Raw genomic sequence first — 109,631 nt, forward strand, 5'->3', positions numbered from 1 at the left:
CGGATCCGCTCGCTCGAACTCACGGTCGAGGCGTGCAGCCAGACAATCGCTGCCTGACTGGCGCTCTTCAAGCGGATCCGGGGTGTCGCCGGGGTACCGGAACGACCGACCCCTTCACGGGAGCACCCCCGCAATAGGCGCAAATCTGTTACAGTCGGTTCCGCGCATGAACGGAGGTCTGCGCAGTCGCGGGTTTACCCGAAAGTACCCATAAGCCCGGACGATGCTGCTTGCGCCACCCATGCAAAAGCGAGTATCGGCGGAACGATAAGAACAAACCGGCATAATAATATTACCCGGAGCAGGATCATGGCGCGTAAGCCCGAGCAGACAACTGCGGAACAATCCCCCCTTGATACCAAGCTGCTCAAGGCGCTGAAAAAGCACCTGAAAGCGGCGATCCTGCCGGGCGATACGCCGCTTGACCGCGACTTGCTCGACGATACCGCAGGTTTCGTTCTCGAAACCGCACTGATGCGCGAGCCCGATCGCTCCTCGCTACGGCTCGAATCGGCGACCGGCGAGAAGCGCCGTCTGCGGATCGCGATCATCAACGACGACATGCCCTTTCTGGTCGACTCGATCGCGGCGACGATCGCCTCGCAGGGACTGAGCATCGACCGGCTCGTCCACCCGGTCCTTCGGGTCGAACGCGATGCCGACGGACAACTTGTTGAATTGAGCCCGAACAAGGGCGATGTCGGGGAACCCGAGTCGCTGATCTACATCGAGACTCCGCGTGTCGATGCCCGCCAGCGGCGCGAGCTCGAGCGCGCGCTCAAGGTAACGCTCGGCGATGTCCGGTCGGCCGTGACCGACTGGGAAAAGATGCAGGCCGCGATGGCCGAAGATGCCCGTAATGTGCAGGACGACGAGGCGCGGGCCCTGCTTGAATGGCTCAACTCGGGCATGCTGACACAGCTCGGGCATGTGAAGCGCAATCGCGACGGCAGCCAATCGGAGCTGCGCGGGATCTGCCGCAAGAGCACCCGCGAGGTTCTTGCCGAGAACTCGTTCGAGCGCGCGTTCGAATGGTTCGACGAAGGCGATCGCGTGAGCGAACACCGCGATGTGCTGATCATCAAGGCCAACCGGCTTGCGCATGTCCACCGGCGCGTCCCGCTCGACCTGTTCATGGTCGGCATGCGCGATCCCGACAGCGGCAAGGTCGTGACGCTTTCGATCCATGCGGGCATCTGGACCAGCGCAGCGCTTGCAGCCCCTCCAACCGAAGTGCCGCTGTTGCGGGCCGACCTTGCAGCGATCGCGGAGAAGCTGGGCTTCGATCCTGGCGGCCATGCAGGCAAGGCGTTATCGCATGCTTTCACTGCGCTGCCGAACGATCTGCTGCTCGAATTCAAGCAGGCTTCGATCGCCCGCCTGGCAACGACGATGATGAGTCTCGTCGACCGGCCGCGTCCGCGTCTGGCGCTGATAACCTCGCGCCTCGGCCGCCACATCTACGCTTTCGTCTGGCTCCCGCGCGACACGGTTTCGACTCAGGTGCGTCTTCAGACGCAGGATCTGCTGACCCGCGAAGAGGGCGTGGCGGTGCTCGACTGGAGCCTAGAGGTCGAAGGCGGCACGCTCGCCATGCTGAAGTTCGTGCTCGACATTCGCGACGCGAAAACGGTCCCCGACGAAGCCTCGCTCGAGGAGTGGTTCCAGGACATGCTGCGCGGATGGGGCGAGGCGGTGGAAACCCATCTCGGCGAGACCCTCGAGCCCTCGCGCGCCGCGGCGCTCGCGGCGCGCTATGCCGACGCAATGCCGATGGGATATCGCGGGCGCTACGATGCCGCCGAGGCCGCGCGCGACATTATCGAGCTGCGCGGGCTGACCGGCGATGTCGACCATCGGCGCGGGGTACGGCTTTACAGTCTGGCAAAAGACCCCGAGTTCCGGTTGCGGCTCAAGATCTACCAGAAGCAGGGCGCTCTGCCGCTGTCCGATGCGGTTCCGGCGCTCGAGAACTTCGGGTTCCGGGTGATCAAGGAAATCCCCGTAGCGCTCAAGGAAGGCGCGCTCGGCACGATCCACGAATTCACTCTCGACCTCTTGGAGGGTCAGAACGCGGGCGCCCTGTTCGAACGCGCCGACGCGATCGAGGCGGCGATTGCCGAAGTGCTCAATGGCGGCGCGGAAGACGATCCCTTCAACCGGATGGTGATCGGCACCGGTCTCGCCGCGCAAGAGGCCAACTGGCTGCGCGCGATCTATCGTTACCTGCGCCAGACCGGCATGGGCTTCACGATCTACACCGTGGTCGACGCGCTGGGCCGCGCGCCCTCCGTTACCCGGGCAATGATCGATCTTTTCGTGGCGCGTCACGACCCCGCATTCGACGGCAATCGCGAAGAGGCGATTGCGACCGCCATCGCCGCATTCAATCGCGGACTGGCAAAGGTTTCGGCGATCAACGACGACAGGCTGCTGCGACTCTACCGCGCGGTGGTGGATGCGGTGCTGCGCACCAACGCCTTTGCCCCGGCAGCGCATGAAGCGCTCGCGTTCAAGATCGAATCCGCGCTGGTGCCGAACCTGCCCAAACCCGTTCCGTGGCGCGAGATTTTCGTCTACTCGCGCCGGGTAGAGGGCATCCACCTGCGCTCCGGCCCGATCGCGCGCGGTGGCCTGCGCTGGTCCGACCGCCGCGACGACTTCCGCACCGAAATCCTCGGGCTGATGAAGGCGCAAAAGGTCAAGAACGCCGTGATCGTACCGGGCGGGGCAAAGGGCGGCTTCTATCCCAAACAGCTGCCGTCGCCCGCGATTGATCGCGAGGGCTGGGCCGCCGAAGGGCAGGCAAGCTACGAGGTCTTTATCCGCACGTTGCTGTCGATCACCGACAACATCGTCGACGGTGCAGTCGTCCACCCGGACAAGGTGGAAATCCATGACGGCGAAGACCCCTATTTCGTAGTTGCCGCGGACAAGGGAACCGCGCGTTTCTCCGATGTCGCCAACGCCATCGCCGAATCGAAAGACTTCTGGCTCGACGATGCCTTCGCCAGCGGCGGCTCGAACGGCTACGACCACAAGGCGATGGGCATAACCGCCCGCGGCGCATGGGTCAGTGTCCAGCGGCACTTCCTCGAAATGGGAATCGACGTCCAGACCGACAGCATCCGCGTCGCCGGCTGCGGCGATATGTCAGGCGACGTGTTCGGCAACGGCATGCTGCTGTCGAAAGCGATCAAACTGGTTGCTGCCTTCGATCACCGTCACATTTTCATCGACCCCGATCCCGATCCGGCGACGAGCTGGAAAGAACGCAAACGCATGTTCGACCTGCCGCGGTCGAGCTGGGAGGATTACAATTCCGAGCTGATCTCCAAAGGCGGCGGGGTCTATTCGCGCGATCTCAAACGCATCAAGCTTTCGAAGAAAGCGCGCACCATGCTCGGGATCGAAGACAAGGAAATCGAGCCAGACGCGCTCATCTCCGCGATCCTCAAGGCGGAAGTCGACCTGCTGTGGTTCGGCGGAATCGGAACCTACATCAAGGCACCGCAAGAGAACCATCTCGCGGTCGGCGATCCCGGCAACGATGCGCTGCGGGTCGATGCCGACGAGGTACGCGCCAAGGCGATCGGGGAAGGTGCAAACCTCGGCATCACGCAGGCGGGACGCATCGCGTTTTCGCATGCTGGCGGTCGGATCAACACCGATTTCATCGACAATTCGGCCGGCGTCGATTGCTCGGACAACGAGGTCAACATCAAGATCGCGCTCGCGGCGGCGACACGCGAAGGCAAGCTGACCGAAAAGAAGCGCAACACCCTGCTGGCACGGATGACCGACGAGGTTGCCGAGATCGTGCTCGAGGACAACCGCCTGCAGGCGCTGGCGCTGTCGATCGCGGAAGCGGGCGGTCCGGATGCCACCGCGTCCTATGTAAGGCTGATCGAACAGCTCGAAGACATGGGCGATCTCGACCGGCGCACCGAGGGTCTGGCCGATGGCGAAACGCTCAGCCGCCGCGCCGCCGATGGCCAGGGCCTGACCCGTCCCGAACTCGCGGTGCTGCTGTCCTCGGCCAAGCTGGTGCTCCAGGATGCGATCGAGGCCAGCGGGCTGCCAGACGATCCGATGCTCGAAGATTCGCTGATCGCGCTGTTCCCCGAACCGATGCAGAAGGATTTCGCCAAGCAGATCCGCGAACACCGGCTCCGGCGTGAATTGATCGCGACCGATCTCTCCAACCGCATGGTCAACCGGCTCGGCATGGTCCACGCATTCGAACTGGCAGAGGAAGAGGGTGTCGGCCTGTCCGATGTCGCCGCCGCATTCGTCGTAGTCGAACGGCTTTTCGACTTGCAGGCGCTGTGGGATGACCTCGACACCGCGAAGATGGGCGAAACCGCCCGCCTCGTCCTGTTCGATCGGCTCGCGGCCGCCGTCGGCAATCTGATGTCCGACGTGCTGCGCACCGCCGCAGGCCAGGTTCAGGCGAGCGAGCTGGTCGAAACGCTGAAGAGCGGCGTGTCGGTGCTCACCGACGGGCACGAAGAACTCCTCTCGGACGAAGGGCGCGAACGGTCGGAGCAGCTGCGGGCCGCTTTCGTGGAAAGCGGCGCGCCCGAGCCATTGGCGGCACGGGTCGCGAACATGTTCGATTTCGACGGCTCTGTCGGCCTGGCGCAGCTTGCACTCAAGACCGAGATCGACCCGAAGGCCGTGACCCGCGCCTTCACCGATATCGGCGCACGGATCGGGCTCGACTGGGCCCAGGGCACGGCTGCGCACATGTCGCCGTCGGACATATGGGAGCGGTTGCTCGTCGATGGGCTGGCGCGCGATTTCCAGCACATGCGGCTCGAATTCCTGCGTCGGCTCATGCGGCGCAAGGGCGGCAAGGAAGATCCGCAGGGCGCCATCGCCGAGTGGGCCGAGAAGAACGAAAGCGCCGTTGCGCAATTCCGCTCGATGGTCGCACGGGCGCAGGCGCGGCCTCCGGTCGCTCCCGCGGTTCTCGCCCAGATCGCCAGCCAGGCGCGCAACCTGCTCGAGCGCTGACCTTTCTGGCGGGTTGACGAACCCGCAATTTGCAGCGAGCAACCGCGCCATGGAGAGAGATGCAAGCACGCCCGATCACGCAGACATCGTGATTGTCGGCACCGGTCATGGCGGCGCACAGGCAGCGATCGCCTTGCGCCAGCAGGGACACGAAGGCTCGATCCTTATGATCGGGCGCGACGATGCGCCGCCTTACGAGCGCCCCCCGCTCTCGAAGGAATACCTCGCCGGAGACAAGGGCTTCGAGCGGATCATGATCCGGCCCGAGAAATTCTGGGCCGACAAGAATGTCGACCTGAAGCTCGGCAGCGGCGTTTCCGCGATCGACTGGATCGCGCACACGGTGACGCTCTCCGACGGGAGCAAGATCGGATACCGCAAGCTGATCTGGTCGGGCGGCGGCGATCCCCGGCGGCTGGGTTGTCCCGGTGCGAGCCTGAAAGGCGTATTCTACGTCCGCGACAAGCGCGATGCCGACGCGATGATGGCCGCGCTCGACGCAGGTGCCAGGCGCGCGGTGGTGATCGGCGGCGGATATATCGGGCTCGAAGCGGCGGCGGTGCTGCGCAAGCTCGGTTGCGAAGTGACCCTGGTCGAGATGCTCGACCGGGTGCTTGCGCGGGTTGCGGGCGAAGACCTGTCGCGCTTCTACGAGGAGGAGCATCGCCGGCAGGGCGTGGACGTGCGGCTTTCGACCGGAGTCGAGGAGATCCTCGGCGAAGACGGCAAGGTGACGGGCGTCAAGCTCGACAGCGGAGAGACCGTCGATTGCGACATGGTGGTGGTCGGGATCGGTATCGTGCCTGCTGTAGCCCCGCTGATCGCAGCAGGTGCTGCGGGATCGAACGGGGTCGATGTCGATTTCTGCTGCCGCACCACCCTCGACGATATCTACGCGATCGGGGACTGCGCTGCGCATGCCAACCCGTATGCCAACAACGCCGTTATCCGGCTGGAATCGGTCCAGAACGCGCACGACATGGCGAACACCGTGGCAAAGGCGATCATGGGCGACAAGCAGCCCTATCATGCGCTGCCGTGGTTCTGGTCCAACCAGTACGACCTCAAACTTCAGACAGCCGGGCTCAGCCTGGACTATGACGAGACGGTGCTGCGCGGCGACCCTGCCACCCGCAAGTTTACCGTGGTGTATCTCAAGGAAGGCAAGCCGATAGCGTTCGACTGCGTCGGCACGATGAAAGACTACGTCCAGGGCCGGAAAATGCTCGAGGCGGGGGTCGAGGCGGTGGACCGCGATCTGCTCGCCGATCCCGAGGTTCCGCTCAAAGAACTGCTGTAAGCCGCTCGACCGCCCAGCACGCCGCATCGGCGACCACCGGGTCGGGGTCTTCGGTCAGCGTGCGACACTGCGCGAGCAATTCGCCATTACCACTGTTCCCAGCCGCATAGAGACAATTGCGCACGAACCGGTCGCGCCCGATCCGCTTGATCGGCGAGCCCGAGAAAAACGCGCGGAACCCCGCATCGTCGAGCGCCAGCAACTCGGCGAGGCGCGGCGCCACCAGTTCGGCGCGCGGAAGGAATTCGCGCATCGTGTGCGATTGCTCGGCAAACTTGTTCCACGGGCACACCGCGAGGCAATCGTCACAGCCATAGATGCGGTTGCCGAGCGCTTCGCGAAATTCCTCCGCGACCGGCCCCTTGTGCTCGATCGTGAGGTAGGAAATGCAGCGCCGTGCGTCGATCTGGTAGGCGTTCGGGAAAGCGTCGGTGGGACAGGAATCGAGGCAAGCGCGGCACGAGCCGCACTGGTCGCGGTGCGGCTCGCCGAAGTCCAATTCCAGCGTCGTGTAGATCGCGCCGAGGAACAGCCAGCTGCCGTGCTCGCGGCTGACGAGATTGGTGTGCTTGCCCTGCCACCCGATCCCCGCCGCCTCGCCCAGCGGCTTTTCCATGACCGGCGCGGTATCGACAAAGACCTTCACCTCTGCCCCGGGTTCCTCGGCGACAAGCCAGCGCGCCAGCGCCTTCAGCCGTTTCTTGACGACGTCGTGATAGTCCTTGCCCTGCGCATAGACCGAAATGCGCGCGTGCTCGGACGATCCTTCGAGAGCCAGCGGATCGTGCGCAGGCGCGTAGCTCATGCCCAGCGCAATCACGCTGCGTGCCTCGGGCCAGAGCCCTTGCGGCGAGCGGCGGTGGTGGAGACGGGTCTCCATCCATTCCATCGTGCCGTGATGCCCTTCGCCGAGCCATTGTTCGAGCCGCTCGGCGCGCACCGGGTCTTCGCCTGCGCTCGCCACTCCGAACGCCACGAAACCGAGCGCCTTCGCCTGTTCACGAAGACGCTGGGTGAGGTTAAGCGTTGCTTCGGCGTTAACCACGCTTGGGGTTGCTCCCGTTCAGTTTCGCGCGTTAACCCCCGCGCTCATGCACATGCAGGTAGGCGAACACATGGCGGCGAGCAATGTCCCCGCGCCCTCTTCCGAACATCGTCCGCTCGCGATCGAGGCGCGCGGGCTGGTCAAGAGCTTCGACGGCACGCAGGCGGTCAAGGGCATCGATATCGAAGTGCCCGAGGGCGCGATTTACGGCGTGCTGGGGCCGAACGGCGCGGGCAAGACCACAACCTTGCGCATGCTGCTCGGCATCATCGATCCCGATGAAGGCATACGCCGCGTGTTCGGTCATGATCGCCCGCACGAAATCGGGCGCCTGATCGGATATCTCCCTGAGGAGCGCGGTCTCTACCCTGCAATGAAATCGATCGAGGCGATTGCCTTCATGGGCGCGCTGCGCGGTCTTCCGCTCGCCGAAGGGCGCAAGCGCGGGATGGAGCTGCTCGAACGCCACGATCTCGCCCACGCCGCCGATCGCACGATCCGGCAGCTTTCCAAGGGCATGGCCCAGACAGTCCAGTTGCTCGGCACGCTGGTGCACCGCCCGCGCCTCGTTGTGCTCGACGAGCCGTTTTCGGGCCTCGACGCGATCAACCAGGGCAAGCTCGAACGGATGATCCGCGCGCTCGCCGAAGATGGGGTCACAGTGATCTTCTCGACCCACGTGATCCACCATGCCGAGCGGCTGTGCGAAGGGGTCGCGATCATCGCCGGGGGCAAGGTGCCATACGCCGGCAGCGTCGAAGCGGCGCGCGATCGTATCCCGGCGCAGGTCCGGCTCGAAACCCGCGCCCGCGAAGGCGCATGGATGGCTGCACTGCCCGAAGACACAAGGCACGAAGGCGATTTCTTCTACTTCCCGCTTCCCGAAAGCGGGGTTGAACCATTGCTCAAGCAATTGATCGACGGCGAGGCCGGCATCCTTTCGCTCTCGATCGAACGCGCCGGGCTGCACGATGCCTTTGTCGCCATCGCCGGTGAGGCGGCCGCTCGTCAACTCGAAGCGGATCAGGCAGGAGAGGACGCATGAGCGACGCTGCAGCCAATCCGCGCCTGTCCCGGCTCGAAGCCGCTTGGGTCATCGCCCGGCGCGATTTCGTCGCGGTGCTGTTCAGCCGCGCTTTCCTGTTCTTCCTGATCGGTCCGCTGTTCCCGATCTTCGTCGGCGGACTGGCGGGCGCGATCGGAGGGCAGGTGCAGCGGGACGCGGTGACGACCGATATCGGCATGGCGATGAGCGCCGAAGACAACGCGGCGATGATCGCCTCGTCAAACCGGCTCGGACCGCAGCTGGGGCGCGCCATACCGGTATTGAAGGTCGTGCCCGAAGCGGTTGGCAATCCCGATTTCGACGCGCGCGAATATATGGAGGCCCGCCGCGGAAACTACGCCGCCATCCTGACAGGGACGATCGCCGACCCCGAACTGATCGGTACCGAAGCGCAGATCCAGCGTTGGGAGGGGCCGGTCAAGCTGATCGCCGCCGATGCGATGACTGCAGAGCGCGTCGCCTTTCCCGATGTCGAAGAAACACTCGTCACGAGCAGCGCAGCGTCCGAGCGTTCGACCCGGATCCAGACCGCGACCAGCGCGCAGCTGCTGCTGTTCCTGCTGACGATGTTGCTCGCGGGTATGGTGCTGTCCAACCTCGTCGAGGAGAAGGCCAACAAGATCATCGAAATCCTCGCCGCCGCGATCCCGATGGATGCGGTGTTCATGGGCAAGCTGTTCGCTATGCTCGGCGTGTCGTTCGTCGGGATAAGCGTCTGGGGCGTGTTCGCCTACGGCTTCTGGATGGTCGGTAGCGACGCGATCATAGCGGCGACCGGCACCGACCTCGCGAACTTGCCCGCGCCCGCCGTGGGCTGGCCGCTCTTTATCGTACTGGGCGTGGTCTATTTCTCGATGGCCTACCTGCTGCTCGGCGCGCTGTTCCTGACCATCGGCGCGATGGCGAACACCGTGCGCGAGGTGCAGACGCTGTCCATGCCGGTCACGATGATGCAGCTGATGGTGTTCTTCCTCGCAGCAGCCAATGTCACCCGCACCGGCTCGGCGGCGGAGGTGTTCGCGGTCGTGTTCCCGCTGTCATCGCCCTTCGCGATGTTGGCGCGCGCCGCTCTCGAGGACACGCTATGGACTCACGCCGCCGCGATCGCGTGGCAGGCGCTCGCCGTCGCCGTGCTGGTCAAGGGCGGCTCGATCCTGTTCCGCAAGCGCGTGATGAAATCGGGCAATGCCGGTCACGCCAGGAAGCGCGGGGGCTGGTTCGGATCGCGCAAGGCCTCGCAGCCCGTAGCGGAACCGGCAGAATAGGTCGCAATTCGCAACCCACTATTGACACTGCTGTCAGTTAGGGCAGGATGCGACTCACCGGAACGGGAAAACCGCCCGGATGGGAGAGAGACATGGCGACCGTAGCACCCGAACGTCCGAAAGTGCGGACTTCCCCGACCGCTTACCAGGCGCTCAAGGCGCATTTCGAGCAGCATCCGGAAGAACGCCCGCAGCATCCGCACAAGTGGGACGTCAGCCGATCGGACATCTATTTCGAGGACACCTGGCAGCCGATCTTCAAGGAGATGCAGGATGCAGGGCCGCTCCACTACATTCCCGAAAGCCCGTACGGCCCGTATTGGGCGGTGGTCGGCCACAAGGCGATCCAGCATATCGAAGCGCTGCCCGACACCTTTTCGTCGAGCTGGGAATATGGCGGGATCACGATCCTCGAACGCCTGACCGAGGAAGAAGCGGCAGCCGCCGGCGTCCCCACCCGTGAACTGCCGATGTTCATTGCCATGGACCGCCCGCAGCACACCGGTCAGCGGCGCACCGTAGCCCCCAAATTCACTCCTTCCGCGATAGCGGAGATGGAAGGCGAAATCCGTCAGCGCACGGGTGAACTCCTCGATACGCTACCGCGCGGCGAAGTGTTCGACTGGGTCGACAAGGTTTCGATCGAGCTTACCACCGGTATGCTTGCAATCCTGTTCGGCTTTCCGTGGGAAGACCGCCGCCTGCTTACCTTCTGGTCCGACTGGTCGGGCGATACCGAGCTTGCAACGGTGCGCGATCTCGACAGCGTACGCTGGGAAATCCTCCAGGAAATGGCGTCCTACTTCCAGTCGCTGTGGGTCGAGCGCACGCAGGACAAGGAGCCGGGCAACGACCTGATCTCGATGATGATCCATTCCGAGGCGATGAACCAGATGCGGCCCGAGGAATTCATGGGCAATCTCGTGCTGCTGATCGTCGGCGGCAACGATACGACCCGCAATTCGATGAGCGGGTTCGTCCATGCGCTCGACAAGTTTCCCGACCAGCGCAAGCTGTTCGAAGAGAACCCCGACGTCATTCCGAATGCAGTACAGGAAATGCTGCGCATGCAGACGCCGCTGGCGCATATGCGCCGGACCTGCACCGAGGATACCGAAGTGTTCGGGCAGACCATCAAGAAGGGCGACAAGGTCGTGCTGTGGTATCTGGCAGCTAACCACGAAGAGGAAATCTTCCCCGACCCTCACAAGCTCGATCTCACGCGAGAGAATGCCCGCCGTCACATCGCCTTCGGCTACGGCATCCACCGCTGCGTCGGCGCGCGTCTTGCCGAGCTGCAACTGCGCGTGCTGCTCGAAGAGATGCACAAGCGCCGGATGCGGGTGCATGTCGCGGGCGATGTCGAGCGCGTGCGCGCCAATTTCGTGCACGGCTTCCGCAAGCTCGAGGTCGAAATCACCGAGTTCTGACGCCGGGCATTATCTCGCGCGGCTGAAACTTTTTGGCGAATTCCTGCGTAATTAGAGGTGTAAGACTTCTAATTTCGATGGGACACTTGCGATGAAACCCGCCCCTAACCGCCGCCGATTCCTTGCCGGAGCCGCCGCTGCCATAGCCGTGCCGATCCTTGCCTCGTGCGGCGGAGCACCGGCGCATGCCCGCAAGGACTTTCCGGTGCGCAAGACCGAGGCGCAATGGCGCCGGCAGCTGACACGCGAGGAATATCGGATCCTGCGGGAAGCAGGCACCGAACGCGCCTTCTCCCATCCGCTCCACAAGGAAAAGCGGGCGGGTGTCTACAAATGCGCCGGGTGCGGGAACGCGATCTATTCCTCGAAGCACAAATACGACAGCGGCACCGGCTGGCCCGCCTTCTACAAGCCGATCGATGCAGGCGCGGTCGAAACCTCGGTCGATTACAAGCTCGGCTATCCGCGCACCGAAGTCCATTGCGCCGATTGCGGCGGGCATCTGGGGCATATCTTCGGCGACGGGCCGAAACCGACTGGCAAGCGTCACTGCATCAATGGCGTGGCGATGGATTTCGTGCCGGCCTGACCCGCCAGAGCCTGAGCGCAGATCCGCTTTGAAGCGCGATCGGCTCGAGCCAGTTGGGCGGGTTGGCGCTCATCAAATCCGCTGCAAAACCGGCCGGTGCGGCGCGGGCGTAGTTCCGCATCTCGATGAGCATTGGACAGGCGATGACATACCCTGTGCCGCGCTTGCGCAAGGTTTCGCGAGCTTCTCCGGGGGAACCGAGCGCGGTTTCGATCAGCACCTTGGTCGAAGGTCCGCCAAGGCCGTCGCCAGCGGCGATGATGCTGTGATCGGTGGTGAGCAAGAGTTCCGGCGCGATATCGAGCGGAGCATAGAATTCGCCCCTTCCGAGCACGCTTATCTGTGATACGATCTCGTTTACATCGCAGGAAGGATCCTGAGCCGAAACAGGCGGGGTCGATGCCCCTGTCAACGCCGCCTGTGCCGGAATCGCGTTGGCGAGCAGTATCGCTGGCAATGCCGGGAGAAGCGCACAGGCAAGAGCGGCAGTTGCCGCCACACGCGGGCCGGGCCGTTTCATCGTGCGGATCGAACGCAGCCACTCGCGCACCTGCCAGGCAAGCGGCGGAGCGGCGAGAACGCAGGCAATCGCTCCGGCACGCGCCACCAGCAGCGCGACCAGCAACGCGGCGCACAAGATCAGGCCATAATCGAACCAGAACCCGCGGAGCCAATCGCGCGAACGGCTCGCCAGGTTGAACGTAGCGACGATGCCGATCACCGGAGTGACGGCATATTGCAGCGCACCCATCACGGTCTGACGCCAGATCGGCATGCCTTCCATCGCGGTGTTGTTCCCAAAATCGGCAATCACCGGAGCGAAACCGGAAGATCCGCCGGTCGCACACTGCGGAGCCATGTAAAGCACCAGCCCGAGCGCGCCTCCAGCAGCCAATGCGAATCCACCGAACAGCAGCCCGCGCGGCAGCGGCTCGAGCCGTGCGAACACCGTCAGCACCAACGCCCCCCAACCGAACATCGCAAGATGCACCGGGCTCACCGCGTCGCAATAGCTGACAAGATCGCCGATCCCGCGCGTCGCGAGGAACAGCAGCACTCCGGCAATCGCGAAGGACTGGATCGCGTTGACCAGCCATGCCCGCTGGTTGCGGTCGCGCAGCCAGCGCCAGGCGAGCACCGCAAAGATCGCCGCCGACAGCGGGAGTCCTTCGATCGAGATCGCCAACCAGACAGCGAGGGAAACGCCGACGACCTTGCCGCCTGCCTTTGACGAGCGCGCCATCAACCCGTTCACCGCAGCCAGCGCGCAGACAATCTGCCAGCCGTGATGGTCGATCCGCATCGGCGAAAGCTGGGAGAGAACCGGCATCGAAAGCGCGAGGATGAGGCATGCAAGCGTCGCTTCCTCGTCGCCCATCAAGCGCCACGCGATGCGAGCCGCCAAAAGCATGGCGCAGCCGAGCGTGAGGAGCGGAACGATGACCAGAGCCACCGTCTCGGCAATCGCAGCGCCGACAAATGGCGTCAGCGCCATGATGACGAGCGCGAGCGGAATATCGACGATACGCGACCAGTGCATCGCGACCCCGCCATTGGCCGCATCGATGCGGTATTGGGTAGTATCGAACCAGCTCTGGCCGCCGATCAGGTCGCGGACCTGCACCAGCCGCAGCATGTCGTCGGGTTCGGGGAAGCGACCGCCCGCAATGGCACTCCAATGGATCGCCAGCATCAGCGCACCGACGACCGCCCAGACGACGCCTACGCGGGCGAGGAATTCGACCGGAAGAGCGCTACGGCGGCGTTCGACCAGCATGGCGTCATGCCTCCCCGGTCACCGTTTGGTCCAAGCGAGACCCGATCCCGGCGCCGATGATGGCGTCGGTGTCGACTCCTCCCGGTTTTTCGCCGCCGATCAGATTCATTCAGCCTCCCGTGACCCTTCGCCAACCCACGAACGGGTCGCGCTCAACCCCGAGAGTGAAGGATATTGGTTAGCGAGCGGTAAACGGACGGCCTTAAGCGGACCGGCATGTCAGTCCGGGCAGGGTCAACTTTCGAGCAAAGCCGGAGCCTGGAGCTGTGCGGCCAGCCGCGCAAAATCGCCCAGCGTGAAAGTGTCATCGAACACGACACCGTAGTGGTTATCACGCCGCCAGCGGACCTTGGCCCAGACGTCCTCCAGCCCGTGGCCACCTGAAATCCGCAGAGCCTGGTCGATCGCGAACCTTGCATCGCATTGGATCCGTGCACCCTGCTGCGAGAGATTTTCGACGGTCGCCGCGCTGCTCAGGGTACGACTGGTGATCTCGATCGGCAGCTGAATCCCCAGCCGAAGCCCGCGCTTTGGATAATCGCTTGCCTCGTTGATTATGCTGGACACGTCGGCCGGCGCGGCGAATTCAAACCCGGCCTCGTGGTCGCGCGCCCATACCCTGCGGATCTGATAGGCCGCTCCACCCGGCATTTGCAGCTCTAAACGCTCACCCTCAGGCAACCGATGAAACAGCCTCATGCTCACCCCGGTTTCGGAGATATCGCGAATGACGCACACGAACTCGCCCTGATCCGCCACGATCCGCGCGGCGCGGATCAGAAGCGTGAACCGAGGTGCGGAGCGCAACTCCCGCACATCGCTCGCATCGTCGGTTTCCGAGTCTGCCCGTTCGGGGCTTGCTGCAAAATCCATAGACGGTCGCCCTTCCCCGGCGCATATTGCTGACCCTGCGCCAAGAGCTTGAATTGATGTGTGGTCCCTGGACCCAGGGCTAGGGTCGCGCGGGTAAATATTGCGATAACCGCGCCCTCCGCATTCGCGCCGTAGCGCTGCGGGCAGCGAGTTGGTGCGGGTGGCGGGACTCGAACCCGCACGAGCCAAAGCTCAGGGGATTTTAAGTCCCCGGCGTCTACCATTCCGCCACACCCGCTCACCGGTCTTCGCGCGATAGCCAGCGTCAATGACCCGCGCAAGCAGGCGCACTTGCATAGCAGCGATATCCTCGCCATCTCCGCAGCAACGGGGCAAAATCGCCGTTCGTTAAGGGGCAGGCTATGGCAAGCGAAGTGGTTGAGACGATCCAGCCGGCGGTGATGCTCCTGGGGCTTGGTATCGGCGCCGCCACCTTGTCACGAGCGATCAAGCTCAATCCCATCGTCGGCTATCTCGGCCTCGGCCTGGGCCTTGCCTCGCTTGGTGTCGCGGACGATTTCAGCGGACCGGTCGTTGCGACGCTGGCCGAAGCGGGAGTCATGTTCCTGCTTTTTAATCTCGGCCTTCATTTCTCCCTCGGGCGGATCCGAGCGGAGTCGGCCAACATCTTCGGTTTCGGCAGCCTTCAGATGCTCGTCGCGGGCGGCGCGTTTGCAGCGCTGTTCTGGGCGATCGGACTGCCGACCGAATTCGCGATCATCGGCGGCTTTGCGATGGGACTTTCATCCACGGCGGTGGTAATCGGCCTGATCCGCGAACGCGACCAGGAGGATTGCCCGGTCGGGCGCGCGGCGCAATCGATCCTGATCTTCCAGGACATCGCGGCCATCATGCTCCTGGTCGCCGCCGGAGCGCTTGCATCGGGTGGTGCGCTCGCTCCTGAGCTCGGGATTGCCGGCCTGAAGGCGTTCGCGGCGTTTATCGTCGCCGTGCTGTTCGGCCGCTATCTCACCGGGCCGCTGTTCCGACTGATCGCGCGGGTCGGGAGCAGCGAGGTCTACACCGCCACCGCGCTGTTCATTGCGCTCGCAGCCGGGTGGGCCACCGGCATGGCGGGGCTTTCGCTTACACTGGGGGCTTTCCTTGGCGGGATGGCAGTCGCGGATTCGCGCTATCGCATTCTTGTCCAAACCGAGATCGACGCATTTCGAGGGCTGTTTCTGAGCTTTTTCTTCATCTCGGTCGGGCTCGCGATCAATCCGGTGATCCTCGCTCAGAACTGGCTGCTCGTCATTGCCGGCGCCATCGCGCTGATTGTGCTGAAGTGCCTGTTCAACGTCATTGCCGGTCTCGCCAATCGCTGGTCGGTCCCGGGATCTATACAGCTCGGTTTCCTGCTTGGGCAGGGAAGCGAATTTGCGCTGGTAATCTTCGCCCTGCCGACCGTGGCGGCGCTTGTCGATCCGATCGAGCCACGCTTCCTGCCGATCCTCGTCACCGCGATCGCAATCAGTATGGCGGTGACGCCGCTGATCTCGAATATCGGTCGCAAGCTGGCGGGCAAGCTGCGACGCGGCCCCGCCGACCAGAAGCTCGACGGCGACGACGCACCGGTGCTGATCATCGGGCTCGGTCCTGTCGGCCGGTCGGTTGCCGATGCGCTGAGCTATAACGAAATCGATTACCTTGCCGTCGAGCCGAATCCCGAGCGCTTCGAGACCGCGTTGGCCGATGGCTATCACGTGCACCAGGCCAATCCCGCCGACCCGCGCAGTTGGGATGCGATGGGCATGGCGAGCCGCGACGTCGTGGTGGTGGCCTCGGTTACTCTCGAGATTTCGCGCCAACTGAGCCCGCTGGTTCGCGAGCGCCTGCCCGACGTTGCACGGGTGATTGCGCTGCCCGGGCCCGAAGGCGTTCAGGAATTCCTCGAACTGGGCTCACTGCCGGTCGACATCACCACGCCCGGCGGCACCGAAAGGGTCATCGACCTTGCCTTTGAAGCCCTCGGGCGCGAGCGCCGTCTACCGGTCGCCGATCGAAGCGAAGAAGAGCGGGCGCTCGAATACGCCTGAGTTCGCGGTCAGCGTTCGTTGAGGCGCTGGCGGATTTCCTTGCCCGCCTTGAAATACGGCACCCGCTTGGCCGGCACCGCAACCGCTTCGCCGGTGCGGGGGTTGCGCCCGGTGCGTGCTTCGCGCTCACGCGTCGAAAAGGCCCCGAACCCGCGCAGCTCGACCCGGCCGCCTTCGGCCAGCCGTTGCGCGATTTCATCGAAGAAGATGTCGACCACCTGCTCGATTTCCTCGGCACGCAGTTCCGGATTGTCCTTGTGAAGTTCCTGCAGCAATTCTGATCTGATCATTGTGACCTCCCACTGATCACGACCGGCTGCAATTTTATGCTTTGGCCGGCCTCGTCCCCAACTCAGCCTTGACCCGAAAGGCTCTCGTTTCCGGAAAGTGCCAGAGCGGCGCGTGCGGGGCAAGGCACCGGAAAAAATAAAGTCGGAAACTGTTTCAATCGGGGGCAGCCACGCGGGCGGCCGTCCGCGAGCGGCTCAGGTGCATTCGGCAAGTTCGGTGAGATCGAGGCCCAGGCGATCCATCCGCGCCCTGATCTCGGGCCATTCCTCGCGCAGGAATTGTTCCTTCTCGCGCTTGCGCAGCGCTTCGGCGGCGCCTTCGACCACGTACATGCCGACGCCGCGCTGCACCTCGACGAGACCGTCATTCTGGAACTGCTGGTAGGCTTTCGCCACGGTAAGCGGGTTTGCCCCCTGCTCCGCCGCCAGCGCACGCACCGACGGCAGCATCTCTCCCTCGGCATACTCACCCTGGATGATTGCGGCCGCGATCTGGTCGCGCAGCTTGAGATAGACGGGTCTGTTTTGGGTCATGGGTTCCTCGCTCAGTGCATCAGTGCCATAATACAGCGATGCGCGTCAAGGTTCCCGGCTTTTCGACGAACGGCACGGCGGTGGCCGGTATCATGTGAAACTAAGGCTTCACACTCGCGGACAAGCCGTTAGTGTGCGCGACGATCAAGGGCCCCCGGGAAAGGCCCGGACAAAATATCGGGGATCTGCTTCATGAAAGACGTCGCGCTTTGGAACGAGGGGGACTGGATCGCAGCGATCGCCTCCGTGGTTCTGGTTCTATTCCTGGTCGCGGGTGCATTCGCTGTCACTCGCAAGACGGAAGAGGTCGGGGGGCACCCAAAGGGCCTCTACATCCTGTTTTTCGCCGAAATGTGGGAGCGGTTCTCCTACTACGGCATGCGCGCACTGCTGATCTTCTATCTCACCCAGCACTGGCTCTTTAACGACAGTGCTTCGAACATTGTATACGGCGCCTATGTCAGCCTCGTCTACATCACGCCCGTTCTTGGCGGGTGGCTGGCAGACCGCTATCTCGGTCAGCGCAAGGCGGTTTTGTTCGGTGCATTGCTGCTCACCTTCGGCCACTTCCTCATGGCATTCGAAGGAACCGGGGGGCAGAATGATCCTACGATCAACATCTTCTGGCTTGCCCTGAGCTTCATCATTGTCGGTTCCGGCTTCCTCAAGGCGAATATCTCGGTGATCGTGGGGCAGCTCTATCCGCGCACCGATGTGCGACGCGACGGTGCCTACACAATTTTTTACATGGGAATTAACGTCGGCGCCGCGATCGGCACGATCATTGCCGGCTACCTCGGAATCACTCTCGGTTGGGCCTACGGCTTCGGTGCGGCGGGCCTCGGCATGCTGCTTGGCCTGATCGTGTTCGTGCTCGGCAAGCCGTTGCTGCTCGGCCGGGGCGAGCCGCCCAAGCCGCTGGCGAAGAACACTGAAATGGTCATGTACGGCATCGGCCTGGTCGGCGTCGCAATCATGTGGCTGCTGATACAGTACCAGTCGGTAGTCGGAGGATTGATGCTCCTCTCCGGTGTTGCCCTGCTCGCCTATGTCCTGTTCGAAGCATTCAAACTCGACAAGGAGCCGCGCGAGCGCATGTTCGCGATCCTGTTCCTGATCGCGTTGCAGCCGCTGTTCTGGGGTCTGTTCGAACAGGCGGGCGGATCGCTCAACCTGTTCACCGATCGCTACATCGACCTTGGTGGCGTACCCGCACCGATTTTCCAGTCGATCAATCCTATCTACATCATCCTGCTTGCGCCGCTTTTCGCTGCGCTGTGGACTTGGCTCGGGCGCAAGGGTCTCGAACCCTCGACTCCAGCCAAGTTCGGCCTCGGCCTGGTGCAGCTCGGCTTCGGCTTTCTCGTGCTAGTCTGGGGAGCGGAAGCTGTCGGCGTAGATGCCAAGATTCCGGTGATCTTCCTGTTCGGCATCTACCTCTTCCACACCACCGGTGAGCTATGTCTTTCGCCGGTTGGCCTCTCGGCAATGAACCGCCTTGCCCCGCGACACCTTGCCAGCCTGATCATGGGCGCATGGTTCTTCGCCACGGCGGGCGGCAATTATGTCGCCGGGATGATCGGTGCCGCCACTGGCGGGGAGGATGGCGAGATGACCCGTCAAGGCACGCTCGACATTTACTGGCAGATCGGACTGATCGCGATCGCCGTGGGTGTGGTGGTCATTCTAATCGCTCGCGTCGTAAAGCGCTGGATGCATCTCGATACGCTCCAGGACGACACCGTCGATGATGATCTATTGGGCGGCAGCGAAGTCGGCGAACCGCAGGCCGCCGGGGTCCATCCGGCCACCCGCCCCGCCGAATAAGGCAGGAACCAACCAATGTCTGGATCGTCGGGTCCACGAAACCAGCAGGGGGAACCACTGTGAGAACGAAAGCCTGGATTGCGGCTGCCAGCGCGATTGCGCTCGGCGCCTGCGCGACAACCGGCTCCGCCAACGCGGCGAGCGACGACAGCGATGCGGACGAGGCTCCGCGTTTCGCCGCCAAGACCGAGGCCGAGGGGCCCTTCCCTTCGACCTACCGGCCCTATCCGGGCGTTCCCACGGCACTGGTCGGCGCAACCGTGTTCGATGGAGCCGGCAACCGGATCGATGGCGGCACCGTTCTGTTCCGCGATGGCAAGGTCGTCGCGGTCGGCAGCGACCTCTCGACCGATGGCTACACCGTCATCGACGGCACCGGGAAGTTCGTGACGCCAGGCATCATCGACATCCACTCGCACCTTGGCGATTATCCGACCCCGGGGGTCGACGCGCATAGCGACGGCAACGAGGCGACCGCTCCGACCACGCCCGATGTCTGGGCCGAACACTCGGTCTGGCCGCAGGACCCGGGCTTCACCCGCGCCATGGCGAATGGCGGGATCACCGCGCTGCAAATCCTTCCCGGATCGGCGAACCTGATGGGCGGCCGCTCGGTCACGCTCAAGAACGTGCCGAGCCGGACGGTGCAAGGCATGAAGTTCCCCGGCGCACCCTACGGCTTCAAGATGGCCTGCGGCGAAAACCCCAAGCGGGTGTATGGCAATCGCGGACGCAAGCCCTCGACCCGCATGGGCAACTTCGCGGTCAACCGCCAGACCTGGTACGAAGCGATCGAATACGCCAACGAGGACGATCCGAAGCGGGATCTCGGCAAGGAGACGCTAAAGGGTGTGCTCGAAGGCGAGATCCTCGTCCACAACCACTGCTACCGCGCCGACGAGATGGCGCTGGTGATGGATATGGCGAAGGAGATTGGCTACAAGGTCACCGCCTTCCACCACGCGGTCGAAAGCTACAAGATCGGCGACCTTCTGCGTGAAAACGACGTGTGCAGCGCGATCTGGGCCGACTGGTACGGCTTCAAGATGGAAAGCTATGACGGGATCATGGAAAACGCCGCGCTGCTGCAGAACGCCGGCGCCTGCGTGGTGATCCATTCCGACAGCGCCAACGACATCCAGCGTTTGAACCAGGAAGCCGCGAAGGCGCAGGCCGCCGGTGCGCGAATGGGGATCGACATTTCCGATGCCACCGTGATCGGCTGGATCACGCTCAACGCCGCCAAGGCGATGGGGATCGACGACATGACCGGCAGCCTCGAGGAAGGCAAGATGGCCGATGTCGTGCTTTGGAACGGTGACCCGCTGAGCGTCTATTCGCGGCCCGAGAAGGTCTGGATCGACGGTGCGCTGCTGTTCGATGCGATGGATCGCAAGCGCCGTCCGGTGAGTGATTTCGAGCTCGGCCAGCCCGGTGAAGGAGACGTGAAATGAGGCAGCTTCTCGCACTAGCCGCCAGCGCGATTGCGCTTTGCGCTGCCCCTGCTGTGGCACAGAATGTCGCGATGACCGGCGTCACCGTGGCGACTGGCGATGGTTCGGAGCCGATCGAAGACGGTGCCGTGGTCGTCCGCGACGGCAAGGTGGTCTACGCGGGTCCGGCATCGGGCATGCCCGAAACCGCCATGCCGCTGGTCGAGGCCGCGCCCGGCACTTGGGTCACCCCCGGCCTGTTCGCGACCGTTACCACTCTCGGCATCGTCGATGTCAGTGCGGTGAGCGACTCCAACGACACCCGCGCGGGCGGATCGCCGTTCAGCGCGGCGCTCGATGTCGCTCCGGTGGTCAATCCGAATTCGCAGAACATCCTCGTCCATCGCGCTGCGGGCATCACCCGCGCAGCGACGACAACCCTGCCCTCGGGTTCGATCTTCGCCGGACAGGGCGCGATCATCGATCTCGACGCCGATGGCGATCCGATCACGCGCCCGAAGGCTTTCCAGATGGTCGATCTTGGCGAGGGCGGGGCTCGCCGCGCGGGCGGCAGCCGGGCTGCGGCCTATGTGCTGTTCCGCAACGCGCTTTACGAAGCGCAGGGCCTTCGCGGCAGCACCGGCACGCCGCAGATCACCGAGATCGCGAAGGACGATGAAGTCTTCCTGAGCCGGTTCGATGCCGAAGCGCTGATCCCGGTGCTCAACGGCACGCAGAAACTCTATGTCTCGGTCGAACGCGCCGCCGATATCCGCAGCGCGCTGGCGCTCAAGGGCGAGTTCCCCAAGCTCGACATGGTGCTGGTCGGTGCCAGCGAGGGCTGGCTGGTCGCCGAGGAGATCGCTGCAGCCGGGGTTCCGGTTCTCGCCGATCCGCTCGATGCGCTGCCTTATGGTTTCGACGAGCTCGCTTCGACCCAGAGCAATATCGGGCGGATGAAGGCGGCAGGCGTGAAGGTTGCGCTCAACACCGCCGGGATGGAAAACCCGCGCCGGCTCGCGCAGCAGGCGGGCAACCTCGTGGGCCTGGCGAAGATTCCCGGGGCGACCGGGCTGAGCTGGGGCGAAGCGTTCGCGGCGATCACCTCGATTCCGGCCGACATCAGCGGCCTTGGCGGGCAACTCGGCGTGCTCAGGCCCGGTGCGATAGGCGATGTGGTCATCTGGGACGGCGATCCGCTCGAGGTCACTTCGGTCCCGACCAAGGTCTACATCGGCGGGGTCGAACAGCCGCTCGGCAACCACCAAAGCCGCCTGCGCGAGCGCTATCGCGATCTGGACGAAAGCGACCTTCCGAAAGCCTACGACTGGTAATACCATAGCGCTTCGGTGTAGATTCTCTGCGGGTCCACAGGGAGGGTGCATTGAACGAAGCGCTATTGAATCTCGTCGCGGCCAACACGGCCTTTGTCGGCTCGCATTTCGTGATGTCGCACCCGTTGCGCGCGTCGATGGTGAAAGCGTTCGGCGAGATGGGTTTCCAGGTGGTCTATTCGCTGGTGAGCCTGGCGACGCTGGCGTGGATCTATTTCGCCTTCAAGGCTGCCCCTCCCGCCGACCTTCCAGGTAGCGGCGAGATCGGCTGGGCTATCGCCACATTGCTCACCCTGCCCGCGATGGTGCTGTTGGCAGGTTCGGTGGTTGGAAACCCCGCGATGCCCACGCCGCAGGCCGCCGAACAGGCGCGCGAGGAGCCCAAAGGCGTTTTCAAAGTGACCCGCCACCCGATGATGTGGGGATTCGCGCTCTGGGCACTGTCGCACATCGTGATCCACTACAGCCTGCGGACCACCATCACCGCCCTCGCGATTGGCATTCTCGCACTCGTCGGCGCAAAGCTGCAGGACCGCAAGAAAGAGGTCCTAATGGGCGAGGCCTGGGCGCAGTGGGAGAGCAAAACGAGCTACTGGCCGCGTTTCGGAGCGCTGTTCGGCGCAGGGGCGCTCCCATGGGCCGCCGGACTCATCTTCTTCGTATTCTTCAGCTGGCTGCACATGCCGATCGGCGATGTCCCGGCCGGCATCTGGCGCTGGTTCTAATCCGCTCCGACTAGATCGAGTATCCAGTCGCGCCGTGCCTCCTGCGAGCGCGGCTCGAATGTGAGCCCGTGGCCCGATCCCGCGAAGCTCTGGAAAGTGGCGTCGGGGGCGATCCGCGACAATCGTTTGCCATGCTCATGCGGTATCAGTGCATCGGCATCGCCGTGCTGGATCAGCACTGGGATTTGGAGTTCTGCGATCTTCTCGGCATTGCGGTACTGATCGTTCACGAGCGAATGCGCCGGCATCCACCACAGATTGTTCCCGGCAACCGCGGGCAGCGAAGTGAAGGGAGCGATAAGCACGAGCGCCGCCGGCCGGTGCCGCACCGCCATCTCGGTCGCGACGCCCGAGCCGATCGAATTGCCGACGAACACCACCTGTTCCAGCGGCAATCCCTCGCCGACCAGCCAGTCCATTGCCGCCTCGCCATCGCGATAAAATCCCTCTTCCGAAGGTTGACCGGGATTTCCGCCGTAACCGCGATACTCGACGAGCAGCACCCCGAAGCCGGCATTTACAAATCCGATATTGGAGGTGCTCGCCATCTCGAGCGTGCCGCCATTGCCGTGGAAATAGACCGTGGTCGGCATGCCCGGTTCGGCTTCGCGGTAGAAGGCCCGCAGGGTCAGGCCGTCGGAAGTTCGCAGCGAGACTTCTTCGTATCCCGGCGTAAGCGACGGCACATCCTGCGGCGCCGGATAGATGAAGTGCGACTGGAACGACCACAGGATCACGAGCAGCGTGAGATAGGTCGTCGCGACCATCACGAGAGCGCGGAACAGCCAGGTCACGGCCGCGTCCTAGTCAGTTGCCCTTGAATTCCGGTGAACGCTTTTCGATCAGCGCCGCGACGCCTTCGGCGTGATCGTCGGTGTGGTGCATCATCGCCTGCGTGTTGGCCGCCAGTTCGAGCGCGGTGTCGTAATTGACCTGTTGGCCTTGTCGCAGCAGCATCTTGGTCTGGCGCAGCGAATGCGGGGGCATTGCCGCGATCCTCGCTGCGAGCGCCTGCGCTTCGGCCAGCAGATCGTCATGCGGAACGACCCGGCTGACGAGGCCCCATTTTCGCGCGGTTGCGGCATCGATCACGTCGCCGGTGTAGAACAATTCCGCAGCGCGGCTCATCCCGATGACGCGCGGCAGGATCCACGTGCCGCCATCGCCCGGAATGATCCCGAGCTTGAGGAAGGTGACGCCGAATTTGGCTTTGTCCGAGGCGATGCGGATATCGGCAAGGCAGGCGACGTCGCAGCCAAGCCCGATCGCCGGTCCGTTGACCGCAGCGATCACCGGCACGCGCAAGCCGTGCAGCGCGCGCAGCATGCGGTGGATGTTATCGCGGTAGCCGTCGGAAATGGCCGGAGGCGTGCCGCCGAATGTCCCGGCCCTGTCGCGCATCGCCTTGATATCACCGCCGGCAGAGAACGCCCGCCCCGCTCCGGTGAGGATCACGCAGCGGGTTTCGAGATCGCGATTGATCGCATCGCAGGCGGTGGCGAATTCCTCCCCGTCGCCCGGCGCGCCGAGCGGGTTCATGGTGTCCGCTCGGTCGATGGTGAGCGTGGTGATCGGGCCGTCGCGCTCTACCTTGAGGAGGCCCATGGCTTTTACGCCCGCGCCTCTTCCACGTTCGCGCTGTTGTGCTTCAGTGCCTTGAGCACCGTATCGACGATATGCGGCGCGGTGAGGCCTGCTTCCTCATACTGCTTGTCGGGCGAATCCTGGTCCTGGAAAATATCGGGCAGGCGCATCGTGCGTACTTTCAACCCGTTATCGGTCAGCCCTTCGTCCGAGGCATAGGTCAGCACATGCGCCCCGAGGCCGCCGACAGCGCCCTCTTCGATGGTCAGCACCACTTCGTGCGTGCGCATCAGCTTCGCGATCAGGTCGCGGTCGAGCGGCTTGGCGAAGCGCATATCGGCGACGGTCGTCGAGAGCCCCTTGGCTTCGAGCGTGTCGGCCGCCTTTTTCGCCTCTTCGAGCCGCGCACCGAGCGAGAGGATGGCGACTTTGGAGCCCTCGCGTACGATCCGGCCCTTGCCGATTTCGAGCTTCTGCGGCGTTTCCGGAAGCGGCACTCCGACACCCGATCCGCGCGGATAGCGGAAGGCGATCGGCCCCTCGTCATGCTCGACGGCGGTGTAGGTCATGTGGACCAGCTCCGCCTCGTCGGCGGCGGCCATCACCACCATGTTGGGCAGCGTGGCAAGATAGGTGATGTCGAACGCGCCCGCATGGGTGCAGCCGTCCGCGCCAACCAGTCCGGCGCGATCAATCGCGAAGCGCACCGGCAGGTTCTGGATTGCTACGTCGTGAACCACCTGGTCGTAGGCGCGCTGGAGGAAGGTCGAATAGATTGCAGCGAAAGGCCGCATCCCCTGCGCCGCGAGACCGGCGGCGAAAGTCACGCCGTGCTGCTCGGCGATGCCGACATCGAAGCTGCGCTCCGGATGACGCTGGGCGAAGCGGTCGACGCCCGTGCCCGAGGGCATGGCCGCTGTGATCGCGCAGATGCGCTTGTCGGTATCGGCGAGATCGGCGAGCGTATCGCCGAACACGTTCTGGTAGGCCGGCGGGCCGCCCGAACCCTTTTGCTTCTCGCCGGTGACGACATTGAATTTCGGCACGCCGTGATACTTGTCGGCGCTTTCTTCGGCGGGCTGATAGCCCTTGCCCTTGGTGGTGACGACGTGGATCAGCACCGGCCCTTCCGACGTGTCGCGCACGTTCTCCAGAACCGGGATCAGGTGATCGAGATTGTGCCCGTCGATCGGTCCGACGTAATAGAAGCCGAGCTCCTCGAACAGCGTCCCGCCGGTGACCATGCCGCGGGTGTATTCCTCTGCGCGGCCGACCATTTCGTGCATCCGGCGGCTCATCTTCTTCACCGCCTTGGAAGCCAGCGAGCGCAGGCCGAGATATTCGCTCGAGGAGACCATGCGCGCGAGATAGGCCGACAGGCCGCCCACCGGCGGTGCGATCGACATATCGTTGTCGTTGAGGATCACGACGAGCCGGTTGCCGGCCTGCGCCGCGTTGTTCATCGCCTCATAGGCCATGCCCGCGCTCATCGCGCCATCGCCGATCACCGCGATGCCGCGCCCGGGCTTGTCATTCAGCTTGTTGGCCATCGCAAAGCCCAGCGCGGCCGATATCGAAGTCGAGCTGTGTGCCGCGCCGAACGGATCGTATTCGCTCTCCGCGCGCTTGGTGAAGCCACTGAGGCCGCCACCCTGGCGCAGGGTGCGGATCCGGTCACGCCGTCCGGTGATGATCTTGTGCGGGTAACATTGGTGACCGACGTCCCACACCAGCTTATCGTCGGGTGTGTTGAACACATAGTGGATCGCGACCGTCAGCTCGACGACGCCGAGACCCGATCCAAGGTGCCCGCCCGAAGTACTGACCGCGTCGATCATCTCGGCGCGCAATTCATCGGACAATTGGCGAAGCTGTTCCGGCTTGAGTTTACGAAGCTCGTCCGGGTTCGGAACCGTGTCAAGCAGCGGCGTGTGGGGCTTAGAAGTCATACAGAATCGCCTTACACCGTCCAAAGCCAACTGTCGATGAACGGGTTATCGCTCAAAAAGAACGCCTCGTCCACAGAGTGTCAATTCTGGGCGAAATCAGTTGCGTCAATTGCACCTTACACTAGGTGCTGGGCGGCATTGTTCATGCGCATGCACGACAAAGCCCTCGAATCTCCAACACCGGACGTTCGGGTTTGAACCCGCGTTCGCTGGCGAGCGCACGTACGGTCCGGCTCACCTGCTCGTCATCGATATGGGTGGCCTCACCGCATTCGTCGCAAACCAGGAAGATGCAATCGTGCTCGCACCCCGGATGGGTGTTGGCGAGATAGGCATTCGAGCTTTCGACGCGCAGTGCAAGATTGTTGGCCACGAACAGGTCGAGGATCCGGTACACACTGTTGGGAGCCACACGTTTGCCGCGAGCCGCCGAAAGATTGTCGGCGATGTCATATGCCGACACCGGTCGATCATGACGTGCAAGCTCGGCGAACACCGTTTCGCGCATTCCGGTCCATTGCTCGCCCGAGCCGGTGAGCGCTGCGCGAGCGGCCTCGATCAACGTTTTGCCCGAGTGTTCGTGATGCGCGTGATCGCGCGCGAGATTGTCATTCTCTGCCATGTGGCCCGATATAGGCGCTGCGGGCTCTCCCGCCAAGCGTGCGCCGTCAGCTGTCGTCGCGCAGGAACTGCGCGCGATAATCGTTCGGGAACATCGCCTTCAGCGCCTTCACCTTGGGTGCATCCCAGCGCACGATGTATCCGTGGCGCGGGTTCTTCGCCATGAAATCCTGATGGTATTTTTCGGCCGGATAGAATGTCCGATGCCTCTCGATCCGCGTTGCGATCGGGCGGCTCCAGACGCCGGACGCTTCCATCTGCTTGAGATAGGCTTCCGCGACCGCTTCCTGCTCGGCGGTGAGCGGCACAAGCGCCGAACGATAGTGCGTTCCGACATCGGGACCCTGACGGTTCTTGAGCGTCGGATCGGCGACGACGGAGAAGAATATCCGCAGCAGCTCGTCATAACGCACGACATAGGGATCGTAGGTGATCTTGACCGCTTCCGCGTGGTTGGTGCCGCCAGCGACGATCGTGTTGTACTTCGCCGTTGCCGCATTTCCGCCGTGGAATCCCGCAACTGCCGATTTCACACCCTTCACATGGCTGAACACACCTTCGACGCCCCAGAAGCACCCTCCCGCGAAGATCGCGGTCTTCAGGCCGGCGCCTTCGTTCGCGACCCGCTTGGCTGCGGGCGCATTGACCGGTTCTCCGAGCGCGAGTGCAGGCCCGGCGCAGGCGGAAAGCCCGAGCGAGGCTGCGACGAGGGCGAGTGTCAGGGTTTTTTTCATTGATCCAGTGTCCAGAAATCCGGCGAGGGTGCAGGCGCTGCAAGTTGTTCGGCCGCCTGTGCAGGAGGGGCAATCTCGTCGCTCCACTCTTCGAACCTTGCAACACCGAGGAGGGCGGTGCCGATGGCAAAGCCGATAGCGATATTGCGGTAAAGATCGGGGGCGAAAAGGGTCATGGGGTTTCTCGGCGTTCGTTCATCTAACTTTCGAGTTCGCTTAATGAGCGGTCACTTGCGCTCCAATGAATGCAGCGCCCGTGAGACATTTCGTTACGAAGCTCGATTTAGTTACGTGAGCCGAGCGGAAAAGATGAGAGCCGACTAGAACCTCTTCGCCGCCCTACAGCGGAGCTTTCGCCACAGGCCGCGAACTGGGCCCCACGCGCGCCCGCAGGCGCTCCGTAGCGAAGCGAAGAAAGCAGCGCCGAGGACGCTCGCGCGGACGGACGAGCGCAAGGGATCCTAGTCCTCAAGCAGCGAAGCGGTAGGACGAAAATTAATGCCGGAAATGCCGCATCGCGGTGAACACCATCGCCAGACCGGCCTCGTCCGCAGCGGCGATCACTTCCTCGTCGCGGATCGAACCGCCGGGCTGGATCACCGCGGTTGCCCCCGCTTCCGCAGCGGAGATCAGTCCGTCGGCGAAGGGGAAGAACGCGTCCGAGGCGACCGCGCTGCCCACAGTACGCGGCTCGGCCCATTCGTATGTTTCGGCGGCTTCCTTCGCCTTGATCGCCGCGATGCGCGCGGAATCGCGACGGTTCATCTGGCCCGCGCCTATCCCGGCGGTCGCGCCGTCCTTGGCGTAGACGATGGCGTTCGACTTGACGTGCCGCGCGACGGTCCAGGCGAACAGGCAGTCCTTCAGCTCCTGCTCGGTGGGAGCGCGCTTGGTCACGACTTTGAGATCGTCGAGGCTCACCGCACCGTTATCGCGACCCTGGATCAGCATCCCACCGGCGATGGTCTTCATCGCAAAGCCCGGTCGCCGCGGATCGGGCAGCATGCCGCATTCGAGCAGGCGCAGGTTCTTCTTTTTGGCGAACACCTCGCGTGCCTCCGCGCTCACCTTGGGCGCGATCACGACCTCGGTGAAGATCGACGCAATGGCTTCAGCCGTCGCGCCGTCCAGCTCGGTATTGACCGCGACGATCCCGCCGAAGGCCGAAACGCTGTCGCACTGCAGCGCGTCGTTCCAAGCCTCGAGCAAGGTTCCCGATTGGGCAACGCCGCAGGGGTTGGCGTGCTTGACGATCACCACCGCCGGGTTCTGCCCCGCGAATTCCGCCGCCAGCTCAAGCGCGGCGTCGGCGTCGTTGAGATTGTTGTAGCTGAGCGCCTTGCCCTGCAGCTGCTCGGCCTGTGGTACGCCCGAAGTGCCCGTGACCTGCGGCACATAGATCGCCGCCGACTGGTGCGGGTTCTCGCCATAGCGCAGCACGTCCTCGCGCTTGAGTGCAATCGGCAAGGTCGCCGGGAACGGGGTCGCGCCAAGCGCTTCGCCTCCGAGCGGGTTGGAGAAGGCATCGGCAAACGCAAACCAGCTGGCGATCGCGGAATCGTAGGCTGCGGTGCGGGCGTATGCCTTGCCCGCCATGCGGATGCGGAAGGCATGCGACGTCGCGCCGTCATTGGCCTCCATCTCCTCGATCAGCGCGCCGTAATCGGCGGGGTCGGTGAGGATCGTCACGAAACCGTGGTTCTTCGCCGCCGAGCGCACCATCGACGGGCCGCCGATATCGATGTTTTCGATGATCTCTTCGCGGCTCGCGCCCTTCGCGACGGTCGCCTCGAACGGATAGAGATTGACCACGACCAGATCGATCGCGCCGATTTCGTGCGCTTCCATCGCCGCCACGTGCTCAGCGTTGTCGCGCAGCGCGAGCAGCCCGCCATGGACCTTGGGGTGGAGCGTCTTGACTCGCCCATCCATCATCTCCGGAAATCCGGTCAGGTCGGAGACATCGCGCACGTCCAGCCCTGCATCGCGCAGCGCCTTGGCCGTGCCGCCGGTGCTCACCAGCTCGACCCCGCGCGCGGCCAAAGCCTTGCCGAATTCCGCCAAACCGTCCTTGTCGGACACCGAGAGCAGCGCCCGTTTGATCACCGTATTCGCCATGCGTGTTAAGTCCCCTGGGGCGCTACCCCATCTTCTTTAGCAGCCAGGAGAATTGCCCCCCGCCGCGCGATGTCATGCCTTCGATTACCAGCTGCTCGGTCGGATGCGGGCGGCCGTCGCCATCGACCCACAGGCTGTCCTCGCAGCTCAGCTGAACGTCCTTGGCTCCCGCCGCGTCGCCGCGCAACCGGAATTGCCATAGGCGGCCATCGGGAGTGAGCAGGCTCGCGCCGAGCCTGTCTTCGGACAGGTGCGCCTCGACCCCGCGTCCGAGATGGAAGCGGATGGCAAAGCCGATCTTGCCGCGCTTGCCCTTGCGCGAAACCGGGAGCAGGATGTCCTCGCCGGCGAGTTCGGTGCCATCGCCGCGCAGCGTCAGCACGCGCTTGTGCGTCAGGCCGAAGCGCGCGCCATAGCCGTCGTGGCTGGCCTCGACCCGCGTGGCCTCGCCCCCGCGCCCTTTCACAATCCGTCGCTCGACTTCGACCGTTTCCGCGCCCTTGCCGAGCTTTCCGTGCAACAGCACCGCGGTCGAATTGGCGTTGTCGAGCACAAGCGTCGAATGCGCAGCCGTTGCACGCAGGCCTTGGCCGATCCTCGCGGGGACCTGTCCGCCAGCCATCGCCGAGCCGCCGCAATTGACGATCAAGCGCGCCGGTCCGTCCGACATCTCGAAAGCCAGCGTGGAGGCGCATCCGGTCCGCGCATGGCGCGCACGCGGTGGCGGCGCGGCGTCGAATTGCACGACCGTCTCGCCTGCTCGCAGCCGGTGGAAGCCCCAGTGCTGCACGTCCTTGAGCGGACGCGTGCGGATGCCGGTCGCTTCAACAAGAGCGGCAACACGGTCGGCGCGGATTGCCCCGTGCCCCTGCCAGTTGCCCAATCCTCCGTCGCCATGCCGCAGGCCAAGCAGCGGAGGCACGAGCAGCTCCCGCATGACTGTGAATGCCTGCGGAGCCTCGATTTCCACCGCCTCGTAGCAGGCGATCAGATCGGTCAGCAGCGCGACCGCCTGCATCTGCGCTTCGGGACACCGCGACAGCACGCCGCCATCTTCCCCGACAAGATCGCCGAGCGCCTTGATCAGCGCCGCCTCGCCGTAAAGCCTGCGCGGCTTGCCTTCGGGCAGCAGCAGGCCCGCCGCCGTGACGGCAGCAAGCCCGGCGACCTGCCCCAGCCCCGCACCATCGCGCGGAGCCCTGCGGTCGAGCCAGGAAGCCGTTTCGCCGATGGCAGAAAGCAGCCTGGGCTTGAGATTGGCATCCTGCCCGCTCAGCACCAGCGGTGCGTGGACGAGCCATGCCAGCAGCCGCAATCCGGCGTACTCGAATTCCCAGGCGGGGCCTTTAGCGGGGTCGGAATTGGCGGCAAGCCAGCCCGCCGTGATCCGCTCGGCGACCGAAACGCAATCTTCGCGCGGCGCGCTTGCCGCGAGGTCGCGCAGCCACGAGAAGCTGTGAATTGTGTGCTCGATCCCCGGCGCGAGGCGCGCAGAGCTGTCGAAATCGACCTGCGCGATCGGCTGTTTGACCCCGTGGACGAGGAAGTGACCTGCGCGCAGGGCCGTGCCCGCCGCACGGTCGCCCGTCACCGGGCTCTCGACCGTGGCCAGGACGCGCAAGGCCGCGGGACGGCGGAACGGCGCGGCGAGCGCATGGCCCGGCACGCCCATCCTGTAGGCCATCCGGATCAGCGCCTCGCCCGGGCCCGAGCGCGGCGCGATGACGTCGGTCAGCGCGAGTGCGCGGGACGTCTCGACGTTATCGTTTGCCTGTTCGGGATCGTCGGCGGCTGTGCGATGTGGCTCTTCGGCATCGGACAGCGGCAGCGCGGCCTGCTCGCCGTCGCTTTCGACCAGCGCTTCGTCCCGCTCCTCGTCATGTTCGCGGAACAGGCTCGCCATCACCCTTCTCCCTTGAGCGCGGCGATATTGGCGGCGTATTGCGACGGTCCGCCTTTGAATGTGGCCGACCCGGCTACGAGCACGTCGGCCCCCGCCTCGACGCATTGCCTGGCGGTATCGGGATTGACCCCGCCATCGACCTCGAGGTGGATCGGCCGCCCCTCCGCCTCGATCATCGCGCGGATGCGGCGGATCTTGTCGAGCTGTGAAGGAATGAAGCTCTGCCCGCCGAAGCCGGGATTGACGCTCATCACCAGCACGAGATCGACGAGGTCCATGAGGTTGTCGAGCACCTCGACCGGCGTGCCGGGATTGAGCACCACGCCCGCTTTCTTGCCGAGCGCACGGATCGCCTGCAGCGTGCGGTGGACATGCGGTCCGGCCTCGGGATGGACGGTGATGATATCGGCGCCGGCTTTCGCAAACGCCTCGAGATACGGATCGACCGGCGCAATCATCAGGTGGACGTCAAAGGTCTTGTCGGTGTGCGGCCTCAGCGCCTTCACCACCTCCGGCCCGATGGTGATGTTGGGCACATAGTGCCCGTCCATGACGTCGACGTGAATCCAGTCGGCCCCGGCGGCGTCGATTGCGCGCACTTCCTCTCCCAACTTCGAAAAGTCGGCCGACAGGATCGAGGGGGAGATCAACGGTGCTGGCATTTTGGGTGGTTGGCCCTGTTTCGCGCGTGCGAAACCATTACCTGACCGGCGAATCACCCCACAAGCGGGCGGTTAACCCTTTTCCACCGCGCAGGCCGCCGTTTTTCACCCAATTCAGGTGCAATTCAGCGCGAAATTGGCAAATGCGCTCCCATATCGGCGATCCCGCCTGCTCCGCTCTGGCGGCAAGCAACACATCGCAATGGAACGAATTCAAGGTTTGGGCACGACATTATGAAGGCAACCGCACTGGGACTGGGCGCGCTTGCGCTTGGCGCATCGCTTGCCGTCGCACCTTCGAGCGCGGCGCAATCGGGCTATGCACAGGTCCTCTCCAACGACATGAGCCGCTGCGCACCGGGCGGAGGCCCGGCGGTGCGATTGCGCATCACTGGGCTGCGTTCGGGCAACGGCAACCTGTTCGTCCGCACCTATTACGCGAAGCGCGGCGATTGGCTGAAGAGCAAGCGCTACCTCACCCGTATCGATGCCAAACCGCGCGCCGGAACGATGACCGTGTGCGTGCCGGTGCCGAGCGCCGGGCAATACGCGATCGCAGTCCAGCACGACGAGAACGGCAACCGCGAGATGGATTTCTCAACCGACGGCGCGGGCATGTCCAACAATCCCGAGATCGGGTCGTTTCTCGGTATTCCGCGCCCGCCCTCGGTCAGCAAGGCGGCCTTTGCCGCGAGCCCGGGAGTCACCCGGCTCAACATCACGGTGCGCTATCGCGACTAGGCGGTGAGGCCCGTCCGCGCTAATCTGCGGCCATGCTGACCACCGACCTGATCGATTCCGCCCGCGCGCTCGCCCCGACGATCGTGGCGCTGCGGCGCGCTATCCACGCCGAACCCGAGCTGGGCCTGCACACGCCGATGACCATGGCCAAGGTGCGCGACGCGCTCGCCAACCTGCCGCTCGAATGGAAATCCGGTTCCTCGACCACCGGCGAAGTGGCGACCTTGGTGGGCGGCAAGGCGGGGGCGGATAGTCCTACGGTGCTGCTGCGCGGCGATATGGACGCGCTGCCTATGGACGAGAAGACCGATCTTGAATTCGCCTCGACCATCCCGGGCCGGATGCACGCTTGCGGTCACGACACCCATACGGCGATGCTCGTCGGCGCGGCACGGCTCCTCGCGGAAAGGCGCGACGAGCTGCCCGGCAGTGTCCAGTTCATGTTCCAGCCGGGAGAGGAGGGCTATCACGGCGCGCGCTTCATGCTCGATGACGGCCTGATCGACCCGCTGCCCGATGCCGCCTTCGCGCTCCACATCATGCCCAATGCGCCTTACGGCGTACTCGCCGGTCGCGCCGGGCCGCTGATGGCCGCAGCCGACCAGTTCACGATCACGGTCAAGGGCAAGGGCGGTCACGCCTCGATGCCGCACGACTGCAACGATCCGGTGCCCGCCGCCGCGGCGATCGTCGGAGCGATCCAGGCGATGGTCACGCGCCGGTTCAAGGCGACCAATGCGGTCGTGGTCACGGTTACGCAGATCCATGCCGGCACCGCGCATAACGTGATCGCCGACGACGTCATGCTCGGCGGCACGATCCGCACGCTCAGCGCCGACCACCGCGAGAAGGTCCACGCGTTGATCGTGGAGACTGCAAAGCAGACCGCCGCGGCTTACGGCGTCGAAGCGGAAGCCGAACTCGAGTTCGGTTTCCCGGTGACGTTGTGCGACGCTCGCGCGGTTGCACTCGGAAAGAAAGTCGCAAGCGAACTGGGCGGGGCCGAGGGCTGGCGGGACCTCGCCGATCCGATCATGGGTGCCGAGGATTTCTCCTACCTGCTCGAAAAAGTGCCGGGCGCGATGTTCTTTCTCGGCGTGGCGCCCGAAGGCGAGGACTGGACGCAATGCTGCGCGATCCATTCGCCGCGCATGCATGTCGACGAAGGCGCACTGCCGCATGGCGCGGCGATGCTTGCGGGCTGCGCGCTCGAGTTCTTCGCAAACGGCCTGCCCGAGGCCTGACACCCGGCCTCACGGGACCAGCACGGCGGCTCCGGTCAGTCGGCCTTCGCGCAGATCGTCGAGCGCCCGATTGGCATCGGCGAGATCGTAGCGCGTAACGTGGCTGTCGATCGCGTGGACATGGTCGCTGGCGAGGAAGCTGCGGCCGTCCTCGCGGGTGAGGTTGGCGACCGACAGGATCGAGCGCTCGCCCCACAGGTCGGAATAGGGGAAGCCGGGAATGTCGCTCATATGGATGCCCGCGCATACGACCCGCCCGCCCTTGCGAACGGCCTTGAGCGCGAGCGGCACCAGCCCGCCCACCGGCGCGAAGATGATCGCCGCATCGAGTTCCTCGGGCGGTAGGTCGCTGCTTGCACCGGCCCATGCGCAGCCGAGCGACAATGCAAACTGCTGCGCATTCGTATCGCCCTCACGCGTGAACGCGAACACCTGCCGACCTTGCGCGACCGCGACTTGCGCGAGCAGGTGGGCCGCCGCTCCGAAACCGTAGAAGCCTATTCGTTCGCCGTCTCCGGCCATGCGGAGCGAACGCCAGCCGATCAGGCCCGCGCAGAGCAGCGGTGCGGCATCGAGATCGCCGAGTCCGTCCGGAATCGGGAAGCAGAAGCCTGCGTCGGCCATGGCATGAGTCGCATAACCACCATCGCGCGTCGCGCCGGTGAAGACCGGATGATCGCACAGGTTTTCCCTGCCCGATCGGCAGTAGAAACAGGTCCCGCAGGTGCTGCCCAGCCATGCGATCCCGACCCTTTGGCCTATGGCGAAACCGCTCGCGCCAGAGCCAAGCGCGAGCACCTCGCCGACAATCTCATGCCCGGGCACGACCGGATAGTGTGCGGGGATATCGCCATCGACGACATGCAGGTCGGTGCGGCACACACCGCAGGCCTTCACCCGGACCAAGATTTGGCCCCGCCCGGGTTCGGGCACAGGCCGGGCCTCGCGGCGCAAACCTGCTCCCGGAGCATCGCAGACCATGGCCCAGCACTCGGGATTATCATCCAAGCCAAATCTCCCGTTTCGCGACCGCTGCTTTGCGAAATCCGGCTACAGCCGGAATTCGGCCCACACCGGCAGGTGATCCGACGCCTGCGCCGCGAGCGAGCTTTCGTGCACCCCGCAATCCACTGCACGTAGACGCGGGCAGTGCATGATCCGATCGAGTTTTGCGACCGGCCTCCTGCTGTGAAAGCTGCGCCCGCAATCGAGCACGGTGAAATGCTTGCCGAACTCGTTGAAGCAGCCGCCACTGGTGCGCCATTCGTTGAGATCGCCCATCATCAGCGTCGGCCGCTCGCTTTGCGCCTGTTCGGCGAGATCGGTGATCGCGCGCGCCTGTCGCTTTCGCCACAGGCCCGACAGGTCGAGATGCATGCCGAAGACCGATATCTCCTGTCCCGCAATACCCAGCCGCGCGGTCACGACTCCGCGAGGCTCGAGATAGGGGATGTGGACGATATCATGATGCGCAACTTCGATGTCGCTGCGCACCAGGATGGCGTTGCCGTGCCACCCCATAGAATCGTGCTGTACGTCAAACGGGACCGCGCGATAATGGCTGTGCCTTTCGACAAGGAAAGGAGGCAGGACGCTTTCGCGCCTGCCGAACCGCCGGTCGGCTTCCTGCAGGACGACGATATCGGCGTCGATCTCGCGCAGCACATTGAGCACCCGTACGGGATTGCGCACACGATCGGTCCCGATCGCCTTGCGGATGTTGTAGCTTGCTACCTTGAAATGCGTGGATTGGGCCTCGGGCATGGCCTGTTCATACACTCACCCGTTGGAATACGCAGCGATAACCTCCGCAATCTCTTTGGTTGTATGATGCGCGAGATCCTTGTCGATTTCGGCGACCAGCCGCTCCTTCGTTGCATTGCCATAATGCTGGCGCATCACTCCGAGCGTCTGCGGCGCAGCGATGACGACGATACCGGCATCGGGATGAGTGTCGGCCGCGCGTTCGAGCTCGTTGGCGGAATTCTTGGCGAATTGTTTCTCGGCCCGCTCGTGCCAGTCGGTCTCGTCATAGCCGCTGCGCCTTTCGCCGACGCTTGCATGCGTCCGCCCAGGGGTATCGGTCCCCTGCTCATGTGCGGGCGGGTTCGTATCCTCCTCGTGGTCGAGAGTCTCGAGAACGGCGTACTTGCGATCCCCCTCGTTGCGCAAAAGCAGCAGCTTCTGCCCGTCCGCCACCAACACCAGGGTTCCATGTCCGATCTTCACCGCCGCTTCCTCCAATCCATCCGAAGTCGTGATCGACAATCGGCATTGCACTCGCGTCTCTAGCTAGTCGACGCACCGGGCGAGTCTTTGACCCAGGTCAATGAAGTCCGGGCTGCGACTCGGCATTATCATAGCATGTCGAACCCCTGACGTATGGAGAAGGAACATGGCCACCACCCCCGCCCGCCGCAGCCTTTTCGACGAGCTGTTTCACGATTTCCCCCTCGGCTATTCCATCGCGCCCTTGCACGGCGACCCTTTGCCCAAGCCGGGCAAGATCACAATCGACGTAAAGGAGAACGGCGAATTCCTCGTCGTCGAGGCAGAAGTGCCGGGCGTTCACAAGGACGATATCGACATCTCGGTCGACAACAACGTGCTGACCATCAGCGCCGAGATCTCGCAATATGACGCGGATACGGAAAACGACACCATCCTGCATTCGGAGCGGTTCTACGGCGCGGTCCAGCGCAGCATTTCGCTCCCCGCGGAGGTTTCCGCAGAAGGCGCGAAAGCCAGCTACGAAAACGGGATCCTGATCTTGAAACTGCCCAAGGTGGCAAAGGATACGAAGCGCAAGATCAGCGTCGGATAGACGTTCTACTCGTGGCGTAGCGCTTCGATCGGATCGAGCTTCGATGCCCGCGCTGCCGGGTAGTATCCGAAGATGATCCCCATGGCGGCGGAAAACAGGAAGCTGAGAATATTGATCGACGGGCTGAACACGAACGGCACGTCGATCACCGCGGCGAGGCTCCACGATAGCCCGGACGCAAGCGCGATCCCGACGAGACCGCCGAGGCAGCACAGCACCACCGCTTCGGTCAGGAACTGCAGGCGGACCTCGCGCGAAAGCGCGCCGATGGCGAGGCGGATGCCGATCTCGCGGGTCCGTTCGGTGACGGAAACGAGCATGATGTTCATGATGCCGATCCCGCCGACCAGCAGGCTGATTCCCGCGATCACTGCCACCATCGCCGTAAGCGCTCCCGTCGCCGCGCCGAGCGCCTCGTTCACCTGCGCAGTGTCGATGATGTTGAAATCGTTGTCCGATCCCTCCTGGAGAAGCCGCCGTTCGCGCAGCAGCCCCACAAGCGCCTCCTGGATCGACGCGCTCGAGTAATCGGCATCGTATTTCACCACGAAAGACTGGATATTGTCATTGCCGGTGAAGCGCCGCTGCACCGTCTTCAATGGCATGATGACGGTGTTGTCGGCGTCTCCCGGCCCGCCGGTTTGACCCCGCTCGACGAGCACTCCGACGACCGTGCACGATACGCTGTCGAGACGCATCTCGAGCCCGAGCGGGCTGGTGTCCGGCACGAAGATCGCATCGCGCACCTTGACCCCGATCAGGCAGACGTTGCGCCCGGCGGTTTCCTCTTCGCTGTTGAAGGGGCGGCCTTCGCTCAACTCGATCGACTGGGCATTGAGGAATGCGGTGTTGGCGCCCTGCACCGAAGTCGACCAGTCGGCGCCGTTGTGAAACGCGGTTGCGCTGGCCGACACGCTTCCGGCGACGATCTGGGCGCCTGCGATCTGGTTGCGCACCGCTTCGACATCGTCCTCGTCGAACGGCCGCGGCGCGCTGCGATCGCCTCTGAGCGGGAAGACGATGAAGACGTTCGAGCCGAGCGAGCTGATCTGGTCTTTGACCGATGCAGTCACACCGTTGCCGAGCGTAACCATCGTGATCACCGCCGCAACGCCGATGATGATCCCCAGCGTCGTCAGGATCGAGCGCAGGATGTGGCGGCGGATCTCGCGGAAGGCGAGCAGTAATGTCGCCCCGAAGATACCTAGCATGGCGCGTCCTCCGGCTCGGTCTTGCGGCGCTCGACCCGTTCGACCAGCCCGTCGCGAAAATGCACGATTGTCCGGGCGAAGCGGGCCATTTCATGCTCGTGAGTCACCATCAGGATGGTGATGCCCTGCGCGTTCAGCTTGGTCAGCAATTCCATGATCTCGATCGAGCGCTCGGTGTCGAGGTTGCCGGTGGGCTCGTCGGCCAGCAGCACGTCGGGCTCGGTCACCAGCGCGCGGGCGATGGCGACACGCTGCTGCTGGCCACCGGACAGCTCGGCCGGTGTATGCGTGGCCCACGGCGCAAGGCCCACCTTGTCGAGCGCCCGCATTGCCGCTTCGCGTCTCGCCGCCTTCTTCTCTCCGCGATAAAGCAGCGGCAGTTCGACGTTCTCGAGCGCGGTTGTGCGGGCCAGCAGGTTGAAGCCCTGGAAAACGAAGCCGAGATACTTGCGACGCAGCAGCGAGCGCTGATCGCGGTCGAGCGCCTGGACTTCGACACCCTTGAACCGGAATACGCCCGAGGTCGGGACATCGAGGCAGCCGAGGATGTTCATCGTCGTGGACTTGCCCGAACCCGAAGGCCCCATGACCGCGACAAAATCGCCGTCGGCGATCTCCATATCGATCCCTTTGAGCGCCTCGAACGCCGCTGCGCCCTCGCCGAAGGTCTTGGTAATCCCTTCCAGCTGGATCAGCGGTACGGCCATCAGTTGCCGCCCGCTCCCACGCCGGTGACGACTTTCATCCCGGGCTTGAGGTCATCCGAAGTGACGACGGTGACGCGGCCGTCGCTCTGCCCGGTGATCACGTCGATCGCTTCGAGCTGGTTGTCATCGCCCAGCACGTAGACTTTCTGGCGGCTGCCCACGCCGATCGTCGCCTGCTGCTCGTTACGCTCGAGCCCGAATTCGGGACTGAGGACACTGCCGCCCTCGTCCTGCTCGGCCGCATCCTCGGGCCGAAATCTCAGCGCGCTGTTGGGCACAAGCGTTTGCTTACCGGTGCTGGAAGTCTCGATGGTGGCGGTGGCCGTCATGCCCGGGCGCAGGAGCCCGTCGGGATTGGCGACCGACAGACGCGCCTCGTAACTCACCACCGAGTTGCCGGCGGGAGCGGCATTCCCGGCCTGCGAGGTGGCGAGGCTCGCGGTGTTGGTCGAAGCAGCGTCGACACGCTCGACCCGCGCCGGGAATTTCCGCCCGGGATAGGCATCGACCGTGAAATTAGCTGGCTGCCCCTCGGCGACTTGGCCCACGTCGGCTTCGTCGATCTCGACCCGCAGCTGCATCTGGCTCAGATCTTCGGCGATGATCAGCAGCGTCGGCGCGTTGAACGCCGCCTGCACCGTCTGGCCCGGCTCGACGAGGCGCGAGAGCACCACGCCCGAGACCGGAGAGGTGATGACCGCGCGCGCGAGAGCGGTCTGCGAGGTGCCGAGCTGGGCTTCGGCGGCGCGGACATTGGCGAGCGCCGAGGCGAGCGCGGCTTCGGAGCGTTGCACCGCCGCTTCGGCCTGCTCCATCTCGATCGCGCTTGGCACCTTGCCGCCCGAAACATCGAACACTTCCTTGAGCCGCTTCAGCTGCGCCTGGTCGACCTTGAGCGTGGCACGCGCCTGCGAGACCTGCGCGCGGGCGACATTCACATTGGCGCGACCCTGCGTAATCTGGTCGTCGATCACATCGGTATTGATCCGCGCGATCACCTGCCCGCGTTCGACCCGATCGTTCACATCGACATAGATCTCGTCGATCCGGCCCGATACCTCGGAGCCGACCTGCACCTGGTTGGTCGGCCGCAAATTGCCGGTCGCCGTCACGGTCAGGTCGAGCGAGCGTTCGATCACATCCTGCGTGATGTATTGCGGGCCGTCGCCACCCGAGCTGCAGCGCGAAATCGCGAGGACCAGAAGCAGGATCGCGAGGGCGGGCAGCCAGTACTTCATCCAGCGCCGCCAGCGCGGCTTGGCTTCCGCGCCCAGGAATTCCTCGATGCTGGGCTCTTCGCCGCCTGCCTCGCTCATTCTTCGATCCTTTCACCGGGCTCGCTGGGGTCTTGCGATGCATCGTCTGGCTGCCATCCGCCGCCCAGTGCCTGGGTCAACCGAACAAAGGCGGTGGCGCGTTCGGCTTCGCTGGCCGCAAGGCCGTTTCGCGCCGAAAGCAGCTGGTTTTCGGCCACCAGCAGGGCCTGGAAATCGATCAGGCCCGACTGGTACTGGCTGCGAGCGATAATCGCCGCGTTTTCCGCCGCTTCGAGCGCCTCGAGGAAGAATTCGACCCTTTCGCGGGCGGCACGTAGGCCAACCGCAGCCGTCTCGACATCCTCGAGCGCGAGCAGGATAGACTGCTCCCAGTTTGCAAGCGACGCCTCGGCCTGCGCCTGCGCCCCGTCGATCCGGGCGCGGGTGCGGCCGCCGTCGAAGATCAGCTGGCCGATACTCCCGATCAGTCCGCCAGTGATGATGTCGAACAATCCGTCAATCCCGACCGATGCGGTGCCGACATTCCCGGTGAGCTGCACCAGCGGGAACAGTTGCGCCCGCGCCAGACCGACCCGCGCCCCGTCGGCAAGCAGGTTCGCTTCGGCCTGACGCACATCGGGACGCTTGCGCAGCACTTCGGCCGGCATCGCATAGCCGAGATCGGCGGGAGGGGCAGGAATCTTGGCGGTGCCCTCGAGCGCGGCGAGAACCGGACCGGGAGCCTCGCCAATAAGAACCGAGATCGTGTTGGCACTGGCAGCGAGGTCGCGTTCGAGCGCGGGGATCGAGGCAGCCGTCTGTGCCCGCTGCGTGCGCGCCTGCTCCACATCGAGGCTCGACACGAGCCCGGCCTGCAAGCGCCACCTTGCGATCTGGAGGTTCTCGTCCTGAATCTCGAGCGTGGTGCGGGCGATGTCGAGCTGGGTGGCGAGCGCGCGGGCGGATATGGTGGTCTGCGCAACCTGTCCGACGATCAGTCGCTGCAGGTCGGCGAGCGCAAATCCCGCGGCGCGCAGCTGTTCGCGGCTTGCGGCGACGTCGTAACCGATCCGCCCGAACAGGTCGATTTCCCACCGTGCATCCGCCCCGAGCGAGAATTGCAGTTCATCTTCGGAGAAATCGCCGAGATCCCGCTGCACCCCGCCCGAGGCGTTTACCTGCGGCAAATAGCTCGCGCGGGCCGAGCGCACGCCTGCACGTGCCTGAGCAACGCGGGCGGAAGCTGCGGCAAGGTCGCGATTGTTGGCGATCGCGCGCTCGACATATTCGGTGACCAGCGGGTCGTCGAGCAGCGTCCAGTATTGCGCGAGCGAGGTCTCGACCGGCGCGGGCTCGACGATCGCCCAGGATGGCGGGACGAACTCGGGGAGGTTCGTATCAGTCGGCTGGGGAAGCGTTGCGCAGCCCCCAAGGGCCGCGATCGCCACGAGAAACACGCCATTTGGGAAGCGACCAATGCGCATTCTCTTCGCTCCGCGCTCCCAGCCGAAAGTACTCACGGGGCGCAGACAATAGCCTAAGTGCCTAAGATGCAAGAGCGAAAGTCGAATTGCGCACGGTTTCCTGAAGACTTGGGCAAACCGACCAAGACTTGCGCTGAAAAACTGGCGCACCCGACAGGATTCGAACCTGTGGCCTCTGCCTTCGGAGGGCAGCGCTCTATCCAGCTGAGCTACGGGTGCTTGAATGCTCTATCGGCGGCGCGATCTTTGCGCCGGGCGCGCCGCTTAGCAAGACCTGGGCCGCTCTGCCACAGATTTATTGACTGCACGACCGCGTGGTCACCCGCAGCTTAACCAAACGGCAAGAGCTTACGACGTAAGCCGGTGGCCATGTCAGCGCTGCCTCCCGACCAGATCAACGCTATGCGCGATAGCGCGTTGCAGGCCAAGGAACCGGTCGGCGCGCTCGCGCGGCGTTGGGACGAGCTGCATCGCCAGGCTGCCGAACTCGCCGGGCTGGCCCAGCTTTCGGGCGGGGCCGAAACCCATGATGCCGCCAACTTTGCCGAGCGGCTCACCGCCGCGCAGCAATGGCAGCGCGAACTCGCGTGGCAGGGCATCGAGGATATCGATGCGATGATGCAGCCGGGGATCACCGCCTTGAAAGTCATCACCGCGCGCGGGCAGGATGCAGGGGCGCCCGCGCTCGCCTTGTGGCGTGAATTCCACGCGGCACGCGAGGCGGTGCTCGATATGCTCGAAGCGAAAGCGCCCGCGCACTCCTGACCGCTTGACTGCGTTCGCGGTATGTTCCAATCATGCCCGATGTCCACCGCTTCGCTATCCGATCCCGATTCGCCCGCGATCACGAGCGCGCAAGGCGTCGCACGCGGGATCATGCGTCTGTTCGCACGCAACGATATCTGGTGTGTGAGCGAGGTGCCGCTCAAGAACGGGCGGCGCGCCGACCTGATGGGGGTGGATGCCAAGGGGCTGATCGTCATCGTTGAGATCAAAGTCGCGCGCGGCGACCTGCTGGGCGATGCCAAGTGGCCGGACTACCTGGATTTCTGCGACCGCTTCTTCTGGGGCGTCCCGCCGGCGCTGGACCGCAGCCCGCTTGAAAGCGACGCGTATTGGCCGGAAAAGTGCGGGGTCATCGTCGGTGACGGCTATGATGCCGAAATCGTCCGCCATGCACCGCTCGATCCGCTCGCCGCCGCGCGGCGCAAGGCGCAGGTCGAGCGGCTGGCGCGGATCGCCATGCGCCGGCACACCGCGCTGCTCGATCCCCATTGTGGCGATCCGGCGAGCGCAGGTTAGGGCTGTTTCGCCGCGGCGAACTGCGCCATAAGCGCTGATCATGCTTCCCGCCGACATGCCCGTACTGCTCGCGCTGCTGATCGTCAGCGTCGTAACCTCGGCATTCGTCGCCATCCGCTATTTCGCCGCAAGCGGCCTGTTCGCATGGATCACCGACCGTGTCCGGCCCGGGCTTTACGCGGGGAGACGTATGCAGATTCGCGCCGAGATCCGCTGGTCGCTGATCGCCACGGCGATCTACGGCGCGCCCGCCGGAATGGTGTTCTGGAGCTGGAACCACCTGGGCTGGACCCGGCTTTATACCGACTGGACCGCCTATCCTTTGTGGTACCTGCCGGTGTCGGTCCTTGTTTACCTGTTGGCACAGGACACGTGGTTCTATTGGACCCACCGGGCGATGCATTCGCCCGGGCTGTTCCGGGTCATGCACAAAGTTCACCACGACAGCCGCCCGCCGACCGCCTGGACCGCGATGAGCTTCCACCCGATCGAGAGCCTTTCTGGGGCGGTGCTGATACCGCTGATGGTGTTCGTCGTTCCGATCCACCTCGCAATGCTGGGCGTGGTGCTCGCCGTCGCGACGGTCATGGGCGTGACGAACCACATGGGGTGGGAGGCTTTCCCGCGCCGGATCGTTCATTCCCCGTTGGGTCGCTGGCTGATAACCGCGAGCCACCACGAAAAGCATCACGAGGAGTATCGATGCAACTTCGGCCTGTATTTCCGTTTCTGGGATCGAGTCTGCGGGACCGATCGCGGCCTTTCGCGCAGGATGTTGGGCGAGTCCGCAGGCGATCCGGCGGAGTTGCGGGCTTGATCCGCATCGCATCTCTGGGCGCTGCGACCGCGCTGACCGCCATGGCCTCGCCGGCGGTGGCTAACGAGGTGACCATCACCGTCACCGATCTTCGCAACACCAAAGGCGTGGTGCGCGCCTGCATGACGACCAAGGAAGACATCTTCCCGAAGTGCATCAAGGATCCCTCGTCGCACCGCACAGTCGTGCCTGCGGGCGAAACGGTCACCATCACCTTCACCGGCGTGAAACCCGGCAAGTATGCGGTCGCGCTGCTGCATGACGAGAACAATGACGGCAAGGCCAACCGCGCGCTCGGAATGATGCCCAAGGAAGGCTACGGCTTCTCCCGCGATGCTCCGGTCCGCATGGCACCGCCCAAGTTCAAGGATGCAGTCTTCGATCACGGCGATGCCGCCCAGCAGCTGACGATCAAGATGCGCTATTTCCTGTAGCGCCAAGCGTTCGCGACGCTGACGTCACTCAGTCGGTTCCGTTCCTGCAGCTCCCCGCATCGCTGGTGGCGTCATTGCGCCGCTCGCGTGTTTCTGCGCGGTTTTGCCGCCTGACTTAACGGGATGTTTACCACGCATTGCCAGAACCCGTCCCCATAACCGTTTAACAAGGGGCGTATCAGGGCCATGGACAACCTGCGGGGCACATTTGATTCCAGCGATGTCACCGATGACAGCGCAGACTGGGACGCCCATGACGACGAGAGCGTGCGCGAGCTTCCGCCCGAGGCCATCGGCCAGGACGAGCGCCGCATGCAGGTGCGCGCCTACAATCACTGGGCCAGCCTGCTGGGCGACAAGAGCTTCCCATCGATCGAAGAGCTCGAACCGCACAACCTTGAGGACTTCGGCCCGAATTCCGTCCTGCTCGATTTCTCCGCCGGGATCGAGGACCCAGCCGTGCAGTTCCTCGGCAACCGTCTCGCAGAGGAATGCGGCACCGAGGGCCACATCGCGAAGCTTTCCGACGTTCCACCGCGCTCGCTGCTGAGCCGGATCACCGACCACTACATGCAAATTCTCGCCAACGAGGCCCCGATCGGGTTCGAGGCGGAGTTCATGAATCAGCGCGGGGTTTCGATCATGTATCGCGGCATCCTGCTGCCGTTTTCGAGCGACGACGAGACGATCGATTTCATCTATGGCGTGATCAACTGGAAAGAGATCGCGGATCAGGTGACCTCGGACGAGCTGCTGCTCGAAATCGACCAGGCGCTCGAAATCGGCGAGAGTCCGGTCGAAGAAGAGGACGAGCCGCACAAGCACCACGCCGACCCGCTGGTCGATGGCCCGAGCGCCGATGTGTTCGAGCTGGGCGTCGAGAATGAAATCGCGCCCGAGGACTTCGTGCCCGAGATGGATGAAGGCGAAGAAGACGGCGACAATGTCGCTGCATTCGAGCCCGACTACGAGAGCCCGACCGACGAAGACGACCTGCCGCTGCCCGATTTCGGACAGTACTCGCTCGAGGATCCCGACGAGGATGAGGACGAGCAAGAAGGTCCGGGATACTCGTTCGCTTCGCTCGCCGACTACATCGAAGCTCCGGCGAAGAAGGCGATCGATCTCGACGCAATGCAGGTCGATCCCGCGGACTACGACACCGAAAACGCCGCCGATGCATCCGATAACGAAGGCGAAAGTGATGAGGGCGGCCAAACGGACGAAGCGGAAGCCGCACCGGTGATCGATCTCGCCGAATTCGAAGTGTCCGCATCCGTCGCTGCGGACGAGACCGATTTCAGCGATGAAGACGAAAATACGGATGACGACGATGCCGCGAATGCGCTCGAATCCGATGCCGGGCTTTACGATACCCTCGCCTCGGCGCGCGAACTCGCCCGCACGGCGCAGGTATCGGAAGACCGCAGCCGCCAGGCGCTCTATGCGGCGGTTGGGCGCGCATACGACTTCTCGCTCGCCGCCAAGGACGCTCCGGACGAATATCGCGAGCTGATCGAGGAAAGCGGCCTGTCGATCCAGGAACGCGCGCCGATGACCCCGGTCGTCAAGCTCGTGTTCGGAAGCGATTACGACAAAACGCGCCTAACCGAATACGCCGCAGTGCTCAGCCATGCCCACCGGCTTCATCTCGAGCGCGGGACGCTGGCAGATTTCCTCGGCCAGGCGGAGGGCGGCCTCAAAGGCGTCGTCGCGGCGGAACGTCGCCTGCGCAAGGAAGAGGCCGGCAAGTCGGTCGAGCCCGCCGAGGAAGTGCGCAAGGCGCTGGCGAAGAAGCTGCGCGAACTCGAAGAACTCACTTTCGAAGCACTGTCGGCTGAAGGCGCGGAATTCTCGCTCGTCATGGTTCGCCGCGACGGCGATGGCCATGTCTCGATGATCGGCGAGATCGAAGACGATATCCCGCTGATCGAACGCGCGGCACGCAAGCTGGTCGGCTGACCTCCGGCGATCTCATGCCTTAAGGGCAGGCTTGGTTTCCGTCCCGTTCGCGACTAGGCGGGCGCGATGCTCAGAGCGCTCTTTCCCGGCAACGCACCCGTGCGTGTGCAGCCGTTCTTCGGCTACCGCAACGATCGCACCCTTGTCGTGTCCGCGAGGGCGCTGCGTCGGCGCGAGCCGGTGTTCGACACGCGCGGGTTCTGGGGCGGCCTCGGCACGATGATCCGGCAATATGCCTCGCACGAAGTGCCGGGCCTGGACGTGCATCTGGAATTCGAAACCGGCGCAGGCGAGCTGATCCGCCAGTCCGCCACGACGGAGAACGAGGGATTTGCGCGTTTCGAAATACCCTTCGCCGAAAGCTACGACCTGCCGCTCGACACGGCATGGGAGCGCGCCACCCTGCGATGGCAGGCCGACGACGCGGAGGCGCCGCTCGAAAAGACCGCCTTCATTCTCGCCCCCGGGCGCAGCGCGGGCGTCGGGGTTATCTCGGATATCGACGACACGATCCTCGAGACCGGAATCACCGGCAGCTTTCGGGCAATTGCCAGGAACTGGCGGAGAGTGATGGCGCAAATGCCGGGCGAGAGGATCGTCGTTCCCGGAGCACCCGATTTCTTCGCCGCGCTCGGCGGAAGCGCCCCGCTGCGCGACGCCAGCCGGGTTCCGCAGCCGGTCCCCCGCCCGATCTTCTATGTCTCTTCGAGCCCGTGGAACCTGTTTTCTTACCTTGTCACCTTCAAACACCAGCGCGAATTGCCGCTCGGGCCGATCATGCTGCGCGATTGGGGCCTCAACCGCCGGACGCTCGGGAGCGAGGGCCACGGTTCGCACAAGCAGGCTTCGGTCGAACGCATTCTCGCGGCCTATCCGCACATGCGTTTCGTGCTGGTGGGCGACGATACGCAGAAAGACCTTTCGGTATTCGGTTCGATAGCCGCAGCGCGCCCGGACAGGATCGCCGGAGTGTTTATCCGCCAGAGCGCCGGGCGATCGCTCAGCGGTGCCGACGTCAGCGCACAGTCCGGGATGGCAGCGGCGGGAGTGCCTTTCTGGATGGGATCGGACTACGCCGAGGCGCGCGCCTTCCTTGCCGAGGCCGGCCTCGATTTCGATACAGGCACCGATGAACTCGTGCGTGTGGCCAGCGGAGAAGTGAGCTAGGGCCGATGAGGAGGGCGATGCGAATGACAATCGGGATTGTTGCCGCGCTGGTCGTGATCGCTGGCGTCGGCGCGATCGCGCTGCAGTTCGCGATCGCACGCGACGGGCCCGCAGTGCTGAGCGCGGTGGACCGCATCGCCGGCAACACGAGCGAGGCCGAGCGCAAGGCAGTGATCTCGACCGGGGAGCACCCCCAGCAGAAACTCGTCGTCTGGGGCCGGGCCGATGGGGGCGCGGTCGAGACGAAACGGCCGGTGCTGATCTTTGTCCATGGGGGCAGCTGGAATTCGGGGAGTCCCGAGTCATACGACTTTGTCGGTCGCACTTTTGTGCCAGAAGGGTTCATCGTCGTCCTCGCCGGGTACCGGCTTGGCAAGGAGGGCGAGTATCCCGGCATGCTCGAAGACACCGCCGGTGCGATCGGCTGGACCCACCGCGAAATCGCCCAATTCGGCGGCGACCCGGAGCGGATCGTGCTCGCGGGCCATTCCGCAGGCGCATACAATGTGGTGATGGCCGCGCTCGAGGAACGCTGGCTTGCACGCGAGGGGCTGTCCTCCACCCACATCGCAGGCGTCGTTGGGCTCGCCGGACCCTATGATTTCTTCCCCTTCGACAGCGAATCGACGAAGGCCGCTTTCGGCGATGCGATCGAGCCCGAAGCCACCCAACCGATCGCCCATGTCAGAGCCGATGCTCCTCCCAAGCTCCTGATTCATGGCGAAAAGGACGACACGGTCAAAATCAGGAACACCCGCGAACTCGCGCGCCGGATCGAAGCGGCCGGCGGTAGAGTTACCGTCCGCACCTATGCGGATATGACCCATCGCGACCCGTTGATGGCGCTCGCGGCTCCATGGCGTTCGCGCACCGACATCGCCGATCTGATCGCCGAATTCGCGCACGAGGTTGCCTCGCCCGGCACGGTTTCAGTTCCCGTTCAGGCGAAAACGCGTTAGCACAGCCGCGATGCGCGCTTCACGCCCCCTCAAGCTCTACCGGCTTGCCGCCTATTGCCTTGCGCTGCTCGCGAGCAGCGTGATTGCATTGAACCCGCTTGCCGCGCAGTCGATCCTGCGCGACGCCGAGACCGAAGCGCTCTTGCAGGACATGCTCGAACCGCTGGTGGAAGCCAGCGAGCTTGAGCCCGGCAATGTCGACATCGTGCTGATCAACGACCCGTCGATCAACGCCTTCGTTGCCGGCGGGCAGGTGATCTACATCCACACCGGCCTGCTCAACGCTGCCGAAACGGCGAATGAGGTCCAGGGCGTGATCGCGCACGAGCTCGGCCACATCACCGCAGGGCACGTGGTGCGCTTCGAGGAACGGACCCGCGCGGCGAATGGTATCACCATCCTTTCGCTCCTGCTCGGCGTCGGCGCAGCGCTCGCCGGTGCAGGGGATGCGGCGCTCGGCGCGCTCATGGCCGGCCAGCGCGCCGCGCTCGGCAGCTTTCTCGCCTTCAATCGCAACCAGGAAGCCTCGACCGACCTTGCCGGTGCCCGCTATCTTTCGGGCGCGGGCATTTCGGGCCGCGGCATGCTGACCTTCTTCGACCGGCTGCGCGATCTCGAAATCCGCCGCGGGTACAGCCAGGGCGACGAGGCTGCCTACACCCGAACCCACCCGCTCTCGGGCGACCGCATCCAGACGCTTCGCGGCCTGCTACAGGATGACGCCGCATGGGACTCCCCCGGCGATCCCGATCTGCAGGATCGGTTCCTGCGGGTGCGGGCCAAGCTCTACGGTTATCTTGCCGAGCCCGAGCGCACGTTGAACCAGTATCCAGTAAGCGACACCAGCATCCCCGCGCGGTATGCGCGCGCCTATGCCTTCCACAAGGATGCGCGGGTCGAAATGGCGCTCGCCGAGACCGACGCACTGCTCGATATCAATCCGGAAAATCCCTATTTCCTCGAATTGAAGGGCCAGATCCTGCTGGAATCGGGTCGCCCCGAAGACGCGCTCGAGCCGCTGCGCCGGGCAACAGATATCACGCTCAACCAGCCGCTTATCGCGGGAATGTTCGGCCATGCGCTGATCGCGACCGAAGACGAAAGCAACTATCCGGAAGCGGAGCGGGTGCTGCGTGCGGCGGTTGCGAAAGATCGCTTCAATCCCTTCGCGTGGTACCAGCTCGGCGTGGTTTATGCCGCGCGCGGCGACATCCCGCGCGCGCGCCTCGCGAGCGCCGAGCAGCAGGTGATGAGCCGCAACTACCCCGAGGCGCTCAGGAATGCGCAGGCCGCCGAAGCCGGATTGCCGGTCGGTTCGCCGGACTGGATCCGCGCGCAGGACGTCGCGCTTCAGGCGCGCTCGGAACTGGAACGGCTGCGCGACCAACGCTAATACCGCCGCGCAAGCCTCTCCCTCTCGCAGCACCGGGCCTCTTCAGATGACTTCCACCCTCCGCAACACGCTCCTTACCGCGCTGCTGGCCTTGTCGTTCGGTTTTCTCGGTGCGGCGATCTGGTCGTATTCGGGCCTCGCCGACAACCGCACCCGCGCCTACCTGCTCGACAATCCGAGCATCCTCGAAGACCTGTTCGAGGCGCTCCAGGCCGAGCAGGCACGCGAACGGCTCGCCGATGTCGGCGCACAGGTTTACGCTCCCTTCCCCGGCGCGGTGATGGGCAATCCCGAAGGCTCACGCGTGCTGGTCGAATTCACCGACTACAATTGCTCCTATTGCGAGGCGAGCCTGCCCGATGTCACGCGGCTCATCGCCGAGGACCCGGAGCTGAAGGTGGTGCTGCGCGAATTGCCGCAATTCGACGGCTCCGAAGCGGCGGCGCGGATGGCGCTCGCGGCGGCGATGCAGGGCAAGTATGCCGAGTTTCACGATGCGATGTTCAGGATCGGCCCCGCCAATGCCGAAACCGCCGAACAGGTCGCGCAGCAAATCGGCCTCGATCTTGAACGCGCACGGGAGGACGCCGCCTCCGAAGCGGTCACGATGGAAATCGCGCGCAATTTCTCGCTCTCGCAGTCTCTCGGTTTCAACGGCACACCCGGCTGGGTCGCGGGCGACACGCTGGTCAACGGCTATGTCGGATACGACCGGATGAAGGAGACGCTCGAGGAGGCCGGACCCCCGGTTGGCAGCTGATGCCTCGCATGATCGCCGCCCTTGCGACGATCGCCGCAGCGGGGATCGGCGCACCTTCGCTTTCCGCCTCTCCTGACGTCGGCGATGTCGACCTCGCAGCCGAGCGCGCGGCGATCGGGCAATTCCAGGATCTCGACCAGCGGCTGCAAGACATCGGTTGGAAGCTCGTTACGGGCAATGCCGCATTCTGCCCGGAATCCCTCCCTGCAATCGGCCTGCAATTGCAGGACATGGCCAGCTATGGCCGCCCAGACATCGCGCGCGCCGCCCTCGGTCTCGAGCGGGATTTCGCAGTGCAAACCGCCGCCGAGGGATCGCCAGCAGGCGCAATCGGCACGGTCGCGCGAAACGTCGAGATCGTCCGGCTCGAACGCTTCGACCCGAACGCTTGGGAGGCGGGAGACAGGCTCTACTGGCAGCGGTTGACCCGGGCGCACGATCATATCGACGCGATGCTGGCCGAACATGGCGGGATAGAGATCGGCCTTGCGAATGGAGATTCAGTGCGGCTCATCCCCGTGGAGGCCTGCGCCACCCGCTTCGAGCTGGCCGGGGATGGCGGCCGCGCGGTCGCCGACGGCAATCGGGTGGTGATCGGCGCCGCCTTTCCCGGCTTTGCTCTCGACGAGGAGCTGTTTGCCGCAGCTGTCGCCCACGAACTGGCGCACAATTTCCTGAAGCACAGCGAATGGCTCGACCGCAACGGACGCTCGCGCAAGAATATCCGCGCCACCGAGCGCGAGGCCGACCGGCTGATGCCATGGCTGCTTGCCAATGCGGGATACGATCCGGCCGCGGCGGCGCGGTTCTTCGCAGAGTACAGGCCGTCGAGCGGCAGCGTGCTGTTCATCCCCGGGTCGCATCCGAAATGGCAGGACCGGATGGAAGCGGTCGAGGCCGAAATCCCCGTGATCCGGCGATTGATGGCCGCAGATGGCGAAGCCGACTGGTCGGCGCATTTTCGCCGCGAAATCGACCCTCAAGAGCGTCGCTAGCACGGCGGATCGTGACCCGCGCACGGCCATATTCGGCAAAAGCGCTGCTAACCGCGAAAAAATGGGCTACATGGGCTGATTATGTCAGTGCTTCAGATCCAGCCGGCACCATTCTTTGCGAGCAAGAACCGGGCGTTCTGGAACCTCCAGCTGGCGGGCTGGGGCGGATATTTCCTGCTGCGCGCGGTGGTCGCGCTTGCCAACGACCAGCCGCTCGATCTGCTCGCGGTGATCCTGGTCACCACCGTCACCGGCTTCTCGATCACGCTGGTGCTGTCGGTGATCTATCGCCAGCTGATCGGCCGCCAGCCGATCGTTACCTGGGGCATGACCGCCGTAGTGCTGATGGGGGCGGTGATCCTCCACGCCACGATCGATGCCTGGGTGCAAGGCGTCTATTATGGCGGCACGCGCGAGACCACCTTCGCCCAGCGCTTTATCGGTCTTTCGTTCATCCCGCTGACGCTGCTCGGCGCCTGGAGCGCGCTGTATTACGCGATCAATTACTTCCTGACGGTCGAGCGGCAGGCCGACCGGCTCGAGCGGCTCGAAGCGCAGACGACCGCCGCGCAGCTCGCCATGCTGCGGTACCAGCTGAACCCGCACTTCCTGTTCAACACGCTCAATTCGATCAGCACGCTGGTGCTGCTCAAGCAGACCGAACAGGCCAACGCCATGCTCACCCGCCTGTCCGGTTTCCTGCGGCACACGCTGATTGCCGAGCCCGGCAGCCAGGTGACGCTCGACCAGGAGATCGAAACGCTGCAGCTCTACCTCGATATCGAACGAATGCGGTTCGAGGACCGGCTGCGCACCAATTTCGAGATCGACGATGCTGCGCTCAAGGCCTCGCTGCCCTCCATGTTGCTCCAGCCTTTGGTCGAAAACGCGATCAAATACGCGGTGAGCCCGCAGGAAGAAGGCGCGCGCATTTCGGTAACCGCCCGGGTCGTCGGCGAGCGACTGCGGCTCAGCGTCGAGGACAGCGGCCCCGGGGTCGATGGCCCGATCCAGCAGCGCCTGTTCGATCCGGACGGCAACCCTACAGGTCAGCCGGTTTCGACCGGGGTCGGGCTTGCCAATATCCGCAACCGTCTGATGCAGGCCTATGGCGAGAACCACGTGTTCGAAACCAAGTCCGAACCGGGCGGCGGCTTTAAAGTCTTCATCGAGATCCCATATGAGCCGGAGAGCGCCGAGGAGCCCGGTTCGGCGGCACAGGCCGCCAAAAGCGCGAATTCCGCTCCGGATAGCGCTCCCTCGGAACCCTCCGCCGATAATGTGATAGAACTCGACCCCCAACGCGCTACTGGATCATAGCCATGACAATCCGCACCATTCTCGTCGACGACGAAAAGCTCGCCATCCAGGGCCTCCAGGTCCGGCTCGAACCGTTCGACGACGTCGAAGTGATCGACACCTGCTCGAACGGGCGCGAAGCGATCCGAAAGATCAAGACGGAAAAGCCCGATCTGGTCTTCCTCGACATCCAGATGCCGGGCTTCGACGGCTTCAGCGTGGTCAAGGGCGTGATGGAGATCGAACCGCCGCTGTTCGTGTTCGTCACCGCCTATGAGGAACATGCAATCCGCGCGTTCGAGGCGAATGCGGTCAATTACCTGATGAAGCCGGTCGACGAAGACAAGCTCGCCGACACGATCGAGCGGGTCCGCCAGCGGCTCGCCGAAAAGAAATCGGCCGAGGACGCCGAGCAACTGCTCGACGTGCTGGCCGAAGTCGCTCCGGACCGCGCGGCCGATTTTGGGGGGGACATTTCGGAAAGCGCCGACCGTTTCGAAAAGCTCATCAACGTCAAGGATCGCGGGCAGATCTTCCGCGTCGAGGTCGACTCGATCGAGCATATCGAGGCTGCCGGCGATTACATGTGCATCTACACCGGCGACAATTCACTGATCCTGCGAGAGACGATGAAGGACCTCGAACGCCGGCTCGACCCGCGCAAGTTCCAGCGGGTCCACCGCTCGACCATCGTCAACCTCGACCAGGTGCGGCAGGTGAAGCCGCACACCAATGGCGAATGCTTCCTGGTGCTGGATTCGGGCGCCGAGGTGAAGGTTTCGCGTTCCTATCGGGATGTCGTGGCGAGGTTCGTGCATTAATTTGCTTGCGAAAGCGCATCCGCGCTTTCGTCCTCGCTAGACGCGCAGCGTAGCTGCGCACGCTGCGGGCGCCCGGTCGGGCTTGCGGTCGCTGCGCGACCGTTTAGACAGTCTCCATGAGCTTCACCCTTCCCGGCTTCGACCTTGACCGCTTCGTCCGCGAGACGCTCGCCGAGGATCTCGGCACCGGCCTCGAAGGCGGCGGGAAGGACGTCACCTCCGAAAGCGTAATCCCCGCCGATGCGCGGTTCTCCGGCGTGATGGACAGCCGCGACGCGATCGTCGTCGCCGGACTGCCGCTCGCCGAAGCCTTTTTCCGCCGTCTCGATCCCGCGGTGGATATCGAAGTGCTGGCGCATGATGGCGACAAGGTTACCCCCGGCACCGACCTGATGCGCATCGTCGGCAACGCCCGCGCGATGCTCACCGCCGAGCGCAGCGCCTTGAATATCGTCCAGCATCTCTCGGGCATCGCCACCATGGCGAACGAGTACGTCACCGCCATGCGCGGACCCGGGGGCAACCCCTCCTGCACGCTGCTCGACACCCGCAAGACCCTGCCCGGCCTGCGCGTGCTCGAAAAATACGCCACCCGCATGGGCGGCGCGCAGAACCACCGCATGGGGCTGTGGGATGCGGCGATGATCAAGGACAACCACGTTGCGGTCGCAGGCAGCGTCGCCGAAGCGGTCAAGCGCGCCCGCGATGCCGGAGTGAAACCGATCATCTGCGAGGTCGACCGGCTCGACCAGATCGAACCCGCGCTCGAAGCGGGCGCGCACCACCTGCTGCTCGACAACATGCCGCCCGAAGTGCTCAAGCAGGCGGTCGAGATGGTCGCGGGCCGCGTGCCGACCGAGGCGAGCGGCGGGATCAATCTCGATACTATTGCAGCGAAGGCGGCGAGCGGGGTCGATTACTGCTCGGTCGGACGTCTGACGCAAAGCGCCCCGGCGGCGGACGTGGGCCTCGATTTCACGCCGCTATGAAGGTGAAGCGGGGGCCAAGACCGCTCTCGATCAACCTCTTCGCGGGGGTGCTCCTCGCCATCGCCACTTCGAACCTTGCCATCGCGCTGTTCGATCTTCCCGCGCAGGAGGAATTCCTGCGCTCGCTCGGGCTCGGTCTCGACTGGAACCGCGACTGGACGATCGTCACCAGTTCGGCCTGGTTCACCATCGAATTGATCCCGATCGCGCTTGTATGGCTGGTCGCCAGCCGCTTCGCGCGCTGGTTCATCACCGCGATGGCGGCTCTCAAGGCGCTGCTGATCCTCGGCGACCTGCTGCTGCTCTACGCCTTGCCCGGCCTGCTGCTGGGGCAATCGATAGCGCTGGCGGCGGTCGCGCTGCTGTTCACGCGCGGGGCCGAGGCATGGTTTGCGAAGAAGGAGATCGACCCTGCGACCTTCGGCTAGTCTCCTGCTTGCCATTGCCGCGCTCGCACTGCCCGCAATGGCGCAGGCACAAGCCTACCAGTGCCGGATGCCCTCGGTCTCGACCGTGCCGCAGGTGTCGCCCGACGGCCCGCGCCGCGAGCTGGCGGTAACGGGTTACACGATGGCGCTGAGCTGGAGCCCCGAATTCTGCAAACCGCGCGAGGACAGCCGCGCGCATCGCACCCAATGCTCGGGCGACAATGGCCGCTTCGGCCTGATCGTCCACGGCCTGTGGCCGCAAAGCGCCAGTGGCACCTGGCCGCAATGGTGCTCCACGCGCGGAAGGCTCACCCCGCAGGAGGTGCGCGCCAACCTGTGCATGATGCCCTCGGCCAGCCTGATCGCCCGCCAATGGGCAAAGCACGGCAGCTGCATGGTCAAGCGCCCCGATACCTACTTCAAGGTCGCCCGCATCCTGTGGGAGAGCTACCGCATTCCCGATTACGACAGGATCAGCCGCGAGGACGATCTGACCGCAGGGCGCATCCGCGAAGCTTTCGCTAGCGCCAACCGCGGCATCCCCGCAGGCGCTGTCGGCGTGAAACTCAACTCACGCGGATGGCTGGAGGAGATCCGGCTGTGCTATACCAAGCGCTTCCGTCCGACCCGCTGCGACGCCAGCCGCTTCGGCGCGAGCGACGGCATGAAGGCGAAAATCTGGCGGGGGCTTTAGTGCGCATTTGATCCCGGTCAATGACCGGACAGCGACTCGCGGTGTATCGACTGCTCCGAGGAGACGCCCCATGATCAATATCGAAAAATTGTCCGACACCGCCCACCGCATGGTGGTCATCGCCGAATTTCGACAGGCCGACGCCGAAAGGCTCGTCGAATTCGCCAAGGAGCGCAATGCGGCAGGCGGGGGCGGAAGCATCCTGATCGACGTGACCGCGGTCACCGATTTCACCTTCTCCGCGGTCGCGGTCGAACTGGCGCATGTGCCGAGCCTGATGAAGTGGGTCTACGGGCTCGACCGGATCGCAATCGTCTCGGACAATGACTGGGTGCGGACCGGCGCGCGGCTCGAAAGCGCGCTGCTGCCCCGGGTCGTCTACGAAGTCTACGACGAGGACGAGGCCGACGCCGCGCGGGCATGGGTGATGGGCGAGAGCGAAGGCCCGCACACGGGCGCGGTGCACGAACTCGACATCGGCAAGCCGGGCATCGCGGCCTACGAGTTGTCAGGCCGGCTTGACCGCGACGAATCCGAACGCGGCGTGGCGATGGTGCAGAAGCGGCTCGAAGACCCCGACTGCACCAGGCTGCTGCTGGTAATCAAGAACTGGCACGGCTTCGATCTCGACCGGCTGCTGAGCCGCAAGGTCCTTTCGGCCAAGCTCGAGATCGCCAACAAGCTCGAACGCTACGCGATCGTCGGCGGCCCCGCATGGGTGCGCGGCTACGCCGAGTTTACCGGCAATTTCGTGAAGGCCGAGATCAAGGCGTTCGACCTCGACGAGCGCGACGAGGCGATTGCATGGCTTGAGGAGGTCCCGGCGATAGCGATGAACGCGTAGGGGATCGCGCAGCTGCAAATGCAGCTTATCGCCGCTCCCTGAAGAAGCCGCGCAGCAGTTCTGCAGCCTCGCCTTCGCCCATCCCCGAATAGACTTCGGGCTTGTGCAGGCATTGTTCCTGTTCGAACACGCGCGCGCCGCGTTCGACCGCGCCGCCCTTGGGATCGCTCGCGGCATAGTAGAGCCGTGCGATGCGCGCATGGCTGATCGCGCCCGCGCACATCGCGCAGGGCTCGAGCGTCACGTAAAGATCGCAGCCCGTGAGACGCTCGTCGTCCAGCCTTTCCGCCGCCAGCCGCATCGCGCGAATCTCCGCATGGCCGGTCGGATCGGGCGGCGAGCGCGTGCGGTTGGCGGCGATGGCGATCACCTCGCCATCCTTCACCACCACCGCCCCAATCGGCACCTCGCCCCCGTCCGCCGCTCTGCGCGCGGCTTGCAGCGCCGTTTCCATGGCTTGCGGGATGGGCCACCTCGTCATATTGCCCCGCTAGCGGTGCGCTCTTGCAGGTGCAACTTGCTTGACGATTCGCGCCTCCCCCGCTATGCGCGCCGCTTTCCGGGATAACCCGAGCATTGGGACCGCCGAATCAGCCGCGCGGCCCGTAACTGTGAACGAAACGAGAGATATCATGTCGCGGATTTGCGAACTGACCGGCAAGGGTCGCCAGGTTGGCCACAATGTGAGCCACGCCAACAACAAGACCAAGCGCGTCTTCCTGCCGAACCTGCAGAACGTCACGCTGCTGAGCGAAAAGCTCGATCGCAGCTTCAAGTTCCGCGTTTCGACGCAGGGCCTGCGTTCGGTCGAACACAATGGCGGCCTCGACAACTGGCTGCTCAAGACGAAGGACGAAAAGCTGTCCTCGCGCGCGCTCAAGGTGAAGCGCGAGCTCAAGAAGCTCGACAGCGCCGCCTAAGGGCATTCGGGCCGCCCAGGGCGACCCGCGTTCGAATGACGCTGCAAAGGCGTGCGAGGCGACTGCCCCGCGCGCCTTTTGCGTTTCCGGACGATTATTCGGTCCCGGCAGGATCGAAAATGAGCTTTGCGACCAGCGTGCGCTGGATCAGCGAGAGATTGTCGTCCGCAATCAGCCACACCGCGACGCGGCCGTTATCCAAGGCGCGCACCGCGATGCCCTCGTAATTCTCGCGCGGGATCACGCCCGCCAGGTCGAGCGCGATTTCGGGTGCCCACACCTCGTCGGCGCGCGGCTCCGGGCCGATCGCGATAAGGCTCGCGAACGGCGGAAGCCCTCCGCCCGCATCGACATCGCGCAGCAGCAACAGCAACCGGCCATCGGGCAGTTGCGCCATATCGGTCGCGGAGTTGCCTGCAACAGGGGGTTCGTATTCGAAGGTTTGCGGTTCGTCTCCGGCGACCGGATCGCGCGGGAAGATCAGCCCGGTGCGGCGGGTTTCGGGAAGGATGACGAAGCGCCCGTCCGCAAACCGCACCATGGCCTCGGCGCCGGAGTTGTCGTTCCAGCGATTGGCCTCGGCGATGGCCACGAGGTCGCGCATCGCGTTCGGCTCGTTACCTGCGGAGAAACGATGCACGGCGTGATCGTTTTCGAATGCGATCCAATAGGTCCCGCTCGCCGGATCGCGGGTCGAGGCCTCCATGTCGCGAATGTCGTCGAAGCGCTCGGGCAGGACCGGCTGGCGAGCGATGCTGAAGTCGCTCGCCGGACCGTCCGGCTCCGCGAAAGTGAAGCGCGCGCCGCGATCGGAAAAGGCCTGCAAGCGCCCATCGGGCAGCGTCATCAGGGTCGAAAAGCCGCCGAACAGCAGGCTGTCCGCCGAATAGTGCCATACGCCGGCAACGCTCCAGACGGGGGTTGCCGTATCGCTCGCGCTCGCGACCTGCTCGACCGCAACCGTTTCGGGCGGATCCCGGCTGATATCGGTTCTAAGGAAAGTCCCCGGTGCACACAGGACCGCGAGGATTATCGCCGCGATCGCGCGGCGGCGGCGTGCCATCTCAGTCCATCGGGCCGGTGAACAGTAGCGGATCGAGCCGCGCCTCGTTCCACTTGAGGCTCCAGTGCAGGTGCGGTCCGGTCGCGCGACCGGAGGAGCCGACATTGCCGATATGCTGCCCCTGCTCGACCGTATCGCCTTCCTTCACTGCCAATCTGGAAAGGTGGATGAAGGCGCTGTTGAGGCCCGCTCCATGGTCGATGATGAGGATCGTACCTTCCAGGCTGAAGCCGGTCCGTGCGAGCACCACCACACCGTCGGCAGGCGCGACAAACGGCACACCGTTGCCGGGCGCGATATCGATGCCAGAGTGATAGCTTCCCGGTTCGCCCCGGTAGATCCGCTGGCGCCCGAAACGACCTGATATGCGGCCTTCGACCGGCCAGATGAAATCCTGCTTCCATCCGTCGGCGCCGGTCTCTTTCTCGCGCGCGCCCTTGATCGCCAGCCATTCGGGCTCGCGCTTCTTCCACCATGCCTCGCTTCCGCCGCCCGTGCCCTTGGCGACGTTGACGCGCTCGATGTCCCAGGCGCGCCGCGAGATCGAGAGGTCGACGCGTATCGTTTCGCCCGATTGCGGCACGGCGGAGAGCGTCAAATTGTCCGGGCTGTCGCGATCGAAGGCGGCGAAAAAGCTCCCGTCCTCGGCCAGCCGGAGTTGCTGATCGCCCAATGTCGCGCGCACTGTCCCTTGCGGCACGCGGCCTCTGATCCAGCCGCCTTGCGTGAGCTCACCCGCATACTCGAGCGCAGTCGCCGCAGGCAACGGATCGACCATCGTCGCGACGGTCTGTCCGTCGTTATCGGTGGCTTCGACCATTTGCGGCTTTGCCCGATCGGCATCCTCGACCGGTGGCACCGCATCTGCGGGCGAACAGCCCGTGGTCGCGCAGGCCAGTGCGAGCGTGATCCAGCTCAGCGGCATCGCGCTCACCCCTCGCCGAGCAGGCGCTTGGTCGCGATTTCTGGGGTGGCGTAGGCCTCCTGATGCTCGGCGCTCCAGTAGCGCAGCTCTTCGAGCGGGATGACCTCGCCGGTCACCGCACAATAGACATGCTGCCCCGGCCGCAACACGCGGAAGGTCGAGGGGCCGTAATAGAGTTTCGCGGCCTTGTCGCCGGATGACATCAACATGAGTGGGCTCTTACCATTCGGGGGTCAGTCAAACAAATCTTCCTGTTTGGCAGCGGTTCCGGGCTTGGGCTTCGGTTTCGCTGCGCGGCGGGGAGCTGCGGGGCTCGCCGCAGCATTGGGCACGACATCAAGCACATCGTCCTTGAATTGGAGCTTAAGCGCGGCCTCGCGCTCGGCCTGCGCCTTGCTGGTGAGCGCCTTGCCAGCCGCGTCGCGGACGATGGCATAGCCGCGCTCGAGCGGCCTTTCGGGATGGAGCTGGCTTGCGAGGCGGGCGAGCGATGCGAGCTGGTCGCGCTTGGAGGCGAGCGGACGAGTCACAAGCGCGGGGGCAAGCCGCGCATTGGCCAGTCTGCGCGTCGCATCGGCATGCGCGCGCTTGAGGGCATTGGGAGAGAGCCGCGAGGCTACACCCGCCAGCCGTTCGCGCCCCTGTGCCGCGCGATCGGTCAGCCCGCGCCGCAGCCGTTCCGCGGCCTCGTCGAGGCGCTGCGCCTGCGGTTGCAGCAGGCTTTCGGGCTTGGGCATCCGCCGCGTGCGTGCCTCCAGCCGTTCGCGCCCCAGTTCGACCGGGCGATACACCGCGCGGCGCTGGCGCGCGGCGAAATCGGCAAGGCTCGCTTCGAGATCGGCCCGCACCGGCACCGCGATCTCCGCTGCGGCGGTCGGCGTCGGCGCGCGCCGGTCGGCGGCGTAGTCGGCGAGGGTCGTATCGGTTTCGTGCCCCACTGCCGAAATCACCGGAATGGTACATTCAGCGATAGCGCGGACCACGATCTCCTCGTTGAAGCTCCACAGATCCTCGATCGATCCGCCCCCGCGCGCGACGATCACCACATCGGGTCGGGCAACCGGGCCGCCGGACTCCATCGAGGAAAAACGGCGCACGGCATTGGCGACCTGATCGGCCGCGCCCTGCCCTTGCACCAGAACCGGCCACACGACAACATGGCTGGGGAAGCGATCGGCAAGCCGGTGGAGAATGTCACGGATAACCGATCCGGTTGGCGAGGTGACCACGCCGATGGTCTTCGGGAGGAACGGCAGCGGTCGCTTCCGCTCGCGCGCGAACAACCCTTCCGCCTCCAGCCTTGCGCGAGTCTTTTCGAGCAACGCCAACAATGCGCCCTCACCCGCCAGTTCGAGGCTCTCCATCACGATCTGGTATTTCGAACGCCCGGCATAGGTCGTCAGCTTGCCGGTCGCGATCACCTCCAGCCCGTCCTCGGGCACGAAGGCGAGGCGATTGGTGTTCCCGCGCCACATCACCCCGTCGAGCACCGCCTTGTCGTCCTTGAGCGCGCAATAGAGGTGGCCCGAAGCCGCGCGCTTCACCCCCGAAAGCTCGCCGCGCAGCCGGACATGGCCGAAGCGGTCCTCCACCGTGCGCTTCAAGGCATTCGAAATCTCGGTGATCGAGAGCGGCTCGGCGTTGTCGCCTGCGCGGCTGCGCGCTACCAGCCCGTTAGTTTCTGAATCGGTTGGCGGAGGGGCCATGAATATCCTGCTTCTGGGGTCGGGTGGACGCGAACATGCGTTAGCGTGGAAGCTCGCGCAATCCCCGAGCTGCACCAAACTCTATGCCGCCCCCGGGAATCCGGGGATCGCGGAGGACGCCGAGCTGGTGACCCTCGATGCAAGCGACCACGGTGCGGTCACGCATTTCTGCGCCACCAACGGTGTCGACCTGGTCGTGATCGGCCCCGAAGCACCCTTGGTCGACGGGTTGGCAGATTCCCTGCGCGCCAAGGGCTTTGCCGTTTTTGGCCCTTCGCAACTGGCAGCGCAGCTCGAAGGCTCGAAATCCTTCACCAAACGTCTTTGCGACCGCGCCGGCATCCCCACCGCGCGCTATTTCGAGGTGCACAATTACAATGAGGGCGGGAAGGCGATGACCGCCCTTGGCACAGGCGCGCCCTATGTCATCAAGGCCGACGGCCTAGCCGCAGGTAAGGGCGTCGTCATTGCCGGGTACAACGATGAGGCGCGTCACACCTTTATCGACCTGTTCGGCGGCGACGGCGAAACGAACACGACGGGCGCAAAGGCGGTGGTCGAGGAATTCCTCGAAGGCGAGGAGGCAAGCTTCTTCGTCCTCACGGATGGAGAGACGATCCTGCCCTTTGGCACGGCGCAGGATCACAAGCGGGTCGGCGACGGTGACGAAGGCCCCAATACGGGGGGAATGGGGGCTTATTCCCCCGCTCCGGTGCTGACGCCCGAACTGCAGCAACGCACCCTCGAAGAAATCATCAAGCCCACGGTCGAGGCCATGCGCGCCGAGGGCATGCCCTATTCGGGCGTGCTCTATGCCGGCCTGATGCTGACCGCCGACGGGCCGAAGCTGATCGAATACAACTGCCGCTTCGGCGATCCCGAATGCCAGGTGCTGATGATGCGCTTCGCAGGCGACCTGGCGGCAGTGATGATGGCCTGCGCCAAGGGCGAGCTGGCGGGTGTGAAAGGCGAATTCACCGACGATACCGCGCTGACGGTGGTGATGGCGGCGGAAGGCTATCCCGGCACGCCCGAGAAGGGCGGCGCGATCGACCTCGGCGATGCGGAAGCGGGCGGCGCAAAGGTCTTCCACGCCGGAACCGCGATGAAGGACGGCCAGCTGGTCGCCAGCGGCGGCCGCGTGCTCAATGTGACCGCGACGGGCGCAAACGTCACCGAGGCGCAAAAGGCAGCCTATGCGGCGGTTGACGCGATTGGCTTCGAGAGCGGATTCTGCCGCCGCGACATCGGCTGGCGCGAGGTCGAGCGGGAACGGGACAATTGATCCCCATCAATGACAATCCCGCCGAAACGTGCTTTTCTGCGAGCATGATCAAAGCCCCGCTCAGCGCGCTTGCCGCCGTCGCCCTCGCCGCTTCGCTGTCGGCTTGCCAAACCTATCGCTCCGCGCCCGAAGCCGCCGCTTCCGACCCGCAGCCGCCCGCTTTCGTCGAGGCCGCCTGCGGAGGGTGTCATGCGGTCCAGCCGCCGTTCCTCTCGCCCAATCCGGCCGCGCCCAGTTTCGAGGCGATCGCCAACCGCGAAGGGCTCACCGAGGACACGCTCGGCACATGGCTCGCCGATGCGCACAATTACCCCGAGGTGATGGATTTCGATCTCGAGCCCGGGCATGTCGAGCAGATCGCCGATTACATGGTGACGCTGCGGCGCGAGGATTACGTGCCGGCCGAGTGAGCCGCGAAGATCGGACCGAATTCCTCCATCAGCCAGGCGCGAAACGCTCTGACCTTGGTCGAGTGTCGGCGGACTTCTGGATAGATCAGGCGGAAGATCGGACCCGTTCGCGCAACCTGCGTGCCGATCTGCGCCAATTGCCCGTTCTCCATCTCGGCATGGAACAGCGCCGGGGCGAGGATCGCCACCCCATTGCCGCTCATCGCCGCCGCAGAATCGAGCACTTGCGATTCGAACTGCAACCCGCGCGGCTTTCCGCTCTGTCCCTTGTCGTCGCCGGACGCGCACCGTGCCTCGTCCCATGCCTGCCACCACGCCGTTCTGGGCGAGAGCCGCAGGGACGCGGGAATCGCGGGGTCGTCATCGAGAAGCTCGGGGTGCTGCGCGATGAAATCGGGATGAGCGAAAGGGGCGATTTCGAGCGGCATAAGGTCGTGTGCCTCGAGCGATGACGGCACGTCGCGCGAAAGCCTGATCGCGAGGTCGGCATCCCCCGCCTCGAGATCGACGAAGTGATTGCCGACATCGAGCCGGACCGCGATTTCGGGATGGGCGAGCTGGAACCCGCCGAGGCGCGAGGCGAGCAGTTTCGCGGCGAAGGTTTCGAAACAGGCGATGGTCAGGACCGAATCGTCGGTATCGCTGAGTGCGGAAAAGGCGCTCTGCATGGTCGCGAAAGCCTGGCTGATGCGCGGCGCGAGCGCTTCGCCCGCCGGGGTCAGCTCCATCGAACGCCCTTCGCGCACGAACAGGACCATGCCGACCCGCTCTTCCAGGCTCTTGATCTGGTAGCTGACACCCGCCTGGGTCAGGCCCAGCTCCTCCCCCGCACGGGTGAAGTTCTTGTGCCGCGCAGCCGCTTCGAAAGCACGGATGGCGGAGAGAGGCGGGAGCGACGGCATTTCGCATTCATAAGTCAGGCTTATGCTTATGGCCAGCGTTTGATTGGTATTTCAGCTCTTCTCAGGCCATTTCCAGGAGGCCAACACAAGGGAGACCGATATGACCAATCCAGTACACACGCTCGCAATTTCGCGCCTTATCGCCCTTACATTGCCCCTGATCCTCGCCCTCGGCGCGATTCCCGGGCCCGCAAGGGCCGCACCGAACGAAAGCCGTGTCGCGGTCGACTATTCCGATCTCGACCTCACCGAGGAGGCCGGTCGGGCGACGCTCGACCGCCGGCTTAAGCAGGCAGTCCGGCGGGTCTGCGATGCGGGCCAGACGCGCTCGGTGAGAGTTGCAACCGAAACGCGCCAGTGCATCGCCGAAAAGCGCGCCGAAGTGGAAGAGGTGCGCAGCGCAGTGATCGCCCGCGCGCATGCGAAACGCTCGAAGCAGGGCCTCGCGCACTCGCAACGCTGATCCCCGAAGCTCCGCCCGGCGTCATTCTCTCCAGTCGGGTGGAGCGCGACAAGGCCCGTCGTCGCCAGTACCCAAGGGTGGGCGGCGGCGGGCACCGCCGGTTCGAGTGCCAACGGCGATTTGGTCTTTATCGCCGGGCCGTGATACCACTCCGCCCGGGTCGCATTGGGAAGGGGGGTCTCAATGCCGTATCGCCACGCACACTATTTCGTCGGCGTCGTTCTGCTCGTCATCGTCGGCGGCTTCTGGGCGAGCTATTTTTCGCAGGTCGGCGGAGCCATGCCGCTGGCCTTTCATGTCCATGCGATCTCGTCGATGACCTGGCTGGCGCTGCTGATCGCGCAGCACGTCACGATCCAGCGCCGCGGCAACGCGCTCCACAAGCAGATGGGCAAGGCCAGCTTTGTGCTGTTTCCTTTTCTGATCCTCGGCTTCGTGATGATCATAAACGTTTCGGCCGCGCGCTTTGCTGCGCAGGAAAGCCCGTTTATTGTGTACGCAGGGCCATCGTTCGGGATCGGAATGACGATCGCCATCGCCGCCTACCTCACGCTGTTCTACCAGGCGCTGAAACACCGGCGAAACGTGAAGCTGCACGCCGGATACATGCTGGCGACGCCGATGATCCTGTTCGAATCCCCGTTCAGCCGGATGATGGAGCAGATGTTCCCTTGGATGAACGTGATCGGCAGCGAAGGGCCGCAGGCGGTGTTCGACACGATCGCCATCAGCAATGCGCTCATGATCGGCCTGGCGCTGGCGCTCTATCTGCGCGATCGCAAGCACGGCGCGCCGTGGTTGACGGCGATATTCTTCATGGCGTTGCAATCGGTGATGATGTGGTTCGCACCGTCGATGCCAGTCTTCGGAACCCTGTTCACAGCCTATGCAACGATACCCGAAGCCTTGACGCTGGCGACGGGGATTGCGCTCGGGGTTGCTGCGGCATGGTTCGGCTGGGAGGCCGGCAAGGCGCCCGCAAAGGCTCCACCGGCTCCCGCCTGAGCGATTTTCCTACACGGGCCGCGCGCGGTAGGATGCGCGCGGCTCTTTCGCATCGTCCGCACCCTGTCGAATGCTGATTTCGATTTGGCAAAGTGTCAACTTCGCCAATCCGTCGTAAGTGCCCTGAATATTTGAATTAATTGCCCGAAAGCCTGCTTGACACAGTGTCAACTTCGTCGGCTTCAGAGTTTCTCGACCATCAGCGCCTTGAGATCGACCTCGGGGCGCGGGCCGTAATGCGAGATCACCTCGGCGGCGGCGATCGCACCGCGCCGGAGGCACGCCTGCAGATCCTCTTCCTTGGCAAAGCCCGAAAGGAAGCCGGCCGCGAACTGGTCGCCTGCGCCCGTGGTGTCGACGACCTTGTCGATCGGTTCGGCCTTCACCTCGGCGCGTTTTCCATGGGCGATGGCAATCGCGCCTTTCTCGCTGCGGGTCGCGACCAGCACCGGGACCTTGTCTTTGACAGCGGCGATACCGGCTTCGAAATCGTCTTCGCCGGTCAGCGTCGCCAGCTCGTGTTCGTTGACGAACAGGATGTCGATCACGCCGTCCTCGATCATCGCGCGGAAATCGTCGCCGTGACGGTCGATCACGAAGCTTTCGGAGGCGGTGAAGGCGATCTTGCGACCGGCCTTGCGAGCCACTTCGATCGCGCGGCGCATGGCGTTGCGGGGTTCTTCCGGATCCCACAGGTAGCCTTCGAGATAGAGGATCGCGCCGCTCGCGATGAGGTCTTCGTCGAGCGCGCTGGCGGGCAGGTACTGGCCCGCGCCGAGGAAGGTGTTCATCGTCCGCTCGCCATCGGGGGTGACGAAGATCAGCACCCGGCCCGTCGCCGGTTCGCCATCGCGCGCTGGCGTGTCGAAATCGATGCCGGTGGCGCGCATGTCGTGGCGGAAGACCTTGCCGAGCTGGTCGTCGGCGACCTGCCCGATAAAGGCGCATTGCAGGCCGAGCGTCGAAAGGCCGGCGAGCGTGTTCGCCGCCGAGCCGCCCGAAACTTCGCGCGCAGGCGGCATAGCGGCATAAAGCTCGTCCGCGCGCGCCTCGTCGATCAGGGTCATGCCCCCGCGGTTAAGCTGGAGCTCGTCGATCAGCTCTTCTTGGCAAGAGGCGATAACGTCGACCACGGCATTGCCGATGGCGATCACGTCGTAACGGGGTTCGGTCAAAGGATTGTGTCCTCAATTGGCTCGTCGGAATAATGGAGAGAGCGCCTAGCGGGATCGAGACGATTGGCCAAGGGTGGATGAGCGGGAGATGGCGTTTGACTTCGGGGCCGCGCCGCAGCATCGCTTGGCCCGATGGGCGCTGTAATCGCATCCCTGGCCAAGGCCTTCGGACAATTGGGAGATCCCGCGATCCTGCGGGTGGCGGCGAAGAGCATCGGGATCACCGCGCTGATCTTCGTGCTGGCCGGCGTGGGGCTCTACTTCGGGCTCGATGGGCTGTTCGCATGGCTGGAATGGGAGGCCGACGGATTTGTTCGCGCGGCCGCAGCAATCGTGATCGCGGTGATCGCTTTTTGGTTCCTGTTCCGCGTGGTCGCGCTCGCGGTGCTGCAATTCTTTGCCGACGAGATCGTGATAGCGGTCGAGAAGGCGCATTATCCCGATCTCGCCGAGCGCGCAGTGGCGCTGCCCTTCCGCCGCGATCTCGCCAATTCGCTGAGGGGTCTGGGCCGCGCGCTGGCGTTCAACCTGCTGGCGCTGCCGGTGGCCGCAATCCTGATCTTCACCGCCTTCGGCCCGGCGATCGTGTTCCTGCTGGTCAACGCGGTGCTGCTCGGGCGCGAGCTGACCGACATGGCGTGGCTGCGGCATTCGGGCAATCCACCCGGGCAGAATCCGGTGCTCGGGAGCGAGCGGCTGATGCTGGGCGGAGCGATCGCGGCGTTGATGCTGGTCCCGTTCGCCAATCTCGTCGCCCCGATTTTGGGCGCAGCCGCCGGCACACACCTGACGCATGACGCAATGCACCGCAAAGGGCGGATTGATGCGTAGGGTTTCGGTCATTCTCGCCTGCGCGGCGCTATCCGCCTGCGCCGGAGGCTCGAAGCTGATCCTCGTACCGACCACGCCCAGCGCAAGGACAGCGCCCGCGCCCGTCACCCCGGTGCGAGAGGCCGTCCGAACCCCGGAGCTATCCCGCGAAAGGGGCACCGAGAGCATTGTCGGCCAGCGCGCATCGGCGCTCCTCGCGCGCTTCGGCAAGCCCCGTATCGACCTCGTCGAAGGCGACGCGCGCAAGCTCCAGTATGGCGGCGCGAGCTGCGTGCTCGATATCTACCTCTACCCTCTGCAGGCGGGCGGAGAGCCGGTCGCAACCCATGTCGAAGCCCGTCTGCGCAAAGGCGGAGCCGGGGTCGACAAAGCCCGCTGCCTCGCGGAGATAAGCCGCCGGTAACCCGGTCTTAAGCACATTCGTGCCATAGCCCTCTACGAGTTTTCGAAGGGATTTGACCGGGTCATGACTACGCATTTTACCGAGCTGGCGCAGCGCGCCGCCGCCGATGGCGAAATCTCGCCGCAGGAACTCCTGTCGCTTCGGCGACAGGGTTGGGGCGACGGCATCATCACCCGCGAGGAAGCCGAAGCGCTGTTCGCGGTGAACAATGCTCTCACCGAGCGCGACGACGAGTGGTGCGACTTCTTCGTCGAGGCAATCGGCGAATTCGTTCTCAACGGCACTCAGCCGCGCCTTCAGTGTTCGCGCGAGGAAGCCGAATGGCTCATCGCCCAGGTCGACCATGACGGCGTGGTAGAGAGCGTTGTCGAGCTCGAAACGCTTGTTCGCGTCATCGAGCGGGCGGAGAATGTCCCCGAGAAACTCAAGAATTACGTGCTCGAACAGATCGAACGTGAAGTTCTCACCGGGGTCGGCCCCACCCGCTGCGGCGGTGAGCTGTCGGCGACGCATATCTCGGCGGCCGAATGCCGTATTCTCCGCCGTGTGATCTTCGCCAGTGGCGGCTACGGCCCCGCTGCGGTCAGCCGCTTCGACGCCGAACTGCTGTTCCGGATCAAGGACGCCACGCTCGAGGACGAGAACGCCGACGAATGGGGCGACCTGTTCGTCGATGGCGTCGCCAATTTCCTGCGCGGCTTCGTGCTCGACAACGCCCAGCTGAGCCACGAGCGCAAGCTCGAGCTGGTGAAATTCGTCGAGGCCGAAAGCAAAGGACACGCTGCGTTCCTCGCCAGCGTGCTCAAGCAATCCAAGCATGTCGGCCGCAACGTCGGTTGGGCGATCAGCCATCTGAATGGCCAGGATGGACCGCAGAACGACTATTTCGCCGATGCCGCAGCCGGACACGAAGTAACCGAATTCGAGCAGTCATGGCTGGAGGAACAGATGGCAAAGAACGGTCAGATCGACGAACTGGAACGTCGCGTAGTCGCCCGCATCGTCGACGCGGACTGAAGCTCAGCGCTGCAAAGCCGCAAAATCGCTTGCTGCGAGCGCGCGCCAGCGTTTCTGGCGATGCGCGTAGAACCTGCGCGCATACGCCGCGATCGCCGGTGTCAGCAGACCGGCTTCGATATGCACCCGGTCCGTGTAGGTGGTTTGCTCGCCATCGGCTGAAGGCGCCATGACGATCCAATGGTCCCAGCGGCTGATGAGGGGCGACCGGCCATTGTCGCGCAAGATACGACGCTCCTCGTCCGTTTCAGGCAATTCGATGCCAATGATCTGCCATCCTAGCGGAACGACGCCGAAAGCATAAAGCTGAACGCGATGTTCCCCGACGGTCCACGGTGCATCGCGGTCGAACGAAGGCGGATATCCGAACCGGAGCAACGGGCTTGCAATGTGGTCGAGCAGCGCCGGGCGCTGCACCCAATGCCATGCCTCGTCGAGCGAACAGTCCAGTGTTGTCGTCAGCTCGACAGTTGCGGCCATCAGACCATAAAGCTCTCGCCGCAGCCGCAAGCGCCCTTGGCGTTGGGGTTGTCGAATACGAAGCCGGCGGTGAAGTCGTCCTCGCGCCAGTCCATGGTCGATCCGACCAGATAGAGGACGCTCGCCCCGTCGATGTAGAATGTGCCGCCGGGGGTCTCGATCTTCTCGTCGAATTTCTCCTCTTCGGTGACGTAATCGACCGAATAGGCGAGTCCCGAACAGCCCCTGCGCGGGGTCGAAAGCTTGACGCCGATCGCATCCTCTGGCGCCTGGCTCATCAGGTGGGCTATCCGCTCCTCCGCGCCCTTGGTCAGGATGACGGCGGCGGGGCGTTCTCTGGTCTTGGTATCGGCCATCACAGCATCCCCAGTTCGAGCCGCGCTTCGTCGGACATCTTCTCCGGCGACCACGGCGGATCCCACACCAGCACGACCTCGGCGTCGCGGATACCGGGCACCGATGCAGCGCGTAGCTCCACTTCGCCCGGCATGGTTTCGGCAACCGGGCAGTGCGGCGTGGTGAGCGTCATGGTGACGGTCGCATCGCCCTCGTCATCGACTTCGACACCGTAGATCAGGCCGAGATCATAGATGTTGACCGGGATTTCGGGATCGTAGATTTCCTTGAGCGCGTCGACGACGGCGGTCTGCAATTCGCCGCCCGCACCGCCAGCAGGCGCATCGGCGGGCTTCGCGGCAAGGAATCCTTCGAGGTAATCCCGCTCCCGCTTTGCAGCGGGCTCGTCGGGATCGACCGCATCGTCGACGCGTGCGCGCGGCGGCTTTTCGACGACCTGCTCGGTCGGCGATGGCGCCGCCACGAATTCTTTCTCGTCCTGAGGCTTGTTCATAAAGCCTACTCCCTTCCAAAAATCCGGCGCGTGCGGGCGATCCCTTCCAGCAGCGCATCGATATCGTCGTCGTTCGAATAGAGGCCGAAACTGGCCCGCGCGGTCGCCGGGACCCCGAGATAGTCCATCAGCGGCTGAGCACAATGGTGGCCGGCCCGGATCGCGACATCCACTTCGTCGAGGATCGTGCCGAGATCGTGCGGGTGGATGCCGTCGATCGCAAAGCTGACGATGCCTGCGCCGTCGGCGGGGCCGAACAGCGTCACGTCGTTCATCGCGCCGAGTTCGCGGCGCAGACGCGCGACCAGCCGGGCTTCGTGCTCATGAATCCGGTCGATGCCGATCTCGCCGACGTAATCCGCAGCAGCGGCAAAAGCGATCGCCTCGGCGATTGCGGGAGTGCCCGCTTCGAACCGCTGCGGCGGCGGAGCGTAGGTGGTCTTTTCGAAGGTTACGCGGTCGATCATTGCGCCGCCGCCCTCCCATGGGGGCATCGCATCGAGGATTTCGCTCTTCGCCCACAGCGCGCCGATCCCGGTCGGACCGTAAAGCTTGTGCGCGCTAAAGACGTAGAAATCGCAGCCGAGCGTCGACACGTCGACCGCCATGTGCGGCGCCGACTGGCAACCGTCGAGCAGCAACTTTGCGCCAACCTCGTTTGCAAGTTCAGCCGCCCGAGGGGCATCGAGTACGCTGCCGAGCACGTTCGACACATGGCACAGCGCAACCAGCTTGTGGCGCTCGGTCAGCATGGCCTCGGCAGCGTCGAGGTCGATCCTGTGGTCTTCGGTCAGCGGGCAGACGTCGATCTCGGCGCCCGTCGCCTCGGCCACCATCTGCCACGGCACGATATTCGAATGGTGCTCGAGCTGCGAAAGCAGGATGCGGTCGCCCGGCTTCAGGTTAGCCCTGCCCCAGCTGTTCGCGACGAGGTTGATCGCCTCGGTCGCGCCGCGGGTGAAGACGATTTCTTCCTCCTGCCCGCCAAGGAAGGCGGCAATCCGCCGCCGCGCGGCTTCGTAAGCGCGGGTCATTTCCGCCGAGCGTGCATAGACGCCGCGATGGACGGTGGCATAGTCTTCGCCCAGCGCGCGCGCCATCGCATCGATCACCGCGCGCGGCTTCTGCGCGGTCGCGGCAGTATCGAGATAATGCCACGGCGCACCATCCGAAGTGCTCATCCCCGGAAAGTCGCCGCGCAGATCGGCCAATACGTTGAGGGTGGCGGGCGCGTTCATTCCGTTCCCTCGGGCTGGGGGCAGCGAATGTAGATGCGCCTGAAGAAGTTCTGGGTCTGATCGATCCCGGGCAGTTTTTCGACATACATCATGGGTCGGGAGTCCGGGAAAACAATCCGATAGACCGATTGATCCTCGCCGCGATCATACATATCGGCGAGTTTGATCCGATAATCTGTGTGCCATTCCTGAAACCTCTGCTGGATGGCCGATATCCGCGTCCCCTCCCCGGTTCCAAACGCAGCATCGTCCCGCGTAAGTCGCAGCCGGTAAATGCTGTCGGGATCGGCGCACGTTTCCTCGTTCAAATCCCAAGTCCCAACCCAGGAGATGAAATTGTCAGGCGCAACATAATCGGGAATGTCCGGAACTGGTTCCTGCGCCGTCGCCGCTACGGCGCATACTGCGAAATACGCACACGCGGCCAGCTTCGCCGGCCAGTTCGGTCCGGAACTGCCAGTTCCGGTCGGTGGGGATAAGGTCAGGATTGAGGGCACACGTCCCTCGTCCAGTTTTCCATATTGGGGCCGCGCTGGCACTTGCGGCGCAGGCCGACTTCGACCGCTTCCCAGCCATCGGGGCTGTTACGCAAATCAAAGCGCAGCTGGATGCCGCGAACCGAAGGATCTTGCAGCCCATCCGCAACCGTCACCAGCATCGTTCGGACCGAGCGGTCCTCCATATTGCCAATATCGCGGATTTTCGCATCGTAAGGATCGATGCCGAAGTCCTTGAGATAGAATGCGGCAAGGTCTCGCGGCGTATCGAATGTAATCGCGAACCGCTCGATTGTGGTGAACGCGCTTGCTGGCGGAATCGCGTCTGCCTCGGGCGCCTCGGCAGATAACGCCGTCGCGCCACCCGCCAGCGATCCAACCGCCGATAGAGTCAACAGCCAAGCTTGCTTCGTCATCACTCTCTCCCTTCCAGTTTCTCCAACGCAGCGTCGAGCAGCCTCGCGCGCTCGGCCTCGTCCCCGAGAGACACGAAGGCATCCCCGAGGAAGGCCTGCACCAGCAGCCGCCGCGCCTGTTCCGGGGAGAGCCCGCGAGCGGCCATGTAATAGCGCGCGCTCTCATCGAGTTGCCCGACGGTGGCGCCGTGCGCGCATTTCACATCGTCGGCGAAGATCTCGAGCTGCGGCACGGCATTGGCGCTCGCGCCCGCCTCAAGCAGCAGACCCTTGAAGTCCTGCGCGGCATCAGTCTTCTGCGCGTGGCGTGCAACCTTGATCTCGCCAAGGAAATTCCCGGTGCCGGTGTCCCAATGGACGCTGCGAACGGTCTGGTTGCTCGTGCCATCGGGTTCCGCGTGTACGGTCTTGGTCACGAATTCGCGGGTTGCGTCGCCGCCGCCGATCGTGACGCCGCCGAACTCGAAATGCGCGCCTTTGCCCAGGGTCACTTCGACCTCGACGCGCGTGTAATCGTTTCCGGCGTTGGTGACAAAGAACTCGGCTCGAGCGCCTTCGCCCAGCGTCAAGCGGATTCGGTGTAGCTCGGGGGCATCGCTGCCGACAAGCATGCACCGCGACAGGGTCTCGCCTTTTGCAAGCGTGATGTCTTCCCATTCGTTGATGGCGTCCGCACCGATCCGCTCGAGCGCGCCGATATCGGCATAGCGCCAGGCCTCATCGCGGCGAGTTGGAAGGGTCACCGCTTCAGGCATCGGCCATCACCGCGTCGTAGCCTTCGGCTTCGAGGCGCTGCGCCAGTTCCGGGCCGCCGGTCTGGACAATCCGTCCATCGGCAAGCACCGACACCTTGTCGGGCTTCACCACGTCGAGCAGGCGCTGGTAGTGGGTAATCAACAGCACGGCCTTGTCGGGCGCGCGCATGATCGAATTGATGCCCTCGCCCACCGTGCGCAGCGCATCGATATCGAGGCCGCTATCGGTTTCGTCGAGCACCGCGAAGGCGGGATCGAGAATACCCATCTGGACCATCTCGGCGCGCTTCTTCTCACCACCCGAAAAGCCGACATTCACTTGCCGCTTGAGCATTTCCATGTCCATCTTCAGCAGCGCGGCCTTGTCCTTGGCGAGCTTCAGGAACTCGCCGCCGGAAAGCGGTTCCTCGCCGCGATACTTGCGCTGCGAGTTGAGCGCCTCGCGCAGAAACTGCACGTTGGAAACGCCGGGAATCTCGACGGGGTACTGGAAGCCGAGGAACAGGCCGACGCTTGCGCGCTCATGCGGTTCGAAATCGAACAGATCTTGCCCGCGGAACTCGACCGAGCCTTGCGTCACTTCGTAGCCAGGCTTGCCGCCGAGCACGTGGGCGAGCGTCGACTTGCCCGCGCCGTTGGGACCCATGATCGCATGGACTTCTCCGGCGGGGACTTCGAGGGTCAGGCCCTTCAGGATTTCCTTGCCGTCTACTTCGGCGTGGAGATTTTCAATCTTCAGCATCACTCGCTCTCTTCTGTCGCCAGCGCCGCATCGCGTGCGGCAATCTGGGCTTCATATTGCCGCTGCCGCTCTTCGGCCGCGCGCAATTGCAGTTGGAATTGTTGGTCGAGATTGCGCCCGCGGCTGATGTGGATCTGGCCGATCGCGTCGAATGTGCGTTCGACCTCGCTGGGCGGCATCTCCCCCGCTCGGCCCCAGCGCGCCAGCGCAGCATTCGATTGCGCGATTGCCTCTTGGCGTTCGCCTGCGCAGCGGGGAAGGTCGGCGCGGTGCTGTTCCTCGACGTTGGGAACGCCGTTGAAGATGCGATTGGCGTAGCCAAGGCAGCGGCGATAGTCGTCGAGGTAGGGCTGGATCGCGACGTCATACGCGACCTCCCACTGGTCGGGTGCCTTGGTGTATTCCGATCCTGCAAGCACGCCGTCATCGCTCGCGCCGTACAACGCGATCAAGGGCACGATGGTGAGGGATAGGAGAGTCATCGTCGAATCAGTCCGGTGATTGATGTCTGGTTGGAGTGGAATTGCGGCGGTGTTCGGCCCGCCGTTCCTGTTTGTCTGCGATGCGCTGGCGCATGCCGGCGGTGATCCGCGCGAGGACGCCGTCCATGTTCTCGAGGATCTCGGAAGCCTTGATCCGCATCACCTTGATGCCGACGCTTTCGAGGCTCTTGTCGCGGCGCGCAGCAAGCTGCTCGTTGTCGCCCTCTTCGAAGATGTCGATCGCCATGCCGAGCGAGTGGCAGTTGAAATCGACGATCGCGCTGCCGACGACGGCATGGCGCTTGAAGGTGTGGCGACCGAGATTGGCCGAAGCGAACCGCTTGGCGAGCGCCTTGTGCGCCTCGGACGAGAAGCGCCGGCGCTCGCGCGCCTGAGCGTGAAGCTCGTCGAGACGCGAGTCCGAAATCTTCCACCCGCGGCCCTTCTTTTCGATGGCGGGAGCTTCGTCGGATGCAGGCCTGAGGTTGAGGGTTTTGCGGTCAGTCACGCTGCCTCTACCTCGCATCTGATTCTATAGTGCTCATTCATTGGAACGAAAGTTGAATAGGAACGGCTCACTAACTCCTGTCTTTCGAGGTCATAGACGACATTGAAATTCGGGGTGTCGCCCTCATCAACGAAAAAAAGTGTTTGCGCGGAAATCCTCGAATAATTTTCCGGGTCGCGCCCAGCAATTGTGTAGGTCCCTTCCTGAGGGTCGACGACGATTTTTTCTGGCGGATATTGCAACAATGAGTTCGTATCGGTGCCATCGTCACAGACGAGGCTGAACGCTGTGCTCGGGAAAGCATCGCGAGGTATGACAACCTGGTCCGACGATGACTCCGCAGAGCATGCGCAAAGCAAAGTGGAACTAATGAAGAGAGAATTCGTCCTGATCACCCAACGCTTCCTTCCAGCGAAATCGCCAGTAGCTTCTGCGCTTCCACGGCAAATTCCATCGGCAGCTCTTTGAGCACATCCTTGGCAAAGCCGTTGACAATCAGCGCCACGGCCTCTTCCTCGTCCAGCCCGCGCTGCATCGCGTAGAACAGCTGTTCGTCGCTGATCTTCGAGGTGGTTGCCTCGTGCTCGATCTGCGCGCCGGGATTCTTGACCTCGATATAGGGCACGGTGTGCGCTCCGCATTCGTCGCCGAGCAGCAGGCTGTCGCACTGGGTGAAATTGCGCACGCCTTCCGCCTTGGGGCCGACGCGGACGAGCCCGCGATAGGTATTATTCGATTTGCCCGCGCTGATGCCCTTGGAGATGATCGTCGAGCGCGATCCCTTGCCGTTGTGGATCATCTTGGTGCCGGTGTCGGCCTGCTGGTAATTGTTGGTCACCGCAACCGAGTAAAACTCGCCGACGCTGTTTTCGCCGTTGAGCACGCAGGAGGGATACTTCCACGTCACCGCGCTACCGGTTTCCACTTGGGTCCAGCTGATCTTCGAACGGTCGCCCTGGCAAAGCCCGCGCTTGGTGACGAAATTGTAGATGCCGCCCTTGCCCTCGGCATTGCCCGGGTACCAGTTTTGCACGGTCGAATACTTGATCTCGGCATCTTCCATCGCGACCAGTTCGACCACGGCGGCGTGGAGCTGGTTTTCGTCGCGCATCGGCGCGGTGCAGCCTTCGAGATAGCTGACATAGCTACCCTTCTCGGCAACGATCAGCGTCCGTTCGAACTGGCCGGTGTTCTCGGCGTTGATGCGGAAATAGGTCGAAAGCTCCATCGGGCAGCGCACGCCTTCGGGCACGTAGACGAAGGTGCCATCGGAAAAGACTGCGGCGTTGAGGCAGGCGAAGAAATTATCGCGCTGCGGCACGACCTTGCCGAGCCACTTCTTCACCAGCTCGGGATGCTCCTTGAGCGCCTCGCTGATCGAGAGGAAGATCACGCCTGCCTTCTTCAGTTCCTCGCGGAAGGTGGTGGCAACCGAGACGCTGTCGAACACCGCATCGACCGCGACCTTGCGTGCGCCCTTCACCCCGGCAAGCACCTCCTGTTCGGCAACGGGAATGCCGAGTTTGTCGTAGACCGACTTGATCTCGGGATCGAGTTCGTCGAGCGATTCGAGCTGCGGCTTCTTCTTGGGCGCGGCGTAATAGTACGCGTCCTGATAATCGATTTTCGGATAGCCGACCTTGGCCCAGTCGGGCTCTTCCATTTCCTGCCACAGCCGGAAAGCCTTCAGCCGCCAGTCGAGCATCCACTCGGGCTCGCCCTTCTTGGCCGAGATGAAACGGACGGTGTCTTCCGAAAGGCCCTTTTCGGCGAACTCGGTCTCGATGTCCGAAGACCAGCCGTGCTCGTACTCGGCAGCTTTCGCCGCCGCATCCTTGGCCTCCCGGTCCATCTCCTGGCGGTCGATTTCGGTGGTTTCGAAATTATCGGTCATGCAACTTCTTTTTCGATTGAAAGCGGCTGCGCGCGCAGCTGTGTCAGCGTGATATCGGCAAGTGCGTTGCGCAGCGCTGTGTTGATGACGGGCCAATGCGGCTTCATCGTGCAGCGCGCCTCATGATCGCACTCTCCAGCCATGTCTATGCAAGCGGTCAGCGCGATCGGCCCCTCCACTGCCTCGACGATGTCGGCCACGGTGATTGCCGCCGCGGGCCTCGCAAGCTGCAGGCCGCCATTGGCGCCGCGCACCGAGCGCAGCAGGCCGGCGGCGGTCAGCTTGCTAACCAGCTTCTGCACGGTCGGCTTCGGAAGGCCCGTTTCCTCGGACAATTCGCTCGCACTGGTCCGCTCACCGCCGCAATGATTTGCGGCTGCGCTCATCGTGATGACGGCATAGTCTGCGAGATTGGAAAGGCGCATGATGTGCAAATCGGACTATTTCAGTCCAATTTCAAGCGGAATCCGCCTGTTGAGAGTCGTTCGCAACCAGTTTGCCGCAGTGCGAGACGGCGCTCACATGCGAGCCAGTCGCCTCAACCGATCCTGCGAAACTCCTTCAAACGGTCCAGATTCTTCAGTTGAACCATCGTCTGAAACAGCGGGGCCTCCTCGCCGCCGAGGCGGGTTGGCGTGAAACCGCAATAGTGCCTAATTTCGCGGATCATGTGCGGCTGATCGTAGAAAGCCGACGCGATTTCGGCCTCGCCCTCATCGGTCAATTCGGGCAGCGAGAGCAGGCCCGCCGCCCGGACTGCGCGATACCTGCGCGCAAGCGCTCGCGGCGCCATCCCGAAATACCGGGCGACCAGACGCTCTGCCTGCCTGCGCGAATAGGGCAATACTTCGAACAATTCCTCGACATCGGGATTGAGCGAGGTGCTGAGCCACGAATAGGCCGCTCCGATGAGCTGACGATGACTCTCCGGCACGGGCCCCAGTCGCGGAGCGATCCACCCGGCCAAGGCATCGCACACTCCCTTACCGGACACTTCCTGAGACCGATATTGATCGCTGAGCTCGCGAATGAATTCGTCCACTTCCGGTCCGAGAAGTTCGCTGGGCTGGATGAACCGGTTAAAGTACCGGTTGGCAGGAACGCCCGTCAATGCGGCCCAGCCCAATGCCGAAAGCGAAGCGCCCATGGCGTGCCAGGGGCCCTCCATTCTGAACTGATGCGGGATTTCGAACCCAGCGAACAAGTGCCCGTCACCCTCTACGGGGATGGTTCTTCCGTCGACATACATCTCGCCGGATCCAATCGGGAACAGCGCCAGCTGGCCAAGGGCACCCGGATGCCTGTCAGCAATTACCCTGTCGTCCCACACGAAGTGGTACAATGCGAGGACATACTCCGAAAGCTCGGCAGGCGGATCAAAGTATTCGAGATGGAATTGGGACGGCACGGCGACTTACTGCGACCCGCCGCCGTGCCGTCCCAAATGCCGGTACAGCGGGAACTGGAAGACCCGCTTGGATCGGCTCATCGGCATCAATAAGTTAGTGTCATCTTGTATCATTGTATGGCAGCGACATGGATAGCCGTTCTGCGATCCAATTCAAGAAAAGGGCAACGCCAAGACTGCGTGCGCTTTTGTGCTCAAATCGGCTCAGCGCAGAATTCTTGCTGCCGCTCCATGCGCGTCGGGATCAAGAGTGTCCTGTACGAGCGAGTCGCCCCGCAGTGCGCCGGGTGTCCTCCCGGTATATCTTCGGATGTCTCGGATGAGATGCGCTTGGTCGAAATACGCGCTGACAATTTCGTCCCGCATCGCATCCGGCAAGTCGCGATTGGCCAGCAGCATGGCCGCGCGAATGGCGCGATACCGTTTGACAAGATGCGATGGCGAAACGCCGAAGTACCTGCGGCACAACCGCTGTGCGGTGCGCTTCGAGACGGAAAGATCGGAGTAAAGCGTTTCGAGAGAGGGGTTGAGCGCGCTGGAGAGCCAGCCAATCACTTGCTTCACGAACCGCACATGGCCCGGATCAAGCCGTGCGGCGCGCGAACGCAACGCCTCCGAGATTGCATCGACGATTGCTTGAGGCTCGGAGGATCCCGACCGGCACGCATCGGCGAGTTGCTCGAGCAAGACGATTTCGTCCTCTGCGAGGACGCGCGCTGCAGGCACCACGCAGTTGTTGACCTTGTCAGCCGGAAGCTGGGCGAGACAATGCCAGCCGAGTGGGGTCAACGAAGCCCCGACGATCGTTGCCGGACCCTTCAAGGTGAACGGCGCGGCGCTGAGCAGCGGTGCGGTGCAGGTCACCCTGTCGGATTGGAAGACCTCACCCCCTTCGGGCCGGAGATCCGAACGTCCCTCGACATAGACCATCAGCTGCGCGGAATAGGCCGGCAGCATCTCGTCGATGTCACCGTCATCGGCCCGGGCGACGAAGAACGTGTTGACCAGATCGGTAAGGTCACCGGGCACGGCAACCAGTTCGAATTCGAACGGGATGGCCGAGGATATGTGAATGGGGCCGTCTGCCACGATTTTCACCCGCCGCGTCGGGATTCGATCCACTGGTCGACATTCTCCTCGAGAATATCGAGCGGCACCGGACCGCTCAAAAGGACCGCGTCGTGGAAACCGCGATAATCGAAGTCTTCGCCAAGCTCCTGCTGCGCCTTTGACCGCAGCTCCATGATCTTGAGCTTTCCGATCATGTAAGCGGTCGCTTGCCCGGGAGTGGTGATGTAGCGCTCGATCGCCTTGACGATATCGCCTTCGGGATTGGGCGTGTTGTCCTTGAGATACTGGATCGCTTCCTCGCGGCTCCAGCGCTTGGAATGGATACCGGTATCGACCACCAACCGGCAGGCGCGCCACAGCTCCATGCCAAGCCGCCCGAAATCGGAAAAGGGATCGGTATAGAAGCCCATGTCCTTGCCCAGTTCTTCGGTGTAGAGGCCCCAACCTTCGGTGTAGGCGGTGAATCCGCCGAACCGCCGAAACGGCGGCAAATCGTCGGTCTCGGTCTGCAGCGCACGCTGGAGGTGGTGGCCCGGAAACCCCTCGTGATAGGCCAGGGCTTCGAGTTCGTTCCGGGACATGTCGCGCAGGTTATAGAGATTGACGTAATAGGTGCCCGGACGCGATCCGTCTGCAGCCGGGCTCTGATAGAATGCCTTGCCCGCGCTCTTTTCGCGGAATTCCTCGACCGGCTTGATGATCATCGGCGATTCGGGGAGCGTGCCGAAATATGCGGGCAACTTCTCTTCCATCGCATCGAGCTTTGCCTGCGCGTCCGCGAGATACGCCTCGCGGGTCGTATAGAAGAAGCGATCGTCGGTGCGGGTGAACTCGAAGAAGTCCTGCAGGGTGCCTTCGAAGCCGACGCTCTTCATGATCGCGCGCATTTCGCCATGGATGCGCTCGACCTCACGCAGACCGATATCGTGGATTTGGTCAGCCGTGAGGTCGGTGGTGGTGTAGCTTTGCAGCCGCGCCGCATAATAGCCTTCGCCATCGGGCAGGCGCCACACCCCGTCATCGGTCGGAGCGAACGCCTGCTGGCGCTTCATTTCGGCGAGCAGTCCCGCATAGGCCGGTCGCGCGGAATCGTTCCACGCTTCTGTCGCCTCGGCCAAGAGGGAGTCTCGATCGCTTTGTTCCAGTTCGAGCCTGTCGATCTTCTGGGTGAAATCGGCAAGGACGGCGTTTTTCTCGCCCGCAGCCAAGAGCTCCTCGATATCGCTGATGACATAGGGATAAACCCAGTCTGGCGGCATGATGCGGCGCTCGGCCCGCTCGGCGCTTTCCTTTGTCAGCACCGCCATTTGAGTCGCGATCCCTTCGATGCGGGAAATGTAAGCCCGCGCATCGTCCTGAGAGAAAATGCGATGGATGTTGATGAGGAAGGCCGGGATGCTCGTGTGGGGCCCGCGACGATGATCGAAAATGTAGCCATGATCCCGATAGGGCCAATTCAGCTCGCTACGCGCGGCCACCGCGTTGAAGAGGCGGTAGGAGAGCGCATCCTGCTCGGATAGCGCGTTCAACCGATATCGTTCGCGCATCATTGCTGCCGTGCCCTGCAGCAAGAGGTATTCGGCGAGCTCCGCTGCGTCGGAAGGGTCGTTCCAGGTGCCGTAATCCTCGTCGCGAACGCCGCGATAAGCTTTCGACTCCGGCGACATTTCGAGCTGGGCAGCATCGAATTGGTCGAACAGGGCGGGAAGGCTGTCTTCCGATTGTCCGGTTTCTGCGGTGGTCTCCGACACCGCTGCCGAATCCGAGCCCTGCGAAGCTGTGGCTGCGCTTGCCAGTGCAAGAGCAGCGGTGGAAGCCAGAATGATCGAGATGCGACGCATATTGTTATCCCCGTTTGATAGCGTTCGGGATGCAAAACGATTGAGGCCCCAATTTGTGCCGCGCCGAAGGCCTGATCGCCCCATTGCACGATTGGTCGAGCCGCGAGCCGATAACGCCACTGGGAATCCCCATCGATAGGCAGTTGAGCGCAACCGCAATCACCTCGCTAGGAAGATCGAAGCCCTTTCCCACCGATTCGTTACGGCGCACCAGCAATGCGGTATCCTGGAATGAACTCATCTGAAGCGTCCCGATGCGGGTCGTCTAATGGTTTTCGGCTTGATTCGACACAAAAAAAGGGCGGCCCCGATTGTCAGGACCGCCCATTTGAGTTGAGGAACTCTTCGCATTGCTGCTCCGAGCCCTTCGGGTCGCAAGAGAGTTATTAGGACAAACGCCCGGGCAATAATTGTATGCAAACGACAACGTCAGCGATTGCTATCGTTCACAATCCAGACGGCGGCCTATCGACACTTACAAAAAACCTGCGATAGGCGCTCTTCATGCTGTTCCGCCTCCTCAAGCCCGCAATATTCGCGCTCGATTCGGAAACCGGCCACCGACTGGCCATAGCGGGTCTCAAGAAGCTGCCGCTTCGCACTCCGCTGGAGAACCGGGAGCCGGCCGGCCCGCTTGCCATCAATGTCGCCGGACTGCGCTTTCCAAATCCCGTCGGCGTAGCGGCTGGCTTCGACAAAAACGCCGAGGTCCCCGATGCCCTGCTGGCTCTGGGATTCGGATTTACCGAAGTGGGTTCCATCACGCCGCGACCGCAGGCGGGTAATCCCAAGCCGCGGCTGTTCCGGCTGGTGGAAGATGACGCGGTCATAAACCGCATGGGCTTCAACAATGCAGGGGCGCAGGCTGCAATTGCGCGATTGAAAGCGCGTGCAGGACGTCCCGGGATCGTCGGGATCAATATCGGAGCGAACAAGGATTCGGCGGACCGGACCGCCGATTATGCCGAGATGGCAAGGCTGATGGCGCCATATGGCAGCTATCTCGCCGTCAATGTCTCAAGCCCCAACACGCCAGGCCTCAGGGCACTGCAGGACGAAGGAGCGCTGACTGCACTTCTCGATGCGGTGATCGAAGCGCGCGATGGTGCAAGTCCGGACAATCCCCCACCGATCTTCCTCAAAGTTGCCCCCGATCTCGAACCCGCCGACATAGACGCGATTTCCCGCATCGCGATCGACAAGACGCTCGGCGCGCTTATCGTCTCGAACACCACGATCTCGCGCCCGTCACTCAAATCCCACCATGCAGGCGAGCCGGGGGGGCTTTCGGGCGCACCCTTGCGTGCTCTTGCCTTGCAGCGGGTGCGGGATTTCCGTGCGGCAACCGGTGGCGCGATACCGATTGTGGGTGTCGGCGGGATTGCGAGCGCCGAACATGCGTGGGAGCGGATCCGTGCCGGTGCCAGTCTGGTGCAGCTGTATTCTGCCATGGTCTTCGAGGGGCCAGGTCTCGGGGCGCGGATCGTGAAGAGGCTCGAAAAGCTGATGAAGCGCGATGGCTTTGCCAGCATTGCAGAGGCGGTCGGAACCGAATAGCGAGGGGCGCATGCTAAAACACACTCTTATCGGGCTTGGCGCAGCCGCCGCCATCGCAGGCTGCTCGCCCTACGACGCCCCGCTCACGTCGATACCTTATGAATCCGAAGCTGCGAGCACGGGAGCGGTCAGTTCGGCCGATCCGCGCGCGACCGCCGCCGGGGAGGAGATCCTCGCCAAGGGCGGCTCGGCAACCGACGCCGCGATCGCGGTCATGCTCGCGCTCACCGTGGTCGAGCCCCAGAGTTCGGGCATCGGCGGTGGAGGGTTTCTCGTGCATGGCGGCGAAGATGGCGTCGTGACTTTCGACGGACGCGAAACGGCGCCCGCTTCCGCCACACCCGAGCGGTTTCTCGACGACAACGGCGAGACACTTCCGCGGGAGAGACGAGTGATTTCAGGCCTCAGCGTGGGCGTACCGGGCAACATCGCGCTCGCGGCAAAAGCCCATGCGCAATACGGCAGGCTCGAATGGGCCGAGCTGTTCAAGCCCGCGATCAGGCTCGCGCGCGAGGGATTCACCATGAATCGCCGCCTTCATGGCTCGCTTTCCGACAACGATGGTCGCGCCAACAAGACGGCCGCCGCACGGGCGATCTTTTACGGCGATGACGGGAAACCACTTCCGGTCGGCTCCACGGTCAAGGTTCCCGATCTTGCAGACACGTTCGAGAAGATTGCGAACGCTGGACCCGACGCGTTCTACAAAGGCCTAGCCGTGCCGCTCGCCTCCTATGTGGCGGGCGAAACCCCGCAGGACGGCAAAATGGCCGCAAGCGACGTGTCCGGATACGAAGCAAAACTTCGCGACCCGGTCTGCATCCGTTATCGCGTCTACAGGGTGTGCGGCATGGGCCCGCCTTCATCCGGAGGGGTTGCGGTGGCGCAGATGCTGGGCCAGCTTGAACGCTTCGATCTCGCCAGCCTTGGTCACGACAGCCCCACCTTCTGGCACCTGTTCCTCGAATCCCAGCGCATCGCCTACGCAGATCGCGAACTGTACATTGGCGATACAGACTTTGTCGAAGTACCGGTAGAGGGTCTGGTCGATTCCGATTACATGGCCAGTCGCAGCGCCCTGATCGATCCGGCGAAGGCCTTGGAAACGGTCGAGGCGGGAACGCCACCGGGCGCTCCTCTGGCGCGCGCCGACGGTGACGAACCGCCCGAAAATGGAACGACGCATTTCTCGATCGTCGATGGCGAGGGTAATGCAGTCAGCTACACCTCCACCGTCGAAGGCGCGTTCGGATCGGGTCTGCATTTCGGCGGATTTTATCTCAACAACGAACTGACCGATTTCAGCTCGAAGCCGGAAGTCGATGGCAGACCGGTCGCCAACAAGGTGGAGGGCGGAAAACGTCCACGGTCTTCAATGGCCCCGACTATCGTGTTCGACGCGGACGGTGAGGTCGTGCTCGTTATCGGTGCGGCTGGCGGGCCGACCATTCCGGTTCAGGTAGCGCGTTCGATCATCGGGGTCCTCGACTTCGGAATGACGGCCGAAGACGCGCTGGGCATGCCACTATTGATGGCGTTCGGATCGACGGTGATTTCCGAGGAAGGCAGCGTTGTCGCCGGCATGACAGGCGAACTGGAGCGGCTCGGTCACAACCAAATCCGCCTCCTTTCACCGCGAGGCAAGGCCAACGCCTTGCGGCGCACTCCGGACGGCTGGGAAGCAGCTGGAGATCCGAGGGTCGCAGACTTGCTACGATACGATCAAGCAACCGAAAACGAGAGGGTTCGTGCGGCTGACGTCCCTTGACGTTCGACGAGAGCGCTTGCCGGTAGGGCATTGAGCGCTTAATTCGGACTATATCCAAACGCCAATTTCAGCCGCAGGCGGTTTTCAATTGAGCGGCGAAGGGAGCCCGAATATGGGCGCAGGAGAGACAGCAGTGCACGCCCCGACCTCCGCTTCCGGCGCACGGCCGGTCGTGAATCCGAGCGATGACCAGGCGCTTCAGGACATCGACAGCGCCAACAACCTTGTCGAGTTGTTCTTCAAGCGCGCCGACGCCAAGGGCGATGCCCCCTTCCTCGGGCGAAAGCTCGAAGGCCAGTGGGTGACGCAGAGCTGGAAGGAAACGGCCAATCAGGTCTGCCTGCTCGCCGAAAGTCTGCGGCATCTCGGGCTTTCCGACGGCGACCGGGTCGCGCTGGTTTCCGAAAACCGCCCGGAATGGTGCATTGCCGACCTGGCGATCATGGCCGCGGGCTGCGTTTCGGTTCCGACCTACATCACCAACACCGAACGCGATCATGCGCATATCCTCGACAACTCGGGCGCCCGCGCGGTCATCGTCTCGACCGAAAAGCTGCTCGGCCCGCTAGTCGGCGCGATTTCGCGTACCGGCATCGCCGATCACGTAATCGGGATCGAGGACCTGCATCGCAAACAGGCGGGCAGCTTCGAGTACCACAACTGGGACGATCTTCTCGCCGGCGATGCCAAGGCGGCGCGCGACGCGGTCGATGCACGGATTGCGACGATCTCTCGCGAGGACACCGCCTGCCTCATCTACACCAGCGGAACCGGCGGCGCGCCGCGTGGTGTTAAGCAACACCACGGAGCAATCCTGTGCAACATCGCAGGCGCTGCCGAAATCCTCATCAACGATTTCGGCATCACCGACGAGCGTTTCCTGTCGTTCCTGCCGCTTTCTCACGCCTACGAGCACACCGGTGGGCAGTACCTTCCGATCTCGGTCGGCGCGGAAATCTACTACTCGGAAGGGCTCGAGAAGTTAGCGAGCAATATCGAGGAAACCCGCCCGACCATCATGGTCGTTGTCCCACGCCTGTTCGAAGTGCTGCGCACGCGGATCATGAAACAGGTCGAGAAGCAGGGCAAACTCGCCAATTTCATGATGGATAGCGCGCTGCGCATCAGCGAGAAATCGCACGACGGCAAGAAGCGCAAACGCGACAAGCCGCTCGATCTGATCGTCGAAAAGGCGCTCCGCCCGAAAATCCGCCAGAAATTCGGCGGGCGGATCAAGGCGATGGTCTCGGGCGGCGCGCCGCTCAACCCCGAAGTCGGAAATTTCTTCGAGGCAATGGGGCTCACCATGCTGCAGGGCTACGGGCAGACCGAGGCCGGACCGGTGATCAGCTGTAACCGTCCGAGCGTCGGGTTGAAGATGGACACGGTCGGCCCGCCGATGCGCGGGGTCGAGGTAAAAATTGCCGAGGATGGCGAAATTCTCGTTCGCGGCGAGCTGGTGATGCACGGATACTGGCAGAACGATGCCGAGACCGCGCGCACGATCGTCGATGGCTGGCTCCACACCGGCGACATTGGCCATCTCGACGCGAAGAACCGGATCGTCATCACCGATCGCAAGAAGGACATGATCGTCAACGACAAGGGCGACAATGTCGCGCCGCAAAAGATCGAGGGGATGCTGACGCTGCAGCCCGAGATCGCGCAGGCGATGGTGAGCGGCGACAAGCGGCCCTATGTGGTCGGCCTGATCGTGCCCGATGCCGAATGGGCGCTCGAATGGGCGCGCGCCAATGACGAGAAATTCGACATGAAGGCGCTTCAAGACCTGCCGGCGTTCAAGAAAGCGGTCGCCAAAGCGGTCGATCGCACCAATGTCGATCTGTCGGTGGTGGAGAAGGTTCGCAAGTTCGAGTTCGCCGACGAAGCCTTCTCGATCGAGAACGAGGAAATGACGCCGAGCATGAAGATCCGCCGTCACAAGATTCGCGACCGCTACCAGGAACGGATCGACGGGATGTATCGCGGATAGGCGCTAAGCCGCCTCCACATCCTCGATAAACTCGGGATAGAAATTCGGCTTCGCATCGGACCATGCGGGAGCCGTCGCAGCAGCTTCGCTTAGCGATTGTAGCAGGATCTTGCGGCGTTCCGGTTTAATGTGCGGCAGCGCGGCGGCGGCACAGAAGATGCCCGGGAGAAAGGCGCGCGATTGCGGGCCGAGCAGGCGTTCGTAGAGGAAACGGAAGGCCGAGAAGCACTCGATCCGCTCCTGTTCGAGATCGAACACCGCCATGCGCACGGCCTTGCCGATAAAGCGTTCGGTTTCGCCAATGGTACCGTCGGCGGGAACAAGCTCTCGCAGCGCCTTCAGGTCCTGATAGGCGACATACTGCCGGCGGATTGCGGTATTCTCCGCCTCGCTGCGCCCCCACAGCTTGAACGCGTCGCAGCGGGCAAGCCCGATATCGAGACTGCGCTTGATATAGCGCTGCTCGCACGGCGCGAAGCTCGCGAATTCGCGCATTTCGGCAATCGCCAGACTGGCGGTGGTTGCTGTGGTCACTTGCCCTAACTCCCCTGTTACGAAGAGGAGTGTCGCGCAACGTGGTTAACGTCTGGTAACCACGGCAGACAATTCTTCGGGCTAGATGAGCCCGGCCAGGGGTGAGGAAGGATCGGCGTACTTGCGGCGACCCATTCGCCCGGCGAGGTACGCCTCGCGCCCGGCTTCGACCGCCAGCTTCATTGCGCGGGCCATTCGGATCGGGTCCTTCGCTTCTGCGATGGCGGTGTTCATCAGGATCCCGTCGCAACCGAGTTCCATGCCGACCGCAGCGTCGGAGGCAGTGCCGACGCCCGCATCGACCAGCACCGGCACGCTTGCACCTTCGACGATCAGCCGGATCGTCACCTGGTTCTGAATGCCGAGACCCGATCCGATCGGCGCGCCCAACGGCATGATCGCGACTGCGCCCGCATCCTCGAGCTGCTTCGCCGCAATCGGATCGTCGACACAGTAGACCATCGGGTGGAAGCCCTCATTCGCGAGCGTCTCGGTCGCCTTCAGCGTTTCGCGCATATCGGGATAGAGCGTCCGCGCTTCGCCCAGCACTTCGAGCTTTACGAGGTCCCATCCCCCCGCCTCGCGCGCCAGTCGCAGGGTGCGGATCGCTTCGTCGGCGGTGAAGCAGCCGGCGGTGTTGGGCAGGTAGGTGATCTTTTTGGGATCGATGTAATCGGTCAGCATCGGCGCTTTGGGATCGCTCACGTTCACGCGCCGCACAGCGACGGTGACGATGTCCGCCCCGCTCGCCTCGACCGCAGCGGCGTTCTGCTCGAAATCCTTGTACTTGCCGGTGCCGACGATCAGGCGGGATTGGAACGTGCGCCCCGCGACACTCCAGCTGTCGTCATGATCTCCGCCGCCGACGAAATGGACGATCTCCAGCGTATCGCCAGTGGCGAGCGCCGCATTATCGAGGGTCGAGCGCGGCACGATTTCCCCGTTCCGCTCGACCGCAACCTTTTCCGGCGCAAGCTCGAGCTCGCGGACAAGTGCGGCGATCGTGGCTGCGGAGGTCTGGCGGGTTTCGCCGTTGAGGGTGATGCTCTTGATATCGCTCATGCGGGGTCAAATAGACCTCGGCGCGGCGAGCGCAACCGCTTAGCTCTGCTTCGTGGGCGCACGCAGGTTGAGAAGGTGGCCCACCGAGACGAGCGAGACACCGAAAATCGTCAGAACGGTTTCGCCAACGCCATGCGGAACCCCTAAGGCGGCACCCATCGAGACGAGGCCGATCAAGGCAATCACGAACGGTCCGGGGCGGCGATGCTGGATGGGCGACCAGCCGATCGCGATGGCAGCGATGATGAGCGCAAGCGCGAGACCGACACGGTGGATCGCCGGCTCGAGCAGGAAATGCCCCCCCAGCCCCAGGCTCGACACAACGATGACGGTGGCGATGCAATGCAATGCGCACAGGCCAGCGAGGGCGATGCCCGCGCGGTCGAACCGGCGGCGAATCGAGATGAGGGATTTCGACATGTCTCGCCTATGCAGATATGTAACATTATCACATTTCGCAAGCTTTGAGTTCATTGAAGATCCGATTCATCCCGGACTTGCGCGGATTGCATCGGCCTTTGCCGCAAACGGGCTTGCGCCCGAGGGCGCGCGCGGACATTTACACCTCGGCTATGGCAACTTCAGCTTTCTCGTCCGGCACGACCGGCACAGAGCCTCTGCGGCGCTCGCGACCGCTGGCCATCGCACGCTGGCTCGAAGTGGTGGCCGCCTTCGTCGTGCTGATCGTGCTGGTCGGCGGGATCACTCGGCTGACCGAAAGCGGCCTGTCGATTACCGAGTGGAACCTGGCGACAGGAATCCTGCCGCCTCTCGATGAACAAGCGTGGCAGGAGGAGTTTGCGAAGTATCAGGCGACGCCCGAATACAGGCTCGAAGCGAGCGTGGGGGGCATGTCGCTTGAGGACTTCAAGTTCATCTTCTTCTGGGAATGGTTTCATCGCCTGCTCGCCCGCTTGGTCGGCCTTGTTTATGCGCTGCCCTTGGCTTGGTTCTGGATCAGGGGCTCGATCCCGAACGGCTACAAGGGTCGGTTGGTCGGATTGCTCGCGCTTGGCGGCCTGCAGGGCCTTTTCGGCTGGCTGATGGTGCAATCCGGCCTTGTCGGTGACATGACCGACGTCAGCCATTTCCGCCTTTCGCTCCACCTGCTGACCGCGCTTCTGCTTCTCGGAGGTCTTGTCTGGACAGCGCGTGACATGCGCAAGGTCGCGGCAGACACGACGTTCCGGCCTTCGCCACTGACAGCGGCATCGATCACCGTGGCAGGAATCCTGTTTGTCCAATTGCTGCTTGGCGCGTGGGTGGCCGGGCTCAATGCGGGTCATGCCGCGCGGGACTGGCCATTGATGAACGGGCGGCTCATCCCGGAAATCGATTGGTCTAGCGGGTTCTTGTGGACCCTTACCCACGATCCGTTCCTGCTCCATTTCCTTCATCGCTGGTGGGCGTGGGTCGCGGTAGGCGCCCTGGTCTATCTGGCGCGCCGGGTGCGCAAGGCGGACAGGGCTGCCTCGATCGCGCTGCACAGCGCATTCGGCACGATGTTCCTCCTCGGCGTCGCCACCGTGATGACCGGGGTCGAGCTATGGATCGCAGCGGCGCACCAGCTCGTCGGAGCGCTGACGGTCGCCAGTACCGCCTGGGCCATGCACAGCGACGGGGTGGCAAGCCGCAGCCGGGCTGTTTCGGGTACGGCTCTCGCATGAGCGACCCTTCCGCCGTTCTGGTATGGTGCCCTTTCCCCGACAAGCAGAGCGCACGCGACGTCGTGACACTGCTGCTCGATGAACGTCTGATCGCCTGCGCCAACATCATCGGCGAAATCGAGTCCCTGTTCGAGTGGAAGGGGGAGGTCGGCCAAGAGATCGAAGTAGCGGTGCTGTTCAAAACTACATCTGCGCGATCGGAAATACTGATCAGTCGTTTGGGCGAAGTGCATCCCTATGATACACCGGCGATACTAGGCTGGACTGCCGACAAGACTTACCCGGATACTTTGGCTTGGCTCAAAGAGGAAGTACGGGGCGATCCTGAGCGGTGAAGACATTCCACGGGAGTGAATGAAGGTTACAGGCAACAATATGCAGGGCTTCGCTCGCCGCACGATACTCGGCAGTTCCGCCCGCGCGGCCTTTGCCGGCGGGCTGATGCTTCAGGGTATGCCGATTCTCGCAGCTTCCGGCATTTCGATTCCAGCCGGCTCTATGCGCCTTACGCGCAGACTTGAGCGCGGCCTCCATGACGGGGCGAGCATTGTTGTCGAGCGCGACTGGCGCGTGGATTTTTCCCGCCAGGGTCGCGGCATTGCGATAGACGGAACGCAGATCTCCGTCCGCGTCGACGCTCCCGAGAAGCTTGCCCCGCTGGCGAAGATAGAAGAGTCGCGCTCCACCGCAGATATGTGGCCAATCCTCCTGTCGGAAGACGGACAGATCCTGGCCGCTGGCGAGTACACCCGGGATGAAGATCTCGCCGAGGCAATTCGCATGGCTGAGAAGCTCATCGCCCAGCGCAAGGAGCCGCCGGAGAAAAAGGCGCAGCACCGCGAGTACCTCGCAAGGATGCAGCAGGCGGGCTCGTCGCTCTTCGACCAGCTGCCTCCGGACCTGTTCTTTCCCAGGGGCGGAAACCATGAAACCGTTCGGGAGATAAGCCTGGCGGAAGGATTGAAGGGCGAGTTCTTCATCTCCTACTCAGCTGAAACCGCAGCCGGTCGAGGTTGGCTTGCGCATGCCCGAAGGCGCGTGATTACACGGATCGGCGACGAAACGAGGCGATCGCAAGAAGATTGGCTCCTGGCGGGAGAATCCGGCTGATTTCCTGCCGCGGTATTATTTTACCTCCCCCGTAACGCCCGGATTCGCTTGACTTCAGCACCTATCCCGCACAAATGCGCGCCACTTCGGCGATCCCGTCAACCGGCGGGACGCGATTCGCCGTTCGGACTCTCGGGTCCTGACGGCACAACCCAACCAATTCGGTTCAAGGACAAACAGCCATGAAGGCTCTCAGCAAACAGACGCAGTCGGTGAAGCCGGCAGAAGTCGAAAAGAAATGGCACCTGATCGATGCCGATGGCCTCGTTGTCGGCCGTCTCGCTGCGATCATCGCCAACCACCTGCGCGGCAAGCACAAGCCGAGTTACACTCCGCATGTCGATTGCGGCGATCACGTGATCGTCATCAACGCCGACAAGGTGAAGTTCACCAGCAACAAGGCCGACAAGAAGGTCTATTACAAGCACACCGGTCACCCGGGCGGCATCAAGGAAACGACTCCGGCGAAGATCCTGGAAGGCCGTTTTCCCGAGCGCGTGCTTGAAAAAGCTGTGGAGCGCATGATTCCCCGCGGTCCGCTGGGCCGTCAGCAGATGAAGGCGCTGCATCTCTACAATGGCACCGAGCACCCGCATGACGGCCAGAACCCTCAGGTCCTCGACGTTGCTTCCATGAACCGCAAGAACAAGGTCACCGCGTAATGGCTGACGAGAAGAAGAACGAATCCGTCTCCGACCTTTCGGAACTCAAGGATATCGCTGGCGACGCTCCGGCAGCGGACGCTGCCGAGATCGCCCAGAACCCCGCTGCACCGCTGCGCGAACAGGAGCTGGACGCACAGGGCCGCGCCTACGCTACCGGTCGCCGCAAGGATGCGACCGCACGCGTGTGGCTCAAGCCCGGCACCGGCAAGGTCACCGTCAACGGCAAGGACCAGGAAGTTTACTTCGCGCGTCCAACGCTGCGCCTGATCATCGACCAGCCCTTCACGATCACCGATCGTCAAGGCCAGTACGATGTCGTCGCCACCGTCAAGGGCGGCGGCCTTTCGGGCCAGGCGGGCGCTGTGAAGCACGGCATCAGCCAGGCGCTGACCAAGTATGAACCCGAGCTGCGTTCCACCGTGAAGGCCGCCGGCTTCCTCACCCGCGACAGCCGCGTGGTCGAGCGCAAGAAGTACGGCCGCGCCAAGGCACGCCGCAGCTTCCAGTTCTCGAAGCGTTAATCCGCTTACGGACGCACCAACCAAACGAAAAGGGCGGCTCCCGCTGGGGATGCCGCCCTTTTTCTTTATTCCGACCGTTCGTTCACCGCTGCAGAAGCATCAGCGCCCAGGAAAGCCCGCTGCCTGATAGGAACAGCGGCCACGACCAGAAGACGTCGTAATCGCCCAGCGCCATCAGATGCACGGCCAGCGCACCGCCACTGGATCCCTGCGACCCCACAAGGCCGGCGACCAGCGCGGTCAAAATACCGCCGAACACAAAAGCTTTCAGCATATCCATTGCCTGTTCCTCTTGCAGACCTCTTCTGAGTGTACGCTTTTGGCTTCCACAGGACCTTCCCGGGAAGCCGCTCGGTTATGACCAATGGAGTCTTAACAAGGGTCCGCTAAAAAAGGTTAAACGAGCCGGTCGGATTTTTACCGGTCGCCCTTCGGTGCCGGCCCGATCTAACGTGCCACCTCTGCAATTTCCCGTAGCTCGGTCGAAATTCTGCCTCCGCGTTCGCAGGTGATCACGCGGTAGGAGGGCGGCGCCCCGTTGCGCAGCCGGGTGGACAGCGTTCCGGTGCCGATGAGCCGCATCGATTGGCCACCGGATTCGCGAACCTCGTCGAAGGGGATGTGAACGTGACCCGAGATCACCGCATCGGCACCGGCTGAGGCGATGGCGATAAACGCCTCGTCCCCGCCTATGGTGGGGTTTTTCTCGCCGGTTTCTGGGCCAAGGAGCGGGTGATGTGCGGTCACGATAACGGTGCGCGGCTCGTTCTTGAGCCGGGACAGTTGCTCCACCGTTTGCTCCAAGGCAGCGCTCTTGATCACGCCATCGGACCACGGGAAGCGCAGCTGCGCGCTGACTGTCGTGAGTAGCGATACGAACACGACATCGTCCGAGTGCAATGTTCCGCCGACGCGCTCTTGCAGTCGGCGAAAACGGCGAAACGGATCGGAGAACCGTTCCCACGGGTTGTAATAGGGCATATCGTGATTGCCGGGTTCGAGCAGCACTGGCACGCCGAGGGCCGCAAACCACTCTGCCGCCTCGCGATATTCCCGGTGCTTCGCGCGCTGGGTGAGATCCCCGGTGCAGATCACGGCGTCAGGTCGCTCGTCCTCGACCGCGCGCTCGACCACGGCCATCGCCGCGCGATCTTCGACGCCGAAATGGACATCGCTGATATGGAAAAGGCGCGTCGTCATCGCGCGCTCCAAAGCGCGAAACCGCAGCAGATGCAATCGTCAATCGGCAGAATCAGGCCCGCCCGGTCAGGATGATCCAGGCAGCCAGAGCGTTCAGAGCGCTATAGGCGACATAGGCCCACGTCACGCCTAGCCAGCCATTCGCAACCAGCAGGAGCGCCAGCAAGAGAACCAGAAATTCCGCCACCAGCGAAAGCCGACCTCCGAGCATGCTGACGAAGGATGGCATCTGGTCGAGAATCGGGTGCCCGCTTTCGAGCACCGCGCGGTTGAGCGCGAAATTTCCGATACCGAGCAGGAATATGACAATTACGGCGAGCCACATGTTGCATTGTGACGTAATCCTCCGTCGGTCAGATACAACCTTTGGTCGGGCGGATCGCGCCGTTGGTCATTGTCCTGCCCCGCCAATCGAGCGGTTTACGCAGGTTGGTCGACTGCCGCGTGATCACGGCAGCGCGCTGCCGTATTCCTTCGATCAACAGGCCAGCCGGTTTCCCCGGTTCGAACCCCCGCTCGAACGCCGCTGGACTGTTGGAGGAGAAATCACATGAAGACTATTGCACTTGCCGCAGCCGCTATCGGCCTGGTCGCTACCCCCGCCTTCGCAGGCACAGCCGAGCTTTCGACGACCGACGTCAGCGTGGCCGGTCTCGATCTCGAATCGGCCGAAGGCCAGAAGATGCTCGACCAACGCATCGATCGCGCCGCAAAAACGGTGTGCCGCGTAGACGAAATTCGCACTGGCACCCGCTTAAAGTCGCCCGAAGCCCGCGATTGCTATGCCAAGGCTAAGGCCAGCGCGAAGCGCCAAGTCGCTGCAATGATGGACGACCAGCGGCTCGGCGGCTGATCGCCACAACCGATCCTGTGTTGCGCGCCCCCGTTGTGCGTAGCAGCGCAGAGACCAGCGGCTCGAACCCTTTTCAGTCCCGGGGTTCGGGCCGCTTCTTTATGAGGTTCGAGAATATCCCAAAGTCTTGCGTGCAGCTGGTTAGGCTCAGCGACCGGCCATCGCCTTTACCTTCGAAAGATAGGTGCGGCCGATCCGCAGCGCTTCGCCGCTTTGTAGCTCCGCCGACCAGACGCCCAGGCCATCGTGCCGCAGCCCGCGAATATTATCGCGCCGCAGGATGGTCGAACGATGGATCCGGATGAATTCGTCCGGATCGAGGCGCGCTTCAAGGCCGGCAATCGTCTGCAACAGCAGATAGCTTCGCGGCGTCTCTGGGGTGCCGACATGCAGGCGCACATAATCACGCTCGGCATCGATCTGATGGACCTCGCTCACCGCAATCCGGAGCAATTCCGAGCGGTGCGGCACCCACAGTTCCTCGAGCCATTTACCGCCGCCCTCCTTGCGCTCGCCGCGCCGGGCAACAGCTCGCTCGATCGCGCGCTCCAGCCGGTCGGCGGCGACCGGTTTGAGGACATAGTCGATCGCTTCGAGGTCGAAGGCCTCCACTGCGAAGTGATCGTGCGCTGTCACGAAGATAACGGCCGGGGGATTGGCGTCCTCGGCGAATTTCTTTGCCACTCCAAGGCCGTCGAGCTCTGGCATGGTCATATCGAGCAGCACGAGATCTGGATCGAGCTTTTCGGCAAGCCGGAGGGCCGCCGCACCGTCGCTGGCGGTCCCTACGACATTGATGGACGGTATCTCGGAACAGATTACCTGGATGCGCTCCACCGCGAGCGGTTCGTCGTCGACGATCAGAGTGCGCAGCGCGCTTTCTTGATCACTTTTCTCAGCCATGGCGGGTTAGCGGTATCCTGATTTCGGTCTTGTATCCTCCGGGAATCGGTGCGGATGTAAAGCCTATGTCGGGGCCGAAGCGCGCCTCGAGCCGGTCGCGGACGTTGGCAAGGCCGATTCCGAAGCCGTGATTGGAGCCCTCAGGAACTCCGGGGCCGTTGTCGCTAACGGTTATGACGAGGCGGTCGAATTCCTCGCGCGCTTTCACGATGATCGTCACTTTTCGCGACACTGGAGAGACGGCGTATTTGACAGAGTTTTCGACCAGTGGCTGCAGGATCATGCCCGGGACACGCGCATCGGCGAGATCGTCAGGCAAGTCGAATTCGCATGTGAGGCGATCGGGAAAGCGAACGGCTTCGATGTCGAGATAGAGTTTCTGCAGGTCGAACTCGTCCTTGAGCGGGACGTCGCTGGTCGGTTCGTCGGCGAGGCTGTGGCGATAGAAACGACTGATCGTCTGGATCATCCGCTCGGCGCGATCGGCCTTGCCGGTCATTACCAGCGCCGAGAGCGAATTCAGCGTGTTGAACAGGAAGTGCGGGTTTACCTGGTACCGCAAGCTGCGCAGCTCGGCTGCTTTGGCGGCAGACCGGAACTGCTGCTCGCGCCGCTCGGCCTCCCTCGCCTGTGCAATGGCCAACAGGGCGATGTAGATCGCCGCCCAGGTCAGCAGGATATAGTAGCGGGTCAATCCCGCATCGATCAGGGGATACCACTGGCTGCCCTGATCCTTCGCATCCTGCAGGACAAAAGTGACGGTCGGCGGGTTGTCGGGATCGTAAGCATCCGGGTTCTTGACCTGCCACTCTTGCGGCGCAGGGACCTCTGCGAGCAGATTGCCCGATTCGTCGCGGCGCAGGCTGAAGCCGCGCTCTTCGGCAAAGGCCTGCTCCATCTTCTCGTTAATGGGCGCAAACATTTCCTGATTTACCTTCGCGATCGCGAGCGCGCCGGGCAGCGCAGCCAAGGTGGCCACCAGGAACAAGACCCAGCGTTTGCGCTCCTCGAAAAGGCGCACGATGAAATACAGCACCACGGTAATCAGAGCGGCGAAGGCCGTCACAAGCGTGCGACGCCACAGCATTTCGGACTGGAGATCCCAGTCGAGGCCTAACATGAGACTGCGCGCGGAGATCAGCACGAAATAGACTGCCCACAGCGCGACGATCGAAAAAACGACCGTGCGGAACGGGACGCCCACATCCGCCTCGCGCGAGGGCACATCGAGAGATCGGCTCATCAACATCTATGCCTGCGAGATAGCGATTGGCGCGGCAACGCGCCAGCGAAGGGCGGACGGATGGTCGGACAGAGTCATGCCTTGGTCGAAAGGACGAACGGCATCTGGCCGGTTTTCGGGGCGATTCACCGTGCGGTTCAGGCCAGTTTCATTAAAATGCCTGCTTCGGCCCATCGCCTCAGCTGCGCGGCTTGATCATGTCCGCCGGGACGATCCACTGGTCGAATTGCTCCGCGGTCAGCAGGCCCAGCTCGAGCCCCGCTTCCTTCAGCGTCGTCCCGTCCGCGTGCGCCTTTTTGGCGATTTTGGCTGCGTTGTCGTAACCGATATGGGGATTGAGCGCCGTAACCAGCATAAGGCTCTCGTTAAGCAGCTTGTCGATCCGCTCGCGATTCGCCTCGATACCGGCCACGCAATTGTCGGTGAAGCTGCGGGTCGCATCGGACAGAAGCCGGATCGATTGCAGGACATTGTAGATCATCACAGGCTTGAACACGTTCAGTTCCATATGGCCGTTCGATCCCGCGACACTGACACTCACGGCGTTGCCCATCACCTGGGCGCACACCATCGTCAGCGCCTCGCACTGGGTCGGATTGACCTTGCCCGGCATGATCGACGAGCCCGGCTCGTTTGCGGGCAGCGCGATCTCGCCAAGTCCGCAACGCGGACCCGAACCGAGCAGACGGATATCGTTGGCGATCTTCATGCAGCTGACGGCAATCGAATTCAGCGCACCGGACAGTTCGACCAGCGCATCGTGCGCAGCCAGCGCCTCGAACTTGTTCGGAGCGGTAACGAAGGGATGTCCGGTCATCGCGGCGACCTGTTCCGCAAATTTCTCGGCAAATCCGACCTTCGAATTGATCCCGGTGCCGACGGCAGTTCCGCCCTGTGCAAGCTCGAGTACACGGGGCAGGGCGTTCTCTATCCTCGCGACGCCGTATTCGACCTGCTTGGCGTAGCCGGAGAACTCCTGGCCGAGTGTCAACGGCGTCGCGTCTTGCAAGTGGGTGCGTCCGATCTTGACGATGTCGGCGAACGCCCTGGCCTTCGCATCGAGCGCGGCATGCAGATGCTCGAGCGCCGGAAGCAGCTGCTCGATCGTCTCGCTCGCCGCGGCGATATGCATCGCAGTGGGGAAAGTGTCGTTGGAGCTTTGGCCCATATTGCAGTGATCGTTGGGGTGGACCGGATCCTTCCCTCCGAGATTCCCCGTCAGCACCTCGTTGGCGCGGCTTGCGATCACCTCGTTGGCGTTCATGTTCGACTGCGTGCCCGAGCCGGTCTGCCACACGCTCAGTGGAAACTGGCTTGCCAGCGTTCCGTCGATCACCTCGCTCGACGCCTTGATGATGGCGTTGCCGATCTTCTCGTCGAGCACCCCCAGCGCCATGTTCGCGCGGGCAGCCGCCTGCTTCTGGATTCCAAGCGCCCTGACCAGCGGTGCGGGCATCGTCTCGGTGCCGATCGCGAAGTTTGCGAGACTGCGCTGGGTTTGCGCACCCCAATGCGCATCGACCGGAACCGCAACCTCGCCGAGCGAATCCGTCTCGATCCGCACGCTGCCCGTCGCGCCGAAGATTGATCCGTCGTTGTGCTGCTGGTTCTGCATGTCACTCATCGAAGTGTTCCCTATCTCGGTCGATATGCAATCCCGCTCGATTGCGAGCGTCCCCTAAGCATCGACACGGCTAGAGGTCAAAGGGGAAAGCGGCGCCGTAAATGCCGCCAAACCGCTTGGACAATTGTCGCACCATGGCTAGGAAGGGTTGACGTGCTGTATTGTGTGACTAATACAGTCGGACGGAATTAGGATGACCACCATGACCATTCAGGCCGAAACCATGGAAAAGACGGGCGAAAACGCCGGAAGCGCTGGCGCGCGCCGGGCAATGATCGACAGCCAGCTGCGCACCAGCGGCGTCAACGAGGAATTCGTGCTCGCGCGAATGATCGCGGTGCCGCGCGAGGACTTTCTGCCCGAAGACAAAGCCCCGCTGGCCTATATCGACCGGTCTGTGACCTTCGGCGATGGCGCGCATCTCGCCTCGCCTCTGTTCTACGGCAAGCTGCTTGTCGAAGCCGAGCCTGCCGCCGAAGACCGCGTGCTGGTCATCGACGGGGGATCCGGATATCTCACCGAGCTTGTGAGACCTCTGGTTGCAGAGGTCGACACTGTGAGCGTTGCGGATGCGGCCGAAGGATCGGCGCTCAAAGGCAAGATGTATTCCCTCGTCCTGATCGATGGCGCAATCGAACATCTGCCAGACAATCTCGCCGACACGGTCGAGGACGGCGGACGTCTGGTGTCCGGCTTTTTGCTGCGGCAGGTCACCCGCCTTGCCGCAGGCCGCAAAATCGCTGGAACGGTAACGTTGCAGCCGGTCGAAGACCTCGGCATTCCGGTGATCCATGCATTCGACAAGCCGAAGGGCTGGTCGTTCTGATGCCGCGCAAGACCAGCTTCCGCGCCGGTTTGCTGGTTGCTGCCGGGGCCGGCGCAGCGGCAATCGCCGCGCCCGCCCATGCGGACACGCTCCGCGATGCCCTCGTCGATACCTACAACACAAATCCGACGCTCCAGGCCGCGCGTTCCGACCAGCGCGCGACCGATGAAGGCGTGCCGATTGCCCGGGCGCCGGGCCTTCCCTCAGCAACGGTAACGGCTACGCATATCGAGTTCGTCCGTCGTTCGGCGAACAGCTTCACCGCCCCCGAACGCAACCTCGGCGTCAATGGCCAGCTGCTGGTGCCGGTCTATTCGGGCGGCGCGGTTGCGAACAACATCAAGGCCGCCAAGGAGCGCGTCGCCGCCGGTCAGGCCGCGCTTCGCAATACCGAAAGCACCGTCTTCAGCCAGGTCGTCGCAGCCTATATGGACGTGCTCCGCACCGAAGCGCTTGCCGGGCTCGCAGCCAACCAGGTCGAGGTCCTGAGCGTGAACCTGCAGGCGACGAGCGACCGGTTCGAGATCGGCGATCTCACCCGCACCGACGTGGCCCAGTCGCAATCGCGGCTTGCCGTGGCGCAGGGCGACCTGCAACTCGCCCAAGCGAACCTCATCGCCGCGCGCGAAACCTATCTGCAACTGGTGGGCAACGCACCCACCAACCTTGAGGCGCCTCCGCCGCTTCCTGGCCTACCGGACACGGTCGGCGAAGCGATCGTCACCGCTCTCGAGAACAACCCCAACCTGATCGCCGCCAAGGAGCGCGCGCAGGCGGCGGGCTATGACACCAAGGTGGCCGGCGCCGGAAGGCTTCCGACCGTCGGTGTCTTTGCCAACGGCGATTACAGCGACTTCTTCGGAACGCTGGGCGGTCCTATCTCGTCCGACTTCCAACAACGCGAAACCACCGCAAACGTCGGTGTTCGCCTGACCATTCCCTTGTTTCAGGGCGGCCTTCCAGCTGCGCGCCAGCGGCAGGCGGGCGCTCGCGAAAGCGCAGCGCTCGACCAGGTGATCGAGGCCGAACGCAGCGTCATTCGCGAGACCCGTGGCACTTATGCCAACTGGCAAGCCGCCAATGCGGTCATCGAAAGCTCGAAAGCTGCCGTCGAGGCTGCTGAACTCAGCCTCGAAGGCGTCCGCGCGGAAAACTCGATCGGCAATCGCCAGATCCTCGACGTGCTCAACGCCGAGCAGGAACTGCTTTCCGCCCGTGCGCAGCTCGTGACGGCACGGCGCAACGCCTATGTCGCCGGCTTCAACCTGCTGGCCCTGATGGGCCGCGCCGAGGCCCGCGACCTCAACCTCGATACCGGCGGCCCGCTCTACGATCCGCAGGTCAATTACGACCGGGTGAGCGGCAAGGCTTGGGACTGGGATCGCGATCCCGAGCCGGCCGCGCAGTCGACCAGGACCGTTGACATTCCGGCCGCCGACGCGACAATCGGCCCCCAATTGGAACCCGGCGAGTAACGCCTGCGTTCCGATTCGGAATGGTTAACGAATATCGGGGCGAAACGTGGGCCAAAGTAACGAGGCATCGGTCGAAGAGATTCTTGAGTCGATCAAGAAAGTGATCGCTCGCGACAATCGCGAAGGTGCCATGATGGCCCGCCGTCGCCGCGAAGAGCAATCCGATCTCCCGGAAGAACCTGCCTCCGAACCGGAAGCGACTGAGGGCGGGTCGGAAGAAGTCCTCGATCTCTCGGAAATGGAACTCGACGAAACGCTGGAAGGCTCGGGCTGGTCCGAGAGCGAACCGGACAGCGATGGCGACACCCCCTTGGTCGCGGAAGCGGTTCGCGGCGCGATGCAGGAAAACCTCGCCGCGCTGGCCATGCTCGCCGAGCCGGGCGCACGTCCGCAGATCGTGCGCTCGGGCGAAACCTCGCTCGAGGGGCTGACCCGCGAATTGCTCCGTCCGATGCTCGCCGACTGGCTCGACAAGAACCTGCCGGGAATGGTGGAAAAGCTCGTCCGCGCCGAGATTGCCCGGATTGCCGGCAAGAAGAGCTGACTGCGCGCAAACGCTATCATCCGGTTTCACTGGCGCGGGGCCGGATAGCACGTTAACCGTGCCCCATGAAATCGATGCACAAGATCGGCGCTACGCTGATAGCGACCGTGTTAGCAGCGGCTCCTGCGGTTGCAGATGGCCACAATTCCGAGACGAGTGATCCCGGTGAACTCTCGGTCCCCGGCGTATCCGTGCCGCCGATGTCGGCGGAAGACCTTGTCACCATGCCTCGCCTAGGCGGGGCGACGGTGGCGATGGATCGCTACGCTGTGTTTTCGGTGACCGAGACCGATCCGGTAACCTACAAGCGTACACCGAAGCACTACGTGATCGATCTTGCCGCAAAGAATGCCAATCCGGTCGAATTCGATCTCGGGATCAGAGCCAACTCGCTCGCGTTCGGTCCGGACCACCTGCTCTATTTTCTGAGCTCCGAGCACCCCGATAAAGATGCCGAGCCACGGTCGCGCCTTTGGCGGGCGGCGATCGAAGGAAACGGGAGTGTTTCCGGCCCGATGCTGGTCGCCGACATTCCCGGCACCGAGATCGCTGGCTTCAAGCTTGCGCCGACCGGAAACGCGGTTGCGCTGTGGGCGGAAATCCCGCGCGACTGCCCGCGTTTCGGCTGCAATGCCGGTACCGATCCGATCGGCTCGGGTCGTCTCTACGAGGGCGATGGCGGCTTTTATCGCCACTGGGACCGCTGGGTCGAACCGGGCGTTTACAACCGGGTCTTCATCTTTGGACTCGAAGAAGGAAAGGCCGTCGGCGATGGTCAGGCGATCGACGGCGGCGAGAATCGCACCCTGATCGGCCATACGCCGACCATGCCGTTCGGCGGCGGCGAAGACATCGCATGGGCACCTGACGGCAGTGGCGTCTATTTCGTGTTGCGCGAGGCGAACGCAGAAGAACCCACTTCGACCGATCTCGACATCTACTTTGCCGAGGCACTCTCGGGCGCCGTAACGGCGCTCACCGAAGAGAACAGAGCGACGGATACTGGCCCTGCCCCTTCACCGGACGGAAGGTACCTTGCCTATCTTGCGATGGCCCGGCCCGGATATGAATCGGACCGGCTTGTCGTCCACTTGCGCAATCTGGAAACAGGTGAAACCCGGGCCCTCACACAGGAGATCGATCTCTCGTTCGGCGACCTGGCCTGGAGCGCCGACGGATCTTACCTGCTCGCAACGGCTGCCGATGTGCTCGATAATCCCGCGTTCCGGATCGATCCGGAAACCGGAAAAGCGACCAAGCTGGACCTGATGGCCGGGAATGAAGCCCACATCGCCAACCTCCTCCCGCTTGCAGGCGACCGGCTGCTGTTCACGCGCGATTCGATTGGCGTGCCGAACGAACTCTACCTGTCCGATGGTCTGGCGCAGGCGCGTCCGCTTACCGACATGGTGACCAGCCGGGTTGGCGCATTGGCATCGACGGTGACGACGCGGTTCAGCTTTCCGGGAGCAAATGGCGATACGGTGTGGGGCCAGATCACACGGCTCGAAAACCAGACCGGGCCGGTACCGGCAATCCTCTATATTCACGGAGGTCCGCAAGGGACCTTCCGCGACGGCTGGTCGAGCCGCTGGAACCCCCGTGTCGTCGCAAGCCAGGGATATGCCGTCATCTCGGTCGATTTCCACGGCAGCGCCGGATACGGACAGGACTTCATGGATTCGATCAACCGCGACTGGGGCGGGAAGCCGCTCGAGGACCTGCAGAAAGGTCTCGCCGCCGCGCTCGAACTCGATCCGCAGATCGACGGCACCCGCGCCTGCGCGATGGGCGCAAGCTATGGCGGCTACATGGTCAACTGGATCGCCGGCCAGTGGGCCGATCGGTTCGATTGCCTTGTCCAGCACGATGGCCTGTTCGACATGCGCAGCTTCTACTATTCGACCGAAGAATTGTGGTTTCCGAAGTGGGATTTCGGCGGATCCTACAGCGATGCCCGCGAAACCTACGAGCGCTGGAACCCCGTCAACCATGTCGACAACTGGCAGACCCCGATGCTCGTGATAACAGGCGAGAAGGATTTCCGCGTCCCCTACACGCAAGGCTTGCAGAGCTTCACCGCGCTACAGGAACGCGGGATCCCATCGCAATTGCTTGTCTTCCCCGATGAAAACCACTGGGTGCTTGGCGCGAAGAACTCGCTGCAATGGCACGACACCGTGTTCGCTTGGCTCGATCGGTGGCTCAAAGAAGCACCCGAGGAGGTCGGCGAGGAATGAGTGATACCGGGTTGCTCGCCGCGCAGACCGCGCTGGCGAAGAAATACGGAAACGCCGCAAATAGCGATGGGATCGAGAGGCACATCTTCCTGTGCGCGCTCTCGGAGAAGCAGAAGTGCTGCTCGCGCGAAGTCGGCGCGATTTCGTGGCAATTCCTGAAAGACAGGTTGAAAGAGCGGGGCCTGGCAGGCCCCAAGCGGACCGAAGAGCACCCGAAGGGCCCCGGCGGCGGTATCCAGAGGACCAAGGCGGATTGCCTTCAGATCTGCGCTTCGGGTCCGATCGCGGTCGTCTGGCCCGATGGCGTCTGGTACCATTCGTGCGTGCCGGAGGTGCTCGACCGGATCATCGAGGAGCATCTTGTGGGCGGCCAGCCGGTCGAGGAATTCCGGCTTACACCGCCGGCCGCCTAGTCGCGGTCCTTGTCTCCGAAAAGCTCGTCGGCGCTGGGCAGGCGATTGTCCACCGATTCGTCATGGCCGGTGCCGTTGGAAAGAAACACCAGCCCCATCAATCCGCCGCCGAGCAGCATGGTGAAGGCGATGCCGAGTGCCACCGCGATATAGAAATGCACCGATATCGCACCATTGAAGGCAAACAGCAGCCCTACAGCAATAGCGACCGTCGCCACAGTTACTGTGAGCAGCAGTCGCATGATCTGGCGGTAGCGCGCCCAGGCGTGCGCCGCGGTTTCCGGATCGTCGAGGGGCGATTTGTTGGCCATGCCCACCACATGTGAGGCCGCGACCCGTAATGCAATGGTTTAGCGGCAGGATGGGCGACAAGCTCTTCGGATTCGCCTTTTCGCTCGGAAAGTGGCATTTTTCTTTCTCAGCAAGGGAGAGTGCCTGATGACCATCGCGAGAATCACTGCCAACCGTTCGTCTACCGACGTCATTTCCTGCGAGGTGACAACACCGGTGCGCGATGCAGTGGCGATGCTCGCAGGCAAACGGATCGGTGCCCTGCCGGTGCTCGACAACGGAACAGTTGCCGGGATCTTCTCCGAGCGCGACGTGATCTACCGGCTGGCGGATGAAGGCTCTGCCTGCCTCGACAAGACAGTCGGCGAGGTGATGACCTCGCCTGCCGTTACCGTGGAGCCAAGCACCAAGATCGACGATGCGCTCGCATTGATGACGAAGCGCCGGTTTCGCCACTTCCCCGTCGTGGAGAACGGAGCCCTCGTGGATTTCGTGTCGATCGGCGACATGGTGAAGCTCAAGATGGACGAGATCGAACAGGAGGCGCAGGCGCTGCGGACTTACATCTCGACCTGAGCGCGCACTTGTGCGCCAAGGGCACGCCTCCTAAATCCACCGTATGGCCGAAACTCTCACCCTTACGCCCGCCGCCGCAAAGCGCGTGGCCTGGATAGCCCAGAAGCAGACCAAACCTGCGATCCTCAGGCTTTCGGTCGAGGGCGGGGGGTGCTCGGGCTTCCAGTACAAGTTCGATCTCACCGACGCGCCGGATAGCGACGATTCCGTCAGCGAAACCGATGGGGTGAAGCTGGTCGTGGATCCAGTCAGCCTCGACCTCGTCGGTGGAAGCGTCGTGGATTTCGTCGAGTCGCTCGGCGGAGCGGCATTCCGGGTCGAGAATCCAAACGCCGCTGCGGGCTGCGGCTGCGGATCCAGTTTCGGGATTTGAGTTAGACCCGGCACGAATTCTGCGGCACTAAGCGGCCATGAAAATCGCGACTTTCAACATCAATGGTATCAAGGCCCGGCTTCCGCGGCTCAAGGAATGGCTCACCGAAACGCGGCCTGCCGTGGCATGCCTGCAGGAAATCAAATCGATCGATGAGAACTTCCCCGCCGAGGAGCTGGAAGAGATCGGCTACCATGTGCTGACGCACGGCCAGAAGGCGTTCAACGGGGTAGCAATCCTCACCGATGGCGAGGCGGGATATGAACCGCCGAAGGAGGTCCAGCGCGGGCTCGGGATCGACGGACCGAAGGACGGTGAAGGCGAGCAGGCGCGCTATCTCGAAGTGGATGTGGTACGCGACGGACAAACGACGCGGATCGTGTGCATCTACCTGCCCAACGGCAACCCGCACCCCGGCCCGAAGTTCGATTACAAGCTGGCGTGGATGGAGAAACTGCGCGCCCGGATGGAAGAGATCTGGGCCGAAGAGGTTCCCGCCGCGGTCCTTGGCGATTTCAACGTGATCCCCGAGGACAACGACGTCTGGTCGATCAAGGCAATGGCATCGGATGCGCTTATGCAACCTGAAAGCCGCGCGGCCTATGCCCGGCTGCTGGCCGACGGCTGGACCGACGCGGTGCGCACGCTCAATCCGCGCGGCGGAGTGTGGACCTATTGGGACTATCAGGCCGGGGCCTGGCAGCGCGACCACGGCTTTCGCATCGACCACATCCTGTTGTCCCCCGAACTCGCGGATCGGTTGCACGCGGTCGGCGTCGACAAGGAACATCGCGGACGCGAGAAGGCGAGCGACCACGCACCGGTCTGGGCTGTCTTGAGGGGCTAGAAAAGAAACGGGCTCCCGAGTGGGAGCCCGCAAGTGCAAGCACCTGCCCGCATGGACACGACATCTGGTCGCGTATGGCAGGTTTACCTGTAGAAAATATGCGTATCGATCTGCGCAGTGCGGACCTTGCGTCGGCTCCACGTCGGTCGGACATAATTGGCGTGAAAATAGACGGCATCGCCGGCTTCCGATTCCCACATGCCATCGTGCGCGATCTTTGCGATCGCCTTGGCACGTTCCCAAGCGGCAGAGCCCGTCCTGATCCGCGGCATCCGCCCGTTCTTCACGAACGAGAACTGCGCGCGCTGGTACACCACGCCGCAATAGGATGCGGGCCAGCGGCTGTCTTCCGAGCGATTGATGACGACCTGCGCCACGGCCAACTGTCCGGCCAGCGGCTCGCCGCGCGATTCGAAGTAGACCGCGCCGGCCAGGCACCGCATTTGCTCGCTCAGCTGTTCTGGTGCATCGACCTCGTGCACGAGCTCGGCCAGCGACGCTGCATCAAAGGTCAGTTCCGCATTATCGAAGTCGTCGTCCTTGCCGATCGGCTGGACCACTTCTTCGGACACGAAAACCGTCGCATCGGGCATGACCTCGACCATCTCTTGCGCGGTCGATTCGGTTTCGGGCGCGGCCTGGAGGGCGGCTGCGTCCTGGGCAAATGCTCCGGCACCGTCGGCGCTGGAGAAACTCAAGCCTGCTGTCGCTGCGATGGCGACAGCACTCAATGAATAAGTCTTGCGACTCATCGGATCTTCTTTTTGTGCGGTGAGCGAGCTCCGACGCAGGTGGGAACCTGTTGCGATTATACGCTGGTTGTTTGGTGGTTCGTCCTAAGGCCTGCCGGCCGCCCCCCGTCTGCGTGCTGGTCCCGCGGCCGAATTGCCACTTCGCCAGCCTGCGCACCTGGAAGCTGCGGGCGAACTAGTCACATTTGAAACTATGTCAAGTTAACACGGCAGAAGTGCGATGAAGCGTTCTGCATCGGCGACATCCACCTCGACAACCCAGATATCGGGGTCCTGACTGGCTCTCCGATCGAGATATCCCGTAAATTCCATAGGGTTTTCAGAATCTTGCTCTTTCGTAAGCACGAATGCACGAGTCCCGTCGAGCTGTGGCATTCGTTCGTAAAGCTTTGCGTTTTCACCACGATACATGGTTACCACGAGCAAGGTACCGGCATCGCGTTCGCCCTTGTACAGGACGGTAGCCATCCCGCCGTGTGATTCGGCGAGGCGGATGAGGCTGGAAACCTCGAGATGTGCAGGGAGGCGGACAGATTCGCTCATCGGCGACCGATCATCGCTGAGGTGTGTAGCCGGGAAGGCTCGAAAGCGCGATGCGCGAACGCATGAAGGTCCCTGTGCCGCGTCCGATCTCGTCGCCTTCGGCATCGATAAGGCGTGCCTCTGCCACGAACACCCGACGGCGACCGCTGACCCAGCGCCCTTCGGCGATCACCTCACCGGTGCGGACTGGCTTGGTAAAGTGGAGGTTGAAGCTGGTGGTCAGAAGAAAACGGTCGGTCGCGAGCGTGTTGGCAGCATAGAAGGCCGCATCGTCGAGCATCTTGAAGTAGATCGTACCATGCGCCGCGCCTGCTGCATGGTAGGACGCCTCATCGACCATGAATGTCAGCCGCGAGCGACCCTCGCCGGTGATCTCCAGCTTTGAATCGAATTTTCGATTGATCGGAGCGGAGACATAAAGGCGTTCGAGCGCACGATAATGAAGCTCCGCCCCGGTCGGCTGCGAGGCCGAGGAACTATCGACCGGATCGTCAGGCGGCATCGCGCAGGAATTGATTTGTCATCAAAGCGAACATCGCTTCACGGTCGGGCGCGTCGATCAGCGCCTGGATCATGGTCTCGTCGCGCATCAGCCGCGAGATCGCGGCGAGCGCGTGCAAATGGGTCGCTCCGGCATTGTCGGGGGAGACCAGCCCGAAGATCAACGAGACCGGCACAGCATCGGCCGCCCCGAAATCGACCGGCTGCTCCAGCTTCAGGAGCACGAGGGTGGGGCGCTTCACTGCGGCGCTGCGACAATGCGGGATGGCGACGCCGCGTCCGAAACCGGTGCTGCCCAACGCTTCGCGCTGCTCGAGTCCCTCCAGCACCTCGGTCTGGTCGAGCCCGTAAACCTCGGCGAACGCTTGCGAAATATGCGCAAGAACCTGGCTTTTGGTTTCAAGCCGGTCGATCGCGACGGCCTCCGGCATCATGGTGATGTTGACGTCCATTACGAATTCAAGATCCCGAATCAGTTTCGCCCGCATGGGGCACTCAAACCCTCGCACACGCAGGTTATCGCCGCTGACGGGGTGGCGCGGCGCCTATCCTACGGTTCGTGGAGAACCACTTGAGTATCCCGCCGTTCTCCCAAACAACAGGAATGTGGCCCTAGCGCGGCTCAACCCAACCGATCGAGCCATCGGCGCGGCGATAAACCATATTATGCCGACCAGTGCCAGCGTTTTTGAAAAACAGTGCCGGTGTGTTGCGGAGGTCGAGCATCATCACCGCATCGGCGACGGTCCCGGTCGGAATGTCGACGCTGGTTTCGGCAATCACGGGCGGTGCGTCCGCCGTGATTTCCTCTTCTCCTTCGTCAGCAGCGAAAATCGTGTAGGCGGCCTCTTCTTCGGCTCGCGCATGGTTGGCGCGCTCATGACGATCGGTGAGGCGGCGTTTGTAGCGGCGCAGCTGCTTTTCGATCTTGGCCGCCGCATCATCGAGCGCGACATGGGCATCGTGCGCATTACCTTGCGCCTTCAGGATCGTGCCGTGGTTGACGTGGGTGACGATATCGCAAGTGAAAGCGCCTGCCGGAGCTTTTCCGAATGTCACATGCGAAGACAGAGCGCGGTCGAAATACTTATCGACAATTCCGCCAAGGCGATCGGCAGCGTGTTCCTGCAAGGCGGCACCCGTTTCCACCTGGTGGCCCGAAATCCGGATATCCATCGTCGCTCGGTCTCCTTTCGTTGTGTACTCAGACGAGCTTAGCGCTCAGCGAGCCCAGATCGCGTTCTCGATCCCGGCGATAAATTCCTTATGGCGCGCGATTTCTTCCGGCGAAGCGCTGTGCGGACGAGGTTCGCGATGGGGCCGGGCAGGTTTCCCGTCGGACATCCCGCGCTCAAACGACACGGTCTGGCTCGTTATCTCGACTTCGATCGTTTCCGCGGCAAGTTCGAGCCCGATCTGCCGCCCGCCGGTGAGTTCGACATAGACCTGCGCAAGCAGCTCGGCATCGAGCAAGGCGCCGTGCTTCACCCGGTGGCTGCGATCGATCCCGTAGCGGGTGCACAGCGCATCGAGCGAAAGCTTCGCTCCGGGATGCCGTTTGCGCGCGATCGCGACGGTATCGACCATGCGGTCCATCGAGATAGGTTCGCGACCGATCCTCTCGAGTTCGGCATTGAGGAATCCGAAGTCAAAACCGGCGTTGTGCGCCACGAGCGGCGCATCGCCCAGGAATTCGAGCAATTCATCAGCGGATTCGGAGAATTTCGGCTTGGTTTCGAGGAAGGAGATCGAGAGTCCGTGCACCGCTTCGGCAGCGGAGGGCATGTCGCGTTCGGGATTGTAATAGGCGTGATAGGTGCGGCCCGTTTCCACCCGCCCGACCATCTCCACGCAGCCGATCTCCACCATCCGGTCCCCGGTCTTGGGATCTAGGCCAGTGGTTTCGGTGTCGAAAACGATCTCGCGCATCGAGTCGGTTATTCACCCAAGTTCGGCGGAGCGCAAGAGGCGCTATTCGCGGCTTGCGGACAGTTGCTCGATCAGCGCTACGACCTGCGCCTCGGTTTCTTCGAGGCTGGTGCCGGTATCGATCACATGATCGGCGCGCTTGCGCTTTTCCGCGTCGGGGACCTGCAGCGAGAGAATGTGCTCGAATTTCTCTTCGGTCATTCCCTGGCGCGCGAGGACCCGCTTGCGCTGCTCTTCTGGAGGAGCCGAGACGACGACGATGGTATCCACCGCCTCGTGCCCACCGCGCTCGAACAGCAGCGGAATATCGAAGACGAGGATTGGCGCATCGGCATTGTCGGTGAGGAATTGCGCGCGTTTGCGGGCGACGGCGGGATGGACGATCGCCTCGAGCCGGGTCAGCGCCTCGCGGTCGCCGAACACAAGCTTCCCGAGCGCGTCGCGGTTAACCCCTTCCGCTCCTGTCGATCCAGGGAACGCCTTTTCGATCGCTGCGATCAGCTCTCCATCGGGGCCCTGCATCGCTCGCACCTCTGCGTCGGCATCGAACACCGGAACGCCCGCGCGCTCGAACATGTCGGCCACGGTCGATTTCCCCATTCCGATGGAGCCTGTCAGGCCGATGATGAGTGGCCGGGTCATTTGGTCAGCAGCTCAGTCAATTGCGCATCATCTTCGCGGGGTGGGATTGCGCCATAGAACTTCTCGAACGCCACCGCTGCCTGGCCGATCAGCATGGCCAGGCCGTCGATCGTGGCGTGCCCGGACGCGCGTGCCGCCTTGAGAAACGGGGTGTCCACCGGATCGGTGACGATATCGTAGGCAATGCTGCCCGGCGGCGCATGACTCCAGTCGAAGGCGAGCGGCGGATTGCCGCGCATTCCGAGCG

General features: G+C 63.5%; 117 protein-coding genes and 2 tRNA genes (2 of these 119 running past the window's edge). 56 read left to right on the forward strand and 63 right to left on the reverse strand.

The features are described from left to right. The 3 genes from ACI5KX_RS01100 to ACI5KX_RS01110 form a co-directional block, all read left to right on the forward strand. A protein-coding gene (locus ACI5KX_RS01100) for an LLM class flavin-dependent oxidoreductase (RefSeq protein WP_406808835.1) crosses the window boundary here: on the forward strand, positions 1-57 show its 3' end. The gene continues 939 nt to the left of window position 1, outside the view; only the last 57 of its 996 coding nucleotides appear in the window; its start codon lies beyond the left edge, outside the window; it ends in the stop codon at positions 55-57. A gap of 252 nt (positions 58-309) precedes the next feature. Beyond that, complete coding sequence (locus ACI5KX_RS01105) at positions 310-5,019, forward strand: NAD-glutamate dehydrogenase (RefSeq protein WP_406808836.1); 4,710 nt, start codon at positions 310-312, stop codon at positions 5,017-5,019. A gap of 49 nt (positions 5,020-5,068) precedes the next feature. Further along, the gene (locus ACI5KX_RS01110) at positions 5,069-6,319 is read left to right on the forward strand and encodes an NAD(P)/FAD-dependent oxidoreductase (protein WP_406808837.1); all 1,251 of its coding nucleotides are present in this window, start codon (positions 5,069-5,071) and stop codon (positions 6,317-6,319) included. On the opposite strand, the gene queG is transcribed toward ACI5KX_RS01110, so the two are convergent. Then, entirely contained in the window at positions 6,303-7,364 is a 1,062-nt protein-coding gene (gene queG / locus ACI5KX_RS01115) for a tRNA epoxyqueuosine(34) reductase QueG (protein WP_406808838.1), read from the reverse strand. The two genes, ACI5KX_RS01110 and queG, sit on opposite strands and share 17 nt — an antisense overlap. Before the next feature lie 52 nt (positions 7,365-7,416). On the opposite strand from queG, the gene ACI5KX_RS01120 reads away from it, so the two are divergent. From ACI5KX_RS01120 to msrB, 4 genes are all read left to right on the forward strand, one after another. Beyond that, positions 7,417-8,409, forward strand: a complete 993-nt coding sequence (locus ACI5KX_RS01120; RefSeq protein WP_406811294.1) for an ABC transporter ATP-binding protein — start codon at positions 7,417-7,419, stop codon at positions 8,407-8,409. Next, positions 8,406-9,695, forward strand: a complete 1,290-nt coding sequence (locus tag ACI5KX_RS01125) for an ABC transporter permease (protein ID WP_406808839.1) — start codon at positions 8,406-8,408, stop codon at positions 9,693-9,695. Before ACI5KX_RS01120 ends, ACI5KX_RS01125 begins: the two co-directional genes overlap by 4 nt. Positions 9,696-9,787: 92 nt before the next feature. Continuing rightward, positions 9,788-11,125 (forward strand): cytochrome P450, encoded by a 1,338-nt coding sequence (locus ACI5KX_RS01130; RefSeq protein ID WP_406808840.1) that lies wholly within the window; start codon positions 9,788-9,790, stop codon positions 11,123-11,125. 91 nt (positions 11,126-11,216) lie between these two features. Further along, positions 11,217-11,714, forward strand: coding sequence for a peptide-methionine (R)-S-oxide reductase MsrB (msrB, locus tag ACI5KX_RS01135; RefSeq protein WP_406808841.1), 498 nt, complete (start codon positions 11,217-11,219; stop codon positions 11,712-11,714). Here msrB and ACI5KX_RS01140 read toward each other — a convergent pair. The 3 genes from ACI5KX_RS01140 to ACI5KX_RS01150 all read right to left on the reverse strand — a co-directional run bounded on the left by ACI5KX_RS01140 (position 11,680) and on the right by ACI5KX_RS01150 (position 14,602). Continuing rightward, positions 11,680-13,491 (reverse strand): hypothetical protein, encoded by a 1,812-nt coding sequence (locus tag ACI5KX_RS01140; protein ID WP_406808842.1) that lies wholly within the window; start codon positions 13,489-13,491, stop codon positions 11,680-11,682. The two genes, msrB and ACI5KX_RS01140, sit on opposite strands and share 35 nt — an antisense overlap. 234 nt (positions 13,492-13,725) lie before the next feature. Next, positions 13,726-14,364 (reverse strand): PilZ domain-containing protein, encoded by a 639-nt coding sequence (locus ACI5KX_RS01145; protein WP_406808843.1) that lies wholly within the window; start codon positions 14,362-14,364, stop codon positions 13,726-13,728. 152 nt (positions 14,365-14,516) lie between these two features. Next, a tRNA-Leu gene (locus ACI5KX_RS01150) sits at positions 14,517-14,602 on the reverse strand. Positions 14,603-14,726: 124 nt separating this feature from the next. Between ACI5KX_RS01150 and ACI5KX_RS01155 the strand changes: the two genes are divergently transcribed. Beyond that, positions 14,727-16,400 carry a cation:proton antiporter gene (locus ACI5KX_RS01155; RefSeq protein ID WP_406808844.1) on the forward strand — a complete coding sequence of 558 codons (1,674 nt, stop codon included), beginning with the start codon at positions 14,727-14,729 and terminating at the stop codon, positions 16,398-16,400. Between the two features lie 8 nt (positions 16,401-16,408). Here ACI5KX_RS01155 and ACI5KX_RS01160 read toward each other — a convergent pair whose 3' ends face one another. Next, positions 16,409-16,690, reverse strand: coding sequence for an integration host factor subunit beta (locus tag ACI5KX_RS01160; protein WP_406808845.1), 282 nt, complete (start codon positions 16,688-16,690; stop codon positions 16,409-16,411). Between the two features lie 195 nt (positions 16,691-16,885). Next, entirely contained in the window at positions 16,886-17,224 is a 339-nt protein-coding gene (locus ACI5KX_RS01165; RefSeq protein ID WP_406808846.1) for a GntR family transcriptional regulator, read from the reverse strand. A gap of 192 nt (positions 17,225-17,416) precedes the next feature. Between ACI5KX_RS01165 and ACI5KX_RS01170 the strand changes: the two genes are divergently transcribed. The 4 genes from ACI5KX_RS01170 to ACI5KX_RS01185 are packed head-to-tail and all read left to right on the forward strand — an operon-like array spanning position 17,417 to position 22,543. Then, complete coding sequence (locus ACI5KX_RS01170; RefSeq protein WP_406808847.1) at positions 17,417-19,051, forward strand: peptide MFS transporter; 1,635 nt, start codon at positions 17,417-17,419, stop codon at positions 19,049-19,051. A gap of 59 nt (positions 19,052-19,110) precedes the next feature. Beyond that, a complete protein-coding gene (locus ACI5KX_RS01175) occupies positions 19,111-20,505 on the forward strand; it encodes an amidohydrolase (protein ID WP_406808848.1) in 1,395 nt (464 codons plus the stop codon). Beyond that, positions 20,502-21,818 carry an amidohydrolase family protein gene (locus ACI5KX_RS01180; protein WP_406808849.1) on the forward strand — a complete coding sequence of 439 codons (1,317 nt, stop codon included), beginning with the start codon at positions 20,502-20,504 and terminating at the stop codon, positions 21,816-21,818. The genes ACI5KX_RS01175 and ACI5KX_RS01180 overlap by 4 nt, the downstream gene beginning before the upstream one ends. Positions 21,819-21,868: 50 nt before the next feature. Then, positions 21,869-22,543, forward strand: coding sequence for an NnrU family protein (locus tag ACI5KX_RS01185; RefSeq protein ID WP_406808850.1), 675 nt, complete (start codon positions 21,869-21,871; stop codon positions 22,541-22,543). On the opposite strand, the gene ACI5KX_RS01190 is transcribed toward ACI5KX_RS01185, so the two are convergent. The 9 genes from ACI5KX_RS01190 to rpe all read right to left on the reverse strand — a co-directional run bounded on the left by ACI5KX_RS01190 (position 22,540) and on the right by rpe (position 32,114). Continuing rightward, entirely contained in the window at positions 22,540-23,337 is a 798-nt protein-coding gene (locus tag ACI5KX_RS01190; protein ID WP_406808851.1) for an alpha/beta hydrolase, read from the reverse strand. The genes ACI5KX_RS01185 and ACI5KX_RS01190 overlap by 4 nt on opposite strands. A gap of 13 nt (positions 23,338-23,350) precedes the next feature. Continuing rightward, a complete protein-coding gene (locus ACI5KX_RS01195) occupies positions 23,351-24,148 on the reverse strand; it encodes a crotonase/enoyl-CoA hydratase family protein (protein WP_406808852.1) in 798 nt (265 codons plus the stop codon). Between the two features lie 5 nt (positions 24,149-24,153). Beyond that, positions 24,154-26,076, reverse strand: a complete 1,923-nt coding sequence (gene dxs / locus ACI5KX_RS01200; protein WP_406808853.1) for a 1-deoxy-D-xylulose-5-phosphate synthase — start codon at positions 26,074-26,076, stop codon at positions 24,154-24,156. Positions 26,077-26,218: 142 nt separating this feature from the next. Next, positions 26,219-26,698 (reverse strand): Fur family transcriptional regulator, encoded by a 480-nt coding sequence (locus tag ACI5KX_RS01205; RefSeq protein ID WP_406808854.1) that lies wholly within the window; start codon positions 26,696-26,698, stop codon positions 26,219-26,221. Positions 26,699-26,744: 46 nt separating this feature from the next. Continuing rightward, entirely contained in the window at positions 26,745-27,431 is a 687-nt protein-coding gene (gene msrA, locus ACI5KX_RS01210) for a peptide-methionine (S)-S-oxide reductase MsrA (protein WP_406808855.1), read from the reverse strand. Further along, positions 27,428-27,607 (reverse strand): hypothetical protein, encoded by a 180-nt coding sequence (locus ACI5KX_RS01215; RefSeq protein WP_406808856.1) that lies wholly within the window; start codon positions 27,605-27,607, stop codon positions 27,428-27,430. Before ACI5KX_RS01215 ends, msrA begins: the two co-directional genes overlap by 4 nt. Positions 27,608-27,926: 319 nt before the next feature. After that, the gene (gene purH / locus ACI5KX_RS01220; protein WP_406808857.1) at positions 27,927-29,549 is read right to left on the reverse strand and encodes a bifunctional phosphoribosylaminoimidazolecarboxamide formyltransferase/IMP cyclohydrolase; all 1,623 of its coding nucleotides are present in this window, start codon (positions 29,547-29,549) and stop codon (positions 27,927-27,929) included. A 22-nt stretch (positions 29,550-29,571) separates the two neighbouring features. Beyond that, a complete protein-coding gene (locus tag ACI5KX_RS01225; protein ID WP_406808858.1) occupies positions 29,572-31,452 on the reverse strand; it encodes a heparinase II/III family protein in 1,881 nt (626 codons plus the stop codon). Next, positions 31,452-32,114, reverse strand: a complete 663-nt coding sequence (gene rpe, locus ACI5KX_RS01230) for a ribulose-phosphate 3-epimerase (RefSeq protein ID WP_406808859.1) — start codon at positions 32,112-32,114, stop codon at positions 31,452-31,454. Before rpe ends, ACI5KX_RS01225 begins: the two co-directional genes overlap by 1 nt. 234 nt (positions 32,115-32,348) lie before the next feature. On the opposite strand from rpe, the gene ACI5KX_RS01235 reads away from it, so the two are divergent. Both ACI5KX_RS01235 and ACI5KX_RS01240 read left to right on the forward strand, forming a co-directional pair. Then, entirely contained in the window at positions 32,349-32,855 is a 507-nt protein-coding gene (locus ACI5KX_RS01235; RefSeq protein ID WP_406808860.1) for a DUF2141 domain-containing protein, read from the forward strand. A gap of 32 nt (positions 32,856-32,887) precedes the next feature. After that, on the forward strand, positions 32,888-34,099 hold the full coding sequence (locus tag ACI5KX_RS01240; protein ID WP_406808861.1) for a M20 family metallopeptidase: 1,212 nt from the start codon (positions 32,888-32,890) through the stop codon (positions 34,097-34,099). A 9-nt stretch (positions 34,100-34,108) separates the two neighbouring features. Here the strand turns inward: ACI5KX_RS01240 and ACI5KX_RS01245 are convergent, their stop codons facing one another. From ACI5KX_RS01245 to ACI5KX_RS01255, 3 genes are read right to left on the reverse strand one after another with little or no spacing between them, the layout of a single operon-like run. Continuing rightward, a complete protein-coding gene (locus ACI5KX_RS01245; protein ID WP_406808862.1) occupies positions 34,109-35,107 on the reverse strand; it encodes a zinc-dependent alcohol dehydrogenase family protein in 999 nt (332 codons plus the stop codon). Between the two features lie 42 nt (positions 35,108-35,149). Further along, the gene (locus tag ACI5KX_RS01250) at positions 35,150-35,863 is read right to left on the reverse strand and encodes an endonuclease/exonuclease/phosphatase family protein (RefSeq protein WP_406811295.1); all 714 of its coding nucleotides are present in this window, start codon (positions 35,861-35,863) and stop codon (positions 35,150-35,152) included. A 15-nt stretch (positions 35,864-35,878) separates the two neighbouring features. Further along, positions 35,879-36,328: a host attachment protein gene (locus tag ACI5KX_RS01255; RefSeq protein ID WP_406808863.1), complete on the reverse strand. Its 450-nt coding sequence runs from the start codon at positions 36,326-36,328 to the stop codon at positions 35,879-35,881. Positions 36,329-36,494: 166 nt separating this feature from the next. Here ACI5KX_RS01255 and ACI5KX_RS01260 point away from each other — a divergent pair, with 166 nt between their 5' ends. Continuing rightward, positions 36,495-36,923: an Hsp20/alpha crystallin family protein gene (locus ACI5KX_RS01260; RefSeq protein WP_406808864.1), complete on the forward strand. Its 429-nt coding sequence runs from the start codon at positions 36,495-36,497 to the stop codon at positions 36,921-36,923. A 5-nt stretch (positions 36,924-36,928) separates the two neighbouring features. Here the strand turns inward: ACI5KX_RS01260 and ACI5KX_RS01265 are convergent, their stop codons facing one another. The 5 genes from ACI5KX_RS01265 to ACI5KX_RS01285 form a co-directional block, all read right to left on the reverse strand. Further along, positions 36,929-38,125, reverse strand: coding sequence for an ABC transporter permease (locus tag ACI5KX_RS01265; protein WP_406811296.1), 1,197 nt, complete (start codon positions 38,123-38,125; stop codon positions 36,929-36,931). Between the two features lie 2 nt (positions 38,126-38,127). Beyond that, on the reverse strand, positions 38,128-38,841 hold the full coding sequence (locus ACI5KX_RS01270; RefSeq protein ID WP_406808865.1) for an ABC transporter ATP-binding protein: 714 nt from the start codon (positions 38,839-38,841) through the stop codon (positions 38,128-38,130). Beyond that, a complete protein-coding gene (locus tag ACI5KX_RS01275; RefSeq protein ID WP_406808866.1) occupies positions 38,841-40,157 on the reverse strand; it encodes an efflux RND transporter periplasmic adaptor subunit in 1,317 nt (438 codons plus the stop codon). The genes ACI5KX_RS01270 and ACI5KX_RS01275 overlap by 1 nt, the downstream gene beginning before the upstream one ends. Next, positions 40,154-41,545 (reverse strand): efflux transporter outer membrane subunit, encoded by a 1,392-nt coding sequence (locus ACI5KX_RS01280; protein ID WP_406808867.1) that lies wholly within the window; start codon positions 41,543-41,545, stop codon positions 40,154-40,156. The genes ACI5KX_RS01275 and ACI5KX_RS01280 overlap by 4 nt, the downstream gene beginning before the upstream one ends. Before the next feature lie 178 nt (positions 41,546-41,723). Next, a tRNA-Arg gene (locus ACI5KX_RS01285) sits at positions 41,724-41,800 on the reverse strand. Positions 41,801-41,950: 150 nt separating this feature from the next. Here ACI5KX_RS01285 and ACI5KX_RS01290 point away from each other — a divergent pair. From ACI5KX_RS01290 to ACI5KX_RS01365, 16 genes are all read left to right on the forward strand, one after another. Next, positions 41,951-42,346: a hypothetical protein gene (locus ACI5KX_RS01290; RefSeq protein WP_406808868.1), complete on the forward strand. Its 396-nt coding sequence runs from the start codon at positions 41,951-41,953 to the stop codon at positions 42,344-42,346. A gap of 39 nt (positions 42,347-42,385) precedes the next feature. Next, a complete protein-coding gene (locus ACI5KX_RS01295; RefSeq protein WP_406808869.1) occupies positions 42,386-42,883 on the forward strand; it encodes an MmcB family DNA repair protein in 498 nt (165 codons plus the stop codon). 40 nt (positions 42,884-42,923) lie between these two features. Further along, positions 42,924-43,700 carry a sterol desaturase family protein gene (locus tag ACI5KX_RS01300; protein WP_406808870.1) on the forward strand — a complete coding sequence of 259 codons (777 nt, stop codon included), beginning with the start codon at positions 42,924-42,926 and terminating at the stop codon, positions 43,698-43,700. After that, on the forward strand, positions 43,697-44,134 hold the full coding sequence (locus ACI5KX_RS01305) for a DUF2141 domain-containing protein (RefSeq protein ID WP_406808871.1): 438 nt from the start codon (positions 43,697-43,699) through the stop codon (positions 44,132-44,134). Before ACI5KX_RS01300 ends, ACI5KX_RS01305 begins: the two co-directional genes overlap by 4 nt. A gap of 186 nt (positions 44,135-44,320) precedes the next feature. Next, positions 44,321-46,096: a hypothetical protein gene (locus tag ACI5KX_RS01310; protein WP_406808872.1), complete on the forward strand. Its 1,776-nt coding sequence runs from the start codon at positions 44,321-44,323 to the stop codon at positions 46,094-46,096. Between the two features lie 66 nt (positions 46,097-46,162). After that, positions 46,163-47,263: a phosphatase domain-containing protein gene (locus tag ACI5KX_RS01315; RefSeq protein WP_406808873.1), complete on the forward strand. Its 1,101-nt coding sequence runs from the start codon at positions 46,163-46,165 to the stop codon at positions 47,261-47,263. 23 nt (positions 47,264-47,286) lie between these two features. Further along, the gene (locus ACI5KX_RS01320; protein ID WP_406808874.1) at positions 47,287-48,222 is read left to right on the forward strand and encodes an alpha/beta hydrolase; all 936 of its coding nucleotides are present in this window, start codon (positions 47,287-47,289) and stop codon (positions 48,220-48,222) included. 10 nt (positions 48,223-48,232) lie between these two features. Beyond that, positions 48,233-49,615, forward strand: coding sequence for a M48 family metalloprotease (locus ACI5KX_RS01325; RefSeq protein ID WP_406808875.1), 1,383 nt, complete (start codon positions 48,233-48,235; stop codon positions 49,613-49,615). 46 nt (positions 49,616-49,661) lie between these two features. Then, complete coding sequence (locus ACI5KX_RS01330) at positions 49,662-50,375, forward strand: DsbA family protein (protein WP_406808876.1); 714 nt, start codon at positions 49,662-49,664, stop codon at positions 50,373-50,375. Next, on the forward strand, positions 50,375-51,370 hold the full coding sequence (locus ACI5KX_RS01335) for a hypothetical protein (protein WP_406808877.1): 996 nt from the start codon (positions 50,375-50,377) through the stop codon (positions 51,368-51,370). Before ACI5KX_RS01330 ends, ACI5KX_RS01335 begins: the two co-directional genes overlap by 1 nt. An 81-nt stretch (positions 51,371-51,451) precedes the next feature. Further along, positions 51,452-52,690 carry a sensor histidine kinase gene (locus ACI5KX_RS01340; protein WP_406808878.1) on the forward strand — a complete coding sequence of 413 codons (1,239 nt, stop codon included), beginning with the start codon at positions 51,452-51,454 and terminating at the stop codon, positions 52,688-52,690. A gap of 2 nt (positions 52,691-52,692) precedes the next feature. Beyond that, complete coding sequence (locus ACI5KX_RS01345; RefSeq protein ID WP_406808879.1) at positions 52,693-53,490, forward strand: LytR/AlgR family response regulator transcription factor; 798 nt, start codon at positions 52,693-52,695, stop codon at positions 53,488-53,490. A gap of 116 nt (positions 53,491-53,606) precedes the next feature. Beyond that, positions 53,607-54,479, forward strand: a complete 873-nt coding sequence (gene nadC, locus ACI5KX_RS01350; protein WP_406808880.1) for a carboxylating nicotinate-nucleotide diphosphorylase — start codon at positions 53,607-53,609, stop codon at positions 54,477-54,479. Then, the gene (locus tag ACI5KX_RS01355; protein WP_406808881.1) at positions 54,476-54,907 is read left to right on the forward strand and encodes a hypothetical protein; all 432 of its coding nucleotides are present in this window, start codon (positions 54,476-54,478) and stop codon (positions 54,905-54,907) included. The genes nadC and ACI5KX_RS01355 overlap by 4 nt, the downstream gene beginning before the upstream one ends. A 37-nt stretch (positions 54,908-54,944) precedes the next feature. Further along, positions 54,945-55,601 carry a ribonuclease T2 family protein gene (locus tag ACI5KX_RS01360; protein WP_406808882.1) on the forward strand — a complete coding sequence of 219 codons (657 nt, stop codon included), beginning with the start codon at positions 54,945-54,947 and terminating at the stop codon, positions 55,599-55,601. Between the two features lie 70 nt (positions 55,602-55,671). Continuing rightward, a complete protein-coding gene (locus tag ACI5KX_RS01365) occupies positions 55,672-56,445 on the forward strand; it encodes an STAS/SEC14 domain-containing protein (RefSeq protein ID WP_406808883.1) in 774 nt (257 codons plus the stop codon). A 25-nt stretch (positions 56,446-56,470) separates the two neighbouring features. Here ACI5KX_RS01365 and ACI5KX_RS01370 read toward each other — a convergent pair whose 3' ends face one another. Beyond that, positions 56,471-56,926 (reverse strand): nucleoside deaminase, encoded by a 456-nt coding sequence (locus ACI5KX_RS01370; protein WP_406808884.1) that lies wholly within the window; start codon positions 56,924-56,926, stop codon positions 56,471-56,473. A 151-nt stretch (positions 56,927-57,077) separates the two neighbouring features. Here ACI5KX_RS01370 and rpmB point away from each other — a divergent pair, with 151 nt between their 5' ends. Then, the gene (rpmB, locus tag ACI5KX_RS01375) at positions 57,078-57,365 is read left to right on the forward strand and encodes a 50S ribosomal protein L28 (RefSeq protein ID WP_406811297.1); all 288 of its coding nucleotides are present in this window, start codon (positions 57,078-57,080) and stop codon (positions 57,363-57,365) included. 94 nt (positions 57,366-57,459) lie between these two features. On the opposite strand, the gene ACI5KX_RS01380 is transcribed toward rpmB, so the two are convergent. From ACI5KX_RS01380 to xseA, 4 genes are read right to left on the reverse strand one after another with little or no spacing between them, the layout of a single operon-like run. After that, positions 57,460-58,428 (reverse strand): esterase-like activity of phytase family protein, encoded by a 969-nt coding sequence (locus ACI5KX_RS01380; RefSeq protein ID WP_406808885.1) that lies wholly within the window; start codon positions 58,426-58,428, stop codon positions 57,460-57,462. Between the two features lies 1 nt (position 58,429). After that, complete coding sequence (locus ACI5KX_RS01385; RefSeq protein WP_406808886.1) at positions 58,430-59,353, reverse strand: peptidoglycan DD-metalloendopeptidase family protein; 924 nt, start codon at positions 59,351-59,353, stop codon at positions 58,430-58,432. Positions 59,354-59,358: 5 nt separating this feature from the next. Then, positions 59,359-59,562, reverse strand: coding sequence for a DUF2093 domain-containing protein (locus ACI5KX_RS01390; protein ID WP_406808887.1), 204 nt, complete (start codon positions 59,560-59,562; stop codon positions 59,359-59,361). A 24-nt stretch (positions 59,563-59,586) separates the two neighbouring features. Next, a complete protein-coding gene (gene xseA, locus ACI5KX_RS01395) occupies positions 59,587-61,059 on the reverse strand; it encodes an exodeoxyribonuclease VII large subunit (protein WP_406808888.1) in 1,473 nt (490 codons plus the stop codon). Here xseA and purD point away from each other — a divergent pair. Next, positions 61,058-62,344 (forward strand): phosphoribosylamine--glycine ligase, encoded by a 1,287-nt coding sequence (purD, locus tag ACI5KX_RS01400; protein WP_406808889.1) that lies wholly within the window; start codon positions 61,058-61,060, stop codon positions 62,342-62,344. The two genes, xseA and purD, sit on opposite strands and share 2 nt — an antisense overlap. A gap of 44 nt (positions 62,345-62,388) precedes the next feature. After that, the gene (locus tag ACI5KX_RS01405; protein ID WP_406808890.1) at positions 62,389-62,754 is read left to right on the forward strand and encodes a hypothetical protein; all 366 of its coding nucleotides are present in this window, start codon (positions 62,389-62,391) and stop codon (positions 62,752-62,754) included. On the opposite strand, the gene ACI5KX_RS01410 is transcribed toward ACI5KX_RS01405, so the two are convergent. Continuing rightward, positions 62,736-63,656: a LysR substrate-binding domain-containing protein gene (locus tag ACI5KX_RS01410; RefSeq protein WP_406808891.1), complete on the reverse strand. Its 921-nt coding sequence runs from the start codon at positions 63,654-63,656 to the stop codon at positions 62,736-62,738. The two genes, ACI5KX_RS01405 and ACI5KX_RS01410, sit on opposite strands and share 19 nt — an antisense overlap. Before the next feature lie 100 nt (positions 63,657-63,756). Between ACI5KX_RS01410 and ACI5KX_RS01415 the strand changes: the two genes are divergently transcribed. Continuing rightward, the gene (locus tag ACI5KX_RS01415) at positions 63,757-64,119 is read left to right on the forward strand and encodes a UrcA family protein (RefSeq protein ID WP_406808892.1); all 363 of its coding nucleotides are present in this window, start codon (positions 63,757-63,759) and stop codon (positions 64,117-64,119) included. 183 nt (positions 64,120-64,302) lie between these two features. Further along, positions 64,303-65,124, forward strand: coding sequence for a hypothetical protein (locus ACI5KX_RS01420; RefSeq protein WP_406808893.1), 822 nt, complete (start codon positions 64,303-64,305; stop codon positions 65,122-65,124). Positions 65,125-65,306: 182 nt separating this feature from the next. Here ACI5KX_RS01420 and ACI5KX_RS01425 read toward each other — a convergent pair whose 3' ends face one another. Beyond that, entirely contained in the window at positions 65,307-66,299 is a 993-nt protein-coding gene (locus tag ACI5KX_RS01425; protein ID WP_406808894.1) for an adenosine kinase, read from the reverse strand. A gap of 132 nt (positions 66,300-66,431) precedes the next feature. Between ACI5KX_RS01425 and ACI5KX_RS01430 the strand changes: the two genes are divergently transcribed. The 3 genes from ACI5KX_RS01430 (at position 66,432) to ACI5KX_RS01440 (ending at position 68,550) form a co-directional block, all read left to right on the forward strand. Continuing rightward, on the forward strand, positions 66,432-67,130 hold the full coding sequence (locus ACI5KX_RS01430) for an EI24 domain-containing protein (RefSeq protein ID WP_406808895.1): 699 nt from the start codon (positions 66,432-66,434) through the stop codon (positions 67,128-67,130). Beyond that, positions 67,123-67,533 (forward strand): hypothetical protein, encoded by a 411-nt coding sequence (locus ACI5KX_RS01435; protein ID WP_406808896.1) that lies wholly within the window; start codon positions 67,123-67,125, stop codon positions 67,531-67,533. The genes ACI5KX_RS01430 and ACI5KX_RS01435 overlap by 8 nt, the downstream gene beginning before the upstream one ends. A gap of 63 nt (positions 67,534-67,596) precedes the next feature. Further along, a complete protein-coding gene (locus ACI5KX_RS01440) occupies positions 67,597-68,550 on the forward strand; it encodes a hypothetical protein (RefSeq protein WP_406808897.1) in 954 nt (317 codons plus the stop codon). A gap of 3 nt (positions 68,551-68,553) precedes the next feature. On the opposite strand, the gene ACI5KX_RS01445 is transcribed toward ACI5KX_RS01440, so the two are convergent. From ACI5KX_RS01445 to ACI5KX_RS01515, 15 genes are all read right to left on the reverse strand, one after another. Next, positions 68,554-69,030 (reverse strand): hypothetical protein, encoded by a 477-nt coding sequence (locus ACI5KX_RS01445; RefSeq protein WP_406808898.1) that lies wholly within the window; start codon positions 69,028-69,030, stop codon positions 68,554-68,556. Next, positions 69,030-69,386 carry a HesB/IscA family protein gene (locus ACI5KX_RS01450; protein ID WP_406808899.1) on the reverse strand — a complete coding sequence of 119 codons (357 nt, stop codon included), beginning with the start codon at positions 69,384-69,386 and terminating at the stop codon, positions 69,030-69,032. The genes ACI5KX_RS01445 and ACI5KX_RS01450 overlap by 1 nt, the downstream gene beginning before the upstream one ends. After that, on the reverse strand, positions 69,386-69,880 hold the full coding sequence (locus ACI5KX_RS01455) for an SUF system Fe-S cluster assembly protein (RefSeq protein ID WP_406808900.1): 495 nt from the start codon (positions 69,878-69,880) through the stop codon (positions 69,386-69,388). The genes ACI5KX_RS01450 and ACI5KX_RS01455 overlap by 1 nt, the downstream gene beginning before the upstream one ends. Before the next feature lie 5 nt (positions 69,881-69,885). Further along, complete coding sequence (locus tag ACI5KX_RS01460; protein WP_406808901.1) at positions 69,886-71,118, reverse strand: aminotransferase class V-fold PLP-dependent enzyme; 1,233 nt, start codon at positions 71,116-71,118, stop codon at positions 69,886-69,888. Next, a complete protein-coding gene (locus ACI5KX_RS01465) occupies positions 71,115-71,615 on the reverse strand; it encodes a hypothetical protein (RefSeq protein WP_406808902.1) in 501 nt (166 codons plus the stop codon). Before ACI5KX_RS01465 ends, ACI5KX_RS01460 begins: the two co-directional genes overlap by 4 nt. Further along, positions 71,600-72,031 (reverse strand): hypothetical protein, encoded by a 432-nt coding sequence (locus ACI5KX_RS01470; protein WP_406808903.1) that lies wholly within the window; start codon positions 72,029-72,031, stop codon positions 71,600-71,602. Before ACI5KX_RS01470 ends, ACI5KX_RS01465 begins: the two co-directional genes overlap by 16 nt. Continuing rightward, positions 72,031-72,774: a SufD family Fe-S cluster assembly protein gene (locus tag ACI5KX_RS01475; protein WP_406808904.1), complete on the reverse strand. Its 744-nt coding sequence runs from the start codon at positions 72,772-72,774 to the stop codon at positions 72,031-72,033. Before ACI5KX_RS01475 ends, ACI5KX_RS01470 begins: the two co-directional genes overlap by 1 nt. Positions 72,775-72,778: 4 nt before the next feature. Beyond that, on the reverse strand, positions 72,779-73,528 hold the full coding sequence (sufC, locus tag ACI5KX_RS01480) for a Fe-S cluster assembly ATPase SufC (RefSeq protein WP_406808905.1): 750 nt from the start codon (positions 73,526-73,528) through the stop codon (positions 72,779-72,781). Then, positions 73,528-74,010 (reverse strand): hypothetical protein, encoded by a 483-nt coding sequence (locus ACI5KX_RS01485; protein ID WP_406808906.1) that lies wholly within the window; start codon positions 74,008-74,010, stop codon positions 73,528-73,530. Before ACI5KX_RS01485 ends, sufC begins: the two co-directional genes overlap by 1 nt. A 7-nt stretch (positions 74,011-74,017) precedes the next feature. Beyond that, on the reverse strand, positions 74,018-74,518 hold the full coding sequence (locus tag ACI5KX_RS01490; protein WP_406808907.1) for an endonuclease domain-containing protein: 501 nt from the start codon (positions 74,516-74,518) through the stop codon (positions 74,018-74,020). A gap of 391 nt (positions 74,519-74,909) precedes the next feature. Next, on the reverse strand, positions 74,910-76,412 hold the full coding sequence (gene sufB, locus ACI5KX_RS01495; protein ID WP_406808908.1) for a Fe-S cluster assembly protein SufB: 1,503 nt from the start codon (positions 76,410-76,412) through the stop codon (positions 74,910-74,912). Beyond that, a complete protein-coding gene (locus ACI5KX_RS01500; RefSeq protein WP_406808909.1) occupies positions 76,409-76,837 on the reverse strand; it encodes an SUF system Fe-S cluster assembly regulator in 429 nt (142 codons plus the stop codon). The genes sufB and ACI5KX_RS01500 overlap by 4 nt, the downstream gene beginning before the upstream one ends. 113 nt (positions 76,838-76,950) lie before the next feature. Beyond that, positions 76,951-77,820 (reverse strand): hypothetical protein, encoded by an 870-nt coding sequence (locus ACI5KX_RS01505; RefSeq protein WP_406808910.1) that lies wholly within the window; start codon positions 77,818-77,820, stop codon positions 76,951-76,953. 204 nt (positions 77,821-78,024) lie between these two features. After that, entirely contained in the window at positions 78,025-78,909 is an 885-nt protein-coding gene (locus ACI5KX_RS01510) for a helix-turn-helix transcriptional regulator (protein WP_406808911.1), read from the reverse strand. A gap of 5 nt (positions 78,910-78,914) precedes the next feature. Continuing rightward, on the reverse strand, positions 78,915-80,732 hold the full coding sequence (locus ACI5KX_RS01515) for a DUF885 domain-containing protein (RefSeq protein WP_406808912.1): 1,818 nt from the start codon (positions 80,730-80,732) through the stop codon (positions 78,915-78,917). 504 nt (positions 80,733-81,236) lie between these two features. On the opposite strand from ACI5KX_RS01515, the gene ACI5KX_RS01520 reads away from it, so the two are divergent. From ACI5KX_RS01520 to ACI5KX_RS01530, 3 genes are all read left to right on the forward strand, one after another. Next, positions 81,237-82,289, forward strand: coding sequence for a quinone-dependent dihydroorotate dehydrogenase (locus tag ACI5KX_RS01520; protein ID WP_406808913.1), 1,053 nt, complete (start codon positions 81,237-81,239; stop codon positions 82,287-82,289). Between the two features lie 10 nt (positions 82,290-82,299). Further along, a complete protein-coding gene (ggt, locus tag ACI5KX_RS01525; protein ID WP_406808914.1) occupies positions 82,300-84,057 on the forward strand; it encodes a gamma-glutamyltransferase in 1,758 nt (585 codons plus the stop codon). A gap of 172 nt (positions 84,058-84,229) precedes the next feature. Then, positions 84,230-86,050 carry an AMP-dependent synthetase/ligase gene (locus ACI5KX_RS01530; protein WP_406811298.1) on the forward strand — a complete coding sequence of 607 codons (1,821 nt, stop codon included), beginning with the start codon at positions 84,230-84,232 and terminating at the stop codon, positions 86,048-86,050. A 3-nt stretch (positions 86,051-86,053) separates the two neighbouring features. On the opposite strand, the gene ACI5KX_RS01535 is transcribed toward ACI5KX_RS01530, so the two are convergent. The 3 genes from ACI5KX_RS01535 to ACI5KX_RS01545 form a co-directional block, all read right to left on the reverse strand. Then, positions 86,054-86,584, reverse strand: coding sequence for a hypothetical protein (locus ACI5KX_RS01535; protein ID WP_406808915.1), 531 nt, complete (start codon positions 86,582-86,584; stop codon positions 86,054-86,056). 81 nt (positions 86,585-86,665) lie between these two features. After that, entirely contained in the window at positions 86,666-87,646 is a 981-nt protein-coding gene (gene thiS, locus ACI5KX_RS01540; protein WP_406808916.1) for a sulfur carrier protein ThiS, read from the reverse strand. Positions 87,647-87,685: 39 nt separating this feature from the next. Beyond that, positions 87,686-88,066 carry a MerC domain-containing protein gene (locus tag ACI5KX_RS01545; RefSeq protein ID WP_406808917.1) on the reverse strand — a complete coding sequence of 127 codons (381 nt, stop codon included), beginning with the start codon at positions 88,064-88,066 and terminating at the stop codon, positions 87,686-87,688. Between the two features lie 152 nt (positions 88,067-88,218). Between ACI5KX_RS01545 and ACI5KX_RS01550 the strand changes: the two genes are divergently transcribed. The 5 genes from ACI5KX_RS01550 (at position 88,219) to rpsI (ending at position 91,609) form a co-directional block, all read left to right on the forward strand. Beyond that, positions 88,219-89,313: a COX15/CtaA family protein gene (locus ACI5KX_RS01550; protein ID WP_406808918.1), complete on the forward strand. Its 1,095-nt coding sequence runs from the start codon at positions 88,219-88,221 to the stop codon at positions 89,311-89,313. After that, a complete protein-coding gene (gene cutA / locus ACI5KX_RS01555; RefSeq protein WP_406808919.1) occupies positions 89,310-89,648 on the forward strand; it encodes a divalent-cation tolerance protein CutA in 339 nt (112 codons plus the stop codon). Before ACI5KX_RS01550 ends, cutA begins: the two co-directional genes overlap by 4 nt. 19 nt (positions 89,649-89,667) lie before the next feature. Continuing rightward, positions 89,668-90,423, forward strand: coding sequence for a hypothetical protein (locus ACI5KX_RS01560; protein ID WP_406808920.1), 756 nt, complete (start codon positions 89,668-89,670; stop codon positions 90,421-90,423). Positions 90,424-90,605: 182 nt separating this feature from the next. Continuing rightward, positions 90,606-91,085 carry a 50S ribosomal protein L13 gene (rplM, locus tag ACI5KX_RS01565; protein ID WP_406808921.1) on the forward strand — a complete coding sequence of 160 codons (480 nt, stop codon included), beginning with the start codon at positions 90,606-90,608 and terminating at the stop codon, positions 91,083-91,085. Continuing rightward, entirely contained in the window at positions 91,085-91,609 is a 525-nt protein-coding gene (gene rpsI, locus ACI5KX_RS01570; protein WP_406808922.1) for a 30S ribosomal protein S9, read from the forward strand. The genes rplM and rpsI overlap by 1 nt, the downstream gene beginning before the upstream one ends. Positions 91,610-91,691: 82 nt before the next feature. Here the strand turns inward: rpsI and ACI5KX_RS01575 are convergent, their stop codons facing one another. From ACI5KX_RS01575 to ACI5KX_RS01585, 3 genes are all read right to left on the reverse strand, one after another. Beyond that, positions 91,692-91,889: a hypothetical protein gene (locus ACI5KX_RS01575; protein WP_406808923.1), complete on the reverse strand. Its 198-nt coding sequence runs from the start codon at positions 91,887-91,889 to the stop codon at positions 91,692-91,694. A 167-nt stretch (positions 91,890-92,056) separates the two neighbouring features. Further along, a complete protein-coding gene (locus ACI5KX_RS01580; protein WP_406808924.1) occupies positions 92,057-92,809 on the reverse strand; it encodes a metallophosphoesterase family protein in 753 nt (250 codons plus the stop codon). Between the two features lie 52 nt (positions 92,810-92,861). Next, on the reverse strand, positions 92,862-93,134 hold the full coding sequence (locus tag ACI5KX_RS01585; protein ID WP_406808925.1) for a hypothetical protein: 273 nt from the start codon (positions 93,132-93,134) through the stop codon (positions 92,862-92,864). Positions 93,135-93,359: 225 nt separating this feature from the next. Between ACI5KX_RS01585 and ACI5KX_RS01590 the strand changes: the two genes are divergently transcribed. Next, a complete protein-coding gene (locus tag ACI5KX_RS01590; RefSeq protein ID WP_406808926.1) occupies positions 93,360-93,662 on the forward strand; it encodes a UrcA family protein in 303 nt (100 codons plus the stop codon). A 147-nt stretch (positions 93,663-93,809) separates the two neighbouring features. Here the strand turns inward: ACI5KX_RS01590 and ACI5KX_RS01595 are convergent, their stop codons facing one another. From ACI5KX_RS01595 to fumC, 3 genes are all read right to left on the reverse strand, one after another. Then, positions 93,810-94,565 (reverse strand): LytR/AlgR family response regulator transcription factor, encoded by a 756-nt coding sequence (locus tag ACI5KX_RS01595; protein ID WP_406808927.1) that lies wholly within the window; start codon positions 94,563-94,565, stop codon positions 93,810-93,812. Further along, a complete protein-coding gene (locus tag ACI5KX_RS01600) occupies positions 94,558-95,808 on the reverse strand; it encodes a sensor histidine kinase (protein ID WP_406808928.1) in 1,251 nt (416 codons plus the stop codon). Before ACI5KX_RS01600 ends, ACI5KX_RS01595 begins: the two co-directional genes overlap by 8 nt. A 178-nt stretch (positions 95,809-95,986) precedes the next feature. Continuing rightward, entirely contained in the window at positions 95,987-97,423 is a 1,437-nt protein-coding gene (gene fumC, locus ACI5KX_RS01605) for a class II fumarate hydratase (protein WP_406811299.1), read from the reverse strand. 202 nt (positions 97,424-97,625) lie between these two features. Between fumC and ACI5KX_RS01610 the strand changes: the two genes are divergently transcribed. The 5 genes from ACI5KX_RS01610 to ACI5KX_RS01630 all read left to right on the forward strand — a co-directional run bounded on the left by ACI5KX_RS01610 (position 97,626) and on the right by ACI5KX_RS01630 (position 102,930). Further along, on the forward strand, positions 97,626-98,258 hold the full coding sequence (locus ACI5KX_RS01610) for a protein-L-isoaspartate O-methyltransferase family protein (RefSeq protein WP_406808929.1): 633 nt from the start codon (positions 97,626-97,628) through the stop codon (positions 98,256-98,258). Then, positions 98,258-99,733 (forward strand): TolC family outer membrane protein, encoded by a 1,476-nt coding sequence (locus tag ACI5KX_RS01615; RefSeq protein WP_406808930.1) that lies wholly within the window; start codon positions 98,258-98,260, stop codon positions 99,731-99,733. Before ACI5KX_RS01610 ends, ACI5KX_RS01615 begins: the two co-directional genes overlap by 1 nt. Positions 99,734-99,779: 46 nt before the next feature. Next, positions 99,780-100,277 (forward strand): DUF2497 domain-containing protein, encoded by a 498-nt coding sequence (locus tag ACI5KX_RS01620; RefSeq protein WP_406808931.1) that lies wholly within the window; start codon positions 99,780-99,782, stop codon positions 100,275-100,277. Positions 100,278-100,342: 65 nt separating this feature from the next. Beyond that, positions 100,343-102,517, forward strand: coding sequence for a prolyl oligopeptidase family serine peptidase (locus ACI5KX_RS01625; protein WP_406808932.1), 2,175 nt, complete (start codon positions 100,343-100,345; stop codon positions 102,515-102,517). Then, on the forward strand, positions 102,514-102,930 hold the full coding sequence (locus ACI5KX_RS01630) for a (2Fe-2S) ferredoxin domain-containing protein (protein ID WP_406808933.1): 417 nt from the start codon (positions 102,514-102,516) through the stop codon (positions 102,928-102,930). The genes ACI5KX_RS01625 and ACI5KX_RS01630 overlap by 4 nt, the downstream gene beginning before the upstream one ends. Here the strand turns inward: ACI5KX_RS01630 and ACI5KX_RS01635 are convergent. Next, positions 102,927-103,241 carry a hypothetical protein gene (locus tag ACI5KX_RS01635; RefSeq protein ID WP_406808934.1) on the reverse strand — a complete coding sequence of 105 codons (315 nt, stop codon included), beginning with the start codon at positions 103,239-103,241 and terminating at the stop codon, positions 102,927-102,929. The genes ACI5KX_RS01630 and ACI5KX_RS01635 overlap by 4 nt on opposite strands. A 127-nt stretch (positions 103,242-103,368) precedes the next feature. Between ACI5KX_RS01635 and ACI5KX_RS01640 the strand changes: the two genes are divergently transcribed. The 3 genes from ACI5KX_RS01640 to xth are packed head-to-tail and all read left to right on the forward strand — an operon-like array spanning position 103,369 to position 105,017. Next, positions 103,369-103,797 carry a CBS domain-containing protein gene (locus ACI5KX_RS01640; protein ID WP_406808935.1) on the forward strand — a complete coding sequence of 143 codons (429 nt, stop codon included), beginning with the start codon at positions 103,369-103,371 and terminating at the stop codon, positions 103,795-103,797. 43 nt (positions 103,798-103,840) lie between these two features. Further along, positions 103,841-104,170, forward strand: a complete 330-nt coding sequence (gene erpA, locus ACI5KX_RS01645) for an iron-sulfur cluster insertion protein ErpA (protein ID WP_406808936.1) — start codon at positions 103,841-103,843, stop codon at positions 104,168-104,170. Between the two features lie 37 nt (positions 104,171-104,207). Further along, on the forward strand, positions 104,208-105,017 hold the full coding sequence (xth, locus tag ACI5KX_RS01650; RefSeq protein ID WP_406808937.1) for an exodeoxyribonuclease III: 810 nt from the start codon (positions 104,208-104,210) through the stop codon (positions 105,015-105,017). An 83-nt stretch (positions 105,018-105,100) separates the two neighbouring features. Here xth and ACI5KX_RS01655 read toward each other — a convergent pair whose 3' ends face one another. The 8 genes from ACI5KX_RS01655 to aroE all read right to left on the reverse strand — a co-directional run. Next, on the reverse strand, positions 105,101-105,769 hold the full coding sequence (locus ACI5KX_RS01655; protein WP_406808938.1) for a cell wall hydrolase: 669 nt from the start codon (positions 105,767-105,769) through the stop codon (positions 105,101-105,103). A 201-nt stretch (positions 105,770-105,970) separates the two neighbouring features. Continuing rightward, positions 105,971-106,312: a DUF1491 family protein gene (locus ACI5KX_RS01660; protein WP_406808939.1), complete on the reverse strand. Its 342-nt coding sequence runs from the start codon at positions 106,310-106,312 to the stop codon at positions 105,971-105,973. A gap of 10 nt (positions 106,313-106,322) precedes the next feature. Next, positions 106,323-106,814 (reverse strand): PaaI family thioesterase, encoded by a 492-nt coding sequence (locus ACI5KX_RS01665; RefSeq protein WP_406808940.1) that lies wholly within the window; start codon positions 106,812-106,814, stop codon positions 106,323-106,325. After that, positions 106,804-107,265, reverse strand: coding sequence for a PTS sugar transporter subunit IIA (locus ACI5KX_RS01670; RefSeq protein WP_406808941.1), 462 nt, complete (start codon positions 107,263-107,265; stop codon positions 106,804-106,806). Before ACI5KX_RS01670 ends, ACI5KX_RS01665 begins: the two co-directional genes overlap by 11 nt. Before the next feature lie 160 nt (positions 107,266-107,425). Then, the gene (gene hpf, locus ACI5KX_RS01675) at positions 107,426-107,989 is read right to left on the reverse strand and encodes a ribosome hibernation-promoting factor, HPF/YfiA family (RefSeq protein WP_406808942.1); all 564 of its coding nucleotides are present in this window, start codon (positions 107,987-107,989) and stop codon (positions 107,426-107,428) included. A gap of 45 nt (positions 107,990-108,034) precedes the next feature. Beyond that, a complete protein-coding gene (dnaQ, locus tag ACI5KX_RS01680; RefSeq protein ID WP_406808943.1) occupies positions 108,035-108,742 on the reverse strand; it encodes a DNA polymerase III subunit epsilon in 708 nt (235 codons plus the stop codon). 42 nt (positions 108,743-108,784) lie between these two features. Next, on the reverse strand, positions 108,785-109,384 hold the full coding sequence (coaE, locus tag ACI5KX_RS01685; RefSeq protein WP_406808944.1) for a dephospho-CoA kinase: 600 nt from the start codon (positions 109,382-109,384) through the stop codon (positions 108,785-108,787). Beyond that, positions 109,381-109,631: the 3' end of a shikimate dehydrogenase gene (gene aroE / locus ACI5KX_RS01690; RefSeq protein ID WP_406808945.1), read on the reverse strand. Its footprint extends 607 nt past the window's final position; only the last 251 of its 858 coding nucleotides appear in the window; its start codon lies off the right edge, out of view; it ends in the stop codon at positions 109,381-109,383. Before aroE ends, coaE begins: the two co-directional genes overlap by 4 nt.

The sequence above is a fragment of the Erythrobacter sp. GH1-10 genome (assembly GCF_045363165.1).
Taxonomy (GTDB): domain Bacteria; phylum Pseudomonadota; class Alphaproteobacteria; order Sphingomonadales; family Sphingomonadaceae; genus Erythrobacter.

Excerpts from the sequence above, each read along its gene's own strand:
- ACI5KX_RS01105 (WP_406808836.1), top strand. The coding sequence starts at position 310 with ATGGCGCGTAAGCCCGAGCAGACAACTGCGGAACAATCCCCCCTTGAT.
- ACI5KX_RS01110 (WP_406808837.1), top strand. The coding sequence starts at position 5,069 with ATGGAGAGAGATGCAAGCACGCCCGATCACGCAGACATCGTGATTGTC.
- ACI5KX_RS01120 (WP_406811294.1), top strand. The coding sequence starts at position 7,417 with ATGCAGGTAGGCGAACACATGGCGGCGAGCAATGTCCCCGCGCCCTCT.
- ACI5KX_RS01125 (WP_406808839.1), top strand. The coding sequence starts at position 8,406 with ATGAGCGACGCTGCAGCCAATCCGCGCCTGTCCCGGCTCGAAGCCGCT.
- ACI5KX_RS01130 (WP_406808840.1), top strand. The coding sequence starts at position 9,788 with ATGGCGACCGTAGCACCCGAACGTCCGAAAGTGCGGACTTCCCCGACC.
- msrB (WP_406808841.1), top strand. The coding sequence starts at position 11,217 with ATGAAACCCGCCCCTAACCGCCGCCGATTCCTTGCCGGAGCCGCCGCT.
- ACI5KX_RS01140 (WP_406808842.1), bottom strand. The coding sequence starts at position 13,491 with ATGCTGGTCGAACGCCGCCGTAGCGCTCTTCCGGTCGAATTCCTCGCC.
- ACI5KX_RS01145 (WP_406808843.1), bottom strand. The coding sequence starts at position 14,364 with ATGGATTTTGCAGCAAGCCCCGAACGGGCAGACTCGGAAACCGACGAT.
- ACI5KX_RS01155 (WP_406808844.1), top strand. The coding sequence starts at position 14,727 with ATGGCAAGCGAAGTGGTTGAGACGATCCAGCCGGCGGTGATGCTCCTG.
- ACI5KX_RS01160 (WP_406808845.1), bottom strand. The coding sequence starts at position 16,690 with ATGATCAGATCAGAATTGCTGCAGGAACTTCACAAGGACAATCCGGAA.
- ACI5KX_RS01165 (WP_406808846.1), bottom strand. The coding sequence starts at position 17,224 with ATGACCCAAAACAGACCCGTCTATCTCAAGCTGCGCGACCAGATCGCG.
- ACI5KX_RS01170 (WP_406808847.1), top strand. The coding sequence starts at position 17,417 with ATGAAAGACGTCGCGCTTTGGAACGAGGGGGACTGGATCGCAGCGATC.
- ACI5KX_RS01180 (WP_406808849.1), top strand. The coding sequence starts at position 20,502 with ATGAGGCAGCTTCTCGCACTAGCCGCCAGCGCGATTGCGCTTTGCGCT.
- ACI5KX_RS01195 (WP_406808852.1), bottom strand. The coding sequence starts at position 24,148 with ATGGGCCTCCTCAAGGTAGAGCGCGACGGCCCGATCACCACGCTCACC.
- dxs (WP_406808853.1), bottom strand. The coding sequence starts at position 26,076 with ATGACTTCTAAGCCCCACACGCCGCTGCTTGACACGGTTCCGAACCCG.
- ACI5KX_RS01205 (WP_406808854.1), bottom strand. The coding sequence starts at position 26,698 with ATGGCAGAGAATGACAATCTCGCGCGCGATCACGCGCATCACGAACAC.
- msrA (WP_406808855.1), bottom strand. The coding sequence starts at position 27,431 with ATGAAAAAAACCCTGACACTCGCCCTCGTCGCAGCCTCGCTCGGGCTT.
- ACI5KX_RS01215 (WP_406808856.1), bottom strand. The coding sequence starts at position 27,607 with ATGACCCTTTTCGCCCCCGATCTTTACCGCAATATCGCTATCGGCTTT.
- purH (WP_406808857.1), bottom strand. The coding sequence starts at position 29,549 with ATGGCGAATACGGTGATCAAACGGGCGCTGCTCTCGGTGTCCGACAAG.
- ACI5KX_RS01225 (WP_406808858.1), bottom strand. The coding sequence starts at position 31,452 with ATGGCGAGCCTGTTCCGCGAACATGACGAGGAGCGGGACGAAGCGCTG.
- rpe (WP_406808859.1), bottom strand. The coding sequence starts at position 32,114 with ATGCCAGCACCGTTGATCTCCCCCTCGATCCTGTCGGCCGACTTTTCG.
- ACI5KX_RS01235 (WP_406808860.1), top strand. The coding sequence starts at position 32,349 with ATGAAGGCAACCGCACTGGGACTGGGCGCGCTTGCGCTTGGCGCATCG.
- ACI5KX_RS01240 (WP_406808861.1), top strand. The coding sequence starts at position 32,888 with ATGCTGACCACCGACCTGATCGATTCCGCCCGCGCGCTCGCCCCGACG.
- ACI5KX_RS01250 (WP_406811295.1), bottom strand. The coding sequence starts at position 35,863 with ATGCCCGAGGCCCAATCCACGCATTTCAAGGTAGCAAGCTACAACATC.
- ACI5KX_RS01260 (WP_406808864.1), top strand. The coding sequence starts at position 36,495 with ATGGCCACCACCCCCGCCCGCCGCAGCCTTTTCGACGAGCTGTTTCAC.
- ACI5KX_RS01270 (WP_406808865.1), bottom strand. The coding sequence starts at position 38,841 with ATGGCCGTACCGCTGATCCAGCTGGAAGGGATTACCAAGACCTTCGGC.
- ACI5KX_RS01275 (WP_406808866.1), bottom strand. The coding sequence starts at position 40,157 with ATGAGCGAGGCAGGCGGCGAAGAGCCCAGCATCGAGGAATTCCTGGGC.
- ACI5KX_RS01290 (WP_406808868.1), top strand. The coding sequence starts at position 41,951 with ATGTCAGCGCTGCCTCCCGACCAGATCAACGCTATGCGCGATAGCGCG.
- ACI5KX_RS01295 (WP_406808869.1), top strand. The coding sequence starts at position 42,386 with ATGTCCACCGCTTCGCTATCCGATCCCGATTCGCCCGCGATCACGAGC.
- ACI5KX_RS01300 (WP_406808870.1), top strand. The coding sequence starts at position 42,924 with ATGCTTCCCGCCGACATGCCCGTACTGCTCGCGCTGCTGATCGTCAGC.
- ACI5KX_RS01310 (WP_406808872.1), top strand. The coding sequence starts at position 44,321 with ATGGACAACCTGCGGGGCACATTTGATTCCAGCGATGTCACCGATGAC.
- ACI5KX_RS01315 (WP_406808873.1), top strand. The coding sequence starts at position 46,163 with ATGCTCAGAGCGCTCTTTCCCGGCAACGCACCCGTGCGTGTGCAGCCG.
- ACI5KX_RS01320 (WP_406808874.1), top strand. The coding sequence starts at position 47,287 with ATGACAATCGGGATTGTTGCCGCGCTGGTCGTGATCGCTGGCGTCGGC.
- ACI5KX_RS01325 (WP_406808875.1), top strand. The coding sequence starts at position 48,233 with ATGCGCGCTTCACGCCCCCTCAAGCTCTACCGGCTTGCCGCCTATTGC.
- ACI5KX_RS01330 (WP_406808876.1), top strand. The coding sequence starts at position 49,662 with ATGACTTCCACCCTCCGCAACACGCTCCTTACCGCGCTGCTGGCCTTG.
- ACI5KX_RS01335 (WP_406808877.1), top strand. The coding sequence starts at position 50,375 with ATGCCTCGCATGATCGCCGCCCTTGCGACGATCGCCGCAGCGGGGATC.
- ACI5KX_RS01340 (WP_406808878.1), top strand. The coding sequence starts at position 51,452 with ATGTCAGTGCTTCAGATCCAGCCGGCACCATTCTTTGCGAGCAAGAAC.
- ACI5KX_RS01345 (WP_406808879.1), top strand. The coding sequence starts at position 52,693 with ATGACAATCCGCACCATTCTCGTCGACGACGAAAAGCTCGCCATCCAG.
- nadC (WP_406808880.1), top strand. The coding sequence starts at position 53,607 with ATGAGCTTCACCCTTCCCGGCTTCGACCTTGACCGCTTCGTCCGCGAG.
- ACI5KX_RS01355 (WP_406808881.1), top strand. The coding sequence starts at position 54,476 with ATGAAGGTGAAGCGGGGGCCAAGACCGCTCTCGATCAACCTCTTCGCG.
- ACI5KX_RS01360 (WP_406808882.1), top strand. The coding sequence starts at position 54,945 with ATGGCGCAGGCACAAGCCTACCAGTGCCGGATGCCCTCGGTCTCGACC.
- ACI5KX_RS01365 (WP_406808883.1), top strand. The coding sequence starts at position 55,672 with ATGATCAATATCGAAAAATTGTCCGACACCGCCCACCGCATGGTGGTC.
- ACI5KX_RS01370 (WP_406808884.1), bottom strand. The coding sequence starts at position 56,926 with ATGACGAGGTGGCCCATCCCGCAAGCCATGGAAACGGCGCTGCAAGCC.
- rpmB (WP_406811297.1), top strand. The coding sequence starts at position 57,078 with ATGTCGCGGATTTGCGAACTGACCGGCAAGGGTCGCCAGGTTGGCCAC.
- ACI5KX_RS01380 (WP_406808885.1), bottom strand. The coding sequence starts at position 58,428 with ATGGCACGCCGCCGCCGCGCGATCGCGGCGATAATCCTCGCGGTCCTG.
- ACI5KX_RS01385 (WP_406808886.1), bottom strand. The coding sequence starts at position 59,353 with ATGCCGCTGAGCTGGATCACGCTCGCACTGGCCTGCGCGACCACGGGC.
- ACI5KX_RS01390 (WP_406808887.1), bottom strand. The coding sequence starts at position 59,562 with ATGTTGATGTCATCCGGCGACAAGGCCGCGAAACTCTATTACGGCCCC.
- purD (WP_406808889.1), top strand. The coding sequence starts at position 61,058 with ATGAATATCCTGCTTCTGGGGTCGGGTGGACGCGAACATGCGTTAGCG.
- xseA (WP_406808888.1), bottom strand. The coding sequence starts at position 61,059 with ATGGCCCCTCCGCCAACCGATTCAGAAACTAACGGGCTGGTAGCGCGC.
- ACI5KX_RS01405 (WP_406808890.1), top strand. The coding sequence starts at position 62,389 with ATGATCAAAGCCCCGCTCAGCGCGCTTGCCGCCGTCGCCCTCGCCGCT.
- ACI5KX_RS01410 (WP_406808891.1), bottom strand. The coding sequence starts at position 63,656 with ATGCCGTCGCTCCCGCCTCTCTCCGCCATCCGTGCTTTCGAAGCGGCT.
- ACI5KX_RS01415 (WP_406808892.1), top strand. The coding sequence starts at position 63,757 with ATGACCAATCCAGTACACACGCTCGCAATTTCGCGCCTTATCGCCCTT.
- ACI5KX_RS01420 (WP_406808893.1), top strand. The coding sequence starts at position 64,303 with ATGCCGTATCGCCACGCACACTATTTCGTCGGCGTCGTTCTGCTCGTC.
- ACI5KX_RS01430 (WP_406808895.1), top strand. The coding sequence starts at position 66,432 with ATGGGCGCTGTAATCGCATCCCTGGCCAAGGCCTTCGGACAATTGGGA.
- ACI5KX_RS01435 (WP_406808896.1), top strand. The coding sequence starts at position 67,123 with ATGCGTAGGGTTTCGGTCATTCTCGCCTGCGCGGCGCTATCCGCCTGC.
- ACI5KX_RS01440 (WP_406808897.1), top strand. The coding sequence starts at position 67,597 with ATGACTACGCATTTTACCGAGCTGGCGCAGCGCGCCGCCGCCGATGGC.
- ACI5KX_RS01445 (WP_406808898.1), bottom strand. The coding sequence starts at position 69,030 with ATGGCCGCAACTGTCGAGCTGACGACAACACTGGACTGTTCGCTCGAC.
- ACI5KX_RS01450 (WP_406808899.1), bottom strand. The coding sequence starts at position 69,386 with ATGGCCGATACCAAGACCAGAGAACGCCCCGCCGCCGTCATCCTGACC.
- ACI5KX_RS01455 (WP_406808900.1), bottom strand. The coding sequence starts at position 69,880 with ATGAACAAGCCTCAGGACGAGAAAGAATTCGTGGCGGCGCCATCGCCG.
- ACI5KX_RS01460 (WP_406808901.1), bottom strand. The coding sequence starts at position 71,118 with ATGAACGCGCCCGCCACCCTCAACGTATTGGCCGATCTGCGCGGCGAC.
- ACI5KX_RS01470 (WP_406808903.1), bottom strand. The coding sequence starts at position 72,031 with ATGACGAAGCAAGCTTGGCTGTTGACTCTATCGGCGGTTGGATCGCTG.
- sufC (WP_406808905.1), bottom strand. The coding sequence starts at position 73,528 with ATGCTGAAGATTGAAAATCTCCACGCCGAAGTAGACGGCAAGGAAATC.
- ACI5KX_RS01485 (WP_406808906.1), bottom strand. The coding sequence starts at position 74,010 with ATGACTCTCCTATCCCTCACCATCGTGCCCTTGATCGCGTTGTACGGC.
- sufB (WP_406808908.1), bottom strand. The coding sequence starts at position 76,412 with ATGACCGATAATTTCGAAACCACCGAAATCGACCGCCAGGAGATGGAC.
- ACI5KX_RS01500 (WP_406808909.1), bottom strand. The coding sequence starts at position 76,837 with ATGCGCCTTTCCAATCTCGCAGACTATGCCGTCATCACGATGAGCGCA.
- ACI5KX_RS01515 (WP_406808912.1), bottom strand. The coding sequence starts at position 80,732 with ATGCGTCGCATCTCGATCATTCTGGCTTCCACCGCTGCTCTTGCACTG.
- ACI5KX_RS01520 (WP_406808913.1), top strand. The coding sequence starts at position 81,237 with ATGCTGTTCCGCCTCCTCAAGCCCGCAATATTCGCGCTCGATTCGGAA.
- ggt (WP_406808914.1), top strand. The coding sequence starts at position 82,300 with ATGCTAAAACACACTCTTATCGGGCTTGGCGCAGCCGCCGCCATCGCA.
- thiS (WP_406808916.1), bottom strand. The coding sequence starts at position 87,646 with ATGAGCGATATCAAGAGCATCACCCTCAACGGCGAAACCCGCCAGACC.
- ACI5KX_RS01545 (WP_406808917.1), bottom strand. The coding sequence starts at position 88,066 with ATGTCGAAATCCCTCATCTCGATTCGCCGCCGGTTCGACCGCGCGGGC.
- ACI5KX_RS01550 (WP_406808918.1), top strand. The coding sequence starts at position 88,219 with ATGGCAACTTCAGCTTTCTCGTCCGGCACGACCGGCACAGAGCCTCTG.
- cutA (WP_406808919.1), top strand. The coding sequence starts at position 89,310 with ATGAGCGACCCTTCCGCCGTTCTGGTATGGTGCCCTTTCCCCGACAAG.
- ACI5KX_RS01560 (WP_406808920.1), top strand. The coding sequence starts at position 89,668 with ATGAAGGTTACAGGCAACAATATGCAGGGCTTCGCTCGCCGCACGATA.
- rplM (WP_406808921.1), top strand. The coding sequence starts at position 90,606 with ATGAAGGCTCTCAGCAAACAGACGCAGTCGGTGAAGCCGGCAGAAGTC.
- rpsI (WP_406808922.1), top strand. The coding sequence starts at position 91,085 with ATGGCTGACGAGAAGAAGAACGAATCCGTCTCCGACCTTTCGGAACTC.
- ACI5KX_RS01575 (WP_406808923.1), bottom strand. The coding sequence starts at position 91,889 with ATGGATATGCTGAAAGCTTTTGTGTTCGGCGGTATTTTGACCGCGCTG.
- ACI5KX_RS01580 (WP_406808924.1), bottom strand. The coding sequence starts at position 92,809 with ATGACGACGCGCCTTTTCCATATCAGCGATGTCCATTTCGGCGTCGAA.
- ACI5KX_RS01585 (WP_406808925.1), bottom strand. The coding sequence starts at position 93,134 with ATGTGGCTCGCCGTAATTGTCATATTCCTGCTCGGTATCGGAAATTTC.
- ACI5KX_RS01590 (WP_406808926.1), top strand. The coding sequence starts at position 93,360 with ATGAAGACTATTGCACTTGCCGCAGCCGCTATCGGCCTGGTCGCTACC.
- ACI5KX_RS01595 (WP_406808927.1), bottom strand. The coding sequence starts at position 94,565 with ATGGCTGAGAAAAGTGATCAAGAAAGCGCGCTGCGCACTCTGATCGTC.
- ACI5KX_RS01600 (WP_406808928.1), bottom strand. The coding sequence starts at position 95,808 with ATGAGCCGATCTCTCGATGTGCCCTCGCGCGAGGCGGATGTGGGCGTC.
- fumC (WP_406811299.1), bottom strand. The coding sequence starts at position 97,423 with ATGCAGAACCAGCAGCACAACGACGGATCAATCTTCGGCGCGACGGGC.
- ACI5KX_RS01610 (WP_406808929.1), top strand. The coding sequence starts at position 97,626 with ATGACCACCATGACCATTCAGGCCGAAACCATGGAAAAGACGGGCGAA.
- ACI5KX_RS01615 (WP_406808930.1), top strand. The coding sequence starts at position 98,258 with ATGCCGCGCAAGACCAGCTTCCGCGCCGGTTTGCTGGTTGCTGCCGGG.
- ACI5KX_RS01625 (WP_406808932.1), top strand. The coding sequence starts at position 100,343 with ATGAAATCGATGCACAAGATCGGCGCTACGCTGATAGCGACCGTGTTA.
- ACI5KX_RS01630 (WP_406808933.1), top strand. The coding sequence starts at position 102,514 with ATGAGTGATACCGGGTTGCTCGCCGCGCAGACCGCGCTGGCGAAGAAA.
- ACI5KX_RS01635 (WP_406808934.1), bottom strand. The coding sequence starts at position 103,241 with ATGGCCAACAAATCGCCCCTCGACGATCCGGAAACCGCGGCGCACGCC.
- ACI5KX_RS01640 (WP_406808935.1), top strand. The coding sequence starts at position 103,369 with ATGACCATCGCGAGAATCACTGCCAACCGTTCGTCTACCGACGTCATT.
- erpA (WP_406808936.1), top strand. The coding sequence starts at position 103,841 with ATGGCCGAAACTCTCACCCTTACGCCCGCCGCCGCAAAGCGCGTGGCC.
- xth (WP_406808937.1), top strand. The coding sequence starts at position 104,208 with ATGAAAATCGCGACTTTCAACATCAATGGTATCAAGGCCCGGCTTCCG.
- ACI5KX_RS01655 (WP_406808938.1), bottom strand. The coding sequence starts at position 105,769 with ATGAGTCGCAAGACTTATTCATTGAGTGCTGTCGCCATCGCAGCGACA.
- ACI5KX_RS01660 (WP_406808939.1), bottom strand. The coding sequence starts at position 106,312 with ATGAGCGAATCTGTCCGCCTCCCTGCACATCTCGAGGTTTCCAGCCTC.
- ACI5KX_RS01665 (WP_406808940.1), bottom strand. The coding sequence starts at position 106,814 with ATGCCGCCTGACGATCCGGTCGATAGTTCCTCGGCCTCGCAGCCGACC.
- ACI5KX_RS01670 (WP_406808941.1), bottom strand. The coding sequence starts at position 107,265 with ATGGACGTCAACATCACCATGATGCCGGAGGCCGTCGCGATCGACCGG.
- hpf (WP_406808942.1), bottom strand. The coding sequence starts at position 107,989 with ATGGATATCCGGATTTCGGGCCACCAGGTGGAAACGGGTGCCGCCTTG.
- dnaQ (WP_406808943.1), bottom strand. The coding sequence starts at position 108,742 with ATGCGCGAGATCGTTTTCGACACCGAAACCACTGGCCTAGATCCCAAG.
- coaE (WP_406808944.1), bottom strand. The coding sequence starts at position 109,384 with ATGACCCGGCCACTCATCATCGGCCTGACAGGCTCCATCGGAATGGGG.